Source organism: Myceligenerans pegani (genome assembly GCF_014892515.1).
Lineage (GTDB): Bacteria > Actinomycetota > Actinomycetes > Actinomycetales > Cellulomonadaceae > Myceligenerans > Myceligenerans pegani.
In genome coordinates, this window is the sequence record NZ_JADBGR010000104.1 from 47826 (window position 1) to 160227 (window position 112402).

Sequence of the window (112402 nt, forward strand, 5' to 3'; positions counted from 1 at the left end):
GCTACCAGCTGCGCCACAGCCCCAGAGCCCACGTGAGCGGGCCCCGCAAGCATACGCAGCGCCGGGCACACCCGCCAAATTCGCACCCAGGATCAACTAGTAGCCTGCCTACATGAAGGCCGACGCGCTCCGCGGGCACCTCGACTCCCTGATCCTGGCCGTCGTCGAGGACGAGCCGTTGCACGGGTACGCGATCATCGAGGCGCTGAGCGCGCGCAGCGGCGGCGAGCTCGGGCTTCCCACCGGAACCGTGTACCCGGCGCTCCGGCGGCTGGAGCGGGCGGGCTACCTCGACAGCGCCTGGTCCACCGTGGGCGGGCGGCGTCGTCGCACCTATTCGCTGTCGCACGCCGGGACGAAGGCGCTGGCGCGGCACCGCGAGGAGTGGCGCACTTTCTCGGCGGTCGTCGGCCGGGTGCTCGGTGAGGCGTGATCCGGAGGATCTCGGCGTCGAACCAGGGGCAACCCTGATGCGGTCGCGCCCGCGAGCCACAACCATGGACGGCGTGTCCGCCGTTACCGCCTACCTGGCCGATCTCGAGCACGCGCTCGTCGGCCCCTCGCGCGTTCGTCGCGACCTCGTGCAGGAGGCCGCCGACCACCTCGAGGACGCGACCGCGGCCTACGTTCGCGCCGGGTGCGACGAGCGCCGGGCCGCCGAGCGTGCCGTCGTCGACTTCGGAACGGTCGACGACGTCGCGCCCGGCTTCCAGGCGACGCTGGCGGTCTCGTCGGCGCGTCGCACCGCGATGCTGCTCCTCGCCTTCATGGTGGTCCAGCCGTTCGCCTGGGACGGACCGTTGATCTCGACCGGTGCCCCGACGCCGGGCGGCGCCGTGTACGCGGCTCTCGACAGCGCCGTCGAGGCGACGGGGACGGTGATGATCGCGGTGGCGGCGCTGCTGCTCGTCGTCACCGGGATCGGCGGACGATGGTTCGACGCCGGCCGCCGGGCCGCGCTCGTGACCGCCGGGTTCGCCATGGTCTCGTCGGTGGTGCTGGTGGGCATCGGCGCGACGACGACCGCCGTGGGGGCCGGGCCGGACCCGAACAGCTGGCTGGTGCTCGGAGTCGTCGTGGGACTTCCCATGGCGGCCGTCGCCGTGTCGGCGCGCCGCACTCTCGCGACCTGCTGAACCGTGTTCGAGCCGCCCTGCCGGTCAGCCGCTGAGCCGCCGCAGCAGCACCTCGGCCGGCCCCCGATGTCCCGCCCGGTGCAGCCAGTACGCGCCCGCCAGCGAGACCAGCCACGTCCCGAACGCGATTCCGGCGGCCCCCACATACCGGACCTCGCCGCCGAGCCCGAGCGCGAACGGCGCCATCAGGCCGACGAACGCCACCGACTGGAACAGGTAGAACGTCAGCGACCGCTGCCCCAGCGCCTGGACCGCCACGACCACGGGATGCGCGGGCACGGGGACGCGGAGCGCCGCCAGACCGATGAGCGCGGCCGCACCCACGCCGCCCGCGTACCCCGTGACCCCGTGCACCACCGCCGCGACCCCGGCCACGACCGCCGTCGGCCCCTGCCAGAAACCGGCCTCCATCAGCGCGAACGGCACGCCGCCCAGCACCGACACGCCGAGCCCCAGCGCGGCCGTCCGGGTCAGGAGCGTGCGGTGGCGGTGCGGCTCCTCCAGGATCCGGCGCCGTGCCGCCCAGATGCCCAGCAGTACTCCGGGCAGCACCTGCCACGTCATGAAGGTCGCCATGCGCAGCCACTCCAGGACGCGGTCCCACGGCGTGAAGATCGGGCTGTCCGCGCCGATCACCAGGGTGAACCCCTCGGTCGCCGAGAGCGCGCCGTAGACGGCGAACGCCATCGCCACGCCGGCGAGGGCGAGTCGGAGCACCTGGAGCAGGCGTGCGTCGGACCAGGTGAGCGCTCCGGCGAGGATCAGGCTCGCGATCCCGTACATCGTCAGCACGTCGTAGAACAGCAGCATGACGTGCAGCAGACCGAGCAGGAGCAGCCACAGGCCCCGCCGCCGCACGAGACGGCGTACCGCATCCCAGCTCTCGCCCCGGCCGCGGCAGCGCAGCGCGAGCTGGGCGAGGCCGTAGCCGAACAGGAGGACGAACATCGGGCGGGCCCGATGGTTCACGAACACGTCCTCGAGGAACACCGTCACGCGGTCGCCGAGGCCGAGCGCACGAACGCCGTCGACCGCGTACAGCAGCAGACACGAGTGGGCGAGCGCGATCGAGAGGAGCATCAGTCCGCGCGCCAGGTCCGGCGCGGGAGCGCGGGCGGGAACGCGTGCGCGAGCGCTGAGCAGCACCTACGACCGGTCCGCTGACGCCACGAGGCCGCGGGCCGTCGGTCTGCGGTGGGGCATGAACATGGTTCCTCCGGATCGGCGGTGGTCAGGCGGGCGCGGCAGAAACTCGCACACCCAACCAGGTCCTGGTGAACGGCGCGGGCCGGGCGGGTGAACCCGCGGGACTGGCCCGATGCACAGTGACGAGGCCCACGCGGTGGGATTCCGGATTCGATTTGGCGGGTGTGCCCGGCGCTGCGTATGCTTGCGGGGCCCGCTCACGTGGGCTCTGGGGCTGTGGCGCAGCTGGTAGCGCACCTGCATGGCATGCAGGGGGTCAGGGGTTCGAGTCCCCTCAGCTCCACGAGACGGTGGACGGCGTGTGCTCTCCGATGGAGAGCCACGCCGTCTCGTCATTTCTTGTGGGGGCGCAGCCCCCACGCCCCGCCCGGGGCTTTGCCCCGGACCCCCACCTGGGTGGCGGGTTCAGATCAGTTCGCTCCCCGGTCAGTTGCGGTGGGCGTGCCCTCGGCAGGCGTTGTCGGCCACCACCTCGCCGTCGGCCGTCAGGTCCAGCGTGACGACGTCGTCGTAGACGCGCCGCTCGGTGCCAGTGACGTCGTACTCGGCGTCCATCAGCGGGAACAGGTAGACCGGCGTCAAGGTCAGCTCGGAGCCGCATCGGGTGCGCCGCAGGTCCAGCTGCAGGTGGCCGTAGTGCAGGCCGCCGTCGATCAGCCGCGGGTCGCCGTTCGCGCCGGTCTCCCACCGCTCGGGTTCGTCCACCGCGGCCGACCACTCGGAGTGGGTGTTGAACCGGATCGGCTCGTAGGTGCCGTCTCCCGTCCTGTGCAGCTGCTCACCGCGCAGCCCGTCCGCGGCGACGCCCACGTCGTAGACCTGCACGCCCACGCCGTCGCCGTTGGAGTCGACGAGGGACCGCTCGAACATCTCGTCGTGCCCGCTGATCACCGCGGTCACGCCGTACTCCTCGAACATCGGGGTCCAGGCGCGCATCGCGACGCCGGACTGGTTGTCGGCGAACTCGTGGTTGGGCGGGGTGCCGTGCACGCCGCTGGAGTAGGCCGCGTGGTGGAACTGCACGATGATCACCTGACCCTGTGCGCGGGCGTCGGCGAGTTGCGCCCTGGCCCACTCCCACTGCGCGCTGCCCTCGCCGATGTCCGGCAGGTCGGGCTCGCCGGCGTCGGTGCCGTACACGTCCGCGAAGGCGGTGGCGTACTCCTCGGCCGTGAACGAGCCCTGGGTGTCGGTCGACATCCGCTCCGGGGAGAGGTTCGTGTCGTCGCCGGAGAACACCTCGCCGGAGAGCATCCCGGTGGCGGTGTTCTCGTCGGGCAGCCCGTTGGTGGAGTCGAGCGTGAGGATCGTGACCGGGCCGTGGTCGAGGCGGTAGTAGGAGTCGCGCACCTGCGGGCTCGCCGGATCGCCCGGAGTGACCATGTAGTCGAGGTAGCGGTTGCGTGAGACCACCACCGGGGTGCGGTCCTCCGGGGTGCCGTACCCGCCGCTGATGCCGGCGTACGTCTCCCAGTTGCCCAGTGCGGTCACGAGCGGGACGTTCGAGGCGAGATCGCCGGACTCGCCGGCGAAGTGCCGCCAGAACTCGTCCCAGGCGGGCTGATAGCCGGAGCCCTGCACGAGGTCACCGGCGATCAGCATCAGGTCCGGGTCCTGCTCGGCGATGGTGGCGATGTTCGCGTCGAGCGCGTCGGCCTGGGTCAGCGGATAGCGCACCAGCTCCTCGCCGTAGCGCACGGCGGTTCCGTAGCGTTCCGCCCACAGGGAGTCGACGCCGGGCCGGTCGGCCGATCCCTCCGCCAGGCCGGCCCATGCCGTCTCCCACTCGCGGTTCTCGAATCGGCCGGCGGGTTCGGTCTCCGTGTCGGCGAAGGCCACCAGCCGCACGTGCTTCCACCGGCCCGCGTCCGGGGCCGTGGCGAACGTCGCGGTGTGCTTCACGCCGTCCTGGGTGACGGTGTAGCGGTAGGTCTTGCCCGCCTTCAGGCCGTCGATCCGCACCACGTGCTGGTAGTTGCTGTCGGAGTGGAGCCAGGATCCCTGGTCCAGTCCGTCGATGCGCTCGCCGAGCTCGGCGTCGGAGTACTCCATCAGGCCCAGATACCGCGGGTCGCTGGCGAAGGTCCGTCGTCCGATGCCGGGGCCGACGACGGTCACCCTGCCGGAGGTGTCGAGCTCGCTGATCCACACGAGCGTCATCGAGTCCGACGACGGCGCCTGCAGATAGGGCAGCACCCGGAAGCCCGGCTGGGGTGCCGCGGGCGAGGACCCTGCCGAAGGCAGCGGCGTCCCACCGGGCGGCGAGGCGACCGCGGGACCGGCCAGGACGGTGGTGGCAGACAGAGCGAGCAGCATCGCGGCGGTTTTTCGGCGCACAGTGACTCCTTCGGGTGATGCGCTCATCGTCGAGGGACGACGTGACTCCGTCATGGCCGGGTGGTGTTGTGGAGGTGAAACACTCCGGGCCGGACGCCCAGGCACTCGCGTGACCTGGGCGTCCGGCGTCGCGGGTTCTCGGTCAGTCGACGGCGTACGCCCGGACGACCGTCTTGGTCACGGTCGCGCCCGCCGCGTCCCACGCCTCGACCCTGAGCGAGACGTGCTCGGTACCGGCCGGTGCCCTGACCGGCGCGGCGTAGGTGCCGTCACCGATCCGCAGAGCCTTCGTCCGGTGCCACGTGTCGCCGTCGTCGGCCGACCACCACAGGCGGGCGCCCTTGACCTCCGACGTGTCGTACGCGCCGTCCTGGTGGTCCGCCCGGACCCGCACCCACGTGGTCCCGGGTGCGGAGCCCGACAGGTCGAGCCCGCGCACGTCCCACGTGGTGTCGAGCAGCGGCGGGCGGGCGTCGTCGGCGACGTCGGAACGCGCGCGGAAGGTCCATTCGCCGGTCACGCTCGTGGCGAGCCGGTAGGCGGGGTCGTCCGGTGTGCTCTCGAGCAGCATCCGGTAGTCCGCCCCGCCCTCGGGGACGGTCGGGAACGCGTAGGGCTCCGGGACGTCCTCGATCAGTTCGCCGTCCTGCCAGACGCGCAGGCGTTCCACGATGTCCGAACCCCACAGCACGCCGCCGTTGTCGTCGACCCGGCCGGACGGGGTGAGCCAGAGATCACTGCCCCACTGCATGACCGGCGTGATCGGCGAGTTGCCGGGCGCCAGCACACCCGCGGCGAGTCCCTGCCGGTCCCGGCCCGGCGTGTCCCAGCTGCGCCGGGTGCTCTCCGCGAGCACCACGCCCACGCCGTCCTCCTGGATCTCGGACCGCAGGAGCCATTCCCCGGGCCCGGCGGTCACGTACTCGGTACGGCGAGTGCCGACGGGGACGGGGTCCGCCGCGGCGGCGACGACGATGCTGCCGGGGTGCCAGTACAGGCGCTGGGCGAGGTGCGTGTCGCCGACCGAGGCGCCGTAGGTGGTCTCGACCGCGACGGTCGTGCGGTCGTCACCCCGCAGCGCGGGAACCTCGACGCCCTCGCTGTGGTGGGCGAGGTCGTAGCGGTAGGCCGCGGCCTCGTCGCCCGTGGTCGGCGCCAGCAGCGTCGCCTGGACGAGGGCGTCGTAGTCGCCGTGGCTCGCCGCCGGAACCGGCGTCAGCGCGACGTCGGTCCCCGGACCGTAGGTCACGTTGACGCCCGCGGAGGCCGCCTCCGCCGAGTCCTCGACGTCCACGTCGATGCCCAGCGTCGCCGGTTCGGCGGGACGGTGCGTCAAGGTGGTGATCTCCTCGGCCGTCGTCCCGTCCAGGAGCACCTCGACGTCGGACGTGGCGTCGACCTCGCCGCTCCCGAGGAACAGCGCGTCCGTGACCTCGCCGTCCTCACCGAACGTCTCGAGGTACACCATCGGGCTGTACACGCCGGGGATCACGCGCGCCGTGGCGACGCCGTCCTCGAACGTGAGGCCCGTGCCGAACACCCCGCCGTGCTCGGGGTCCAGCTTGATCGCCGCGCCCCACGTGTCCGCGGGTACGGATCGGCCGTTCCGGTCGACGGCGCGCACCGTCAGGTCCACGTACTCGCGCTCCTTCGCCCAGCCGACCGGCGTGCGCACCGTCTCGCCGTCGGCTCCGGTCGCGACGAGCGTCCCGCCGATCGCGCCGATCGCGCCCGGCCCGTCGGCCACGGTCACGTCGACCGACACGGTCCCGCCGGCCGGGACGACGACGGAGTCGGCCGACAGCGTGACCGCGTCGTCCACCGAGGCGCCTGCTGCGTCCCTGACGTCGGTCGCAAGGGTGAGCGCGACGTCGTCGGCCCCCGCGTTCGTGTACGTCACGGTGCCGGAGGCCGATTCGCCGTCGTGCGGCCAGGTGAAGGTGCCGAACGAGACCGACGGCGTGGCGGCGACCTGCTGCGCGATGGCGCCGGGGACCGTGATCCGTCCCGCGCCCTCGGACCAGACGTCCGCGCCCGTGGGTTCGGCGGACCCCATCAGGGCGGACTTGAGGGCGGTCGCGTCGAGGTCCGGCCGGGCCTGCTTGAGCACCGCGGCCGCGCCCGCGACGTGCGGGGCCGCCATGGAGGTGCCGCTCTCCGCGACGTGCAGGTCGTCGACGATCACGCCCATCGTCGTGCCCTCCGCCCGTGCGGCGACGATCCCGTCGCCCGGCGCGACGACGTCGGGCTTGAGCAGCCCGGCGTCGGCGCCGCCGCGGCTGGAGTAGGGGGTCACGGTGTCGGCGTCGTCGACGGCGCCCACCGTGAGGGCCGACGCGGCGATGCCGGGCGAGCCCACGCTGCCCTGGCCGAGTTCGCCGAAGTTGCCCGCGGCCACCACGAACAGCGTGCCGTACTGCTCGGTCAGCTCGTCCACCGCGACCGCGTCCGGGGACGGGACGTCGAAGAACAGGCTGCCCAGCGACAGGTTCACGACGTCGGCGCCCTCCGCGGCCGCCCATTCCATGCCGTCGATGACGTCCGATGTCTCGCCGTAGCCGTCGTCGTCCAGGACCTTGCCGACCAGCAGGTCGGCGTCCGGGGCGACGCCCCGGTTCGCGCCGTCCGACGCCTCGCCCGACCCCGTCAGGATCGAGGCGACGTGCGTGCCGTGGCCGTGGCCGTCGGTCACGTCGCCCTTGCCGGTGAAGTCCCGCTCGCCGGCCACCACGTCGTCGAGGTCGGGGTGCGTCGCGTCGATGCCCGAGTCGAGCACGGCGACCGTGACGCCCTCGCCCGTGAACCCCGCCTCCCACGCCTCGGGGGCGCCGATCTGCGGCGTCGAGTCCGCGTCCGACGCCCGGACCGGCTGGTCCAGCCAGACGTACCCGACGCCGTCGGGGGCGGCACGCTTCGTGGAGACGTCCGTGCCGGCCGGCTCCCCGGCCGGCGCGAGGGCGTCGAGCAGCTTCGTCGCCCGGCCCTTCGGCAGGACGTCGGCCACGGCTCCGACCGACTCCAGTTCCATGTCGGGCGTGATGCCCGACGACGCCCAGTCGTGCTTGGCCGGCGCCGCGACGCGGGCGCTGTCGTCCGGAGAGCCGGCCGTGTCGGCGCCGGCGACGGCCGCGGTGCCTTCGGCCGTCGCCGCGGCGGCCGCCGCGGTCTGGACGATCACGGGCAGCGAGTCGCGCGAGGCGTCGTCGTACCCGGCCTCGACCAGGCCGGTCACGTCGAACAGCGCGCGGTCCAGGCGGCCGGGCACGAGCGGTGCGACGTCGCGCGGGATGACGTAGAGATGGTCCCCCTCACGCTGCTGGAAGAAGGCCATGTGTTCGCGGCCGGGGCCGGGCCGCACCGTCGCCGTGACCGAGCCGTCGGTCGCGGTCCGCACGGTGACGACGTCGCCCGTCAGCAGCGTCACGGACGCGGGACGATCCTGCGCCGCGGTCCCCGGCCGGCCTTGTCCGAGATGTGGTACCGGTGTGTCCTGCGGAACGACCGCGGTCGCCCACGTCCCCCCGCCCAGTGCGATCGCCATCGCGACCGCCGCTGCACTTGCTCTCCTGCGCATCGGGTCTCCCGTCCGGTTCGAGCGCGCCGCCTGTGCGGCGCCATGCCAACCAGACGCAGCAGACCCGCCGGGAGGTTGCATGCGGCCCGGACGACGTCGGTCGCTCAGCCGGGCGTGCCCGCCGAGAACGCGCACTTCACGGGCGCTCGCTTGCGTGCTCGCGACGATCAGATAGTAGCCATGTACTTAGTAGCCATGTACAGTATCTCGTATGAACGGGAAACCCACACCGGGCGCGTTGGTCTGGCGGCTGTCGATGAAGTGGCGGGTCGCCGTCGACCGCGCCCTGGCGCCACTCGGCCTGACGCATGCGCAGTACGTGCTGCTGTCCTCGCTGTACGGCATGGCGGGAGCCGGGAAGTGGCCGAGCCAGCGAGAACTGGCCGACCACACCGGTCTCGAGGCGCTGTATGTGTCGAAGCTGGCGCGTGCCCTCGAGGGCGACGGCCTGGTCGAGCGCACCCGGGACCCGGCGGACACCCGCACGGTGCGGCTCGCTCTCACCGACCGCGGACGGGAGGTCGTCACCCCGGCCCTCGCCGAGGTGCGGGTGCTGCTCGACCGGCTTCTCGCTCCGTTGGGCGGCCGCGGCAGCGACCGCACGGCGGCCTTCGTTCGCGACCTGACGACATTGCTCGACGCTCCACTCGACTGACCAGGAGGCGGAAATGCCCGAGATCAACGTGCTCGACTCGACCATCCACAACGAGGACTCCGGCAGCGGCACGACCTTCGTGCTCCTGCACGGAAATCCCAGCTCCTCGTACGCGTGGCGGAACGTCGCCCCGCACCTCGGTGCGGGGCGGATGCTCGCCCCCGACCTCATCGGAATGGGCAGTTCCGGTAAGCCCGACATCGCCTACACCTTCGCTGATCACGCCCGGTACCTCGACGCCTGGTTCGACGCGCTGCGCCTGGACCAGGTGATTCTCGTCGGCCACGACTGGGGCGGCGCACTCGCCGTCGACTGGGCCGCCCGGCATCCGGAGCGGGTGCGCGGCCTCGCGTTCTTCGAGAGCATCGTCAAGCCCATGGCGTGGGACGAGTTGTCGCCACCGGCACGCAAGCGTGTCGAGACCTTCCGCACGCCCGCCGGTGAGGAACTGGTCCTCGACCAGGACTCGTTCGTCCGCCAGGCGTTCACCGGCGGCGTGCTGAACCCGGTGGACGACCTCGGGCCCTATCTCGCGCCCTTCCCGAACCGCGAGAGCCGCCGGCCGATCCTGGCCTGGGCGCGCCAGATGCCGGTCGGCGGCGAACCCGCGGAGCTCGTCGCCCGTATCGAGGCGTACGACGCGTGGCTCGCGAGCAGCGCGACCACCCCCAAGCTTCTGCTCACCTTCGAGGGCTCGCCGACGTTGCTCATCACCCCGGCGATGGCGGACTGGTGCCGCGAGAACATCGCCGCCCTCGAAGTCGTCCACGTCGGCGAGGCCGGGCACCATGCACAGGAGGACCGGCCCAAGGAGATCGCCACTGCCGTCTCCGACTGGGCGGACCGGCACGGGCTCCGGGGTCAGGCCTGAGATCGGTGACGGATTCGCCGATGGTTGACGGGAATACCTGCGCCGGGTACATGTTGGTTCCTATACCCTGTGGGGGTATCGATCTTCGAGGAGAGGAGAGATCATGAGCACGAGCGAGTACCGGGTGCCGGGCGTGAGCCGCGGACACCGCGAGGTCGTGGCGGATGCCGGATACCGGGCGGCAGCGGTCCGATGAGCACCACGGGCGGGCACGATCACGACCATCACGTGACGGCGGGTGAAGGCGGGCCCACGCCTCGCGAGCACGGCGTCGCCGGGCTCGACGGGCACGGTGCTGCGGGGCACGACGGGCACGGTGCTGCCGGGCATGCCGGGCCTGACGCACACATGAGCCATGGCGACCACGCGGGTCACGGCGACCACGGAGACCACGTCGGCCAGTTCCGGAACCTGTTCTGGGTCATGCTGCTCATCGCGATCCCCACCGTGGCTCTGTCGGGGATGTTCGCCATGATCCTCGGTTACACGCTGCCCGATGTCCCCGGCCTGACCTGGATACCTCCGGTCCTCGGGACCGTGATGTACGTGTGGGGAGGCAGGCCGTTCCTCGTCGGCGCGGTCGCTGAGATCCGCACTCGCAGGCCGGGGATGATGCTGCTCATCGGCCTCGCGATCACGGTCGCGTTCATCGCGTCGTGGGGCGCGAACCTGGGCGTGCTGGACCACGAGCTCGATTTCTGGTGGGAACTGGCGCTGCTGATCGTGATCATGCTGCTCGGGCACTGGATCGAGATGCGATCGCTCGCGCAGACGACCTCGGCCCTGGACTCGCTGGCGGCCCTCCTGCCCGACGAGGCCGAGCGCGTCGAGGACGGGCGGACCGTCACCGTCTCACCGGCCGACCTCGTGGTCGGCGACGTGGTCGTCGTCCGCCCTGGCGGCAGCGTTCCCGCCGACGGGCGGGTCGTCGACGGCCGCGCCTCGATGGACGAGTCCATGGTCACGGGCGAGTCCCGCACGGTCGCCCGCGGTCCGGGCGACATGGTCACCGCGGGCACCGTCGCGACCGACTCCGGGCTGCGCATCGAGATCACCGCGACCGGGGACGACACCACTCTCGCCGGGATCCGGCGTCTGGTCACGGAGGCGCAGAACTCCTCCTCCCGGGCACAGCGTCTGGCCGACACCGCCGCCGGGTGGCTGTTCTGGTTCGCCCTCGGCGCCGCCGCGGTCACCGCGATCACCTGGTCCCTCGTCGGGTCTCCCGACCAGGCGGTCGTCCGCACCATCACGGTTCTCGTGATCGCCTGCCCGCACGCGCTGGGTCTTGCCATTCCGCTCGTGGTCTCCATCGCGACCGAGCGTGCCGCCCGCGGCGGCGTGCTCGTCAAGGACCGGCTCGCGCTGGAGAGCATGCGTACGGTCGACACCGTCCTGTTCGACAAGACCGGCACCCTCACCAAGGGCATGCCGACCGTCTCGGACGTGTCGGCCGCCGGCGGGATCGAACCGGATCGGCTGCTGACGCTGGCCGCGGCCGCCGAGGCGGACAGCGAGCACCCGCTCGCGAGAGCGATCGTCCGCGCGGCCGCGCAGAAGCACCTGACCGTACCCGCGAGCAGCGACTTCAGCTCCTCGCCCGCGGTCGGCGTCACCGCGACCGTCGAGGGTACGACGGTCCGCGTCGGCGGCCCTCACCTGCTCGCCGAGGAAGGAGCCGAGGAACTTCCTGTCACCGCCCGGTGGCGCGCCGGCGGCGGGATCGTCCTCCATGTCCTCCAGGACGACCGCGTGGTCGGCGCGCTCCAGCTCACCGACGAGATCCGCGCGGAGTCCCGGCAGGCCGTCGACGCGTTGCACGACCAGGGCGTACAGGTCGTGATGATCACCGGCGACGCCGAGGCTGTCGCCGGCACCGTCGCACGCGACCTCGGCATCGACCGGTACTTCGCCGGTGTCCGCCCGGAGGACAAGGCGGCGAAGGTCCAGGAGCTCCAGGGCGAGGGCCGCAAGGTCGCGATGGTCGGCGACGGCGTCAACGACGCCCCCGCGCTGGCCCAGGCCGACGTCGGACTGGCGATCGGTGCCGGCACCGATGTCGCCATCGCGTCGGCCGGCGTCATCCTCGCCGGCGACGACCCGCGTTCGGTGCTGTCCGTGATCGAACTGTCCCGGGCCGCCTACGGGAAGATGAAGCAGAACCTCTGGTGGGCCGCCGGCTACAACCTCATCTCCGTGCCACTGGCAGCCGGCGTCCTCGCGCCCATCGGATTCGTGCTCCCGATGTCCGTCGGCGCGATCCTGATGTCGCTGTCCACCGTCGTCGTCGCCCTCAACGCGCAACTCCTGCGCCGCCTCGACCTCCGGCCCGAGACCGCTACCCACGCCGTCCTCGACCGATCGCCGGAACCGGCATCGGCTCGCGGAACCGCGACGCATCGCTAGCCGATGCCACGACGCCCGGGGCGAGGGACACGCACCTCGCCCCGGGCGCCGCAGGGTGGGACACGGATTGCGACGAGACCGTGACACGGCGACGACGGCGCCGATGAACGGCCTCGGGACGCTGACGGCATGCGCAAGGCACATGCCCTATCGGCTCACCACAGGAATCGGCTGCTCGCCGGCGGCGCTCTCGCCGCCCTGCTCACCGTCGCCACGCTCGTCACGGCGACGGTCACCTGCCTGCCCGGCACCGTACCCTCGGACGACGTCGGGGACGGTCCCGTCCCGGAGGCCGACGGGGCGTCGTCGCACCATGTTCCCGTCGTCCACCGGGTGGACACCGGCGAGCCGGTCGTCTTCGTCACCATCGACGACGGACTCCACGCCGGCGGCGAGGCCCTCGACGTCGTCCGCGAGCACGACATCCCTGTCTCGTTGTTCCTCAACGAGGGCCCCGTCGCCGACGACGCCTCGTACTTCGCCGAGTACATCGCGATGGGCAACCACGTTCACTCCCACACGCTGACCCACCAGGAGCTCACGAGGCTCGACGCCGCCCGGCAGACGCACGAGATCTGCGGCATGGTCGACGTTCTCCGCGACCACTACGGCGACACCGGTCACGTGGGCTCGCTGCTGCGGGCCCCCTACGGCGCGTCGAACGAGGACACGGCCGCGGCAGCGCGAGCGTGCGGCCTGGACGCGATCGTCCACTGGAGCGTCACCGCGGAGCACGGCCGGCTCTCCTTCGCCGCCGGCGACGAGCTGCGGCCGGGCGACATCATCCTGACCCACTTCACCGAAGACCTTCCGGACAATCTCGACCGCATCCGCGAGCTCGCCGACGAGGAGGGACTGATCATCGCACGCCTCGAGGACTACCTCTGACGCCGGAAGCGTGCTACGGGTCAGGCCGAGGGCACCTGTTTCATGTGTCCTCCGTCCGCGGAGCGCGATGGTCGACGCGACGGAAAGCACCCCTCCCGCCGACCGAGGCGGGTCGCGGGGCGACAGCCGCCCGCTCGCCGGCGCGGCGTCGTACGGTAGAGGTATGGCCGATCACAAACGGTCGGACGACGGCCGCGAACGCTGGTCCCAGCGGGTGACCGAGGGCAGTGACGCCCTGGACCTGGAGGAGGGCGTCTTCACGTGGAAGGACCCGGCGCGCATCGCCGCGTCCCTCAAACGCTCCGCGGAAGCGAGCGACCGGCGCAAGAGTTCCCCGTACCGCTCGGCGATGTCGATGCTGACCTTCTACGTCAACCGCGCCGGCAAGGACCTGAGCGCCGACCAGAAGAAGATCCTCGAACGCGCCAAGGACGAGCTGCGCAAGCAGTTCGGGCGTGCCTGAGCGCCTGTCCCGGCGAGGCGTTCGGCAGCCACCTCAGCCACCTCAGCCACCTCAGCCACCCAGGGGCGGCGTCCGCGCGCGTGTCCGGAGGGCCCCTGCGCGCTCCACGGCCGTCCCGACCGCGGTGAGGCGCTCCGCCGACAGCAGCCCCAGGTGGTAGAGGTACGCGGCGTCGAGTCCGGCGATCGCACGCGGCCAGGTGTCGGCCACGGCGGCCGGCGTCGTCGGCGGCAGGGCCACGAAGTAGCCGCCGACCTCGGCGGCGGGCACGGCGGCGCGCAGGTCGGCCGCCGTGGCCCCGCCCGCCGTGACGAGGTCCCCCGGGACCACGATCCCGTCGAACAGGTGCGCGTCCTCGAACAGGGCGGCGAACGGTCCCGTGGCCCAGGGGTCGGGCTGGGCGTGCGCGACGACCCGCGGGACCGCCGCGGCGGCCTCCCGGACGGCCGAGGCCAGCGCCTGTCGGACCTGTGCCCGCGTCCCGAGCACCTGCGGTGCGTCGGTGAGGTGGTCCTCCATCGTGCCGTGCCGGCCCGCGGACTCGGCAGCGAGGCCCGCCCGTACCTCGTCCCGCAGGCGTCCGACGTCGGTGCCGGAGCCGTGGAGCCGTTTCCGGCAGGCGTCGCAGAAGCAGATCGACAGCAGGTTCTCCGCGACGGGCGACCAGTCCGCCCCCTGGGTCTTCTCGTGGCGGCCGACGTGCCCCACGCCGAGGGGGCCGCACGCCTCGATCATGAGCCCGTCCGGGTCGGCCGCTCGGACGACTCCCTCGACGACCCGGCGCGCGTAGTCCCTGACCTCGGGGGCCGAGGGGCACAAGGCATAGGGGTACCGCTCGCCGTAGGCGTTCCGCACGGTGAGCCGCGGGTGGCGACTGCCGACGTAGGCGGAGTGGGTCAGGACGACCCACGCCTCGACCCGGAGCCCTGCCGCGCGTGCGACGGCGGCTGCGCGCGGGAACGCGTCCTGGCCCGCCCACGGGGTGGCGGTAGTGGGCCGGAGTGCGGCGCCGTCCCAGATCCGCTCGTCGAGCGACAGGTAGTAGGCGGCGTCCGTGGCGTCGACGAGTGCCCGATGCGGATGCATCGGCGTGGCCGCCCGGACGGAGTGATAGGCGGCGGCGATCACGACGCCGTCGGCGCCGGCCTCGGTGACGCGGCCGGTCGCGCGCGGGTCGTCCAGCAGGTCCCACGGATACGCGCAGAACGTCGTCGTCATCGGACCCCCGCCGCCCGGAGCCTGGATCCCAGCGCGTCCGCTGCGGCGACGACCAGACCCGAGACACGTTCGAGTTCGGCGTCCGTGGCCCGCGAGACCGGGATGGAGCAACTGATGGCGTCGGTGGCGGGAATGCGGTAGCCGTTGGTGGCGGCGACGCAGCAGACGCCCGGGGTGTTCTCTTCGCGTTCGACGGCGAACCGCGCGCGGCGCGTCTCCTCGAGCCGCTCGCCGAGCAGCTGGCGGTCCGTGATGGTCGCGTCGGTCAGCGCCTCGAGCGGCGCGTCCCCCAGGGCTTCCCCGAGTTCGTCGGGGCTGAGTTCGGAGAGCAGTGCCTTGCCGAGGGCGGTCGCGTGGGCGGGCAGGCGGCGTCCGACCCGCGAGGTGGCGCGGTGCGAGTCGCTCGTCTCGCGCGTGGCGAGGTAGAGCACGTGGGCCTGCTCGCGTCGGGCGTAGTGGGTGGTGTACCCGGTTGATTCGCGGAGCGACTCGAGGGTCTCCACCGCCATCGGGAGCGCGGGATCGCGGTCCAGGTAGGACGTCCCCACCACGAGTGCCCGCGATCCGATGGCCACGCTGCCGTCCCCGGCGAACTCGACCCAGCCGGACGCCGCCATCGTGTGCACGAGCTGGTGCAGGCTGGAGCGGGGGATACCCGCCTCGCGGTGCAGGGCCGCGACGGGTACCGGACCCTCGGCGGCGGCCAGGGTCTCGAGGATACGGAGGGTGCGTTCGGCGGATTTCACGGACCGCGCCGTGCGCTCGGTGTGCGTCGTCACGCCGGTCACCATGCCACCCCCAGCGGGTGGGACGCATCGGCGAAAGCGCCGCCGATCAGCCCGTTGCCGGCGTCGTCGGGCATGGCGAACCGAGCGGCGTACTCCTCGGCGTCGTCCTCGGGCTCGTATCCGATCGCCCGGCCCGGTTCCAGGGAGAACCAGCGTCGCGTGTTGCGTGAGACGGCCCAGACCGGGTGGGCGCCCGGAACCGTGTGGCCGGCCGTCGCCTCGACGAGCCGGACCAGGTCGGGGAAGGACAACCACGTCGCCAGCGACCGGGGGGACGACGGAGCGGGCTCGACCGTCCCGATGCGGGCCAGGGTGAGAACGAGGTCGTGCCGGTCGGCGAAGGCCGAGGCGAGACCTTCGATCGCCACCTTGCTGACCCCGTAGTAGGAGTCGGGACGGGACGGGAGGCTCTCCACGCGCCGGGACGGGATCGGCCAGAACCCCACCACGTGGGTCGAGCTGGCGATGAGCGCGTGCCGGACGTCTGCGCGCACCATCGCCTCGAGCAGGGTTCGTGTGCCGTCGATGTTGGCGTGCGCGATGTCGGACCACGGCCGTTCGCGGCTGAACCCGCCGAGGTGGATCACCATGTCGACCCCGCGCAGTGCGTCCTGGACGGCCGCGGCGTCGGTCAGATCCGCGCGGATCGCGACCTCGCCGGTGCCGGCGCGGACCGGCGCGACGTCGAGAAGCACCAGGTCAGCTCCTCGGTCCCGCAGGATCGGCCGGATCCCCGCGGCTGCCGCCCCCGCCGCCCCCGTGATCAGGTATCGCCGTCGTCTCGCCACCCGCGGACCTCCTCGTCCTCTCCGGAACAGTTGACACCATCTTGAAGGCGATCCTACTGTACGGACACGTTCGACGACACGAATATGTCTGCATATGTGAATGGGAGTTCAACGGTGAATTCACGAATGACACGAATGGCACGTCTCGGCGCGGGTGCCGCCGTCGGGGCCCTGGCCGTCGCCGGCCTCGCGGCGTGCTCCGCGGGCGGATCCGGCAACGGCGACGCGGACGGGTCGATCGAGATCTGGACGCGCAGCGCGGAGGAGTCGGCAGCGAGCTACCAGTTCGCGTTCGACGCCTTCACGGAGCAGACCGGCATCGAGATCGACTACCAGCCCGTGCAGGAGTTCGACACGCAGCTGCAGGCGCGGGCCCAGCAAGGGGATCTGCCCGACCTGTTCATCAACGACGCGGGATCCCTCGGCAACTACGTCGAGCAAGGGCTGGTCCTCCCCGTCGACCCGCAGGCGATCGACGGCGGCGACCAGATCCCCCAGTCCACCTGGGACGAGAACATCGGCGCGGACGGCAGCGTGTACGGCGTGCCGTTCTCCCGGCAGGCCAACATCACCGTCGTCCGCCGTGACTGGCGGGAGGCGCTCGGCATCGACGCCCCCGAGACCTGGGAGGATCTGACCGCGCTCGCCGAGGCGTTCGCGACCGAGGACCCCGACGGCAACGGAGAGGACGACACCTACGGGATGGTCGTCCCCGGTTCCGCGCAGAGCGGCTACATCTTCCGGTGGGGTGTGCCCTACATCTGGCAGGCCGGCGGCGACATCCTCCAGGACAACGGGGACGGGACGTTCGCTGCCGTCTTCGACTCCCCGGAGACCGTCACCGCGATCGAGTGGATCCAGGAGCAGTTCTGCACGCCGGGCGTCGTGGTCCCCGGATCGGTCAACCTGACGACCGCGGACACGCCCTTCTTCGGCGAGGGGACCGCCGGGATCTATCTCACCGGCCCCTACAACCTGTCGACGTTCGACAACCTGGTGGGCCGGGACAACGTCGAGATCGTGCCGATGCCGGCCGGCCCGGCCGGAACCACATCCTTCTCCGAGGGGGAGAACATCTACTTCGGCGCGAGCTCCGACAAGGCCGACCTCCAGCGGCAGCTCGCCGAGTTCCTCATCACCCCGGAGGCGCAGGAACTCATGATGAAGGCCGAGGCGAACGACGCCGGGGTCACTGCCCAGCCGGTCGTGCGGATCCCCGTCAACGAGAACGTCGACGTCGGAGCCGTCAAGGACGACGAGCGATGGAACCTCGTCGCCGACGCCTACGCGGACTCGAAGCACTTCCCGTGGTCGATCGACTTCCTGCCCTACCGGCAGATCGTCGCCGACGGGATGAACGCCGTCGCCGCCGACTGCCAGGCCGACGCCGCCGCAGGGGTGAGCGAGGTCCAGGCCCAGCTGGTCGCGCAGCTCGAGGCCGACGGTCTGGCCGGATGAGGACGGTCTCGGCCCGGCGCGTCCGCCGGGGGCTCGTCCCGTGGCTCTTCCTGGCGCCGGGTCTGCTGCTGGCGTTCCTGTTCAAGTTCGGGCCGATGCTCGAGGGCATTCGGATGAGCTTCTTCAAGGTTCAGGTCTTCCTCGGCGACGAGTGGCTCGGCCTGGGTAACTACGTCACCGTCCTGAGCGATCCGCGGTTCGTCGACGCGCTGGGGCACACGCTCCTGCTGGCGGTCGGGACCACCCTCGGCGCGCTGGTCATCGGCGGTGCGCTCGCCCTCCTCATGGAGGGCACCTCGTGCCGGCTCTGGTTCGTCCGCACGGCGGTGTTCCTCCCCGTCGTCACCGCGGTCGCCGTCATCGGCGAGGTCTGGCGGGTCATCCTCTTCCCCACCGAGAGCGGCTTCGCCAACCAGGTGCTCGGCGCGCTCGGGCTGCCCGCGCAGCAGTTCCTCAGCGACCCGGACACCGCGCTGTTCTGGGTCATGGTCGTCGGGATCTGGACGGCCGCCCCCTACAACATGGTCATCATCCTCGCGGGCCTGGTCGGGATCGACCGCACGCTCTACGAGGCGGCGGCGGTCGACGGCGTCAGCATCGCCCAGCGCATGCGCCACATCGTCCTACCGGCCCTGCGGCCCGCCGTCAGCGTCGTCCTCACGCTCGCCGCGATCCGGGCGCTGCGGATCTTCACCGAGGTGTACGTGCTGACCGGCGGAGGGCCGGCGGGGGCCACCGAGGTGTGGATGACGCGGACGTTCTCGCTCGGATTCGACGCCAACGACCTCGGCGTCGCCTCGGCGGCCTCCGTTCTGCTGCTGCTGGCGACGCTGACGCTGACCCTGGTCGCGCGGATCGCGACCCGCCGGAAGGAGCTGGCATGACCACCCTCGACGAGAAGCTCGTCGTCCGGCGTGACCGGCGCGTGGCCGACGGCCGCTTCGACAGCGCGCTCGGCTGGGAGCCGGGGTTCCGCGCGTCGAACGTGCTGCGGTTCGTCCTGTGCGCGGTGGTGCTGTGCGTCTTCGCGGTGCCGTTCGTCCTGGTGCTCTCCGGGGCGTTCGACGGCCAGAACGACTCGACCGCCCTGCGGCTCGTCCCCGCCGAGCCCTCCCTGGCCGCCGTCGCCACGGCGATCGACCGCGGCGTGCTCGGCTACTTCTGGAACTCGCTGGTGATCGTCGGCGGCGGACTCGTCCTGCAGATCACCGTGGCGATCCTCGTCTCCTACGCCCTGGCGCGCCACCGGTTCCGGGGCCAGGCCGTGGCCATGATGCTCTTCCTGATCACGATGATGCTGCCCGAGGAGATCATCGCGATCCCGCTGTCGCAGGTGATCGGTGACGTCGCCGGTACGGGCATCAGCCTGCGGGGAACGCCCTGGGGAGTGATCCTGCCGGTCGCCGTCTGGGGGTTCTCGATCCTCGTCATGACCGAGTTCATGAAGGAGATCCCGCGCGAGATCGAGGAAGCCGCCCGGCTGGACGGCGTCGGTGAGCTGCGGATGCTGTGGACCATCATCCTGCCGCTGTCCAGGCCCGTGCTCGGCGTCGTGACGATCTTCGGCTTCATGATGATCTGGGACCAGTACCTGCTGCCTCTCATCGCTGCCGACACACCTGACGACTACACGCTCACCGTCGCGCTCAGCGTGCTGCGCGTCGACGCCCGGACGGGCTCGGGAGTCCTGCTCGTCGGGGCGCTCCTTGCCCTCCTGCCGAGCCTGATCATCTACCTGCTGATGCAACGGTCCCTGATCCGCGGCATCGCGTCCGGAGCAACGAAGGGCTGACCATGATCATCCGAGACCTCGTCGTCACGCCGATCGCCTTCAGCGATCCTCCGCTGCTCAACGCCGACGGCGTCCACGAGCCGCTGGCCCTGCGCACGATCGTCCAGCTCGTCGTCGACGGCGGCGTGATCGGGCTGGGCGAGGGCGGCGGAGGGGCCGCCGTGGCCGCCCGGGTCGAGCAGGTCCGGCGGGCCGTCGTCGGGCTGTCCGTCTTCGACCTCAACGGGATCGAGGCCGCCGTCGACGCGGAGCTCGGGGGAGACGACGGTCCGCTGAGCCGCCGCGAGCGCCGGGTGGTGTACTCGATGCTCGACGTGGCGGCCCACGACGCGCAGGGCAAGCTCACCGGGCTCCCGGTCGCCGAGCTGCTGGGCGGGCGGGTCCGCGACCGGGTGCCGTACTCGGCGTACCTGTTCTACAAGTGGGCGGGGCATCCTCGGTCGGCGGACGTGGACGACGCCGAGCCCGACACCTGGGGTGCCGCCCTCGACGCGGCGGGCATCGTCGACCAGGCCCGCGCACTCGTGGACCGGTACGGCTTCGGGTCGATCAAGCTGAAGGGCGGTGTCTTCCCTCCGGCCGAGGAGATCGCCGCCGTGCGCGCCCTCCGGGAAGCCTTTCCTGGTCTCCCGCTGCGGATCGATCCCAACGGTGCCTGGACGCACGAGACCGCGGTGCGCGTGGCCCGCGAGCTCGACGGGGTGCTCGAGTACCTCGAGGACCCGGTCCTCGGCATCGACGGCATGGCCGCCGTGGCCCGCGAGGTGAGTCAGCCGCTGGCGACGAACATGTGCGTGGTGTCCTTCGAGCAGCTCGCCGAGGCGTTCTCGAAGGACGCGGTCCAGATCGTGCTCTCGGACCACCACTACTGGGGCGGGCTGCGGCACACCCGGGAGCTGGCGGCGATCTGCGGCCACTGGGGAGTCGGGGTCTCGATGCACTCGAACTCCCATCTGGGGATCTCGCTCGCGGCGATGACGCACGTCGCCGCCGCGACGCCCGAGCTCACCTACGCCTGCGACACGCACTACCCGTGGAACGGTGCCGAGGACGTCGTGCGCTCCGGAGCACTGGAGATCACCGGTGGCGCCGTCACGGTTCCCGACGCCCCGGGTCTCGGCGTCGTGCTCGACGAGGCCGCTCTCGAACGACAGCACCGCGTCTACGTCGACTCCGGCCGGTCGGTCCGGGACGACGCCGGGTACATGCGGTGCTTCGACCCCACCTACTCGTCCGCTCTCCCGAGGTACTGATCGTGATGCCCTTCACCAACGAACCGGCCGTGTCCCGATCCGTCCCGGCGGACGACGGCCTCCTGCCGCCGTTGACGCGCGCCCTCTTCTTCCCCGTGACGCCGTTCGACGAGCACGACCGCGTCGACGAGGACGTCCTGGCCCGGCACGTCGCCGACGGCGTGGAGGCCGGTGCGGGCGCGACGTTCGTCGCGTGCGGCACCGGCGAGTTCCACGCCCTGTCCGTCGACGAGTACCGGACCGTCGTCCGGGCGGGCATCGACGCGGCTCGCCGGACGCGCCGCGTCGGGCGGCTCACCGCCGCCGTCGCCGGGGTCGGCGGGCCCGTCGGCCACGCCCGTCAGTGCGCGCGCCTCGCACAGGACGCCGGCGCCGAGGCACTGCTCGTGATGCCGCCGTACCTCGTCGCCGCGCCGCAGAGCGGGATCGTGCGCTACGTCGAGGCGGTGGCCGAGGCGACCGACCTGCCGCTGATCGCCTACCACCGTGCCAACGCGCGCCTCACGGAGGAATCGGTGCTGCGGCTGCTGGACAGCCCGCAGGTGGCCGGGATCAAGGACGGCGTGGGAGACGTGGCCCTCATGCAGCGGTTCGTCCTCGCCGCCCGCCGCCTGGGGCGCGACGACGTGCAGTTCTTCAACGGGCTGCTCACCGCGGAGTCGAGCCAGCTCGCCTACCGGGCGATCGGCGTACCCCTGTACTCCTCGGCCACGTTCGCCATGGCGCCCACCATCGCCAACGCGTTCTACGACGCCTACATGACCGACGACGCCACGACCCAGCAGGAGCTCCTGGACGGCTTCTTCACACCCCTGGTACGGCTGCGCGACGAGACGCCGGGGTTCGCGGTCTCGCTGATCAAGGCAGGCCTGCGGCTCCGAGGTATGCCCGTCGGGTCCGTGCGCGCACCCCTCGTCGACCCCAGCCCCGCCCAGGCCGCCGCCCTCGCCAGGATCCTGGCGAGGGGAGAGGAGATCGCCGCATGAGCCCCGCCCGTCCGGATGTCACCGACATCGCCGACGTCGTTCCCGGCCGCGAGGTCAAGGCCGCCGTACGCCGCACCACCCGGCCGGAGCGCGCCCGGTGGCTGCGAGCCGTCGCCGATGCGCTCGACGAGGCCCGTGACGAGCTGGTTGCCGTCGCCGCCCGCGAGACCGGCCTGCCGACCGGCCGGCTGTACGGCGAGGTGGCGCGCACCACGGGACAGCTGCGGCTGTTCGCCGACGTCGTCCTCGAGGGCGGCTACCTCGAGGCGACCATCGACCACGCGGTTCGGGATGCCACGCAGCCCCGCCCCGATCTGCGCCGCTGGCTCGTGCCGGTGGGAACCGTCGCCGTCTACTCCGCGTCGAACTTCCCCTTCGCGTTCTCCGTCGCCGGCGGCGACACCGCATCCGCCCTCGCGGCGGGCTGCCCCGTGGTGGTCAAGGCCCACCCGGGCCACGGGTCGACGTCCCGCCGCACGGCCCGGATCGTCACCGCGGCCCTGCATGACGCCGGAGCGCCCGACGGACTCTTCGGCCTCGTCGAGGGATTCGAGGCCGGCATCTCGCTGATCGAGCATCCGGACGTCGACGCCGGCGCCTTCACCGGCTCGGTCCGCGGCGGCCGGGCGCTCGCCGACCGGGCCGCGGGCCGGACGCGACCGATCCCGTTCTACGGGGAACTGGGCAGCATCAACCCGGTCGTGGTCACCGAGGCCGCCGACGACGCACACGGCGCGGCTCTCGCGGCCGGCCTCGCCTCCTCCTTCACGCTGGGCGTCGGACAGTTCTGCACCAAGCCGGGAGTCGTCCTCGTCCCAACCGGGTCGAAGCTCGCCGCGGCGCTGCCCGGCCTCGTCGAGCCGGGCGCCATGCCGATGCTGACGGACACGATCGCCGCGGCATACGTTGCCGGGACCCGCCGGCTCGCCGGGGTCGAGGGCGTCGCCGAGGTCCTCGCGCCCGACGGGCCCGGCTCGCCGGCCGTCTACTCGGTCGGCGCGGAGCGCTTCGCCGCCGCGGCCGACGTGCTGACCGAGGAGGTCTTCGGCCCGGCCACCGTACTGGTCACGTACGACGGCGCGGACGAGCTCCAGGCCGCGGTGGACGCGCTGCCCGGATCGCTCACGGCGACGATCCACGGGACCGCGGACGACGACCTGGCGGACCTCGCCGACCAGCTGTCCACCCGGGCGGGCCGGGTGCTGTTCGACGGATGGCCCACGGGCGTGGCCGTCACGTGGGCGCAGCACCACGGCGGGCCCTGGCCGGCGACCAACACGCAGCACACCTCCGTCGGCGCCACCGCGCTGCGTCGCTTCCTGCGCCCGGTCGTCTACCAGGACGCACCCGAGCACCTCCTGCCGCCGGAACTGCGGGACGACAGCACGGTGCCGCGCCGGGTCGACGGCGCGCTCGTCGCCCGAAAACAGCTCGGGTCACTCCCCGCTCCGTGACATGATCGGCCGGTGCTGAAACTCACCGACTTCATCATCGACTGCCCGGACCCGATGGCGCTCGCGGCCTTCTACTCGCGGGTGACGGGCCGCGCGGTCAAGGAGGACAGCGACGACAGCTGGGCGGGCATCCGATTCGGCGAGATCGAGCTGGCCTTCCAGCGGGTCGAGAACTACACCCCGCCGACGTGGCCCGGCGACGAGCATCCCAAGCAGTACCACCTCGACTTCGAGGTGGACGACGTCGAGGCCGAACAGCGCCGCGTCGTCGAGCTCGGCGCGACGCTCCAGAAGGACTTCATCGGGGACGAGGGCTACGGCTGGCGGGTCTACACCGACCCGGTCGGACACCCCTTCTGCCTGTGCCGCAACCGTCGAGTCGTCTGGCGCGACGGCGAACCGGTCGGGCTCTGAGACCTGCACCGGGGTGACCCGTGGCACCAGGGTTCCGGCGCGGCGGGTTCCCTCGACTCATGAGCGAGTGGACCTCGTAGCGCCACCCGTACCCACCCTCCGCGCGAGCGCCGCCTCGATCTCCGCGCGGTAGGGCATCGCCGGCGCCGCGCCGGGGCGGGTGACGGCGATGGCGGCCGCGGCCGTCGCGGCGCGCACGGCGTCGTCGAGCACCGCACCCTCCACGAGCCGGGCGACGAGCACGCCGACGAAGGTGTCCCCGGCCCCCGTCGTGTCCACGGCGTCGACGGCGACGGCCTCGACCGTCGCGAGGATCCCGCCTTCGCGCGCGACGAGCGCCCCGCGCGGCCCGCGCGTCACGATCACGGTGCCCACCCGTTCGCTGAGGTGCCGCGCGGCCCCCTCGACGTCCGCCGCCCCGGACAGCCCGAGCGCCTCCGGTTCGTTGGGCACGAGGACGTCGACGAGCGGCAGGAGGCGCGCGGCGGCGCCGTCGACCGGGGCGGGGGTCAGCACGGTCCGGACGCCCGCCGCGCGCGCCGCGGAGAGCGCTCGCTCGACGAGGGCGAGCGGGCGCTCGAGCTGCACGACGAGCGCCGACGCGCCGGCGATCGCCGCGCGGTCCCCGTCGGTGAGCTCGTCCTCGCCGTTCGCGCCGGCGACGATCACGATGCCGTTCTCGCCGTCCGCGAGCACGCTCACCTGCGCGATCCCGGTGGGCTGCGCGGAGGTCCGGAGGTGTGCGGTGGCGATGCCCTCGGCCTCGAGGAACGCGCGGAGCTCCCGGCCGAAGCCGTCGTCGCCCACGGCGCCGGCGAACGTGACCTCGGCGCCCGCGCGGCGCGCGGCGACGGCCTGGTTCAGCCCCTTCCCGCCGGCTCCCGTCGCGAATCCGGTCCCCGCGATCGTCTCGCCGGGCGCGGGGAGGCGCGGCTGTCGCGTGACGAGGTCCATGTTGGCGCTGCCGAGCACCACGATCGGTCCGGTGGGAGTCATCCGTTTCCTCTCTCGGGCGGGTGCGGCCATTCTCGTCGACGCGGCCCCCGGGGCTGTCCGCCGCAGGGCTCGGCGATAGGCTGGGAGGGAGGACACGAGGCGACGATGTTGTTCGACGATCGCACCGACGCGGGGCGCCGGCTGGCCCGGCGCCTGGAGGCCCTGCGCGCCGACGACGTCGTGGTGCTCGGGTTGCCGCGCGGCGGAGTTCCCGTCGCGTTCGAGGTCGCGCGGGAGCTGGGCGCCCCGCTGGACGTCATCGTCGTCCGGAAGCTCGGGGTGCCGCACCGGCCCGAGTACGCGGTGGGCGCGATCGGCGAGGGCGACGTCCGGGTGCTCAACGACGAGGTCTGGCGCCACGTGGGCATGGACGCCGAGGAACTCGCCGACGTCGAGCGCGCCGAACGCACCGAGCTGTCGCGCCGCGTGAAGCGGTTCCGGGGAGAGCACGAACGGATCGCGCTCACGGACCGGACCGCGCTGATCGTCGACGACGGCATGGCCACCGGGGCCACTGCCCGCGCGGCCTGCCAGGTGGCCCGGGCACAGGGAGCTCGCCGCGTCGTCCTCGCGGTGCCGGTCGGGGCGGCCGACGCCGTCCGCTCGCTGCGGGGTGACGCCGACGACGTCGTGTGCCTGGCGGAGCCGGCGAGGTTCATGGCCGTCGGCCAGTGGTACGGCGACTTCGGGCAGACACAGGACAGCGAGGTCGCCGAGCTGCTCGACCGGGCCAGAAGCCGGGGCGAGACCGGATCCGTCCGCCCCGCGACCTGATCGGGCCTCCCGCCGGCGCACGGCCCCGGCACAGACTGGGGCCATGAACCGAGCACTGCGAGCACTGATCGTCATCGACGTCCAGGAGTCCTTCCGGGTCCGCCCGCTGTGGGCCCAGACCCTCAACCCGGGCGTCGCGGAGCCTGTCAACCGGCTCGTCTCCCTGGCCCGCGCGGCCGGCGACCTCGTGGTCTGGGTGCTGCACACCGAGCCCGGGTCAGGCACCCCGTTCGATCCCGAGTCCGGCCACGTCCGGCTGCTCGAGGAACTGAACGAACCCCTGCCCGGCGAGCCGGTGCTGCGGAAGACCTCCCACAACGCCTTCACCACGACCAACCTGCAGCAGATCCTCACCACCCACGGCGTGACCGAACTGCGCGTCTGCGGCATCCGGGCCGAGCAGTGCGTGGAGACGACCACGCGCGTCGGCTCCGACCTCGGCTACGACATGACGTTCGTCGGCGACGCGACGAGCACGGACCCGCTCGGTCCGTTCAGCGCGGCCGACATCCTCGAACGCACCGAGGCCGTGCTCCGCGACCGCTTCGCGCGCATCGCCACCGTCGCGGAGCTCGAGGCGGAGGCCGGCCGGACCCCCGGAGCCGCCGCCGAGGTGGCAGCATCGGCCACGTGACCACCGTCGTCTTCCTCCTCCTGCCCGGGGTGCACCTGCTCGACCTGGCGGGCCCCGCCCAGGCGTTCTTCACCGCCGGAGACTTCGGCCACCGCTACGACCTGCACTACGTCGCGGGATCCGGGGACGACGCCGGCAGGGGGCGCGGTCGGGGAGTCGGCACCGGAGCGGGTGACGAACCCGTGCCCGACGCCGGAGTGGTGGCCTCCGCACAGGGCCTCCCGCTGGTCGCCGGGGCCGAATGGCCGAGCCTCGGCCCGGACGACCTCGTCGTCGTCCCCGGCTGGCGCGTCGGGGACGACCATCACGCCTGGCCGCACCTGAGCGCCCCGATGCGCGAGCGGCTCGCGGCGCACCACGCGGCGGGCGGCACCGTCGCCAGCGTCTGCGCGGGCTCGGACGCGCTCGGCCAGGCCGGGCTGCTCGACGGGCGCCGCTGCACCACCCACCACGCCGTGCAGGACGCGCTCGCCGCCCGGTACCCGCGGGCGCGTGTCGTACGGGACGTCCTGTTCACCACCGATGGCGGCGTGGTCACCTCCGCCGGCATCGCCAGCGGGATCGACCTCTCGCTGCACCTGCTCGCCATGCGCCACGGCCCGGCGCTCGCGGCGCGGGTGGCCCGGGAGATGGTGGTCCACGCCCGCCGGAACGGGGTCGAGCCGCAGGCCAGCGCGATGCTGCGACACCGGTCGCACGTCGACGACACGGTCCACCGCGTCCAGGACCACATCGACGCGCACTTCGCGCGGACCCTCCCGCTCGCCGACCTGGCCGCCCACGCCGGCGTCGCCGAGCGGACGCTGACCAGATCGTTCACCCGCGCCACCGGGCTCACGCCCCTGCGCTACCAGCAGCTCCTGCGGCGGGAACGTGCCGAGCACCTCATCGGCCACGGCGCCACCGTCGAGTCGGCGGCCCGGACCGTCGGGTTCCAGGACCCGAGGATGCTGCGCCGTCTCCGTAGCCGGGCGGGTGGAAGCCGGTAGCGCACCGAGCCGCGCGGGAGCGCCGACCTGACCGTGGCACGGCGCCGGTGACGTGGTCGTGTCGATCAGGGATTGAGCCCGTGCTGGTAGGCCCAGATGGCGAGCTGCGTACGGTCGCGCGTCCCGGTCTTGTCGAGCATGTTGCCGATGTGCCACTTCACGGTGTTCTCGCCGAGGCTGAGCCGGGTGGCGATCTGCTTGTTGCTCAGCCCTTCCGCGAGGGCGGCGACCACCTCCAGCTCCCGGTCCGTGAGCAGGTCGGCGATGCTCTCGCCGGCTGCGCCGCCCGCGCCGGCCGCGCCGCCCGGGCCGGGATCGGCGGGATCGCCGGTGGGGGCAGCCGGTTCCGGAGAGCCCTCGCGGCGGGTGCGCCCGCTGCTGCGCGCGTACTCGGCCAGCAGCCGTTCCCGGACGGCCGGCGACTGCAGGGCGCTCGCGTTGACGGCCGCGCGGATCGCGGCCGGGATGTCGCCGGGGTTCTTCTTGAGCAAGTAGCCGACGGCCCCGCGCTCGAACGCGCCGTAGAGGTATTCATCCAGGTGGAAGGTGGTGAACACGAGCACCGGGATGGGGTCGGTCACGCCCGGGCCGCTCAGCGCCTCGATCGCGTCCAAGCCGCCACCGCCGGGCATCCGCAGGTCCATGAGCACGACGTCGGGCCGAAGCGTGCGGGCCAGGCGCACGGCGTCGGCCCCGTTGCTCGCCTCGCCGACGACGCGGATGTCGTCGGTGGTCTCGAGCAGGAGGCGCAACGAACGGCGGACACTCCCTGCGTCGTCCACGACGAGCGTCGTGATCACGTGATCGCCTCTCCCTCACTCGTACCGGGCCTCGCCGGCGCCGGGGTCGGCGTGCGATACGGCGGGTGCGGCAGGAAGGCCTGCACGGCCCACCCCCCGCTGCGCCGGGGGCCGGTGCGCAGGCTACCGCCCACGGCGGCGAGCCGGTCGCGCATCCCCTCGATCCCGTAGCCGAGGCTCAGACTGTGCGACGCGGTCGCGCCACCGCCCGGATCGGTTCCCTCCGGGAAGGGGGGCGCCTCGTTCTCGACCCGCAGCAGAAGGCTGGAACCGTCGTCCGTGAGGGTCACGGTGATCTCCGTCCCCGGCGCGTGCTTGCGGGCGTTGCTCAGCGCCTCCTGCACCACACGGTAGGCGGTGTGGCTGCGCAGGGGCCCCAGCCGCTGGTCGATCTCCGCGAGCCCCGGGTCGTGCCGGAGGCTCACCCGGACACCGGTGGCGTCGTGGTGCTCGGCCGTCAGGCCGGCGACCTGCGCCACGGTGTGCTGGCCCGCGGCGTGCCCGGGCTGGTGCGACCCGGCGAGGGTGCGATCGTCGTGGCGCATGCGGGAGACCATGCGCTCGAAGCCCTGGTAGAGCCGCTCGCCCTCGTCGCGGATCTGGGCGATGAGGCGGGGGTCGGCCCCGACGCCGGACGCCGTGCTCGCCTCGGCCGCGGTGCTGAGCGTGAGGATCGCTGCGAGATGGGCCGACGACGTGTCGTGCAGCTCCTGGGCCACGGTGCGACGCGCGGCGGTGACGGCGTCCGCGGTCCGGTGCGCCTCGCGCCCCGCGATCTCGTGGGCCAGGGCGGCGATCCGCTCGGCGCGGTCGCGCAACTGCGCGTACCACGCGCCGAGGAACGCCGGGCCGGCGACGACGCCGACCCCGGTCAGCACGCACACCGCGACGACCGCCGGCGCCCGCCATCCGGGCGCGCCCGGCGTCGGGTGGAGCGCCTCGTCGGCGAGCAGCACCCCGGCCGTCGTCAGGACTATCACGCCGACGAAGGCGGCGCGACGGCGCCCGGACCGTTCGGCGGCGTAGCTGAAGACGGCCAGCAGCACACCCGGCTGGAGCAGGAGCGCGTCGGTTCCGCCGATCAGCATCGCGCCGAACCACAGCACGAGGGAGGCGAGGAGCGTCCCGAGAGCCTGGCGTCCCAGCCAGTGCAGCCAGAGCGCCTGGAAGGCGACCAGCAGGACGGTGGTCGCCACGCGCCAGTCCTCGCTCCGCGCGGTGTGCACGGCGCCGGTCTGGTCGAGCAGGGTGAACGCGCACAGGTAGGCGGCGATGTTGGCGGCGAACATGACGGCGACGACGTCACGCCCGATCCGCCGCGTCAGCCGGAGCGTCAGGGCGGGGCGATCACCGACCGCAGGGGGTTTTCGGCCCCCTCCTTTCGGGTGGTCCTCGCGCTCGCCGTGGCCTCGTCGGGCGGCGCCGACGCCCGTGGCCGCGGCGGGCAACGAGGCCAGGAATCGCGGATTCTCGCCGGTGCCGGGGCCGGCCCTCGGGCTCGTCCACCTCGCGTCCATCTCGACCTCGCCGTTCGTCTACCTGCTTGCCGTTTTCGCGTTGTTTGCCCGCCCGGTCAGCCCCTGACGATGATGCCACCGTCCGAACCGTTGCCGGGGAGAAAGGTGGCGTCCGATGACCCGCACCAGTGCCGACCGCGTGCCGGGCCGTGCTCGGCGGTCGTCGCGAGGCCTGCCCCGGCCCGCCACCCCACGGGCTCGGCTCGGCCGGGCAGCCCTGGCGGGCGGACTGAGCCTCGTCGTGATCGTGTCCACGGCGTCCCAGCCGTCGCCGGCCGCGCTCGCCGTGGCGTTCCCGGCCGGCTCGGCGCACGCCACGACGTCGGCGAGCGGGACGTTCCCGGCGGCCCCGCCGAAGGAGCAGGCGCCGTTGCGGCCGGTGGCGCACGTTCCGGCCGAGGCGCACGCCCCGGCGACCGGGCCCGAGGGGGCGGCGCTCGCACAGGTGCGGGCCGTGCTGGAGCATGCCGAACGCAGGATCGAGAAGCAGGGACGGCGTGCCGATCCCCGAGTGGTCCAGGCGGCCGGTGAGCTCGGCATGCTGTACTCCACCTTCCGGGCGCAGCAGGCCGCGGCGGACCGACCTCACGACGACGGTCGCCACGCCGGCGGCCACGCCGAGGCGGGCCGGCACGACCATGGCGACCCGGTCGAGCTCGACGACCTGGTGCGAGCAGCCAAGCGCCTGGCCGGCCTGCTGGACCGCGCGACACGGCGCGGCGACGACGGGGGAGCGGACCGGCGATCGGGCGCGCTGCGGACGAGTGTGATCGACGCGGTCCACCGGTACGCCGAGGAGGCGGCACGGTACGCGAACGGCCGCATTCCCGCGGACGTGCTGTGCGAACCGGACTTCGCGGCCGGCCACCTGCTGCGGTGCGACGCCGCCGCGGCGCTGGAAGGGCTGAACCGGAGGTTCGAGAAGCGTTTCGGGAAGCCGATCCCGATCACCGACTCCTACCGGTCGTACGCGGCGCAGGTCCGGCTCAAGAAGGTCAAGCCCTACCTGGCCGCGGTCCCGGGGACGTCGAACCACGGCTGGGGACTCGCGGTGGACCTGGGGGCACCGATCAACACCGGCCGCAGCGCCGAGTACCGGTGGCTGCGCGAGCACGGCCCGGCGTACGGGTGGGACAACCCGTCCTGGGCGCGCCTCGACGGGGTCAAGCCCGAGCCCTGGCACTTCGAGTTCTTCGCGTCCGCGATCGTGCTCGGCGGCCTGCTCGGCGACGCGACGACGGCCGGCGACGCCGCCCGTGCGCGGGACCGGCGGGGTGACGACGACACGAAGTCGTCCGGAGCCGGGGAGCCGGCCCGGAAGGACGACGCGGACGGCAGGCCGGCGCGGGACACGCAGAGAGACGACGAGGACGAGGCATCGCGACCGGCCGAGCCCGACGACGCGCCGTCGGGCGGCAGCGGGGACGGAGACACGGACGGCGGTGCCGATGGAACCGGGCCGCGCGACCCGGGGACCGCCGTCGGAACCCCGTCCCCGTCGCCCTCTCCGTCGCCGTCCCCGGACCCGACGCCCACCGACCCGACGACGACCCCATCCGACGACGACGCCACCTCCGATCCGACCGGATCGCCGACGCCGGAACCCAGCGACGAGCCGACGACCGGTCCCACCGAGACGGCGAGCGAGTCTCCGGACGAGGCGGCGGCCGACACGACCACGAGCTCCGCCGGCGCCGGCGAGATCACCGGGGGGTGACGGGACCCATGTCCGAGCCCGGCAGGAGGACCGCACGATGAGTACCGACGCCGACGAGAACTCCGGGGAACCGCGTGGCGGCTCAGCCGGTGTCCCGGGGGATGTCGCGGTCGCGGAACTGGAGAGACAGCGCAGGGAACTGCGCGAGCTCGGCCTGGAGACGTCTCCCGCCCCGCGTGACGCCCGCGTGGACCCGACCCGTCCGCTCGTGAGCCGCCGCGGTTGGCAGGACAACGTCTTCCGTGTGGCGGCCCACTCCGGCGGCACCCTGGTGCTCCTGATCATGACCCTCGTGGGCGTGTTCCTGCTGTGGCGCGGCTCGCAGGCGATCGACGCCGCCGGCTGGGACTTCGTCACGGAGCAGACCTTCGAGCCGGACAACGGCCGGTTCGGCATCGCGGCGGTCCTGTTCGGGACGATCGTCATCGGCGTGATCGCCCTGAGCGTCGCGGTCCCGCTGGCACTGCTCACCGCCACCTACATCTCCGAGTACGCCCCGCAAGGGATCAAGCGGTTCCTGATCGGTGTCGTCGACCTGATGGCCGCGATCCCGAGCGTCGTGTACGGGCTGTGGGGGGCCTTCTGGCTCGACGGGAACCTGCTGCCAGTGTCGGAGTGGATAAGTACCAACTTCGGGTGGATCCCCATCTTCGCCGTCCCGGCGTTCGACCCGGACGACCCGCTGGCCACGCCCACGGTGTTCACGGCGACGGCGTTCCTGGCCGGGCTCGTCGTCGCGATGATGGTCGCGCCGATCTCCACGTCGATCATGCGCGAGGTGTTCGACCAGGCGCCGGTGGGGGAGCGCGAAGGTGCCCTGGCACTAGGCGCGAGCAGGTGGGGCGTCATCCGGAACGTCGTCTACCCGTTCGGGGCCGGCGGCATCATCGGCGGCAGCATGCTGGGCCTCGGCCGCGCGCTCGGCGAGACCATCGCCGTCTTCATGGTGATCAGCCCGATCTACTACATCAACTGGCACATCCTCGGCACGGGCGGCAACTCGATCAGCGCGCTGATCGCCCTGCGCCACGGCGAGGCCAGCGACTTCGAGGTCTCCGCTCTCATGGCCGCCGGACTGGTGCTGTTCCTCATCACGATGCTCGTCAACTTCGTCGCCGGCTTCATCATCCAGCGCTCGCGTTCGGGCGCCGCGAGCTGACCAGGAGCGAGAGATCATGACCGCCACCGAGACACCCGCCGGTACACCCCGGACCCCGCGCCGTGCGGACCGGCCGGGCAGGTACACCCGCACTCACCTGCCGGGGCGGGACGGCCGCGTCGCCCCGCCCCCGCCTGAGACCCGGCGGGTCCTGTCGGGCCTGCAGCGGAAGGACGTGCTACGCGTCGTCGGCGCGGCGGCGGCCGGCATCGCGACGACGGAGTGGCTGTTCACCCAGGTGCTGCCCGTCCAGGGCGCGCTCCCGTTCGTGCTGATCTCGTACGTGTTCTTCCTGGGCTACTTCGTGATCCTGATCAGCTTCGACGACGATCGAGTCACCATCAAGGACCGCGTCGCGGGCGTCGTCATCCACTCGGGCGCCATCGTGCTGCTGCTGGCCCTGGCGGTGGTCGTTTCCTTCGCGCTCGCCGAGGGGGCACCGGCGTTCCTGAGGTTGAACTTCTGGACGCAGGACCTGTCGCTCGCCGGCCCGCTGGACCCGCTGACCGTCGGCGGCATGGTGCACGCCGCGGTCGGGACGCTGTTCATGATCACGCTGGCCCTGGCGATCTCGATCCCGCTCGGCGTGCTGACGGCGGTCTGCCTGGCGGAGTTCCCCAGCCCGTTCACGCGCATCGTCCGCACGGTGACCGAGGCGATGACGGCCTTGCCGTCCATCCTGTGCGGCCTGTTCATCCTGGCCACCTACGTGCTGATGTTCGGCCTGCCGCAGTCCGGGTTCGCCGCGGCGCTGGCGATCACGATCATGATCCTGCCGATCATCGTCCGGTCCGCCGACGTCGTCCTGCGCCTGGTGCCGCAGACGCTCAAGGAGGCGTCGTTCGCGATGGGCGCCAGTCACTGGGCGACGATCTGGCACGTGGTGCTGCCGACCAGCCGGTCGGGGCTGGCGACCGCGATCGTGCTCGGCACCGCGCGCGGCATCGGCGAGACCAGCCCGATCATGCTCGTCGCCGGGTACACCACCTACATGAACTGGAACCCGTTCACCGGGCCGATGGTCTCGCTGCCTTACGCGACGTTCACGCTCGTCCAGAGCCCGGAGCCGACGCAGATCGCGCGCGGGTTCGGCGCCGCGGCCGTGCTCATGGTGATGGTCTTCGGGCTGTTCGCCCTCGCGCGCGTGATCGGCGGCAAGGGCGCGGGACAGCTCAGCTCCCGCGGCGCAGCCCGCGCGCGTCGCGCCTCGGCGCGGCTCGCGGCGCGCTTCGGTCCCGTCGGCCTGGCTGCGGCAGGCGGGACGACGGCGGCCGAGCGCGAGGCGGCCGATGTGCATGCCATCAACGGCGGCCCGCATCCACAGAGACCCACCGATACCCCGACCGACAAGGAGACCGGACGATGACCACCATCACCGCGCAGCGCGCCCGGGTCGCGCGGGCACTCGTCGTCGTGCTGGGAATCGTGTTCGTGGTCCTGAGCGCGGTGGTCCCTGGGAACACGGCCACGGGAGCGCCGGCGGCCGAGCGGCCCGACGCCGCGCGGGCCGCTGTGCCCGCCGCCGTCGGGAATGTGCATGCCCCGATCAAGGGGGAAGGTTCCACCTGGTCGGCGAACGCACTGGACCAGTGGATCCGCAACGTGTGGAGCAACTATCAGTGGAAGATCACCTACAACCAGCAGGGCTCCACCGCGGGGCGCAACGCGTTCGCCAACGGCACCGCCGACTTCGGCGTCAGCGAGATCCCGTACGCCGTCAGCAACTCCAACGAGCAGGACCTGCGACCCCAGCGCGACTTCGCCTACATGCCCATCGTGGCCGGTGGCACGGCGTTCATGTACAACCTGCAAATCGGTGGCAAGCGGGTCACCAACCTGCGGCTGTCGGGCAACACCATCGCCAAGATCTTCACGGCCGAGATCACTCGCTGGAACGACCCGCAGATCAAGAAAGACAACCCGCTCCTGGCGCTGCCGGCCATCCCGATCGTGCCGGTCGTGCGATCCGACGGGTCCGGCGCGACGGCGCAGTTCTCGATCTGGATGCGGCAGGAGCAGACGGCGCTCTGGGACGCGTACTGCGAGAAGGCCGGCCGTCCGATGGTGAACGGGCACTGCGGCATCACGTCCAACTACCCGGTGGTGCCTGGGACGGGCTTCGTGTCTCGCGCCAAGTCGAACGGCGTGGCCAGCTACGTGGCGCAGTCCCACGCGGTGGGGGCCATCACGTTCGTCGAGTACTCCTACGCGCTGAACGCGAAATTTCCGGTGGCGAAGATGCTCAACGAGTCCGGCTACTACACGGAGCCGACGGCGCAGAACGTCGCGGTCGCGCTGCTGCGGGCCAAGATCAACCAGGACAAGAGCTCGCCGGACTACCTCACACAGAACCTCGAGGACGTGTACCGGTTCGGTGACCGGCGCGTGTACCCGCTGTCCAGCTACTCGTACATCATCCTGCCGACCTCGCGGGACGCCGGATTCACGCTGGACAAGGGACTCACCCTGGCCGACTTCGGCGCGTACTTCCTGTGCGAGGGGCAGCAGCAGGCCGACGTGCTCGGCTACTCACCCCTGCCGATCAACCTGGTCCAGGCCGGCCAGCAGCAGATCCGGAAGATCCCGGGTGGCGACCCGGTGATCAAGGGCATCCGCGACTGCAACAACCCGACGTTCTCGCCCGACGGCGGCAACCGGCTCGCCCAGACCGCGCCCTACCCGCCGGCGTGCGACCGGCAGGGCTCCACGCAGTGCCTCACGGGTACGGGCGGGGCCAAGGACACGTCGACGTCTCCGTCCGGGGGTGGCAGCAGTGATGGGCCGGACGACGCGAACGGCGGTTCGGGCGGCCCGGGCGATGCCGGCTCCGGCGGCCGCGACCCGGGCGACTCGGACGGCCCCGACGGTTCCGACGATGGTCCGGGCGGCTCGGGTGACGGCCCCGGCGGCGGCGCCGAAGGAGACGGGAACGGCGCTACCGAAGACGACCTCGTCGACGGGGGAGGAGACGCGGAGGTGGTGGACGACGCGGCCGTGGTCGAGCTCGTGTCCGCCACTCCGCAGTCGATTCCCCTGGCTGAGTCCGGGATCGTGCCGCGACTCACGATGGGCGGCTTGGGCCTGGCGATGATCGCCGGCGCGGTGCTGCCGCCGCTGCTCGGCAGGCGCGCCCGGCCGGTGCTACCCGGGCCGGCCGGGCTCGGGCGGCGCGGGCTTGCAGGAGGCGCCGCGTCGTGATTCTTGCGGGTGCTTCACAGGCGATTCTCCACGTGAAGAATCGTCTAGCGAGAAATCGCCTACGGAGCGCTCCGGGGGAATTCTTCCACGCGGGTGAAATTCTTTCCGCATCGTGGAGGTCGTGCTGCTCCGCCACCCTCCGGAGGGAGGGGGCTAGCCCCCTCCTTTCGGGTGGTGTCCAGCGGCGACATCGTGGCGGCCGGATGTGTCGATGCCGCGAGGCGACGATCGTGAAGGCGCGTCATGCCGCCGATCCGGGGCATGCCGAAACGCGTCGTTCACTTTCTGTCCCGCCCGGTGTCGCCATTCCTCAATTGCCTGTCCATCGTCCCCATGGTTGCCAAGATCACTGGGCAGGGGCAGCGTTTTCCCCGGCCGGTCCGGTGCGACCCGGAAACGCCGCCCACAAGTCGAACGGAGGACACCGATGAAGCTCCGCAGCCGCACGATCAGTGCGCTCGGCATGGTCGTCGCCCTGGCATCGGCCGGCGGCCTCGTGGCGATGTCCGCACCGCCGGACGCACGGGCCGCGGGCGAGACCGACTCGGCGGTGACGCTGAAGTGGGCGGGCGGCAACGGCGACCTGCAGCAGTACCAGCCGGACCGCTCGCGCATGGTCGACGACGCCGACGGGTCGGGTCACTGGGACGACTTCAAGGACCTCGAGGTCACGGTCTCCCAGACCGAGGACCTCATCGACCAGGTCGTCACGGTCACCGCCTCCGGGATGGCCCCGACGGCGCGGGGAGGAACCGGAAACTCCAACTTTCTGCAACTCATGCAGTGCTGGGGTGACCCGCTGTCGGAGGACTTCAACAAGTCGTGCCAGTACGGCGGTTACTCAAATATAGAGGTCGGCGGAACAGGCGGTAGCCACCCGGTCATCGACGCGACGCATCGTGGCTACTACCCGGAGCACCAGGTCAAGTTCCAGGCGGTGACCGGTCAGGAGAACGAGACCGTCGAGATCCCCACCGGCCCCGACACGAGCTACACCAGCCGCGGTCTCGGCGCTTTTTTCGAGGCGTCCGCCTCCAACGAGCAGCCCTTCGTCCCGGTGGCCGGTGACGGCACGGCCAGGTACAACATGGTGATGCAGTCCGGCGCCGCGCAGCCGTACCTGGGCTGTGGCAACCCGGAGACCGCGGGGGAGCGGTGCTGGCTCGTGGTCGTCCCCCGGGGCACGCGCTCGGGCACACCCGCCGACGGCTCGGACACGGGTCGTCCCGCCGACGGCACGCTCTGTGGCAGGCCCGGCATGGGGCCCAGCAACGTCTTCGGCTCGGCGACAACCTGGCAGAACGGCTCTCCTCTGTCCGCGAACTGCACCTTCTGGGACAACCGGATGGTGTTCCCGCTCGACTTCCGCAACCCGTTCCGGAGCTGTCCTGCCGGTGCGGCGGAGCGGAGGGTGGCCGGCAGCGAGCTGATCGCCGACGCGATGAGTTCGTGGCAGACCGCGCTGTGCGCCGGTGAGGACGGCGCGACCTTCTCCCTCAACACCAACAGCGGCACCCTCACCCGCACCCAGCTCCTGACCGGGGCGGTCGACTTCGCCGCCGTGGGGCTTCCCCTGACGCCCGACACGATCGGCACCGCGAGCCCGGAGCAGCTCGCCGCGGCCGATCTGGGCTACGCGCCGCTCGCGAACACGGCGCTGACGATCGGCTTCGTGGCCCAGGACGAGCAGGGGAAGGCCTACACGAACCTGCGTCTCACCCCACGCCTGGTCGCCAAGCTCCTCACCCAGTCCTACAAGTGGCACGTCCCCAATGTGCTGTTCGGCGCGGGCGAACCGGTGGGCGAGTCCTATGACGTGCTCGGGAAGCTTGCGGTCGTCGACGACGAGGAGTGGGCCGCGCTTGGCAACCCCACCGACTTCGGCGCGTGGGCCAAGGTGACCTGGATAGTGTCCGGGCCGCGCGGCGACGACGCGATCCGGCTCCTGTGGCAGTACGTGCAGGCGGACGCCGACGCCCGGGCGTTCCTCCGGGGCGAGCCGGATCCGTGGGGCAACACGGTCAACCCCTACTACCTCCCGGCCAGGCACCCCAGGGCCGCGGGAGGCGGGTACGACGTGGACCTGTCCGAAGAGCCTCTCGACATGTTCCCCAAGGCCGACCAGACGCTCTTCCCGGACAAGGCGACCGCGACCGACGAGTACAAGGACGAGCAGATCGACTCGGACTCCTACAGCCCCTACGCGGAGGACCTCGAGGACAACGCGGTCCGCGTCGCGAAGGCGGACAGCAGGCGGGTGGAGTCGTGGGACAAGTACTACTACATCGGGGTCGGGATCCCGCCAGGCCGCTGGGCTCGGGACGCACCTCCGTCGCCGGACCGCCCGAGGCTCATGATGGGCCCGGTGATGACGACGTCGGCGGAGCTGTACGGCCTGAGTACGGCGAGTCTCGCGCTCCCGCTGGACGAGACCACGGCCGCCGAGAACGTCGCCGATGCCCGTCAGTTCGTGGAAGCTGACGAGGAGTCGATGAGCCGGGCGGTCGCCGCCGTGCCGGTGGACGAGACCGGCGTCGGCGTCGTCGACGTGACCGACCTGCCCGACGGCGCCTACCCGCTCACCACGACGGTCCACGCGGCGGTCGATCTGCGCGAGGGGCGCCTGGACCCGCAGGCCCGCACCGAGTACGCCCACCTGCTGACATACGCGGCCACCGACGGCAACGTCATCACCGGCGATCGCGGTGGCCTCCCCGAGGGCTACGTACCCCTGACCGCCGAGCAGCAGGCGGCGGCGCTCGACCTGGCCGATCGGCTGCTCGCACCACCCGGAGCGGACCCTGGTCCGGAAAGAACCGGCTCGGACGGCGACGGTGACGGCGGGAGCGACAGCCCCGGAGACTCCGCGGACCAGGGAGGTGATGGTCGCCCCGGCGATGCCGGCGCGACCGTGCCTGTCCCGGTGGACGAGGACGAATCGGTTGCCGATGATCCCCCGTCCGACCCCGGAGCCGATGGAGGCCCCGGTGGACCCACGACGACTCAGAACGAGGCGTCGGCGACAGAGGACACGGCGCCACTGGCCGCGTCGGTCGCGCTGGGCGGCACGCTCGTGGCGGGCCTGGCCGGGATGATCGGCGCGCCCTTCCTCATGCGACGCCGCGAGCTCACCGGTTGAACGAACCGCCCGCCGACGACATCTCCACACAGACTTCCCGTGCGGGCAAATTCCCCACCCGCGCGCGGAGGCCCCCCACCCGAGCAGCGAACCCAGGGTGAGGGGCCGTGTCCCGACGGACACAGGTCGCTCGCGACCTTTGAGGGGAAACCCTAGTAGGAAGGCATGCAATGTCCAAGCACCTCCAGCGCGGGGCCCGCGGGCTCTTCGCCGGCGCGGCGACTGCTGCGCTCCTCCTCGGCGGGGCGGCCACCGCCTCCGCCGACCCGATCGACCCGGGCACCGGCCTGGTCGACCTGAACCGGACCGTCGACGCGGTCGGTTCCGACACCACCCAGGACCTCAACAACGGTCTCGCGGCCGTCGTCGAGCGCAACGGCCAGCTGATCTTCGGCTCGTGGGACGCCATCGGTTCCGCGACGATCCAGACCCGCTCGGGCGGCCCGGTCTTCGACCGGCCGAACGGGTCCGGCAGCGGGTTCAACGCGCTGGGCGCGGCCTGGACCAGCGGTCTGTGGAACGGTGTGCAGCTGAGCCCGGCGGACATCCAGGTCTCCCGGTCGTCGAGCGCGCCGTCGTCCATCGACCCGAACGGTACGTACTCGTACGTCCCCCTCGCGGTGGACGCGGTCACCTACGCGGTCGCCGGGGACAACACCACCGTGCCGCGGGACCTGACCGAGGCGCAGCTCATCGACATCTACTCGTCCGACAACGGTGACACCGTCACCATCGACGGCACGGTCTACACCGTGGGCATCGAGGGCAGCGGCGCCGACATCGTGCCGTTCATCCCGCAGGCCGGCTCGGGCACCCGCTCGTTCTGGCTGTCCACCGCCCTGGACGGTGTCCCCGTCGGAACCGCGGTGTCGGACACGTACTCCGGCGGCTCGGTGCAGGAGCACGACGGCGCCGTTCTCGCGGCCGTCGAGAACGCGATCGCTCCCTACTCGATCGCGCAGTACATCGCCCAGGGCAACTCCGCGCAGTTGGAGACGCTCTACCCGGTGACGGTCAACGACCGCCGCAATGGTGCCGAGCTGGCCACCGTGAACGGCGTCGAGCCGCTCGCGGACGGCGTCCTGAACACGGAGTTCCCGCTGGCCCGGCCGGTGTTCACGGTCGTGCCGCACGCGGCGATCGTCGCAGGCTCGGACGTCGAGTACCTGTTCAGCGGCGCCGCCGGCGCGGTGTACAACGCGGCGTCGACCGCCGGGACGTTCACGATCGAGGACTTCGGCTTCGGCTCCCTGATCAACCGGGGCACCGGCGTGAACGGCGTCCAGATCGCCGACCTGGGCTTCTACGAGGCCGGCGACACGGAATCCTACCGCCGCAACTGAGTCCCGTCGTGGACGTGAGTCTCGGTTGAACTGAGGCCCACGCCGGGGTGCGCCGCCGGTCAGGCGGCGCACCCCGGTTCCACCGCGGTGGCCGGAGTGACCGGTGACCGCTGCCCCCATTCCTCGACCCCGCCCCGGACCTCCCGGGTCGATCCAAGAAAGGACCTCGACGATGCGCATCACATCGGTCCGCCGTGCGGGCCTCGCTCTGGCCGCCGCTCTGGCGGTCACCTTCAGCGGCCTGGTCGCCGCACCTGCCCAGGCGCTGGCGCCGGATCTGGACCCGGACAACCGACTGGGCGATCTCACACTTGACGTCACCGGCGGTGCGATCTCCTGGGCCGGTGGCCCACAGCGGCTCACCACGGAGACGGGCTGCCCCGAGGGGTTTCGCCGTTCCTCCCGCGCGTTCATCATCTGGCCGGACGGTACCTGGGTAGTAAGCGCCTCGCAGTTCGCCGCGACGGTCTTCGTGGCAGCCTCGGAAGGTTCGGGCCTGGACGGCCAGGCGATCGACCGCCAGAACCTGTCGGAGACGATCACGTATCAGCGGCACGCGTCCAAGTGGGGCGCGGGTGGGTCCGGGGGGATTCCCACGGTCGCCTTCGACGGGCACAGCGGCGTCGCGACTTACGTGGTCACCTGTGATCCGGGGGATGCTCCGACCGGGACCTTCCCGACGAACGCGTCCGGCGTGGGCGACTCGAAGTACTTCTCCGTCGACATCCTGATCGACTGGAACGACGGTGGCGTCACCGGGTCAGGCACCTGGGAGATCGCCGGCCCGGTCGAGAAGGTCGACACCACCCTCGAGCTCGACCCGACCGCCGGGAACGACGGCTCGGTGAACCTCACGGCCACCGTCGACCCGCCCGCAGCGACCGGCTCGGTGACGTTCACGAACGTTGGCACCGGCGCCACGGTCGGCACCGCGGACCTGACCGACGGGACAGCGACAGTGAATGTCTCCGACCTCGAGCCCGACACCCAGTACACCTTCCGCGCAGAGTACGCGGGTGACACCCTGCACAACGCGTCCACGTCCAACGACGCCGTCGTCACGACCGTCGGCGAACCGGTGCCGCCGCAGGACACGGAGATCACGGTGACCATCCCGGCCGCGGCGTCGGGTCTCCGGCTCACCGTCACCCCCGGTGGCGTCGCGCTCGGCGAGGCAACCCAGGTCAGCTCGGCCTTCGAGGCGACGGGGGAGCTCGGTCAGGTCACCGTGACCGACGACCGGGAGACCCGTACGGCGTGGACACTCAACGGGCAGGCGAGCGATTTCGCCAGGTCCGGCGGCTCCGGCGCCATCCCGGCCTCCGCCCTCGGCTGGGAGCCACAGCTCACCGGTGGAACGAACGCCGGTACGGCCGGCCCCGCCGTCGCGCCGGGTACCGGCCTGGCCGCTCCGCGGACGCTCGCGTCGGCGACCGCCGACGTCACCACCGCCCGGACGACCGTCGCCGCGGACCTGACCCTGCGTGCGCCGCAGGACACCCCCGCGGGCGAGTACACCTCCACCTTGACGCTCACCCTCATCTGACCACCGACCGGCAGCTGCGTCCCCCAAGCCGGCGGGCCAGTGCCGCCGTCCCACAGGTTCCCGTGCGGGTGCCGTCCCCCGCCCGCACGTGGAGGCCCCTCACCCGGGGAGTCATGCCAGGGTGAGGGGCCGTGCCCAGCAGGGCACAGGTCGTTCGTGACCTATGGGGTGAATTCTACGACAAAGGCAGGATTCATGTCTCACACCACTCTGAGCCGGGTGGCCGCGGGCCTCGCGGCTTCGCTGACCATCGTGCTCGGTGCCGCCTTGGCTGCCCCGGCCGCGCAAGCCGTGAACCCGGTGCTCGACGCCGACAACCGCCTGGGTGGCATCACCCTTGACAAGACCTCCGGCGCCATCTCCGGCTCCGGCGGCCCTCAGTCCCTGACCACCGAGGCGGGGTGCCCCGAGGGCTACCGCGGTTCCTCCCGGGTCCTGTTCGTCTGGCCCGACGGGACGTGGCCCGCAGCCAACTCGTCGTCCGACCTCGGCCTCCCGGCCCTGGTCAAGGTCGCCGGGTCCCCGATCGAGGGATCCGGACTCGACGGCGAGCCGATCAACCGGACGGGTACCTCGGCGTCGCGCTGGGCCGTCTACGGCTTCCCCGCCGACCGCTTCGACGGCCGCAGCGGTGTCGCCACCTACGTGATCACCTGCGACCCCGGTGACGCCCCGACGACCACCTACCCGACCGCCGCCTCGGGCGTCGGTGCCTCGAAGTACTTCTCCGTGGACCTCCGCCTGAACTGGAACGACGAGACCAACACGGGCACCTGGGAGCACGTCAAGGAGGCCACCACCACGACGCTGACGGCCGACGAGCACTGGCGGTCGGCCACGCTCACCGCCGAGGTCGGCCCGGACTCCGCGACCGGCACGGTGACGTTCGAGAACGTCCGCACGGGCGAGACCGTCGGCACCGGCACGGTGACCGACGGCGTCGCCTCGGTCACGGTGAAGGGCCTCAAGCCGTGGAAGACGTACACCTTCCGGGCGCACTACACGGGCGACGCCCAGCACGACGGCTCCACCTCGAACAAGGTCCGCGTGAACTGCTGACCCGGAACCGCTGACGACCCGATCGCCGGCGGTCGCAACCCGACCGGCCCCGGCTCGCGCGCAAGCGGGTCGGGGCCGGCTCCGGGACGACTCATGCCCACCGGGCGAGGAGTTCGTCCTGGCCGAGTGCGCCGCCCCTGCTGACAACGAGCAGGGCCGGCGTTCTCCGTTGCTCCGGGCATGTGGCTCCGATGGGCGCCCAGTTTCTGCAGTTCCCGCGCCCGAGTGGTTCGGTACTTCGTAACATCGGTGTTGGTGACGTTGGTGCTACCAACAACCGGACTGCCGTCTCCGGTGAGAGACGCACGATGGGCTGATCGGATCGGATCGCCTGCCTCCCTCCGTTCGGGCAGTGCGTCGCCCCCTCCTTTCGGGGGGTTCTCGCGGCTGGGCCGGGCTCGCCGGCTAGCGCTCGGCGCCGGGGGCTGCGGCCCCGGAGTGCGATAAAGGCCCAGGTCAGAGCGGTTTCTTCGCGGTCGCGACGGCGTCGTCCACACGCTGTCCACCTGGGCGTCGCCCGGTGGCAACGTGCTCTCCGCCTGCGCGATGTTTGCCCGCCGTGCGACCCGTCGTGATGATGCGACTGTCCAGGCCGGCACCGCCGAGAGCGGGGGTCGGCGCACGTCCCGCGGCCCCGCTCGGTGCCGCGACCTGGTCTGGAGAGCCTCACGATGATCGTCCGAAGGACTCTCGCCGGCGGCACACTTGCCGCCGGGGTGTTCGCCGCCCTCCTCGGTGCGGCCGGGCCCGCGGATGCCGCGGCCGCGCACGCGCCCGTCACCGAGGTCGCCGCACGGGCCGGCGTCGCGTCCGTCGTCGTACCGTCCGCCGTCGTACCGACCGGCGTCGCGTCCGCCGACGACCGCGAGGTCACCTGGAGCGTCCAGCCCTCCGGCCCCGACGGCCGGGACGGCCGTACCGAGCTCGCCTACGACGTCGCGCCCGGCACCACCATCAGCGACTGGGTGTCGGTCTCCAACTTCTCGGACCGCCGGGCGTCGTTCCGCGTCTACGGGGCCGACGCGACCACCGACTACGACACCGGCGCCTTCACGCTGATCGCCGCCGACCAGGCATCGACCGATCTGGGGTCATGGACGTCGGTCGACTCCGGCGCGGCCACCTGCCCGGACACGGACGACGACGCCGAGGCCGCCTGCGCGGCCGAGCTCGGCGTCGTCGTGCGACTCGAACCCGGCGCCCGCGCCGACATCCCGTTCACGATCACCGTGCCGCACGACGCGACGCCCGGCGACCACGCCGCCGGCATCGTGGCCTCCTTCCGGTCCGGGGCCGACGACGGCGAGGGATCCGCCGTGCAGCTGGAGCAGCGGGTCGGTACCCGCATCTACCTGCGGGTCGACGGCGAGACGACGCCCGCGCTCGACGTCACCGGCGTGGTGGCCGGGTTCGACGGAGCGGCGAACCCCTTCGGCGCCGGCACCGCGACCGTCGGGTTCGACCTCACCAACACCGGCAACACGCGGATCTCCGGCGAGCCGGAGGTTCGCGTCAGCGGGCCGTTCGGCATCGGCCTGGGTTCGATCGAGACCGAGCCGGTGGAGAACCTGGTGCCCGGCGGCACCGCGCACGTCTCCGCCGAGGTGCCGGGCGTGGCGCCCCTGCTCCTGCTGTTCGCGGACGTGACCGTGACCCCGGCCGCCGCGGCGAGCCCCGGCGGGGGAGCCGACGACGACGCACTGCCCGCACCCGTCAGGGCGTCGGCACAGGCCTGGGCGGTGCCCTGGCCGCTCGCGGGCGTCGTCGCCCTCCTCGCGGGCGGGACCTGGGCGGTCGTGGCGTGGCGCCGACGGTCGCGGCGGCTCCTGGGCGAGGAACTCGCCGCCTGGACCGAGCAGGTCCGGGCCGAGACGCTCGCGGAGGCACGGTCCGACGCTCCCGCACCGACCACCCCCGGGCAGCGGTCCGGTGCCGCCCCGGCCCCCGACCACGAGAGCGAGGCCCTGCGATGAGAGTCCGACACCTCCGGCTCGCCGGCGTGCTCCTGGCCGGGGCGGCGCTCGCGCTCGGCCCGGCCGGCGCCGGGCACGCCGCCGACGCCGAGGACGGCGAGACGGACACCGGGATCAGCGTGACCATCCCGAGCACGGCGCCAACGGACGACCCCACCGGCGACCCCACGGGCGGTCCGACCGGCGACCCCACCAGGGGACCGGGTGCGGGACCGGACCCGTCCGACGGCCCCGGAGGCGGGAACGGCGCGGGCGGAGGCACCGGCACGGGCGGCGCCCCGGGAGGCGGCGACCCCGGGGGCCCGGGTTCCCCCGGCGACACGCCGGGTGGCGGATCCGGCGACCCCACGGGCGGCCCGGACGCTCCCGGCGACGGCGGCACGACGGATCCGGAGGAATGCGAGCCCGCCGAGCCGGCGGTGCCCCAGGAGCCGGCCACGGACGGCGACGACGCGACACTGGACGACGACGTCCACCTGGCGGGCGACGAGGTCGTCGCGACCGGTAACGGGTTCGGCGACCGCGAGCGGGTGCAGGCCGTGCTGTTCACCGAGCCGCAGGTCGTCCGGACCGTCCGCGCGGACGCGAAGGGCGTGGTCGACGCCGCCCTCGAGATCCCGGACGAGACCCCGCCCGGCCCGCGCGCTCTCCAGCTGACGGGCTGGTGCGGGCAGATCGCGCTCGCGGAGGTCCTCGTGGGCTCGCCCGGCGGCGAGGCGACGGGGCTGAGCATTCCGGCCTGGGCCTGGTGGACCGGCGGCGGCGTCGGACTCGCCGGCCTGGGCGCGGGCGGCTGGTACGTGCTGCGCCTGATGCGGGCGCCGGGCGCGGGCCTGCCGGTGGGCGACGCGGGGGTGGCGGCCTGATGAGCAACCCGGTGACGCCCTCGACCGAGAACGACGAGAAGAGCCTCTCCGACAATCCCAGTCCGGCCGACGCCGAGCCGTCGAACCCCTACCCGGCGCGGAACACGCCCGCCTCCCGGCGCCGGAGAGCACGGCTGGCCGCAGCGGTCGCCGCCGTCGGGTCGGCGCCGCGGCCGAAGGCACCGCGCGACGGCCGCTGGTGGGCCGGTGCCGCGATCATGACCGTGTCGATGCTGCTGATCGCGTTCGTCGGGCACGCGGCGCTGTTCTCCGCGGCACAGCACCACCGGGAGCAGGTGCTGGCCTACGACGAACTGCGGACGTCGCTGGCGCGGGCCACCACCCCCGTCGGCCAGCTCGATCTGGACGGGGACCTGGTGGAGCCCGGCGCACCCGTCGCGCTGCTGGAGATCCCGGCACTGGGCCTCAGCGAGGTGGTGGCGGAGGGCTCCACGTCCCGGGTGCTGCGTTCAGGGCCCGGGCACCGGCGTGACAGCGTGATGCCCGGCCAGGCCGGCACGTCCGTGATCCTGGGCCGCCAACTGACCTATGGCGGCCCCTTCGGCGGGCTCGAGCGGCTCGTGCCGGGCGACGAGATCCGCGTGACCACCGGTCAGGGCGAGCACACGTTCCAGGTGTTCAACCTGCGCCGCGCCGGGGACCCGCTGCCCGAACCGCTCGCCGCGGGACAGGGACGCCTGGAGCTGATGACCGCCGACGGGCTGCAGCTCTTCCCGTCCGGCGTGCTGCACGTGGACGCTCAGCTCGTCTCCGAGGTGCAGCCCACGCCCACCAAGGTGCTCGCCGAACCGGCGCTCCCCGCCGAGGAGCGCGCGATGGCCGGCGACGACGGCGCCTGGTACACCGCCTTCTTCGTCCTCACCTTCTTCGTCGCCGCGGGCGCCGCGCTGTGGTGGCTGTGGACGTCGTGGGGGAGGTGGCACGCCTGGCTGATCGGCGTGCCCGTACTGCTCGCCCTTGGCGTGACCTGCGCCGACATCGTCATGGACGCATTGCCGAACCTGCTCTGAGAGGACCGTGGGATGACAGTGGAGCAAACGATCGCAGAGCCGGCCGCGGGCCCGCCGCCCGCCGGTCTCTCGGTGCTGGAGGCGCGGAACGTGTCCGCGTGGTTCGGCTCGCACAAGGTGCTGGAACGCGTGTCGCTCACCATGCCCGCCGGGCAGGTGACCGCCCTGATCGGGCCGTCGGGCTGCGGCAAGTCGACGTTCCTGCGCATCCTCAACCGGATGCACGAACTCGTCCCCATCGCCGCGCTCGCCGGCGAGGTGCGCCTGGACGGCGACGACATCTACGACCGCCGCAAGAAGATCCAGGACGCCCGCAAGGACATCGGCATGGTGTTCCAGAAGCCCAACCCGTTCCCCGCGATGTCGATCTACGACAACGTCGTGGCAGGACTGAAGCTCACCGGCGTGCGGGCCACCCGGGACGAGAAGGACGAACTCGTCGAGCGATCCCTCACCTCCGCAGGGCTCTGGAACGAGGTGAAGGACCGGCTCGCGCAGCCCGGCGGCGGACTCTCCGGCGGACAGCAACAGCGGCTGTGCATCGCGCGCTCGCTCGCCGTGCGGCCCAAGGTGCTGCTGATGGACGAGCCGTGCTCCGCGCTCGACCCGACGTCCACCCGGGTCATCGAGGAGACCATGACCGAACTGCAGAAGGAGGTGACGATCGTCATCGTCACCCACAACATGCAGCAGGCCCAGCGCGTCTCGCAGCAGTGCGCGTTCTTCCTCGCGTCGCAGGGCACGCCGGGCGCCATCGTGGAACACGGCGACACCGACGCGATGTTCTCCGAGCCGCAGGACGAGCGCACCTATGACTACGTCAACGGCCGGTTCGGATGACGAAGCACCCCGCACGATGAGCGACGACGGCGGTCCGACGCCGGCTGCGGGGGAGGACGTCCCGGACCAGACGGCACCGGACGGAGCGACCGGCCCGGTGCCCGACGACGCCCTGCTCGACCACGCCCTGTTCGGCGGGCGGTACGTGCTCGGGGACCTGCTCGGCGTGGGCGGGACCGCGTCGGTGTTCGCCGCCGAGGACATCGGCGCGGACCCCACCCCGAGCGAGGACCGCCCGGTGATGCCGGCCGGTGAGCATGCCCCGCCGTCGGCCCTGCGCAGCCCCGACACGTCGTCGCCCCCGGGACGTCCGGTCGCGCTGAAGATCCTGCACCCGCACCTGAGTGCCGACGCGGCCTCCCGCGACGCCTTCCTGGCCGAGGCCCGTGCCGCGCAGGAACTGCGGCACCCGAACATCGCCGCGGTCCGTGCGTCCGGCGTCCAGGAAGCGGCGGGGGTCGTGCTCGCGTGGATCGCCCTCGACCTGGTCGACGGCGGGAGCGTCGGCGAGCGCGTCGAGTCCACCGGGCCGCTGCCCCCGAGCGAGGCGGCGGCGGTGCTCGACGGCGTGCTGGCGGCGCTCGCCGTCGCGCACGGTGTGCGACTGGTGCATCGCGACGTGTCACCCGCGAACGTGCTGCTGCACGGTGCCCGGCCGGGGGAGGCGCTGCGGGCGGAGCACGTGCGCCTCGTCGACTTCGGCCTGGCCGACGCCGCCGGGCGCACCGCCGTCGGCCGCGGGGTGCTGCGGGCCGGGGAGGACACACTGCGCGACGGGCCCGGACCCGACGGCTCGGCGGTCACGGTCGTGCTCGGCGCGGCGCAGGGCAGGACCGTCGCGGCCGCGGGCGCCGGGATCCGGGCCGGCGGCGGGGAGGCGGGCGCCGCGCGGACCGTCGTCGGCAATCCCCAGTTCATGTCGCCCGAGCAGGCGCAGGGCAGGCCGGTCCGCCCGGCGGGCGACCTGTACCAGGCGGGCGCGCTGCTGTACTACCTGCTCACGGGCCGTCCGCCCTACCCCAGGGGCACGGCCGCGCAGGTCCTGGACGCGCACGTGTCCGCGCCGCCGCCGGTGCCGTCGGCCCTGGTCCCGGGCGCCCGCGTGTTCGACCGGGTGGTGACGCGCGCCATGCACAAGACGCCCGTGCGGCGATTTCGCGACGCGGGCGAGATGCGGGCGGCGCTTGCCGAGGCGGTCGAGCGGATGGGCCCGGCGGGCGGGGTCGCGCCGGGGTCCGGTGGCGCGGCGGACGCCGGGGGGCCGGCGGGGGCGGGCGGGGAGACGGGAGTCCGCGAGCACGTCGTCGGTGGGGACGTCGTCACCGACGACTCACCGCACGACGCGGACGCGGCGTCGGCCGGGGCCGCGGGGAACGCGACCGGTGCCGGTCCGCGCAGGGCGGGAGACCTCGAGTACCTGGCCCCGGTGCCCGAGTCCCAGCAGGTGTCCGCCGCGGTGCCGCGCGACGGTGTCGTGGGCGTGGGCGTCGTCGTGGGCGGCCTGCTCGTCGCCGGGCTGGCGATCTGGGCCGCCGTCTTCGCCCCCGGGCTGCCGCAGGCCGCCACGACGCCGTCGCCGAGTGCGAGCGTCCTCGCCTCGACCCCGGCGCCCTCCCGCGCGGCGAGTCCGTCGCCGTCCTCGTCCTCGGAGCCGTCGCCCTCCCCGAGTGCGCCCGCCACCGCGTCGCCGCCGGCCACGCCGTCGCCGTCCGCGACGCCCATCTCGACCGGCGCTCCGTCGCCCCCGGCACGGGCCCGGGTGCGGGTGCCCGTGCTGGACGGAACGCTGGTCGCGGCGCAGGCGGCGCTCCGCGACGCGGAGCTGGTGCTCGGCGACGTGGCGCGGGCGGACTCGCCGGAGCCCGCGGGCACGGTGCTGCGCCAGCGGCCGGCGGCCGGCCGGTTCGTGTCGCCCGGGGCCGAGGTGGACGTCACGGCGGCGAGCGGACGCAACGTCGTGCCCGCGGTCGCCGGCATGACGGTGGGTGCGGCCGTCGCGGAGGTCGAGTCCGCGGGCTTCGAGGCCGTCCTGGAGCACCCGGACGTACCGCCGACCGCCCCCGCTTCCGGCACGACGCCCATCCCGGGCAAGCCGCTCCGCCTGGGCGTCGCCGTGACGATCCTGGTCGGCGAACCCGGCCCGACGCCGTCGACCTCCCCGTCGTGAGGTTCCCGACGAGGATGACCCGGCGTATACTTCGCGGTATGACTTCGAGTGTGAAGATCGGTGTCAGCCTGCCGAAGGCCGACATCGAGTTCCTCGACGACTACGCCGCGCGGTCCGGTGTCCGCTCGCGTTCGGCCGCGCTGCACGAGGCGGTGCGGAGTCTGCGTGACTCCTACCTGGAGGCCGCGTACCTCGAAGCGGACGGCGAGTGGTACTCCTCGGGCGAGGCCGAGGCGTGGGAGTCCGTGACGGCGGACGGCCTGGACGACGGCGATGCGGCGCGGTGACGTCTGGTTCGCCGATCTGGATCCCGCCCGGGGCTCCGAGGCGAACAAGGTGCGACCCGTCGTGATCGTCTCGAACGATGCCCGGAACCGGAGTGCGGACAGGTCGGCGAGAGGCGTGCTCACGGTCGTGCCGCTCACGTCGAACACCGCGCGGGTCCTGCCCTTCCAGGCCCTGGTCCCGGCGGGCGCTGCGACCGGGCTCGACACGGACTCGAAGGCTCAGGCAGAGCAGGTGCGCTCGATCGACATGGGCCGTCTGACGAGGCGAGCGGGTGCCTTGAGTGCCGAGACGATGGCCGTCCTGGACGAAGCGCTGATGCTGCATCTCGGGCTCGACTGACCGGGGACTCCTCTCGCAGGGTGATCGTGCCGCGTGGTGCTGGTGATCGCGTCCGGCTGGGCCGGGCTGTACGAGAACACGCCCGACCACAGGATCGCCCGTTCGGCGGGCCAGGGGCCGAGGCCGCCGGCGTCGTTCAGGTGGCCGGTCGTGCCGGCCTCGATCAGCTCGGTGCCCCAGACGCCGGCCAGTTCCCGGGTCCGGTCCGGGTCCGCATACGGATCGTCGCTGGATGCGACGACGGTGACGGGGACCTGGAGCCGACGTCGGACCGCCCTCAACGGAGGGCCGCCGCGACCTCGGCGATGCGCCGGCCCGCACGTTCCCGGGCGGCCGTCACGAACGCGTCGATCACCGCATGCGGCTGCGCGTCCGCGAGCTCCGGCTGGAAGGCGGTGCCCAGCCAGAACGCCTCCCCCGGCAGCTCCGCGACCCGGGGCTCGCCCTCCGGGCTCGTCCCGGAGATCAGCAGCCCGGCCTCGACCAGGGGCGCGGCGTCCTCGGCCGTGAGCCCGAAGGAGCAGTGGAAGCGCTCGAAGCTCTGCTCGCCGAGGACGGCGGCCGCCCGGGTACCGGGGACGACGTCGATCTGCCCGCTGTGGCCCTTGAGCGAGCACGCCAGCTCGGTGATGAGCGCGGTCGACGCCGGAGCGCCCTCCCCCGCGCCGTGACTCTCGGCGTGGTGGGCGGCGATGCCGACGACGTCGCGCGCGTACTCCAGGACCATGTGCTGGTACCCGCCGCACGTCCCGAGCAGCGGGGTCCCGGCCTCCCGCGCGATCCGGACGACGTCGACCACCCGTTCCTCGTCCGCGTACGGGGAGCCGGGGACCACCCAGAGGCCGTCGAACGTGATCGCGTCGTCAGGCACGAGCTGTCCGGTGGGGAGCCAGTGGAGGTCCACGTCGTCGTACGCGGAGGCGATGCGCGGGATCTGCTCGTGCGCGCGGACCGCCGGCGACCGGTCCCCGACCAGGGCGATGCGTGTGGGGTTCATGCGGACCATGCTGTCGGCGGCGCGTGCATCACGTCCAACGATGAATCCCGATGCATGGATCGCGATTCCTGATACACGCGGGATACTGCTCGCGTGGACACCCGCGCCTTGCTCAGCCTGGTCACCGTCGCCGACACCGGATCGTTCTCCCGTGCGGCCGCCGGGCTGGGCTTCACCCAGTCGGCGGTCTCCCAGCACATCGCCGGACTCGAGAAGACGGCCGGCACGCCGCTCCTCACCCGGCGCCCGGCGGTCGCCCCGACGTCGGCGGGCCGAGAGTTCCTGCGACATGCCCGGCAGATCCTCGCGCACGAGCAGGCCGCGCGGGCGGCGGTGGTGCGGGTGACCGGGCGCGACGCGGACCGGCCCGTGTCCGTGACCGTCACCCCGGCGACGGAGCACCTCGTCCCGGTGGGCGGCCCGCTGGCCGCCGTCGTCGTGCACGACGCCGCGGGGGCGGCCGCCGCCCTCACGTCGGGCGGCGCAGAGGTCGCCGTCGTCGACGGGATCGCCGCACCCGGCGATCCGCTGCCCGGTTCGGAGGCGGACATGCTCGTCAGGATCGTGGCAGAGGCGCCGGTCGGCGTGCTGCTGCCCGCCGATCACCCCCTCGCGGGACGGCCGGGCCTCGACCTGGCCGACCTCACCGACGCTCGCTGGCTCGACTCCACCCGGACCCGCTGCGCGACGTCGGACCTCTCCGCCGCCGCCCGGCTCCGCCTGCACCGCGGCGTCGCCTACTCGGGGAGTTCGGCGGCCGTGGTGGCGTCCCTGGTCCGCGCGGGCCACGGGCTGCACGCCACGCCGTTGACCGAGGCAGCGCCCGGCGACGGCCTCGCCGTCGTCCCGCTCACGGCACCTGGGCTCGTGCACCGGGTCGAGGTGCGTACCCACGTCCCGGCACGCCCGGCGGTCCTTGCGATGGCCGACGCCGTCCGAACGACATCCTGACCAGCGGGCGACCACCGTCCTGGAGTCAGACGAACGGCATCCTGGAATTCGTACTCGGAGCGGATCCGAAGCGCTACCCGAGCTAGTCGAAAAACTGTATCCCGAACTGCTCTGAAGAGTGCATCCTCGCCGTCAGGGCCGTCCGCTCATGCGGCGACCCGGGCCTCCGTGAGGGCGCGGGCCCACCAGTGGAGCTGGTCGAGCATGGCCTTGGCGGCGCCGGCGGGCTCGTCCGGCTCGCGCAGCTCGCCGCGCTCGTCGAACAGGAGGTAGTAGCGCGGGAACGAGACGTAGTTGCGCACCGTGTGCGCGTTGAGCTCGCTGAACACCTGCCGGAGCGCCTCGATGGCGAGCAGCCCGCCGCTGGCCCCGCTGTACCCGACGAACCCGATCGCCTTGCCGTCCCACTGGGTGAAGTGCCAGTCGATCGCCGCCTTGAGCGCAGCGGGGAAGCTGCGGTTGTAGTCGGGTGTGACGACCACGAACGCATCTGCCGCGTCCAGACGTCGCGTGAGGTCCGCCATCCCCGAGGGGCGCGGCGGGTTCGGGTCCATCGCGGGCGGGACCGCGGGCAGCTCCAGCGGCAGCTCGGCGTCGGCCAGGTCGATGACGTCCACCTCGAAGCCGCCGTGCCGCGCCGCCTGGTCGGCGATCCATCGCGCCACCACCGGGCCGAACCGTTCCTGCCGCACACTGCCGACGACCACCGCGAGCTCGATCCGTTCCTGGGACATGCGTTTCTCCTTGGGGCTCGTCCGGCGACCCGGTCGGCCGCCGTCGTCCCTCACCCTGCGCCCGTCGCCACCGGCGCAGGAAGGCCGGGCCGATGGTGGTAGCGGCACGGCCACCCTGCGGCCCGCGCAGGCTTGTACCGTGCACAGGGTGAGCGACAACGAGCTGGGACTGTTCCTGCGGAACCGCCGCGAGGCCGTCACGCCCGCGCAGGTCGGCCTGCCCGCGGGTGCGCGCCGCAGGACACCCGGCCTCCGGCGGGCCGAGCTGGCGACGCTGGCCGGCGTGAGCGTCGAGTACGTCACCCGCCTCGAACAGGGGCGGGACCGGCACCCGTCGCCGTCGGTCCTCTCGGCCCTCGCCGACGCGCTGCGCCTCGCGCCCAGCGAGCGCGTCCACCTGTACCGCCTCACCAAGGGCGGCGACAGCGGATTCAGCTGCCTGGGCGACGTGCACCCCAATCGGGAGGTGCGCCCGGCCGTCCGGGCGATCCTCGAGCGCCTGGAACCGGCGGCCGCCGTCGTCCTCAACCGTCTGACCGAGGTCCTCGCCTGCACCGACGGATACCGGCGGCTCATGGAGCCCACCGGGTTGTTCGACGACGGCGAGGGGCGGGCCAACCTCGCCCGGTTCGTCTTCACCGATCCCCGCGCCCGCGCCTGCTACCCGGACTGGGACCACCGCGCCGACGAGGTGGTCGCGACGCTGAAGCAGGGACCCTTCCGCGCCGATGCCGACGTCGCGGCGCTCGCCGACGAGCTGACGGTCGCCGCGGGCGGGGAGTTCACCCGGCGGGTGGAGACGGTCCCGGGCCTGGCGGCGGCCACCGGCATCACGAGGTTCCACCACCCGGAGGCAGGCGAGCTCCGTCTCGCCTACGAGGTGCTGGAGCTGTCCGCGGACGACGACCAGCACGTCGTCGTCCACCTCCCGGCTGACGCCGTGGCCGAGTCAGCCCTCGACGGGCTCGCGGGCAGGCGCCCGGGCAGGCTCCGCGTCGTGGGAGGCTGACTGCTCCAGCGGGATCACCGACCGCACCTCCCCGCGATCTGTCAGTCACTCATGCGGTAGAAGCGCCAGAAGTCGTTCTCGATCGGCGCGACCTCGAACGACCCGAATCCGGCCGTGTCGGCCCATCTGGCCACGGTCGGCCCGCGCAGAATCGTGCCGTTGGCCTCGACCGGATCCTCGGCGAGCGTCGCCGGGAGGCAATGCGTGACCGACCATCCGAACTGGAAGCGCTCGACCAGATCGGCAGGCGCGGTGAACTCGTCGGCGACGCGCTCGTCGGCGACCAGCACCTCACCTCCTGCGGCCAGGAGGGAGCGGGCGGTGCGCAGGGCCCCGACCGGGTCGCCCATGTCATGCAACGTCTCGAACATCGTGATCAGGTCGAACGGCCCGTCGGTGGCAAGCGAGGCGGCGTCCGCGACCGTGAAGTGAACCCGGTCGTCCAGGCGGGCCGCGGCGGCTGCCTGGCGGGCCTCGGCCGCCGAGTCCTCGTCGAGGTCGACGCCGAGGACGCTCGCGCCCGGATACGCGCGCGCGAGCGCGAGCGTCGACTGCCCGATGCCGCATCCCAGGTCGAGCAGGCGTGGCCGCTCGGCCGCCCGCAGTCGCCCGTCCAGATCGGGGACGGACCTGAGCCAGTTCGGCAGCTCGTGCAGGTACTGCGGGCGGTTGAAGGCGGCGATGCCGCGGCGGATATCCTCACCGTATTCGCTGTAGGGCACGCCTTCGCCGGTGCGGTACGCCCGTGGCAGGCGACGCATCACGTCGACGACGCCGCCGAACATGATCACGCCGGGCGCGGCGTGGAAGAGACTGTCGCCGTCGAGCAGCACCTCGGCATGGCCTTCAGGCAGCAGGTAACGACGCTCCTCGGCGGGTGCCGTGGGGTCCTCGCACGCGATGTACCCGGCGGCGGCCTGCTGTTCGAGCCACTCGCGGGCGTAGCGTCGGTCGATGTTCGCGGTGTCCGACAGCTTGCCCGGGGTGATCGCGCCGAGATCCGCGAGCGCTCGGTAGAGCCCGAGTTCGAGGCCCAGGTGGACGCTGAGGGTCTCCAGCGACCGGGTCACATCCTCGATGAGCCGCTCGGCCAGGGCCTCTCGGGGGTCGGTGGTTCCGTCCTCGTCCATCGGTCACTCCCTTGCTCGTCGATGAGCTGCTCCGCTCATTCTCGCCGCCGAAGAGGCCTTCGGCGCGGGAACGACGGGTGAAGTCGTCGGGCGGGTACGTCGTTCACCGTCGACAGGTCGTTCCGCGCAGGCGGAACCTCCTGTCCGGACGCCCTGTCTAGGTGGCGGCCTCGGCGCGGATGCCGTTGATCAGGAGGCGGAGCCCGTACTCGAACTGTTCCTCCGAGCCCACGGCGAACATCTCCTCACCCGGGGGTCCGTCCGGGAGGCCGGCGACCGCGTGGCTGACCTGCTCCCAGCGGGCGTCGCGGCTGCCTGCCTGCACGCTCATCGCCAGGGCCGCGGCGAGGTAGGCGATCAGTGCCTGCGAGGACCGCACGACGTCGGCCGGTGCCAGGCCCGCCTCGGCCAGGGCGGCGAACAGCCCGGCGCCCAGCCGCCTGCCGTTCTCGCCGAGTGGCGGCCGCGCGGCGACGTGCGCGGCGATGCCGGGATGCCGCAGCGCCGAGGACCGGATCGCGAAGGTGATCGCGCGCACCCGCTCGTCCCACGGCGTCGCGGGGCCGGGATCCCGCGCGTCCGCGAGTGCGGCGTCCGCGACGGCGTCCAGCAGCGCCTCGCGATCGGCGAAGTGGCGGTACAGCGCCATCGGGTCGCAGTCGAGGTCGGCGGCGATGCGGCGCATCGACATCGCGGCGGCGCCCTCGCGGTCGCCGAGCCGCAGCGCCGCCGCCGCGATCGCCGCGGGAGTGAGGCGTGCGGGCCTGGCCATGTGAACCCTTCGTTCGAGAGGGCTTCCGAGTCTACGACGTAGACATCGGCATGCCCGTATGTCTACGCTGTAGACATACGGGCGGATCGGTTCGGCATCGGCTGCCCGCGTGGGATCTGCCGTGCGGGACGCCCGTGCGGAATCGCTCGACCGGAGGAGACCGGAATGCGCATCATCACGACCGGCAGGGTGGCGGCGCTCGCGCTGAGCGTCGCCACGTTCGCCTTCCTGTTCATCCACGACTCATGGCGACCGGACAACCTGTTCCTGGTCCCTGACCTCGTCCTGTGCGTGACCCTCGTGGCCGCCGCGCTGACCCCGGCGCGCTGGGCGAGCCGCGCCCTGCTCTTCGCGTTCGGGCTCACCGCGGGTGTGCTCATGACGTCCGTCGCGTCGTACGCGGTCGACGGGCGGTTCGGCGGGGCGAGCCTGCTCGGCGCCGTGGCCGCGGTGGTCCTCGCGGCGTTGATCGCCCGGTCGGGGCCGGCCGCGATGACAGGACCTGCCGCCACGACAGGACCGGGCGCCACGGAATGACCGGCCACGGAATGACCGGCGACAAGACGACCGGCGAAGGCACGATCGGTGACCACGGGACGACCAGCCGGGGCACGATGACCGGTCACGACATGACCCGCCGCCACGCGACCGGTCGGCACGTATGACGGCCGTCCGGCGGAGCGTCGTCGTGGAGCGGTTCGGCGATCCCTCGGTGCTGCGCCCGCGGACGGACCCGCTCCCGCTGCCAGGGCCGGGACAGGCGCTGGTGCGCGTGCTCGCGTCCGGTGTGGCACGAGCCGACGCGCTGATGCGCTCCGGCCGGTATCCCCGCGGGCCCAGGCCACCGTTCGTACCCGGCTGGGACGTCGCGGGTCACGTCGAGGACGTCGGGGGCGGGGTGCCGGCCGAATGGCTCGGCCGGCGGGTGGTCGCCCTGGTGCCGGCCGGCGGCTACACCAGCCACGCCGTCGTACCGGCCGAGCGCCTGGTCCCCGTCCCCGACGGGACCGACCTGCACGCGGCGGCCTGCCTCCCGCTGAACTACGTCACGGCGTACCAGCTGCTGCATCGGGTGGCCGACGTCGGGCCGGGGGACCGGGTCCTCGTGCGCGGCGCCTCCGGCGGCGTGGGGACGGCGCTGCTCGACCTCGCCGCGCGGGCCGGCGCGGTCGTGTTCGGCAGCGCCTCGGCGCGCGGCCGCGACGTCGTGCGGTCGTTCGGCGCCGAGTTCGTCGACGACGCGTCGGCGGACCTCCGCGGGATCGCGCCGGACGTCGTCCTCGACTCGATCGGCGGCGACGGGCTGACCCGCTCCCTGCGGGCGCTGTCCGACGGCGGCGTGCTGGTGTCCTTCGGCTTCTTGGCGGGACTCGACCGGCCCGCGCTGCTGCGTCAGGCGGCGCGCGTGCTCGGGTGGTCGGCGCTGCCGAACGGCAGGCGGGTCCGGACGTACCGGTTGAGCGCGGCGGTGCGTCGCGCACCGGGCCAGGTCCGCGACGACCTCGCCACGCTCGTGGGCCACCTCGCGGCCGGTGAGCTGCGAACACTCGTGGCCGGTGCGCTGCCGCTGGACCGGGCCGCCGACGCCCACCGCGCGCTGGAGGACCGCGCCGTCCGTGGCAAGCTCCTGCTCACGCCGTGAGCGACGCGGGCGTGCGCCGACCACCGCAGATCACGCGATCTCCTAGCGGTGGCCCTGGTCGTCGCGGCGGGACAGGGTCAGCTGCCGCTCGACCTCGCGGAGGAGCTCTTCGCTGAACGCGACCACCGTGATCACCTCGACCCGCGACGGCGTCGTGGCGAGGGTCTCGACGGCGACCCGGACGGCGTCGTCGACCGGCCAGCCGAACGATCCCGCGCCGATGAGCGGGACGGCGATCGTCGTCGCGCCCAGCTCGTCGGCGGTCTCCAGGACGCGGCGGTAGCACGACACGAGGAGCTCCCGGTCGCGCTCGCCGCGGTTCCAGTTGGGCCCCACGGTGTGGATCACCCATCGCGCCGGCAGGTTCCCGGCGGTCGTCCAGCCGGCGTCACCCGTCGCCAGGCCGTTCGGGAACCGCCGGCGGCAGTCGGCGAGGATCTCGGGCCCGCCGACGCCGTGGATCGCGCCGTCGACCCCGCCACCGCCGCGCATCGCGCGGTTCGCGGCGTTCACAACGGCGTCCACGCGCTGCTCGGTGATGTCACCGCGCACGGCCCGGATCGTGGTCACGAGACGATTGTCCCAGGCAGGCGCGGGTCGGTCACCGGTTCGCGTCCAGCAGGTCCAGGTCCGGCGGGACGATCGTGCGGGACGCCATGAGCTCCACCACCAGGTTGTGCTTGAGCCGGTTCCCGACGGGGCTGCCGACCTCGGCCGCAGTCAGGCCCGGGACGCCCTTCGAGGACAGGCGCTCCCGCACGCCGTCCACGATCCGGCCGACCTTGGACTTGCTCCATCGTTCGCCACGGTCGACGTCGCGCAGCAGGGCCGCGACCGCCTCCCGGGACCACGGTTCCGGGTGCCGCTCGTACAGGAGGTAGGGCTGGGCGGTCGCCACGACGGCGAGCTTCTCCGCGGGGGAGAGCGCCCACGTCTGCCCGTCGAACGTCGGCTCCCCGTACACGGGCCGCGGCCCGTTGCCCGTCCCGTCGGACACGTAGATCTCGACCAGGTGCGTCCGGCTCGCCGAGGTCCGGATGAACACGGGCGTGTACCCGGGGGTGAGCGGGTAGGGCGCGCTCTCGTGGAAGAGCTGCGTCGTGCCCGGGAGCTGGAGGTTGCGCCGGCCGCTGTTGCGCAGCCACCAGGCGCCGTCGTCGTACCGCAGGACGCCGTGCCTGCGGCTGACGCTGCGGTCGTCGCCGCCCACGAGCACCTGAACCGCGGGCTTCTCGCGACCGAACGTGACCTCCACCCCCGGCTGCGGCGGATGTTTCACCCCGCCGCCGAAGGAGAGCACGTACAGGGTCCCGGGATCGCGGTCCGCCACCCCGTGCGCCAGGCTCGCCTGCGTCGGAGGGAGCTTCTCGAGCTTGCTGTCGTGCTGCGTGGTCGTCATGTCGGCCTCCTGAGTCGCCTCGGCGGGAAGCGTGGCACGAGGGTACCGAGACCCCTCCCGGTCCGCTCCCGACCTCAGCCCGGCAGCGCCTCGGCGACCGCGCGTGCCGCCGCCGTCGTCTCGTTGCACAGCGTCTCGAGCGGCTTGTCGCCCGTGCCCTCGATGACGACGCGCACGAGATCGGCCGTGGTCGAGGCGCCGCCGTCGGCGTCCGGGCGCTCGGCGGCCACCACGCTGACGATGCACGTGTCCCGCCCCCAGGAGTCCTCGCCCACGTACGCGTCGTACCCGCCCAGGGTGATGCGGCGGCCGTCGTGGTCGCCGAGCGGCTCGTGGTGCTGGAAGAGCACGCGGAGCTCCTCCCCGGCGGCGTTGTCCCAGCGGCAGTCCCACGCGGCGAAGCCCACGACCCGGTCCTCGAGCGGGCGCCCGTCCAGGAAGGCGTCGACGGCCGCGTCCTCTCCCAGGTGGCAGGCGTTCTGGCTGAGCAGCGCCCCGGGTTCCGGCGTGAAGAGCCGGCGCGGGATCTCGCCCGCGTTGAGCCGCGCGACGGCGGTCTCCACGGCGGAGTCCGCGACCGCGCACAGGTCGTTCACCTCGGCCTCGCTCGTCGCGTCGACGGCGACGACGTGGTCGCCCGTCGGCAGGAGCAGGTCCCGCTCGCAGAACCCGGACGGGTCGGGGGCGGCCCGCACGACCCCGACGACGCCGTGCTGCTCGGCCTCGCCCGCCCCGTCCAGCCGGGACGAGCTGCGCCACATCTTGAGCTCGACGAAGAGCTCGGCGCCGGACGGCTCCGTGATGCTCACGTCGCACCGGTTCAGCTCCCGGCGGTCGGTGTCCAGGCGCGCTTCGCCGAAGCTCGCGAGCGTGTCGACGTCGAGCAGCGCGCACGGATCCGCCGTCGCCTCGTCGCCGACCGCACCGGGCTGCCCGGCCGCCTGGGCAGGGCTCGAGGGGGCCGGCGTGAGGGCCGCACCGGGCGGGATCCCCGTGTCCGACGACGGACCGAGCATCCGCCACAGGCCGAACACGAGCGCGCCCACGGCGGCGACGGCGGCCGCCGCCAGGAGCACGGACCGGCGCCGGCCCGTGACACCCCGCCGGACCGCGTCGCCCAGCCCGGCGCGCGGCTCGCCGGCGACGGCGGCGAGGTCGCCTCGGATCCGCTCGAGCGTGGGGCGGCCGCGCGGACTGGTGCTGAGCATCCGCCGCACGAGCGGCGCGATCTCGCCGCCGCGGGTGAGCGGGTGGACGGGCTGCGTCTGGGTGCGGTGGAGGAGGGTGCGTTCGTCGCCGGTGCCGTACGGGCTGGTGCCCTCCAGGGCGTGGTAGAGCGTGGCGCCGAGGGAGAAGACGTCGCTCGCCTCGTTCACGTCGGCGGTCTCGGCCGCCTCGGGGGACAGGTAGCCCGGGGTGCCGATCAGCCGCGCGTCGCCGCTCAGCGTGGTCAGGCCGTGCAGGTCTCGCGCGACGCCGAAGTCCGCCAGCTTGGCGACGCCGTCGTCGGTCACGAGCACGTTGGACGGCTTGATGTCCTGGTGCAGCACGCCCGCCTCGTGCACGCTCGCCAGGCCGCCGGCGAGCTGTGCGCCGTACCGGGCGACGTCGCGCACCGGGAGCCGGCCCAGGTCCGCGAGCGTCCGCCCGGGCACGTACTCCATGACGAGCCAGATCCGCGTGACGTTCCCGTCGGCGTCCTTCTCGGCGACGGTGCGGTGGACGGTGACCACGTTCGGATGGTTGACCCGCGCGAGCTTGCGGGCCTCGCGAAGGAGCCCGCGCGCGGCGCCGGGCTCGGGACCGGGCGCCAGCTTCAGCGCGACGTGGCGTTCGAGGTGCAGTTCCACGGCCTTCCAGACCTCGCCCTGCCCGCCCCGGCCCAGGCGCTCCTCGAGCCTGAACTGGCCCGCGATCGTCTGCCCGCTCTCCATGCACAGTCCCCCTGACGGCGATTCGCCCGGATCGCGTCCCGTGGAGCCAGGCTAGTGCACGGAATATGGCATGGACCAGGGATGTCGGCGAGGAAGCGGTCCGGTCCCGCTCACCGCGTCCGGAGTGCCGGGACCTGTCCGGTCACGATCGTGCCCGCGCCGCGTGCGCTCGTGACCTCGATCGTGCCGCCGGCCGCTCCCAGGCGGTCCGCCAGGTTCTCGAGCCCGCTCCCGCCCCGCACCGTGCCGGGGTCGAATCCGCGGCCGTCGTCGGCGACCTCGAAGAAGAGCACACCGTCGTCGCCGTCGCGGAGGCGGACGTGTGCCACGGCCTCGTGGCCGGCGTGCTTCGCGACGTTCTGCAAGGCCTCGACGCAGCAGAAATAGACCGCCGCCTCCACCTCGGGCGGATACCTGGACACGCCCGCCAACGACATCGTGACGGTGTTGGGCAGGCGGTCGGCGGCGGACTGGAGCGCTGCCACGAGCCCGTGCTCGGTCAATACCTGCGGGAACATCCCCTGCGTGAGCCGGCGCAGCTCGGCCTGCGCCTCGCGCACGTCGTGGCGGAGGTTCCCGACGGCGAGGGCCGCCCGCTCCGGGTCACGCAGGCACTGCTCCCGGATCATCGAGAGCTTCAGCCCCATCGCGACGAGCCGTTGCTGGGTCCCGTCGTGCAGGTCGCGCTCCATGCGCCGGCGCTCCCGGTCGGTGGCCGCGACGACCCGTGCCCGCGACGCCCGCAGCTCCTCGGCGTGGCGGCGCAGCGCCGACTGCGAGGCCAGCAGCCTCTCGTTGGAACGGTGCGTCTCGTCGAGCAACCTGCGCAGCCGCGCGTTGTTCGACAGGCCGAGGTGGGCGATCATGCCGCCCAGGAACGGTGTGAAGAAGATGATGACGGTCGGGGGAAGCCAGTCCGGAAGTTCTCCGGTGAGTCCGGAGAAGTCCTGGAGCAGGCCGAGAGCCGCGACCCCCATGGCGACCGCCAGTGACACCACCAGGTAGGGCCGGAGACGGCCGGCGGAGGTGTAGGGGGCCGCGAAGACCGCCGGCAGCAGGGCGGCGAGGACCATCAGCGGCCAGGCGAAGGTGGCGACGGCGGTCGCGCCCATCGCGATCGCCCAGTTCGCGACGGCGAGCCACGACACGGTGCGGCCCGCCTCGCCCCGGGCGAGCGGCCGCAGGCCCGCCAGCATGGCCAGGCCGGCGCAGCCCACCATCACCGCCAGGGCGAGCAGCCACGGGGACCGGTGGACCAGGAGCCAGGCCGCCAGCAGCACCACGACCGCGGTGCCGCAGGTCCCGGCGTCGAAGAGCACGAACCTGCGGAGCCTCCCGTCGTGAGACGGGTGGTCAACGGGCATGCTCGGGGTCGCCGGCGAGGAAGAGCAGGACTGCCTTCACCCGGCGGTTGACCTCCGGATCGTCCACGAGCCCGAGCTTGGCGAAGATCGAGTTCGCGTGCTTCTCCACGGCGTGGCGGGTGACGCCGAGCGACTCGGCCACCGCGGCGTTGCTGCTCCCGGTGGCGATCTCGGCCAGCACCTCCCGCTCCCGCTGCGTGAGGGTAGCGATCGGCGAGTCCACGAGCCGTGACCGGGACCGGATCATCGTCTCGACCACCTCGCCGTCGATGTAGGACCCGCCCGCCGCGGCGGCCCGGATCGCGTGGACCAGCTGGTCCAGGTCGTCCACGTGGTCCTTGAGCAGATAGGCCCGGCCCCGCGACCCGCCGCGCAGCACCTCGAGCGCGTAGACGGGATCGGCGAACTGGGAGATCACGACGACCCCGATGTCGGGGTACTCGTCGCGGAGCACGCGAGCCGCCCGGACGCCCTCGTCGGTGTTGTCGGGAGGCATCCGGATGTCCGTGAGCACCACGTCCGGGACGTGCCGGCGTACGGCGGACAGGAGCTCGGGCAGAGAGCCGCAGACCGCGCACAGCTCGAACCCCTCGACACCGCGGAGAAGGCTCGCCAGCCCCTGCCGCACCAGCAGGTTGTCCTCCGCGAGCACGAGCCGCAAGCCACCCATGTCCGCCACAGTAGTCCACCGCGTGCCACCGGGTCGGGGTGCCTTCCGCACCGTCACGGTGCGGAAAGCCCTACCGGCGACTGCAGGTCGACGGTGGTGCTGGTCCTCTGTCGCGAACCGGCGACCTCGCAGCAGGCTGGGCGGGTCCAGCTCCACCGTCCTCATGCGAAGGAGGCAACCATGGCACCGTACCGGTTGCTGTCATCCGTCCTCGCCGCCACGCTGGCACTCGTCGTCCTCCCCGTACCGGCCGGGGCGGCGGCGGACCCGCCGGATCCGGACGAGACCGTCTGCGACTTCGACGACGACGGCCACAACGACCTCGCCGTCGGGGTTCCCGGAGAGGACAATCGCGGGGCGGTGAACATCGAGTACCACGACGGGTACTTCCCGCACGTGCCCGCGATCATCCACCCGCCCGGGGACGTCGAGGGCGGCTCGGACTTCGGTGCCGCGCTGTCCTGCGGCGACTTCGACCACGACGGGGTCGCCGACCTCGCCGTCGGCGCTCCCCAGGCGCGGCCCGGCGGGCGCGTCTACATCTACTGGGGCGACACCCAGCGGCCACTGAGGTCCTACGTCTGGTTCTCCCAGAACAACAGCCACGTCCCGGGGACGGCGTCGTCGGGGGAGTGGTTCGGGTTCTCCCTCGCCGCCGGTGACTTCAACGCGGACGGCCGGGACGACCTGGCGGTCGGCATCCCGCGCGACTCCGATCCGGAGAAACAGGCCGGTAGCGTCGCCGTCGTCTACGGCAGCGCCGCCGGCTGGCTCAACGGGCCGCTGGGGCCGGTGTCCCTGCTCACCGGCGGCTACAAGGAGAACCCGCTCGAGAACTCGCACCAGCTCTTCGGCTGGTCGCTCGCCGCGGCCCCGCTCGTCGCCGGCGGAGGTGACGACCTCGCCGTCGGAGCTCCCGCGACCTCTGTGCCCGGCGACGGCTTCAACTGCACGTGGGAGTGCATTCTCTACGCCGGGCGCGTCTACGTGTTCCGCAGCCAGGTCGACAGCCTGCTGTCGTACCAGATGCTGGAGGCCTCGGACTTCGCGGCCCCGGCCGGCCAGCAGTTCGCCCGCTTCGGCACCAGTCTCGCGGCCGGCGACTTCGACGGTTCCGGCGGCTCGGCCGGCCTGGCGATCGGAGCGCCGGACCACGACGTCCCCGGCGCGTCGTACGCCGGCCTCGTGTACGTGGCGCGCGGCAGCGGGGCGGGCCCGGTCCCCGAGTACGACGGTGTGCTCGAACAGTCCGACGCCGGCGGTGCGGTCGAGACCGGGGACCGGTTCGGTACCGCACTGGCCGCGGGCGACCTGGACGTCGACGGCATCGACGACCTGGCCGTCGGCGTTCCGGGCGAAGACGTCAAGGTCGGCTCTTCCGACGCCGTGGACGCGGGAGCCGTGTTCGTCGTGTACGGCAGCTCGTCCTCGAGCAGCTACTGGCAGTCGCATCGAGTTCTGGTGCAGGGAACCTACGGGCTTGCCGGAAGCCCGGAGACGCACGACTACTTCGGCGGGGCCCTGGCCGTGCTCCCGCTCCTGGCCTACGACGACCTGGTGATCGGAGCACCCGGTGAGGAGGGACCTTCCGGCGTGCAGCCCGACACCGATCACGCCGGTCACGTGATGATCGCCATCGGCTATCCCGACCAGGGTCCGGTCAGCGACCCCGAGCTCAGCCTGAACCAGGACACCGGGGCGCCCTATCACGTCGCCGACCAGCGCGAAGTGGTGTCCAGCGACGCACCCGTCGGAGCCTCCGTCACCTTCGTCGGTGCCGGTGAGTGGTTCGGCTGGAGCATGGGGCAGTAGACGATCGCGGCCGGGCTTGGATCCGCGTCCACAGCACGACAGACTCGGGCGAATGAGGAGAACCGCAAACGTACTCGCGCTCGTCGTCGTCGCCGGTGTCGCGCTCGCCGGATGTGGTGCCGCTCCGGGCGAGGGCCCGGAGCGGGACCCGATCACGTCGCCGGCGGCGCCGCGGGCCACGCCCGCCGTGCCGTCGTCGTCCGCGGCCGCCGTCGAATCCGTCGGGGAACCACGGGCCGTGGCGACCGGGCTCGCCGCCCCCTGGTCGGTCGCGTTCCTCGGTACGACGGCGCTGATCAGCGAGCGCGACAGCGCCGACGTGCGGGAGCTGCTCGACGACGGGAGCACGCGCGTCGTCGGCACGATCGAGGGCGTCAGCCCCGAGGGCGAGGGCGGCCTGCTCGGGCTGGCCGTGGACGACGACGGGCGCCTCTACGCGTACTCGACCGGGGCGGGCGGCAACCGCGTGCAGCGGATCGAGCTCACGGGTGAGCCCGGCTCGCTCGGCCTCGGGCAGGCCGAGACGATCCTCGACGGGATCCCGTCCGCGAGCTTCCACGACGGCGGGCGGATCGCGTTCGGGCCCGACGGCATGCTCTACGTGACGACGGGCGACGCGGGCGACGGGGACGCCGCGCAGGACCTGGACAGCCTGGCCGGGAAGATCCTGCGCATGACGCCCGACGGCGACGTCCCGGACGACAACCCGTTCGACGGCTCGCTCGTCCTCAGCTACGGCCACCGCAACCCGCAGGGCATCGACTGGGCCGACGACGGGACGATGTTCGCCTCGGAGTTCGGGCAGAACACGTGGGACGAACTGAACGTCATCACGCCCGGCGGCAACTACGGCTGGCCGGTCGTCGAGGGCGTGGCGGGCGACGAGCGGTACGTCGATCCGGTGCAGCAGTGGAGCCCGGCCGAGGCGAGCCCGAGCGGGATCGAGATCATCGGCGGCACGATCTTCGTCGCCAACCTGCGCGGTGCGGTGCTCCGCGCCGTGCCGGTCGCGCAGCCCTCGGAGTCCGCCGAGTACTACGCGGGGGAGTTCGGGCGGCTCCGTGACGTCACGGCGTCGCCCGACGGCGACCTGTGGTTCCTCACCAACAACACGGACGGCCGGGGCGACCCCGGGCCCGACGACGACCGCCTGATGGCGGTGGCGGTGGAGTAGGAGAGGGGTCGCGGTCAGGCGGCGTCCGCGCGGACGACGGCGACCGGGTGGCGCGCGTGGGAGACCACGGTGTGGCTGACGGACCCGAGCAGCGCGGCCCGGATCTCGCCGCGTCCGCGCGTGCCGACGACGGTGAGGGCGGCGTCGCGCGACAGCTCGACCAGCACGTCGCCGGCCCGGCCCTCCGCGACCCGCACGGTGACGTCGGGCTCGGGTCCGGCGGCCCCGACGTCCGCGGCGGCGCGGGCGACCAGTTGGCTGACCGACGACTCGGCGCGCGTCTCCGCCTGTGCGTGCTGGTGCTCGGCCTCGACGGCGACCTCCGTGTGCCCGGGATCGAAGAACGGGAGGGTCGGCGCCTCCGCGCGGTAGGCGTGGATCGCGACGAGCCGCGCGGATCGCCGGGCCGCCTCCCGGAGCGCGAACCGCAGGGCGGCGTCGCCGTGCTCCGATCCGTCGACCCCGACGACGATCGACCCGTCGTCCGGCGGCACGTCCTCCGGCGACGGCACCACCACGGTCGGGCAGGGCGCGTGCGGCACCACCTGCCCGCTCACGGAGCCCATCGCGATGGCCGCGGCGGTGCCCAGCCCGCGGGTGCCGACGACGAGCAGCCCCGCGCCGTCGCGCGCCGCCTCGAGCAGGGCGTCCCCGGGAGGAAGGAGGGCGAGGTGGGTGTCCAGCCGGACGCCCGGGGCTCGCTCGTCGACCCGCCGCCCGGCGTCCGCGAGGACCTCCTCGGCGGCCTGGCGCAGGTCGTCCGCAGCCGGTACGACGGTCGTGCCCCCGAGCGGCCCGACCGTGACCGACGTGTGGAGGCCGTACACGACGAGCAGGCTCGTCTCCCGGATCTGGGCCTCGGTCGTGGCCCAGTCCAGCGCGACGACGCTGTCGGGCGAGCCGTCGACGCCGACGACGATATGGCCGTCCGTGCTGTGACCGTTCATGTCAGCCGCTCCGTTCGAGGATGTCGGTGCGCCGGGTCTGTCGTGCGCGCCGGGTCGGTGGCGGTGCTCGCGTCTCCCTCCAGGTAATCACGGTGCCCCGGATCCGCACGCGGAGGACGGCAGATGGGGGGCCCGCGCTCGCGGGAGAAATCTTGGATATTGCCCGCAGGTGCGGCACAGTGAGCGTATGGAGTACCGAATCGCGGAAGCCGCCGAGCTGCTCGGCGTCAGCGACGACACGATGCGGCGCTGGGCCGACGCCGGGCGCGTCCCCACCGGCACCCGAAACGGGCGCGCGGTCATCCCCGGCGCAGCACTGGCGGAGCTGGCCGCCTCCCTCGTCGACACCGGCGAGCACGCGCGCACCCGCAGCGGCTCCGTGAGCGCACGCAACCGGATGACGGGGCTCGTCACGCGCGTCACCAAGGACACCGTGATGGCCCAGATCGAGATGGTCTGCGGCCCGTACCGGATGGTCTCCCTGATGAGCGCCGAGGCCGCCACGGAGCTGGGCCTGGAGCCGGGCGTCCGCGCCATCGCCTCGGTCAAGGCGACCACCGTGGTCGTGGAGCGGGCGTGACCGGCCGGGGCTCCGCTGCGCTCGGCAGTTCGTCGGGTGATCGGCGGCCCGAGGTGCCGATCATCAGGCAGACTGCCGAAGACTGCGGCAGGAGGGCGGGCCCCTGCCGGGTCAGGCCCGCGGGGGATCGCGCGATGACGGGTGCTCGGCGCCGCACCCAGCGTCTCGTCGCGGCGACGATCCTCGTGCCGGCTGCCGCCGTCGTCCTTGCCGGATGTGGCGCCGTCGGGGGCGGGGCCAGGGACGACACGCTCCAGGTGCTCGCCGCGGCCTCCCTCACCGACGCGTTCACCGAACTCGGGGAGCGGTTCGAGGCCGAGCACGACGGCGTGGAGGTCCAGTTCTCGTTCGGCTCCAGCACCGACCTCGCCGAGCAGGCCGCCGACGGCGCCCCCGGCGACGTCCTCGCCACCGCGGACGAGGCCGCGATGGAGATCGCCGGAGCCGCGGGCGCCGTCGTCGACCCCGTGGTGTTCGCGACGAACACGCTGGTGATCGTCACGCCTCCGGGCAACCCGGCGGCCGTCCGGTCCCTCGGCGACCTGGCCGGCGCCACCTGGGTCCGCTGCGCGGACGAGGTCCCGTGCGGCAGGGCCGCGCGCGCCCTCCTGGACGACGCCGGGGTCGGCGCCCGCCCGGCGAGCCTCGAGGAGGACGCCCGCGCCACGCTCGACAAGGTGGTCTCCGGCGAGGCGGAGGCCGCCCTCGTCTACGCCACCGACGCCGCCTCCGCGGGCGACGCCGTCACCGCCGTCGAGGTCCCGGGAGCGGACGGTGAGCGCAACGCCTACCTCATGGCGCCCCTCGCCCAGGCGGGCGACGCGGAGCTCGCGGTGGAGTGGGCCGACTTCGTGACCGGCCCGGAGGGCGGGTCGGTCCTGACGGCGGCGGGGTTCTCCCGGCCATGAGGCGCACGACGACGGACGACGCTCCCCGCGAACCGGACGACCGGCGGCGCCTCCGGTTCCGGCGGGCTCCGGCGACCGGCCCGGCGGCGCGACCGCCGTCGGTCATCCCGGCCGGTGGGGCTCGGCGGCGCCGGGACCCCCTCGGCCGCGCCCCGCTCGTGCTGGTCGTGCCCGCCGCGCTGGCCGTTCTGCTGCTCGTGGTCCCGCTGATCACGATGGTGCTCGCAACCGACCCGGCGAGCCTGGTCGCCGCGCTCGGCTCCGCGGCCGTCCGCGACGCGCTGTGGCTCTCGGTCGTCACCTCGACGGCCGCGATCGCGATCTGCCTGGTGCTCGGGCTGCCGCTCGCCTGGGTACTCGCGCGGGTGGACTTCCCCGGGCGCCGGCTGGTGCGCTCGCTCGTCATCGTGCCGATGGTGCTCCCGCCCGTCGTCGCCGGCATCGCCCTGCGCACGGCGTTCGGCCGCTCCGGATTCCTCGGGGCGCCGCTCCTCGACCTGACGGGGTTCGCGTTCCCCTACACCACCTGGGGTGTCGTCCTCGCGCACGTCTTCGTGGCGCTGCCGTTCGTCGTCATCAGCACGGAGGGCGGCCTGCGCGCGGCCGGTGCCGGGTACGACGACGCCGCGGCGACCCTCGGTGCCTCCCGCTGGCTCACGTTCCGCCGTGTCACCGTCCCGCTCGCGCTGCCCGGCATCGCCGCCGCCCTCGTCCTCGGCTGGGCCCGCTCGCTCGGGGAGTTCGGTGCCACGATCACGTTCAACGGCAACTATCCCGGGGTCACGCAGACGATGCCGATCCTCGTCTACGTCGAACGCCAGGCCGACACCGACGCCGTGCTCGCGCTCAGCCTCGTCATGCTCGTCGTGTCGGTGGGAGTGCTGGTCGCGCTCCGCGATCGCTGGCTGGTGACGGCGTGAGCGGGGGCGGGGGGCCCGGCGGCCTGCTGGCTCGGTTGTCCGTTCCCGGGCGGCTGGACGTCGAACTGACGGCCGAGCCCGGCGACGTCGTCGCCGTCGTCGGACCCAACGGGGCGGGGAAGACCACGCTCGTGCAGGCGCTCGCCGGCCTGCAGCCCGCGGCCGGGGCGGTGCGGCTCGGCGGGGCCGATCTGACGGCGCTGCCGCCGCAGGCGCGCCACGTGGGCGTCGTGTTCCAGGACCGGCGGCTGTTCCCGCACCTCAGCGCGCTGCAGAACGTGGCGTTCGGGCCGCGCACGCGCGGGGTCGGGGCAGGGCCGGCCCGCGACATCGCACGGGACTGGCTGGACCGGCTCGGTGTGGGCGATCTGGCCGGCCGCCGGCCGGGCGAGCTGTCCGGGGGGCAGGCGCAGCGGGTCGCGATCGCCCGGGCGCTGGCGACGGACCCCGCGCTGCTGCTCCTCGACGAGCCGTTCACCGGGCTCGACGTCGGTGTGGCCGCCGCGCTCCGGATCGAGCTGGCGGGACACCTGCGGGACTACGCGGGCGTCACCGTCCTGGTCACCCACGACGCGATCGACGCCCTCACCCTCGCCACGCGCGTGGCGGTGCTCGACGGCGGCCGCCTGGCGCAGTCCGGGTCGCCGCACGAGGTCGCCGCGCGGCCTCGCACCGAGCACGTGGCCCGGCTGGTCGGGCTCAACGTGATCCGCGAAGGCGATCACTTCCGGGCATTCCCGCCGTCGGCGGTGACGGTGTCGGTGCACGAGCCGGACGGCTCGGCCCGCAACCGCTGGCCCGGCACGGTCCGGAGCGCGGCCCCGCACGGCGACGCCGTGCGCCTGCAGGTCCACGGCGACCATCAGCTGATCGCCGACGTCACGCCGGCGGCGACGCGGGAGCTGGGCCTGACCCCGGGTCGGCGGGTGTGGCTCTCGGTCAAGGAGACGGCGATCGCGACGTACTGAGGGGAGCGGATCGTCGGGTGGTCGGTTCGACGTCGGATGGTCGGCTCCCCGAGCGGCCGACCATCCGACAAGGCGCCCGACCTGGCGCGAAAAGTGTGCCAAGCGCGGAGCGCCCTCCTCTGCCGGGGGAGTGGGGTCAGGCCGTGACGACCTTGAGGTCCGTGGGGACGTTGCCGCGGGTCGCGTTCGAGTAGGGGCAGACCTGGTGGGCCGCGGCGACGAGGCGCTCGGCGGCCGCCTGATCCACGCCGCCGATCTCGACCGTGAGCACGGCCTCGAGGGCGAAGCCGCCCGCGTCGTTCGGGCCGATGCCCACCTCCGCCGTGACGGCCGAGTCGCTGATCGGGGCCTTCTCCTGGCGGGCCACGAGCTTGAGCGCGCTGTGGAAGCAGGCCGCCCAGCCGGCGGCGAAGAGCTGCTCCGGGTTGGTCGCCCCGCCGGCGCCGCCGAGCTCCTTCTGCACGGCGAGGTCGACGTCGAGCAGGCCGTCCGACGTCACGGCGCGGCCGTCGCGGCCGTCCCCGGTGGCGGTGGCCGAGGCGGTGTAGAGAGCGGTCATGGGTCCTCCGTCGTAGAGTAGAAAGAACGATCGTTCTACTTGCGTGCCCACTACATACCGGAATGCACTTCCGTGTCAACCCGCGTGGCGGCGAGCCGCCGCTACGGTGACGAGCCGCCGCTACGGTGGAGTCAGGAACCATCCGTCACAGAGCAGTCAGGAACAGCCGTCACGTCGGAGTCGGGAACCACCCGTCGACCGCCGCCCGCCCTGCCCGCGAACACGGGCCGACGAACCCGCCCGCGAACGCGGGCCGACGAAGGAGAGACCCATGACCACTCACCCGCCGGCCGTGACGGCGGTGCGCCCCTCCGCCGCCCGTGACCGCCTCCTGCGCACGGCGTCCGAGCTGTTCTACGCCGAGGGCGTGCGGGGTGTGGGCGTGGAGAAGGTGGTCGCCGAGGCGTCGGTGACGCGTGCGACGTTCTACCGGCACTTCGCAGGGAAGGAGGCCCTGGTGGTCGCCTACATCGAGGCGACCGACGCGGCGCTGCGGGAGCGGGCGGGCGAGCCCCCGCGCACGCGCGAGGACGCGGGGGCGTGGCTGACGACGGTGACGGACCTCGTGGCCGAGACGTTGTGCGCCCCCGGCTTCCGGGGCTGCGCCTTCATCAACGCGGCCGCGGAGTACCCGGACCCGTCCAGCCCGGTGCGCCGGGCGGTACGGGCGCACCGGGACTGGCTGCTCGGCGTCGTCACCGACGCGCTGCGCGGCGCCGGGCACCCGCGCCCGGACCGGGCGGGCCGGCGCTGGATGGCGCTGCGCGACGGCGCGATGGTCGGCGGTTACCTCGGCGACCCGACCGAGGCGCGGGACACCCTGCGCGCCGGGGTGCGGGATCTGCTGTCCGAGGCCGTCTGACGGATCCGGATACCGGCACGAGGCCGGATGCCACCGGCGGTCGGGTGCGGCCGGGGCGAGTCGCCCGCGATCCAGGGGTGCGGCTCGGGCTCCGGACCGTGTCCCGGCTCGTCTCCGGGCCCGGCGGCGGCGCGCTCCGGCCAGTGGAGGACCGTCAGCGAGACGCACACCGCGATGAATCCCATCAGCCAGCCCGCGGGGATGTCGCTGAGCCAGTGGTATCCCATCCACGCCACGAGCGTGCCGCTCACCGCGAGCAGCGCCACCACGACCACGACGCCCCGGCGGAACCGGCGCTTGTCCTGGCGGAGCCCTGCCGACCCGTACAGCAGGAAAACCACCATCGTCGCGGTGAACGCCGTGTTGGCGGCGTGCCCGGACGGGAACGCCTGCCCGCCGGCCTGCAGCAGGTCGACCCCGGTCACCGGGCTCGAGCGTCCCAGGCCGAACTTCACCGGGTAGCCGATCGCGGCGATCGTGGCGAGCCCCGCCATCACGGCGTACAACGGCCGCAGCCCGCCCCGCCGGTACGCGACGAGCGCGCCGGCGCCCATGACGACCGGCACCGTCGCCCAGCGCTCGCCGGTGACGAACGCCTGGACCTCGAGGAACGTGGCCATCCCGCCCTGTGCCCGGCGGGCGTACACCCACTCGCGGGCCACCCAGTCCCAGGCGATGAACGGCCCGGCCGAGATCACCTGGACCACCATCCACACGAAGGCGAGGACGAGGACGACGCCGACGGTCGCCGGGGCGATCCACGGCTGCGTCACAGCGCCGCTCCGGGCGGAGCCGAGGTCGGCGCGCACGCGGCTCACCACGTATTCCCTCACCGGGACGAATTCCGGAGCGGGAGGGACCGGGCCGCTCGGCACGGGCCGTGCCCGGTTCATGGACAGGGCACCGGTATCGGGCAGTCCCCGCGCCGGCGCGCCACCGTACGCCGCGTTGTGAGCCCCCTGAATTCGCAACATCGCCCGCGATCTTATGGTCGAATTCACCCGCTCGCCCCGGCTTGTGCCCGGGTCGCACGAGAGATTCACAAGGGCTCGATAATGGTTATGCCGTCGTGATATTTACAGGTCGTCAAAGTGCGGTGGGTCACGCTCTCCGATCCCGCGCGCCCTGCGAAACTGGTGCCATGCCCCCTCGCCCGCACGTGCTTCTCTCGGTCGCGGCGTCCCTCGACGGGTACATCGACGACGCCGGCACCGAGCGGCTCCTGCTCTCGGACGACGCGGACTTCGACCGCGTCGACGAGGAGCGGGCGCGGGCGGACGCGATCCTCGTCGGCGCCGGCACGATCCGCGCGGACGACCCGCGCCTGGAGGTGCGGTCCGCGGAGCGCCGGGCGAAGCGCGTCGCCGACGCGCGACGCGAGTCCCCGGTCAAGGTCACCGTCACGGCGGGCGGCGGGGTCCTCGACCCGCGGGCCCGGTTCTTCACCGGCGACGCCGCCAAGGTCGTCTACACCACCGACGCCGCGGCGGGCGAGGTGCGCGCGCGTCTCGGCTCCGTCGCCGACGTCGTGCCTCTCGGCCCGCGGATCGACCCGCCCGCGATCCTGGCCGACCTCGCCACCCGCGGCGTCGAGCGCCTGATGGTCGAGGGCGGAGGCCGGATCCACACCCTGTTCCTCACGGCCGGACTGGTCGACGAGCTGCACATCGTGCTCGCGCCGTTCTTCGTCGGGGACGCCTCCGCCCCGCGATTCACCGGGCCGGGCGTCTTCCCGCAGGGACCGGCCCGGCCCATGAGGCTGCTGGAGGCCCGCCCCTTGGGAGACCTCGTCCTCCTGCGCTACGCGCCGGAACCCGCGCGGCCCGCCGGCGACGCCGCCGATCCGGCCGGCGCGGGCGGTGGGGCGGCCACCCGACCGGGAGGCCGCTCATGACCGGGGCCGCGCCCGGCGCCGGGACCGCGACGCCCGCCGACCGGGAACTCCTGCTCGAGGCGATCGCCCTCGCCCACCGGTGCCCGCCGTCGCGCACGGCCTTCAGCGTGGGCGCGATCATCGTGGCCGACGACGGTACGGTGCTCGGTCGCGGCTGGTCGCGCCGCCACGGCCTGACCGAGCACGCCGAGGAGGCGGCCCTGGCCGACGTGACCGGCGCGGACCGCCCCCGGCTGCGCTCCGCCACGATCTACACGTCGCTCGAACCGTGCAGCAAGCGGGCGTCCCGCGAGGTGACGTGCACGGAGCACATCCTGGCCACCGGGATCCCGCGGATCGTGTTCGCCTGGTCGGAGCCGGAGCTGTTCGTCGAGGGCCGGGGCGCGGAGATCCTCGAGCGCGCGGGCCGCACGGTCCTCCAGATCCGCGACCTTGCCGAGGCCGCCCGCGAGCCGAACCGCCACCTGCTCGGCTGAACCACCTGGATCGCCTGACCCACTTGAACCGCCGGGATCACACCGCCGCGACGATCTCCTCGATCTCCTCGGCCAGTGCGGAACGGTCCGCCGGGACCAGGCCGATGCGGGTACGGCGGTCCAGGACGTCGTCGGCGTCGAGTGCGCCCTCGTGGGTGATCGCCCACTCGATCTCGGCGCGCGCGATCCGCAGGTGCCCGACGGCGGCCGTGGCCGAGCGAGTGCGCGCGCCGTCGACGACCCGGCGCGCCTCGGCGCCGTGCCGCGCCACGACCTCCGCCCACAGGCCCTCGGTCATCCCCGCCGGAGCCGCGCCCGGCACCGCCCCCGGCGCGCCCACCAGCGGCAGCGTGCGCGTCCGGCACGGCCCGGCCGCCAGGCCCGCGTGGCCGACCGCCGCGTCGACGGCGTCCTCGGCCATCTGCCGGTAGGTCGTGAGCTTGCCGCCCAGGACGTTCACCGCGCCGGTGTGCGCCGAGACCGTCACGAGGTGCCGCCGGGACACGTCGGAGCTGCGGCGCCCGCCGGCGCCGTCGTCCACCGTGTCGACCAGCGGACGGAGCCCGGCGTACGCACCCACGACGTCGTCGCTGGTGAGCGGCACCTGGAGCACGCGGGACACCGTGCGGAGCAGGAACTCGATCTCGGCGGGCGTCGGATCGGCGACGTCGGGCACCGGGCCGGGCGCCTCCTCGTCCGTGAGCCCGACGAACACGCGCCCGTGCTGCTGCGGCAGCGCGAAGACGAACCGACTGACCGAACCCGGCAGCGGCACCATCAGCCCGGCGCCGGGGTTGCCCAGCCGTGCCGCCGGAATCACCAGGTGCGTGCCGCGGCTGGGTCGCAGCCGCACGGACGGGTCGAGCGCGCCCGCCCAGACGCCGGTCGCGCTGATCACCACGCGTGCCCGGGCGGTCAGCCGCTCCCCGGTGACGGCGCAGGTCAGATCGGCGCTGTCGGGCCGGATCCGGTCCACCCGTACCCGCGTCAGCACCCGTGCGCCCAGCCCGGCCGCCGTCCGGGCGAGGGCCACCACGAGCCGCGCGTCGTCCACGAGCTGCCCGTCGTGGCCGAGCAGCCCGCCGCGCAGCCCGCCGGGCGCCAGGGCGGGGGCGAGGCGGAGCGTCTCCCCGGCGCCCGTGCGCCGCCAGGACGGCAGGGCCGACGACGGCGTTCCGGCGCCCCGGCGCAGGAGGTCGCCCAGCGACATGCCGATCGCGGACGCCGCGACCTGTCGCGCGGACACCCCCGGGAGCACCGGCACGAGCTGGCCGAGCGGGCGCACCAGGTGCGGGGCGATCCGCGTCATCAGCAGGTGGCGTTCGCGGGCGCTCTCGCGGGCGACGCCGACGTCGCCCGTGGCGAGGTAGCGCAGCCCGCCGTGCACGAGCTTCGAGCTGAACCGCGACGTGCCCCAGGCCAGGTCGCGCGCCTCGACGAGGGCCACCGACAGGCCGCGCGAGACGGCGTCCAGCGCGACCCCCGCGCCGGTCACGCCACCGCCGACGACGAGCACGTCCACCTCGGCGGAGGCCAGCTCGTCGAGCTCGCGGGCGCGGCGCGCGCCGTTCAGCGCGGTCGGCTCCCGGATCACGGCCGCAGGTACGCGTCGAGGGCGTGGGCCAGTTCCGCGCGCCAGGCGTCCGGATCGACGAGGTCCGCGACCGTGGGGCCGGACAGCAGCGCGCCCTGGGAGACGATCAGCACCATCAGGGCCATGTCGTGAGGATCGCCCGCCCGGACCGACCCGCCCTCCTGCGCCGCGGCGAGCGCGGCGGCGATCCACTCGTGGATGACGCGCTGCGAGCGCCCGATGCGCTGGAGCGTGTAGCGGGTGAACACCTCCGGCTCGCGCCGCAGCAGGCGCCGGAACACGGGGTCGGCGCGGAACAGGTCGCCGAACGCCAGCACGCCGGCGACGATCGCGGCGCGGTCGGGAGCGTGCGCACCGCGGCGGGCCTCGTGGCTCGCCTGGGCCACGAGCAGCGTGGCGCGGTGGCCGAGGAGCGCGCGGACGACGTCGTCGGACGAGCGGAAGCGGCGGTAGACCGTGGGGCGGCTGACCTCGGCCTCGCGGGCCAGCTCGGCGATCGTCAGGCCCTTGAGGCCGCGGGTGGCGACGAGGTGCCCGGCGGCGTCGAGGAGGCGTACGCCGATCGCGTCGGGGGCGTCGGCGGCCACGGAGGCAACGTTACGGACTGACATGATGTGTAACACTGTAATCCATGACGGAGATCGACATGCGCTGGGACGGCTGGGGCGACCCCTCCCGGGCCGCCGAGAAGCTGCCCGCCGGCGTCACGCTCCTGCTCACCGCCGTGCTCGGGCACCGGCCGCGGCGCGCCGAGCGGCTCCGGCTCGACGACGTCGAGCTCACCACCCCGGTGCTCGACGCCGCCGACGTCGCGGCGCTGGCGGCCGCCGTCGGGCCTGATGACGTGCGCACCGACCACGACACACGCGTGCGGCACGCCGGCGGCAAGTCCACCCCCGACCTCGTGCGCCGCCGGGCGCGGCGGCAGGCCGCACCGGGCGCCGTCGTGCTGCCGGGCAGCGAGGCCGACGTCGCCGCCGTGCTGCGGATCGCGGCCGAGCGCGGGCTCGCCGTCGTCCCGTTCGGCGGCGGGACGGCCGTCACCGGGGGCCTCGGGCCCGACGCCGGGGACCACCGCGGCGCGATCAGCCTCGACCTGCGACGGCTCGCGGGCCTGGAACGGCTCGACGAGGTGTCGGGCGAGGCGACGTTCCGGGCGGGCACCCGGGCGCCCACGGCCGAGGCGGCGCTCGCGGAGCGCGGGTTCGAGCTGGGCCATTTCCCGCAGAGCTTCGAGTTCGCGTCGCTCGGCGGGTTCGCGGCGATGCGGTCGTCGGGCCAGAACTCGGCCGGGTACGGGCGGTTCGACGCGATGGTGACGGGGCTGCGCGTGGTCACGCCCACCGGGACGCTCGACCTCGGGCGGGCGCCCGGATCGGCGGCGGGGCCGGACCTGGTGCGCCTGTTCCTCGGCTCGGAGGGAGCGCTCGGCGTGATCACGCGGGTGCGGTTGCGCGTGCACGAGACCCCGGCCGAGCGGCACTTCGACGCCTTTACGTTCCCCGACTTCCGGACCGGGGCGGACGCGTTGCGGCGGGTGACGCAGGCCGGGACCGGTCCGACCGTGATCCGGCTGTCCGACGAGGCGGAGACCGCGGTGTCGCTCGCGCAGGCGGGGAGCATCGGCAAGGCGCTGAGCAAGGGGTGCACCGCCGTGGTGCTGCACGAGGGCCCCGCGGGTGTGGCCCGGTCCCGGCGCGACGCGACCGCGGCCGTGCTGACCGCGGCGGGCGGTCGGCCGGCGTCACGCAAGCTGGCCGAGGCCTGGCACCGCGGCCGGTTCGGCGCGCCGTACCTGCGCGACACACTGCTGGAGCACGGGGTGTTCGCGGAGACGCTGGAGACGGCGACGACGTGGTCCGAGCTGCACGCGCTGCGGACGGCCGTGACGGAGGCCCTGACGACCGGGCTCGCCGACGCCGGAGCGCGGCACCGCGTTCTGTGTCACGTGTCCCACGTCTACCCGACGGGCGCCTCCCTGTACTTCACGGTCGTCGCGGGGTTGCCCGGCGACATGGCCGCCGCGTGGGAGCCGGTCAAGGCGCGCGTGAACGACGCGATCACGGCCGCGGGCGGGACGATCTCGCACCACCACGGCGTCGGGACGGACCACGCCCCGTGGCTCGAGCGCGAGATCGGCGAGCACGGCCTGCGCATCCTCCGCGCGGTCAAGAAGGAACTGGACCCGGCGGGCATCATGAACCCGGGCACGCTCCTGCCCGTAGGATCGGGCGCGTGAAGCGAGTTGAGTCGGGCATGGCGTGGCTCGGGGGTGTCTCGGCCGTCCTGCTCGCCGTCGGCACGTGGCAGGTCGTGGTGTCCGGCCCGTTCGTCGCGGCCGACTGGGACTACCACGTCTGGGCGGACGCCAATCTTCCCGGGGGCGTGACGAAATGGCTGCTCGACGCGTTCGCCACCGTGACGGGCGAGCGTCTCGTCACCGTCCCGGTGCTCGGCGTGCTCGCCGGCTGGCAGGCGCTGCGCCGACGTGACTGGCGGCCGCTCGTCGCGGTGGCGGCCGGGCTCGTGATCATCGCGGTGGTCGGCTACTCGCTGAAGTTCGGACTGGGCCGCACGATGCCGTGGACGGGCGTCGACGTGCTGCACGGCGGCGGCCGGGCGTGGCCGTCGGGGCACGCCGCGAACGCCGCCTACACCTGGGCGATGGCCGGGGTCCTGCTCATCGGCGAGCGAGGGCTGCGGCCGCGGCGGGCGTGGCTCGCGCCGTGGATGCTGGTGAGTGGCCTGGTCGTGGCCGTCTCCGGCTGGATCATGGTGCGGGTCGACTACCACTGGATCAGCGACGTGCCCGGGGGATGGGCGCTGGGGCTGCTGGCGCTGGCCGTGTCGGTCGCGATCCTGCACCGCGACCCGCCGATCCCGATGCAGGCAACCTGGGCCCTGCGCCTGCGCGACCGCCTGTTCGCTCCTTCGCGTCGTTGACCGCCCGCATCCTGTCCGGATCGTGACTTGCGGGCGACTGGTTTGTGGTTCTCGGTCCGCTAGCATCCACGAGGGTCATGGTGCAGGCCATCACATGACCACAGGTCCACGCGGATCCACCCCGAAGGGAGCGGCATGGACGACAGCGGGCACATCGCGGTGCTCGTCAATCCCGCGTCGCGGCGTGGCGCGGGCGCCGAGCATGCCGACGCCGTGGTCGGCCGGCTCACCGAGCGCGGCGCCACGGTCCGCACCTACCGGGGCGCCGGGCCCGACGACACCGTCCGTCTGGCGAAGGAAGCCGTCGCGGCGGGACCGGAGGTGCTGGCGGTCGTCGGCGGCGACGGCACGATCGCCGCCGTGCTGCCGCACGTGATCGGCACCGGCGTGCCGCTCGCCCCCGTCGGCGGGGGGACCGGGAACGACCTCGCCCGGATGCACGGGATCCCGCCGGTCCCGCGGGACGCGGCCGACGTCGTGCTCGACGGCGCCCGCACGCTCGTCGACACCGGCACGATCACCGGCGACGACGGCACCGTCACCGCCTTCGCGACCATCGCCTGCGCCGGGTTCGACTCCCGCGCCAACGAGCGCATCAACCGGATGCGCCACCCCAGGGGCGCCGCCCGCTACACCCTCGGCACCCACCTCGAACTGCTCGGGCTGCGCACGTTCTCCTACCGGCTCACGCTCGATCCCGGCGACGACCCGGTCGAGACCCGCGGCCACCTGCTCGCCATCGGCAACACGCGCTACTACGGCGGCGGCCGGCCCATCCTGCCCGTCGCCGACGCGCGCGACGGGCTCCTCGACATCACGCTCGTCGAGGACGTGGGCCGGCTCGGGCTCATCGGCCTGGACCGGCCGATCAGGCGCGGCGAGCACCTGGGCCGCCCGGGCGTCCGCGCGCTGCGCGCCGCCTCCGTCCGGGTCGAGGCGGGCGAGGACCTGGTCATGTACGCCGACGGCGAGCCGGTGGGGCCCCTGCCCGTCACCGTGACCGCCCACCACCGGACCCTGACGCTGTGCCTGCCGCGGGACGGAGGACGACCATGACCGAACTCGGACGGATGACCGGAGCGGGGCACGCGCCCGGACGGACGGCCCGCCCCGGCGCCACGCCCGGTGCGAAGCCCGCTCCCGGGCGCACGGCCGGGGCCGGCCCCGGAGGCATACCCGCCCAGCAGGCGCTACGGCTCGGCGACGTGCACGACCGCCACCTCCTCTCCGAGACCACCGCGGCCGACGACCCCGACGACGTGTACTCGCGGCTGCGGGAACGCTGGGGACCCGTCGCGCCCGTCGACCTGGAGCCGGGCGTGCCGGCCTGGCTGGTGCTCGGGCACGCCGAGGTGGTCGCCGTCATGCGCGACGACCGCACCTTCGTCAAGGACCCCTCCACCTGGCGCGGGCACGACGAGGAACTGCTGGGCCCGCACTCCGGGCTGCGCCCGCTCATCTCCCGCGCCCCGCAGCACACGGCGATCCACCAGGACGGCGCCGAGCACATGCGCCTGCGAGCCCCGATCGACGACGCCCTGGAACAGGTCGACGAGATCCGCACCGCCGTCGTCGTGCGGCGCCTGTGCACGATGCTCATCCAGCGCTTCGAGCGGCGCGGCCGGGCGGACCTCGTCGCCGAGTACGCCGCCGCCGTGCCCTTCCTCGTCATGTCCGAGCTCGCGGGGTACGACCCCGAGGACGCCCAGCGCATCCAGGAGATCATCCAGGCGATCTTCGACGTCGGCCCGGACGCGCGGGACCTGCGCAAGGAGCTCGGCGGCATCGTCCGCACGCACCTGGCCCGCAGCGCGGAACGTGGCACGACGGATATCGCGGGCGTGCTCGCCCGCCACCCGGCCTTCCAGGACGACCTCGAACGGGCGCAGACCCTCATCGCCCTCACATCGATCGCCAGCACGTCCCTGCTGTCCTGGGTGGCCCAGACCCTCACCCTCGTCCTCACCGACGAACGCTTCTCCAACCGCCTGCGCGGCGGCCGGCTCAACATCGACGACGCCCTCGACGAGGTCCTGTGGCGCTCGACCCCCAACCCGAACATGGTGCCGCGGTACGCCACGCGCGACGTCCTGCTCGACGACAAGCTCATCGAGCGGGGCGACGCCGTCGTGATGTCCGTGCACGCCGCGAACCACGACCCGGCGATCCTGCCCGACGACCAGTGGGAGGAGATCGGCAACCGCGCCCACCTCTCCTTCGGCGGCGGGCCCCACACCTGCCCGGCGCCCCGGCTCGCGCGCGTCATCGCACGGATCGCCGCCGAGACCCTGGTCCGGCGCCTGCACGTGACATTCGACGGCGACCCCGCCGACCTCGAGTGGGCGCCGTCGCCCTGGCTCCGGTACCCCGCGCGGCTGCCGGTCACGTTCCCCGTACCCCGCCGCACCGACGAGGAGAGGTAGCCACAGATGCAGATCGGTATCCCCGACGACGCGGGGCCCTTGGTCGCCGCGACGCCGTCGGCCGTCGAGCGGCTCGGCGCCCTCGGCTACGACGTCGTCGTCACCGAGGGCGCCGGAGCCGCCGCCGGGCTGCCCGACGACGACTACCGCGCCGCCGGCGCGCTCGTCGTCTCCGACCCCGCCGTCGCGTGGGAGTCGGACGTGGTCGTCTGCACCGTCGTGCCCGACGACGTCACCGAGCTGATGCGACCCGGATCGACCCTCGTCGCCCGGCTCGCCCCCGCCGCCCACCCCGACCGCGTGCGCGCGCTGGCCGAGCGCGGGATCACCGCCCTCGCCCTCGACGCCGTGCCCCGCATCTCCCGCGCCCAGTCCCTCGACGTGCTCTCCGTCCTGTCCAACGTCGCCGGCTACCGCGCCGTCGTCGAGGCCGCCGTTGAGTACTCCGGCATGTTCGGCGGCCAGGTCACCGCGGCCGGCAGCACCCGGCCCGCCACCGTCTTCGTGATCGGCGCCGGCGTCGCCGGGCTCGCCGCCCTCGGCGCCGCCACCGCGCTCGGCGCACGCGTCCGCGCGTTCGACGTGCGGCCCGAGGTGGCCGAGCAGATCGAGTCCATGGGCGCCGAGTTCGTCTCCGAACCCGAGGCGCAGCAGCAGGTCAGCGCCGACGGCTACGCCGCACCCCTCACCGAGGACCAGCTCGCCGCAGCCCTGCGCCTCTACACGCGCGAGGCCGCCGCGGCCGACATCGTCATCACCACCGCGCTCGTGCGCGGCACCGCGCCCACCACCCTCACCGCCGAGGCCGTGGCGGCCATGCGGCCCGGCTCCGTGATCGTCGACCTCGCCGCACCCGGCGGCGGCAACTGCGAACTCACCGTCCCGGGGGAGCGGGTGGTGTCCCCGGGCGGCGTCGTCGTCCTCGGCTGGACCGACCTGCCCGCCCGCATGCCGCGCCACACCTCCGAGCTGCACGGCACCGCCGTCGCCAACCTGCTCACCCTGCTGACGCCCGGCAAGGACGGCGAGGTCCGGCTCGACCTGGACGACGTCGTGCAGCGCGGGATCACCGTCGCCCGCGGCGGCGAGGTGCTCTGGCCGCCACCGGCCGTCCAGGTCAGCGCGGCACCCGCGGCCCCGGCGGCGAGGGCCGCGGACGGCACGGACGGCACCACGACCGCCGTCGGCCCCGAGACGCCCGCCCGGCGCCGCCCCACCTGGCTCACCGGGGCGCTCGCCGTCGCGGCCGCCGTCCTCGCCGGGCTGGTCGTCGCCGCGTCACCCGCCGAGACCGTCGGACACTTCACGGTGCTGGCGCTCGCGATCGTCGTCGGGTTCTACGTGATCCGGTCCGTCACCCACGCGTTGCACACGCCGCTGATGAGCCAGACCAATGCCGTCTCCGGCATCATCCTGGTGGGCGCGCTGCTGCAGATCGGGTCCTCGTCGCTCCTGGTGACCGTGCTGGCGACCATCGCCGCGGCCGTGGCGAGCATCAACGTCTTCGGCGGGTTCCTCGTGACGCGGCGGATGCTGCGGATGTTCCGCAAGGCCGACGAGACGCCTGCCGAGGGGAGCGCGCGATGACGACGACCGGACTGGTCCAGGGGGCCTCCGTCGTGGCGGCGGTGCTGTTCATCCTGTCGCTGGCGGGCCTGTCCCGGCAGGAGACCGCGAAGCGCGGCGTGAACCTCGGCATGGCAGGCATGGTGCTGGCGCTCGGCGCGACCATCGCGCTCGCGCTGGTGCGCTCCGAGCGGCCCGTCGGGGTCACGGCGGCGCTCATCCTGCTCGTGCTGGTCATCGGCGCGACCGTGGGCACCTGGCGGGCGCGGAGCGTCGAGATGACGCAGATGCCCGAGCTCATCGCGCTGCTGCACTCGTTCGTGGGCCTCGCGGCGGTGCTGGTGGGGTTCGGGTCCTACCTCACGGCGTACTCGCCGGGCGCGGCGGGGGAGGGGCACGCCACGGGCGGCGGCACGGTACATGCCGTCGAGATCTACCTCGGGGTGCTGATCGGCGCCGTGACGTTCACGGGGTCGCTCGTGGCGTTCGGGAAGCTGTCCGGGCGGCTCAGGTCCGCGCCCGTGACGCTGCCCGCGCGGAACTGGCTGAACCTGGGCGTCGTGGTGGCGTGCGCGGTGCTGCTGGCCTGGTACCTGGGTGCGCTCGGGACGGGCGGCGGGGTGACCGGGGGCTCGGCGGGCGGCGGCGCGGGTGCGGGCGAGGGCGGGGCCGTGGTGCCCTTGCTGCTCATGACCGTGCTCGCCCTCGCGCTGGGCTGGCACCTGGTCGCGGCGATCGGCGGGGGAGACATGCCCGTCGTCGTCTCGATGCTGAACTCGTACTCCGGCTGGGCCGCCGCGGCGGCGGGGTTCATGCTCGGCAACGACCTGCTGATCATCACGGGCGCGCTCGTGGGGTCCTCGGGTGCGATCCTCAGCTACATCATGTGCCGGGCGATGAACCGGTCGTTCGTGTCGGTGATCCTCGGCGGGTTCGGGCAAGCGGCCGGTCCGGCGTCGTCGGACGGGCACGACGGCGAGCACCGCGAGACGACGCCGCCCGCGGTCGCCGACCAGCTCGTCGCCGCCCGGAGCGTGATCATCGCGCCCGGCTACGGCATGGCGGTGGCGAAGGCGCAGTACCCGGTCGCGGACCTCGCGGCGAAGCTCGCCGAGCGCGGCGTGCGGGTGCGGTTCGCGATCCATCCGGTCGCCGGGCGGCTGCCGGGACACATGAACGTGCTGCTCGCCGAGGCGAAGGTGCCGTACGACATCGTCGAGGGCATGGACGAGATCAACGGGGACTTCGGCGAGACCGACGTCGTCCTGGTGATCGGCGCCAACGACACCGTGAACCCGGCCGCGCAGGAGGACCCGGGCTCGCCGATCGCGGGGATGCCGGTGCTGGAGGTGTGGAAGGCGCGCGACGTCGTCGTCTTCAAGCGGTCCATGGCCACGGGCTACGCGGGCGTGCAGAACCCGCTGTTCTTCAAGGAGAACACCGCGATGCTCTTCGGCGACGCGAAGGACCGCGTGGAGGAGATCCTCAAGGCGCTGTGAGCGCTGGGTGACCGGACGCCAGCGGGTGAGCGACCGAATCTGCGGGAAGATCCGGATCCAGTGCGCGGGAACGCCCAGGGAGTGGCGGTCGTCGACAACCACCCCCTGGGCGTCCGGCTGTCAGGCATGCCCGTTGTACTGGTACCAGTCGGTGATCGGGTCGTTCCCGTCCTTGTCGTCGTAGAGCCTGAAGTACACGACCGTGCCTTCGTCGATGTCGTCGTCGGAGTCCATCTGGATCTTGTTCATGTCGAGTTCCTTCGACGTCCCCGGCGCCCAGTAGGGTCCCCCGTCCTCCCTGACGAAGCCCGAGCCCTCCCACCACATCGCCCGGACGTAGATCGTGTCACCGTCGTTCTTGCCGTCGTAGACGTACAGGATCTCGTCCCACGGGTGGAACTCGACCTGCGCCACGGCGGTGCCGTTGTTCTTCACGACCAGCTTCAGGGCCTCGCCGCCGGCGTCGTGCTTGAAGCCGGTGTAGTCGAGGCCGCTGTAGTCGTGGCAGAGGCAGTAGTCGGTGTCGTACTCCGACCTCGAAATCGAGAGGTTCGAGTTGTCGTAAGCACTCGCCGTGGTCGCGGAGAATCCCGTGAAAGCGACAGCGATTCCGAGTGAGATCAGCATTGCTCTGGCGCGCATGGTTGCCCTTCTTGTTCGGTTGACAGGCGCACGTCTCCGCCACGGACGTCCGCCGGAGCGTCCTGGGCGATCGTCCGGGGATCGTCGCAAAGGACGAGTTCACGTTAAGTCCACTTTCTCGTCATGTTGCTGCCTTTTTGGTCCTGCCTGAATGTTTCAGCCACCGCTGAATAGTGCTCCACTTCCTGACGTTCTGTGGTAGTCGGGAATGTCGTCACAGCGCTCTCCGCGGTCGCTCGCCGCCGGTAGCCGATACTCGGGGTTTCAGGTTCGGGTAGTCTGGGCGCGTGACGACCGACGATGGTGGTGCCTGGGGCGTTCGGCAGGTTGTCAGGGCGCGGGACGGGCATGAGCTCGGCGTCAGGACCTTCGAGCCCGAGGGTGAGCCTCGCGGGGTCGCGGTGATCGTGCCCGCGTTCGCCGTGCCCGCGTCGTTCTACGCGGGCTTCGGCGAGTGGCTCGCGGGCCACGGGATCCGCGCCGTCACGTTCGACTACCGCGGGTTCGCGTCGTCGTCGGGCGGCCGTCATCTGCGCGAGGTCGATGCCGACCTGCTCGCGTGGGCCGGGGACGCGGCCGACGTCGTCGGCTGGGCGGCGGAACACGCCGACGGCGTCCCCGTCACCTACGTGGGGCACAGCCTCGGCAGCCAGATCCTGGGCCTCGGGAAGTACGAGGTGGTGGACCGTGCGCTGTTCGTGGCGGGCGGGAACCCGCACGCCGAGATCAGCAGGTCGCGCATGGCGTGGGCGGCGCCGTTCGCGTTCCGGGTGCTGCTTCCGGTGGTCATCAGGATGAACGGGTACTACCCGGGCAAGCGCGTGCGGTTCATGGGCAACGCGCCCGCCGGGGTCATGCGGCAGTGGCTGCGCTGGGCGCAGCACCCCGAGTACCTGCTGGGCGAGGTCCCGCACGCCGCCGACGCGTACGGTTCGGTCGAGATGCCCATCGTCTCCCTGCACATGACCGACGACGAACTCGTGACCCGGGAGACCACCGAGGCCATGGAGAGGTGGTACTCCGGCGCCGACCTGACCCACCGCGAGGTCACGCCCGCCGAGCTGGGCGGCGATCGGGTGGGACACCTCGGCTTCTTCAAGCCGAGGTTCGCCGCGGGCTGGGACCGGGTGGTCCTCCCCGCGATCGCGACCACGCGGTAGAACATCCGATTTGACTCGCTTCCGCGCTCGTCCTAGCGTGCGTCCCGAATCATCGACCGGGTGAATTTCGTGCCGTGAAGTGCGCGGACAGGCTGACGACACGTGCGAGTAGGGATGCCTCAGTGAACGATCACGTGCTGGAGTCGCAGGCGTGGCTCAACGCCAACTACGGTTCCCGCCCCGGTTGGGAGACCCTGGACGAGGACGGAGTCATCGGCTGGCAGACCGTCCAGGGGGTGCAGAGGGCTCTCCAGGCCGAGCTGGGGATCTCGCCGCTCGTACCGGGGTTCGGCGACGCGGCGAGGGCGGCGTTCCGCGCCCGGATCGGCCGGATCGACGGCGGGACGACGGACACCCGCCTTCTGATGATCTTGAGTTGCGCCCTGTGGTGCAAGGGCTCGCCGGGGCTGCCCAGCGCCTTCTACCACCCGGGGGCAGGCGACCCGGATCCGGCGTTCGGCATGATGAGCGGCAGCGTGGCGGACCTGCGGGTCGCCCTGGGCCTCGGGGCAGCCGATCCGCACGTGGACGTCAAGATGATGGCGTGGCTGCTGTCGATGGAGACGTATCGCCTGATCTCCGGCGGCACGGCGCCCGTGCAAGCCGTCCAGCGCTGGCTGAACGGCACGTACGCCGACGAGCCCGCGCTCGACCTGGTCGCCACGCACGGGCTGTTCTCCCGGTCGACGCACCGCGCGCTCATGATCGCGACCCAGATCGAGATCGGGGTCCCGGCCCGGGAAGCGAACGGCGTTTTCGGGCCGCAGACCAGGGGGCGGCTCAGGGGCGACTACCGGGACGAGGACGGCGAGCCCGTGCCGGTCCACCGCGGGCCCTACTTCGACCACCTGTTCCAGGCGTGGCTGACGGTCAACGGCTACCCGCTGGTGGTCGACGGGGACATCGACGCCCGAACCAGGCGCGCCGCCGCGGAGTTCCGCGAGTTCATGGCCCTGACGGACGTGGGCGACATGAGTGCCGGCACGTGGATGGCGCTCATGGTCTCCTGCGGTGACCCGGATCGGGACGTGACCGGATTCGACCACGCCCTGCAACTGGCCGCGGCGGACTACGAGGACGCGCGGGACAAGGGCTACCGCGTCGTGGGCCGCTATCTGTCCGGCGTGACGCAGCGCGACGGCGTTCCGTACGACAAGTTCCTGGGTATCGACGAGATCAGCGCCCTGAAGGCGAAGTCGTTCGGCCTCCTGCCGATCTATCAGGTCATGGAGAACGACGTCTCGTACATGTCCTACGACAACGGCTACCGTCTGGGTGTCCTGGCGACGCAGCGCGCACATGTCGTCGGCCTGCCCGAGAACTCCGTCGTCTACTTCGCGGTGGACTTCGATGCGCACGGCGCGACGGTGACAGGGCCGGTGATGGACCACTTCCGTGGCATCGACGACGCGGTCTCCTCGGTGTCGGGGACCTACCCGCTTCGAGTCGGTGTCTACGGCGGGCGCAACGTGTGCGACCTGGTGGTCAAGGAAGGGCTGGCCGCGGCGTCGTTCATCGCCGGTGCCGCGTACGCGTGGGTCGCGAACATGGGCCATCCGATGCCGCGGTCCTGGCACTACAACCAGATACAGGCCACCGACCTCACCCTGGCGGGAACGTCTCGCGAGATCGACAAGGTCGTCGTCTCGCCCGCCGCCGAGCCCGTCGACGCCTGCCTGATCGCCGGGCCGCCTCCCGAACTGGACGGACGGGCGTCGGCGACGGGCTACGGTCTCGACCTCGACTGGTTCATCGGCGCGACGCACGACGTCGAACGCGGGTTCGCCGCCCGTGGCGACGCGTTCGACCGGTACCGGGACGCGGCCGACGACTACCTCGTCCAAGCCATCCAGCGCCTCGCGCACCCCGGTGCCCCGTGGCGGGCGTACGCCCCGTTCGGGGCCCCCGAAGCCCTGGAGGCCGCGGGCGAGGTCCTGGCCGCACGGGAGCTCGGGGTGTTCGACGAGATCCGGGACGCCCGGCGCTTCGCGGTGGCGCTCCGCGGGCACGAACGCCACGGCGTCGTTCCGCGGGGATGGTCCGCGTGGACGCCGGGCGACCTCGGTGGCTGGGGCTTCGACCTCTATTCGCTCTGGGTGAGGCTGGCTGCCGGGAAGGCCGCGGCTCGCATCCCCGCAGGTGACGTCTACGAGTTCGTGTCGGACAACCTGGGCGGCGACGAATCGCTCTTCAGCACGAGGGACCTCGTCGCCGATGCGGACGCGGTGCTGGTCGCCTCCCGCCGGGAAATGCTGGTCGCCTCCCGCCGGGAGGCCGAGGGCCGCTACTCCGCGGTCCTCCGGGACGTCCTGTCCACCGATGCCCAGGGGCGCATCCGGCAGTTCTACCGAACGCGCTTCGCGGGCAGGAGATCTACCGCCGTGGACGCGGTCTCTCAGCTGGCGGCCGGCGTCGATCACGGGTCGGTGCGGGAGGCCTTCGGCATGACGTACAACGAGGTGTGCGGATCCCCGGATCCGTTCCTGCCGAAGCCGACGGTCGTGCAGGCGGAAGCGATGGGACGGGCGTTCGCCGATCTCATCGACGGCATCTGAACGATGGAGGATCATGTGGACGCAGGCAGCTCGACGGTGGGGCGTCGTGCGGTGCTCCGGGCGGCGGCGCTGATGAGCGCGACCGTCGCGGTGGGCGCGCCGTTCGGTTCCGATGCGGTCGCCGCGGAGGGGTCCGGCGGTGGAGGCCTCGCGCTGGAGGAGATCGTTCCACCCGACGTGATGCCCTCCGGCGGCGCCGCGCGGCAGGCCGTGCCCCACGTCCTCGGCGTGCGGATCAGGACCGGCCCGAGGCTGGTGGCGGCCGGGTCGCAGGTCAGGTTCCGGTGCGACGTGAAGGGCTACGACTTCAGCTCCGGCACCGCGATTCTCGCGCACGGGCAGACCGGTGTCGTCACCGAGGTCCCGCTCGTCGTGGCCGACGGCGAGGCCCGGGTCGTGCTGGACGACGGCCTCCAGGAGGGGAGCACCTACGCGCTGCTCGCCGCGTCGGCCGTGGGCGAGCACTTCATGGATGCCAGACCGTCGCCGGGGCGCACGGTCCAGGCGGAGCTCGCGGAGCCCGACGGCGGCCGGATCGCGAAGAAGGTCCTGTCCAGGACGACGCCCGGCGCGTCCGCGCCGGAGTGGAAAGCCGCCGTGGCCCTGAGCGTGACCGGCGCCGGCGCGGACGGGGTCATCGCGTGGATGGCGGTGAGCGCGGTCGGTGCCGCCCCCGTGCCGGCCGGTACGGACGTCATGGTCCTCGGCACGTCGGCGATGAACCTGACGGTCGTCGACGGGACCCTGCCCGGGCGCGAGGACGTGGCGCCACGCTTTTCCGACTCCGGTGCCCGCGCGGCGGTCCGTCTCCGGCCGGTGGGCGGTGGCCGGTGCGCGACGTGGCGGGTGACGTTGTCGGAGAGGATCCCGGCGCGGTCGAGTCTCGTCGTCCCCCTGCGGCTCGACGGTTCCGACCTGCCGGAGGGCTTGAGCCTGATGGCCGACCTCAAGCCGCGCGCGCAGAAGAGTGCGTGGCGGACGTCGGGAGCGGAGTCCACGGAACCGGTGATGCCGGCCTCCGTGCTCGGCGCGCCTGCCTGAGGCCCCCGGGCCGGAGAAAGGTCAGCAGACCGGCGTGCCCGACGTCGCCGTGAGGTCGGCGTAGGCCGACGTCAGCAGTGCGGTGACCGGGCCCGGGCCGGATGCCGGCCCGCCGTCCGCCGTCGTACCCGCGCCGATCGGGCGGCCGTCCACCGACAGGACCGGCGCGAGGCCGCCCATCGTGCCGGTCACGAAGGCCTCGTCGGCGGTGTACAGGTCCGTCAGCGAGAAGTCGCCGACGGAGGTCGGGATGCCGGCCTCCGCGGCCAGGTCGAGCACCGTGGCGCGGGTGATGCCCTCCGGGCAGGCCCGCGTCGTGGAGGTGCGCAGGACGCCGCCCGCGACGTGGAACACGTGTGTCGCGTTGGTCTCGGCGATGTAGCCGGCGTCGTCCAGCATGAGCGCGTCGTCGGCGCCGGCCACGTTCGCCTCGATCTTCGCCAGGATCGACGTGAGCAGGTTGTTGTGGTGGATCTTCGGATCCAGCGAGTCGGCGCGGTGGCGCCGCACGGACGAGGTCACCAGGGTGATGCCGCCGGCGTCGTACACCGGCGGCTTGAACTCCGCGAGGACGATGAGCGTCGGCCCGGCCTGGTTGAGCCGCGGGTCCATGCCGGACGTGATCTTCTCGCCGCGGCCGAGCGTGAGACGGATGTGCACGTCGTCACGCATGTCGTTGGCGGCGAGGGTCTCGCGGATCGCGCCGATGACGTCCTCGTCGGACGGGATCTCCGTGAACGCCAGCGCCTTCGCCGAGCGGCGCAGGCGCGCGAGGTGCTCGGTCAGGGCGAAGATGCGCCCGTCGTGCAGGCGCAGTCCTTCCCAGACGCCGTCGCCACCCTGGACCAGGGAGTCGAACGGGCTGACGCGCGCCTCGTCGCGATGGGTGAGCCTGCCGTTGATCCAGACCTGCAGGTCACGGTTGCGCTCGTCGAACGTCTGCAGCATGGGTGGTCCTCTTCTGATGGAGATCGGTGGGCGTCCCGGTCAGGGCGCCCGATCGGGGGCGGCTTGGTCCGTGCGGTGCGGCCGCACGACGGCGTGCCGGGCGCGGCGTGGGCGCGGGCCGGCGTCGGTCTGTCCCGGCACGGGTTCAGGTGACATCACGGACGGAGCGCGTACGGCGCGAGGCGGTCGTAGTACGGCAGGCAGCGTTCCAGGAGGGGGCGCAGGCGCTCCGGGAGCGGGTCGCGCGTGCCCGGGGACTCCGTGGCGAAGCCGGTGGACGCCTCGACGCCCGCGTACCAGTGCTTCGCCCAGACGCCGTCCTCCTCGCGGGGTCCGGGCGGCCAGGACAGCATCGCGTCGTCGAACTCCAGGCCGAGCGCCGCGCACAGCGCGGTGAGGGTGGCGCGGGGGTCGCGCAGCACGTCGGCGGCGTCGACCACCGGGCCGCCGAACCGCTCGTACAACTCGACCTGCTGCGGCAGGCCGAGGTCCTCGAGCGTGGGCTCCGAGCGGACCTTGGCGTAGGAGACCAGCACGCGCTCGGGATCGCGGATCAGGAACGCGTGCGTGAGGAGAGCGAGGGGCTCGCGGGGCGTGCTCGGCAGCACGTGGTGCGTCATGTGCTTCTGGTACTGCACGGCCGTGGGGACGACGCCGGTCGTGAGCTCGCGCAGTACCGTGGCCGGGTCGGGGGACTGGGACGCGATGACCTCCGCGGCGCCGGGATGGTCGATCCCGGTGGTGTCGAGGTAGGCCGCGTACAGCGGTTCGTCGACCGCGGACGTGTCCGGCCGGTTCCCGAAGCTGCGCATCATCGCGGTCGACAGGTTGCGGGGGCCGGACCACATCGCGATGCGCAGCGTCATGGTGGGCAGGGTACTCACGCACGCCGTCGGTCGCGGTACGCGGCGACGGCGGCGCGGTTGCTGCACCGCGTGCTGCAGAACTTGCGGGAGCGGTTGCGGGAGAGGTCGAGGACCAGGCCCTCGCAGGTCGGATCGGCGCAGACCGACAGGCGGGACATCTCGTCGGCGCGGATCAGGTCGGTCATGGCGAGCGCCGTCTCCGCGGCGACGTGATCGGCGAACGGGGCGTCGTCGGGCACGGAGTGGAGGTGCCAGTCGGTCTCGCCGTGGCGGACGAGGCGGGGTACGGCCGAGACGTCGGCCAGGATCCGGTTGGCCAGCTCGGCGGCCGTGTCCCGGTCCGCGGTGAGGAGCTCGCGCAACCGGGGGATCAGCGCCTGGACGGCAGCGAGCTCGGCCTCGTCGCCGTCGTGCCGGACGGTGTAGCCGTGCGCGGTGTAGAAGGCGTCGAGGTCGGCGACCGTCTCGAGCGTGCGGGGCGGTTCCGCCGAGTTCACGAGGGCGACGGCGGCTCGCAGGTTCGGTTCGGTGTCATGCTCGAAAAGCATGTTGACACATTACCTCGCCGAGCTCTACGGTCATGAGTCATGGCGGACATGACTCATGACATCGGCGGATCGGGAAGCGGCCCGGCCGCCGTGGCCGGCGAACGTGCCGCCGCGACGCCGCCGGGTCCCGCCGGCGCGAGCTCCGGCGCACGGGCGACGGCCGGCATCGCCTTCGCCCTGCTCGCCGCGGCGACGTTCTCGCTCTCGGGCCCGTTCGCCCGCGGCCTGCTCGACGCCGGGTGGACGGCGGGCGCGGCCGTCACCGTCCGGGTCCTCATCGGCGGCGCCGTGCTGGCACTCCCGGCAATCCTGGCGCTCCGTGGCCGGTGGGCCCTGCTCCGCGCGAACGTCTGGTCGCTCCTGGTGTACGGCCTGGTCGCGGTGGCGGGCACGCAGCTCACGTTCTTCTACGCGGTGTCGTACCTGGACGTCGGCGTGGCGCTGCTCATCGAGTTCCTCGCGCCCGTGGCCGTCGTCGGCTGGATGTGGGCGCGGCACGGCCGGCGGCCGGGCCTGCTCACCTGCGTCGGCGGGGTCGTGGCGCTCGGCGGGCTCGTCCTGGTGCTCGACCTCGCGGGCGACGGCGGGATCAGCGTGCCCGGAGTGCTCTGGGCGCTGGGCGCCATGGTCGGCGCGGCCGGCTACTTCGTGATGTCGGCGCGGCCGACGGGGCTGCCGCCGGTCGCCCTCGCGTCCGGCGGGCTGCTCGCGGGCGGCGTGTCGTTGCTGGTCGCCGGGCTCGTCGGGGTCGTGCCGCTGCGGGTGGCGGCGGAGGCCGTGCGATTCCAGGGCTTCACCATTCCCTGGTGGGTGCCGGTGCTCGGGCTGGGGGTCGTCACCGCCGCCGTCGCCTACGTGGCGGGGATCGCGGCGAGCCGCCGGCTGGGCGCACGGCTGGCGTCGTTCGTCGGACTGACCGAGGTGATGTTCGCCGTGCTGGCCGCCTGGCTCCTGCTGGGCCAGGCCCCGGCCCCGGTGCAGATCGTCGGAGGCGCGCTGATCCTCGCCGGCATCGTCACCGTCCGGGCGGGGGAGCGGGGACTGCCCGTCTGAGGTGCCGCCGGGTGCGAGCGCCCGGCGCGGGTGCCACGGTGGTTCCATGCGCGTCGTCGTGGTCGGAGCCACCGGAAACGTCGGGACCGCGCTGCTGCGCGCCCTGCATCGCGAACCGCGGATCACGTCCCTGCTGGGCATGGCCCGCAGATTCCCCGACCGTGGCGCCGCGCCGTACCGGCACGCCGAGTGGAGGCCGGTCGACGTCGCCGCCGAGGGCGCCGGCGAGGCGATGATCGCGGCGCTCGCCGAGGCGTTCCGCGGTGCGGACGCCGTCGTGCACCTCGCCTGGCTGGTCCAGCCCAACCGCGAACGGGACCTGCTGCGCCGCACGCACGTCGACGGCACACGCCGGGTGGCCGAGGCGGCCGTCCGGGCCGGCGTGCCGCACCTCGTCGTCGCGTCGTCCGTCGGGGCGTACTCCCCGGTGGGCAACAACGTGCCGCAGGACGAGGACTGGCCCACCGACGGCATCCCGACGTCGCACTACAGCGTGGACAAGGCCGCGCAGGAGCGGGTGCTGGACGAGATCGAGGCGGCCCACCCCGACATCGCCGTGGCGCGGCTGAGACCGGCGCTGACCTTCCAGGGCGACGCCGCCAGGTCGGTGGCGCGCTACTTCCTGGGCCCGCTCGTACCGCTCCGGCTGCTGCGACACGGCAGGCTCCCGGTGCTGCCCCTGCCGGCCGGCATCCGCGCGCAGGCCGTCCACGCCGACGACGCCGCGGACGCGTACCGCCGCGTCATCCTCGAACGGGCACGCGGGGCGTTCAACGTCGCCGCCGACGACCTCTTGCTCGCCCGGGACCTCGCGCGGCTCGTCGACCACGGCAGACTGGTCGAGGTGCCGCCGGCCGCGGCCCGCATGGCGCTCGCCGCCGCCTACGACGCACGTCTGATCCGCACCGATCCCGGCTGGCTCGACATGGCGATGACCGTGCCGGTGCTGGACAGCACCCGGCTCCGGTCCGAGCTCGGCTGGGTGCCGCGCCGGACCGCGGCGGAGGCCGTCGCGGAGTTGCTGCGGGGCATGGCGATCGGCCAGGGGATGCGTTCCGCCACCCTCCGTCCCGCGACGACGCGGCCGCCGGGATCGTCGGTCCTGCCGCTGCGACACCGCGGGAACGTCCGGATCCCGGAGTCGCTCGACCGCCGTCTGCTCGGTCTCTACCTCTCCGACCACTTCACCGGGGCCACGGCGGGCCTGGAGCGCATGGAGTTCATGGCGGGGACCTACCGCGACACGCCCTTCCATGCCGAACTGGCAGAGGCGACCGAACAGCTCCGCGCCGAGCGCGAGCTGTACCGGGACCTGCTGGACCGGCTCCACGTGCCCCGCCGCCCGCATCGGCAGGCGGCGGCCTGGATCGGTGAGCGGGCGGGCCGGCTCAAGTTCAACGGCAGGATCACGCGGCGGTCGCCGATGTCGGCGGCGTTCGACACCGAGTTCATGCGCGCGGCGGTGGTGGCGAAGGTCGGCGGCTGGCGGACGCTGCGCCGGCACGCCGACGAGATGGGCCTGGATCCCCGGCAGCTCGACGAGCTGATCGACCGGGCCCACGGGCAGCTCGACATGCTCGAGCGCTTCCACGGCTACGCACGGGAGAGGGCGTTCCGGAACGGGCAGGCGCTCGGGTCGTTCGACGTCGAGGGCTGAGGTTCGTCCGTGCGGCCGTCTGCCCGTGCGGCCGGGACCGTGCGACGTCGAGGGCCGGCCCGTCCTTGCGGCGCCCCGAGCGCCTCGTCTCACTCGCGCAGGGCCGCCTCCCGCAGCTCCCGCCCGCGATCGATCTCCCTGCGGTGCTTCGCCTCGCGCTTCTCGCTCGCGCGCACGTCCTTGGGCGGAAGCCGCAGCGACTCCTCCGCCGGGATGCCGTTCCGCAGCTCCCGGCCGCGCTCCAGCTCGGCGTCGAGCTCGGCGCCGAACAGGAGCGCGAGGTTCGTGATCCACAGCCACAGGAGGAACACGATGATCCCGGCGAGCGATCCGTAGGTGGCGTCGTAGTTCGAGAACGTCGCGACGTAGACGGCGAACGCGGCGGACGCGAGCACCCAGAGCACGATCGCGACGAACGCGCCCGTGCTCATCCAGCGCATCCTGGGCCGGCGTACGTTCGGCGTCACGTGGTACAGGATCGCGACGAGGACGACCACGAGCGCGAGCACCACCGGCCATTTCACGACGTCCCACACCGTCACGGCCGCTGCCCCGAGCCCCACGGCGTCACCCACCGCTCGCGCGACGGGGCCGCTCAGCGCGATCGCCGCCACGATCACGGCGGCGATCAGCACCGTGACCACGGTGACCAGCAGCAGGACGGGGCGCAGCTTCCAGAACGGCCGGCCCTCGTCGACCTCGTAGATGCGGTTCATCGCACGTCCGAAGGCGCTGACGTACCCGGAGGCCGACCACAGCGCGACGGCGACGCCGACGATCAGTGCGATGCCGGCGCGCCCGCCGGCACCGGCGGCGTTCTCGACGAGCGGCCCCACCACCGACAGCACGTCCGGCGGCACCACGCCGTCGAGCGTGCCGACCACCCGGTCGACCGCCTCTTCCCCGTCGCTCACCAGCCCCAGCACGGACACGAGCGCGAGCAGGGCGGGCGCCGCTGCAAGCACGGCGAAGTAGGTCAGCGCCGCGGCCAGATCCAGGCACTGGTCGCGGGAGAACTGCCGCACCGTGGCTCGGAGTGCGGAGGTCCAGCTCTGCCGGCGCAGGTTCGGCGGCGAGTCCGGCGCACGCTCCGCGTCCGGGGGCGGGTCGGGGTTCGGACGGGCGGACATCGGCGTGCTCAGCCCTCGCCGGTCGCCCGCGAACGGATGTCGTCGGCGGCCTCGCGACCGTGCTCGCCGAGCGACCGCGCCGCGTCGCTCGCGGCGTCCCGCACGGCCTCGGCGCTCTCCCGCGCCGGTTCCTGGAGGTCGTGCACGGCCTCGGTGGCGCCGGCCCTGACGTCCTCGATCGGCCCGGCGTTCTCCTCGACCGCGACGGCGGCGCGCCGCTCGGTGCGGCTCGACGGCAGGAGGGAGGCGACGACGAGCCCCACGCCGAAGGCCACCATGCCGACCGCCAGCGGATTGCCCTGCGTCTGCTCGCGCACGGCGCGCGGCGTGGAACCGACGGTCTCCGCCACCGAGGACGCGGTGCCGCGGGCGCGGTCCGCGGCCGACGCCGCCGCCTCGCGCCCCTTGTCCGCCATCTCGTGCCCGGTGTCCTGCGCCGTGCCCACCGTGTCGTGCGTCGTGCCCATGACACGCTCCTTCAGGTGCGTCACGCCGGACCTCATGCGGTCCATCCGGCGTCGCGCCATGTGACTCGGGTTCACGCGGTCGCCGAGCGCGTCCACGTCGCGGCTCAACTCGCCCCGCGTGCGCTCGATGTCGTCTCGGATCGCCTCGGGATCGTTCGTGCTCATGAGTTCTTCTCCTCGTGTCCTCGGAGAGCCTGCGGGATCTTCTTGACCGAGTCGGCCGTCTCGGGCGCCCCGTCGACCGCGCGCAGCTCGCTGCGCCCGCGCATCGCGAGCACCGCGGCGACGACCGCCCAGACGGCCGCGACGATCAGTGCGGACCAGCCGCCGCCGACGAGCGAGCCGAGCCACCACCACAGGGCCAGTGACAGGAACAGCAGGACCAGATGGCCGGCGACGCCGGCGACGCCGAACATCCCGGCGCCCTTCCCGGCGCGCCGGGCCGACTGCCTCATCTCGGCCTTGGCGAGCTCGATCTCCTGCCGGACGAGCGTGGAGAGGTCGCGACCGACCTCGCCGACCAGCTCGCCCAGGCTTCGTTCGTCGTCCCGGACCGGTGTCGCGGGGGAGGAGGCCGGCGCCGCGGGGCCTCGGGGTTCGGTCGTGTCAGGCATGGGTGCCACCTCCGGCCTGGGTTCCGGGAGCCGGGGGCGGGACGGGCGGCGGGATCGTCGGCCGCACCGTGCTCTCGGACGACGTCGGGGCGGGCGGCTCGTCGGGCGAGGCGTCACCCGGGACGGCGGGGGCGGTCGGGACCGTACCGGTCGTCTCGCCGGCCGGTGCCGAGGCCGGCGCGGGGCGCCCGGCCGGCGCGTTGACCGCCGCCGGCTCATGCCCCTCCCCGGTCCCGCTCGCGTCCTTCATCCCGCGCAGGAACCGCCCGACCACCAGGCCCGCTCCCGCCGCGAGGGCGATGAACACGCCGGGCCGGCGCCGGGCGAAGTCCTCGATCTCCCCCAGGATCGCGCGGGGTTCCCGGTCCTCCAGCCAGCGGGCGGCCTGCCCGGTCGCGTCTCCGGCCCGCCGGACCAGGTCGGTCGCGTACCCGGGGTCCCGGGACGCGCTCGCCATCCGGCCCAGCTCGTCCTCCATCGCGTGCAGGCTGTCCGCCACCCACTGCTGCTGCGACCGCGCCTGCGAGTCGAGCTCGGACCGGGTGCGGTCGAGCAGGCCGCGAGCCTGGGCGGTCGTCTCGTGGGCGACGTCGCGCGCTTTCTCCTTGACGTCCTCGGTCATGGTCCGGCCGGCGTCGGCGGCCTCCGCCGCCGTGTCCGTCACTCGTTCCCTCACTCCGGTCGGGCCTGTCCCCGTCCGGGACGTGTCGTTGCCGGACGGCGAGGTGGACCGCGAACCGGATCCTCCCTCGTACGGGGTTCCCGTCTCGCTCATGGTCGGTCTCCTGTCGTCGTCGCGCCCGGCGTCCGGCCGGGCGGTCTGGCGGCAGAACACGGTCCGCGGCGGACTCGTGCTCCACCCGGGCGGCCGCTTCATGACCTTCTTCCAACCTAGGACGGCCGGCGTCACTCACAACCCGGCCGACTCCGCTCCGATCTGTCGTCGACGGCGGCGAGCAGGGTGTCGTACGGCGCCAGGTCCTCGCCGTCCGACTTCGCGCGAGAGCGTTCCTGTTCCAGCCAGTCGCGGAGGGCGACGTCGTCCTGCCGCGCGCCGAGGTGGGACTGCACCTTCTTGAGGCGCTTGGCGTGGTCGCGTGCCTTGCGGCCGGGCTCGCCCGGCACGGCGTCCGCGACGAGCTCGGCCGCGTAGCGTGCCCGCTTGGCCGCACGGCGGGCGCGATGCCAGGCGACGTCGGCGGCCGTTCCCGTGCGCTGGCCGGCCTTTCGCTCCAGCGTGACGAACCGCTTCCGTGCGCTCCGCGCGGCGGCGACGAGGCGGCGGGCCTCGTCGCTCGCCGGGGGCCGGCCCCGTACCGCTCCGGCCGGCCGGCGTGCGTCCCGCGCGTGACCGGCAGGGTCGCCGGGTGCCGGGCAGGAGGGCTCGGCAGCGGATTCCCCCGGGGCACCGATGAAGGCGTCGAGGTCCGCGAGCAGCGCGACGTGCCCGGGCGTGTCGAGGAGTTCGACGACGGCGGTCCGGGCGCGTTCGTACTCGTCGGCGAGCCGGCCGTCGAGCCGGTCGGCGAGATCCGCGACCTCGGGACCTCCGGCGTCGTCGGCCTTCATCGCCGACACGCGGGTGCGGAGGAGCTCGCGGAACACCTCGGCGTCGCGGGCCCTGCCGAGCACCCGGCCCCACTCCTGGAGGCGGCTGCCGAGCGATCCCGCCCCGGGCTCGTCGGCGGCGAAGACGCGCAGGGCGCTGCGGATCTTGCGGACGGCGACGCGCGCCTGGTGCACGCTGTCGGGCACGTCGGTCCGCACGGCGTCCTGGTGGCGGCGCAGCGCGCCCGCCTTCTCGCGCAGGTACTCGGCGACGACGGGGTCCACCTCACCGTTCTACACCCGGCGGCAAGCGCGGATGTTTCAGCGGGGGTTGAAAGGTATTGAGCGACGTCGCCCCGCTTCATACCGTGATGACCGTTTCCCCCACATGAGGCCCTCAGCGGTCCGTGCCCACGGGGCGATCCGGTGAGCCGGCGACCGGCGAGCCGTGCGAGGAAGCGCGACGAGAGAGAGGTGGGTTCACGGATGCGTGGATCACGGATGGTGACGCGTCTGGCCGCGGTGGCGGTCGGGGCGCTGGTGACGGTCGCGGGTGTGTCCGCGACCGCGTCGGCGACGGAGGCCGACGAGGGCGCGTACAGCACGAGCTTCTGGGACGGCGGGAGCGGGCTGACCGACGACTTCGGCGACCACTACGACGAGATCGGCAACTCGCTGTGCAACGGCTGCGCCGACTCCTGGGACACGGGAAGCGTCCGGGCCTGGCAGGCGATCCTGTTCGTCGAGGGATACCTCACGCACACGCAGATCGACGGCAGGTTCGGGCCGAACACGGCCAGCGCGACGTGGAGCTACCAGGATGACCACGACCTGGGGAGGGACGGGCAGGTCGGACCGCAGACCTGGGGGTACGCCGACAACCAACTGCGGTGGAACTCGTCCAGGACCCAGGTGCTCTACCGGGGCGCCGAGGGCTCGGTGTACTTCGAGCGCGGCAACAGCGCCCACGGCAACGCCGAGGGCGGGGGCGCCTATCGCATCATCAAGGCGTGCGCGTCCACCCACTGCGAGTCCTTCGGAAGCCCGCGGATCCACCACTAGACACGGCGACGGCTGACGAACCCGGCGCCCGTGTCAACGGGCGCCTCGGCCGGCCGGACCGCCCGGCCTGCCGTGCGACGAAGCACGACGAAAGGAAGGTGGGTTCACGGATGCGTGGATCACGGATGGTGACGCGTCTGGCCGCGGTGGCGGTCGGGGCGCTGGTGGCAACCCTCGGGATGGCCGGCACGGCCTCGGCCACGGAGGCCGACGAGGGCGCGTACAGCACGAGCTTCTGGGACGGCGGGAGCGGGCTGACCGACGACTTCGGCGACCACTACGACGAGATCGGCAACTCGCTCTGCAACGGGTGCGCCGACTCGTGGGACACCGGAAGCGTGCGCGCCTGGCAGGCGATCCTGTACGCCGAGGGGTACATCACCCAGGCCGACATCGACGGCAAGTTCGGGCCGGGTACCGCGAGCGCGACCTGGGAGTACCAGGACGACAACGGCCTGGGCAGGGACGGGAAGGTCGGCCCGCAGACCTGGGGCTTCGCGGACGACCGCCTGCGCTGGAACTCGTCCCGCACCACGGTGATCTACAGCAGCGCCAGTCGTGCCGGCGCGGTGTACTTCGAGCGCGGCAACAGCGACCACGGCAACCCTGGGGGAGGCGGCGCGTACCGCCTGAAGTCGACGTGTATCACGTTCACGTCCACGCCTCACTGCAAGTCGTTCGGTAGCCCGCGCATCTACCACTGACGCGCGTGCCTCGTTCGCCGGCCGCCGCGCCCAGGCGGAGGAGATCGGTGCCCAGACCGCCGCTCCGTCGCGGGCGGCCGCGGACGGACGAATGCCGCGTGGTCGGCAGGTGAGTGCCTGCCGACCCCGCGGCGTTCGTCGCGTGACGGTGCGATCTCGGCTCGCGGCGTCTCAGCGCGCGGCGACGCGTTCTGTCCGGGCGAGCGCGGCGGCGTCGTCGGCGATCGACGAGCCCTCGCCGGCCAGGGACGGCATCATCGTCGCGAGCTGCGGCCGCCAGCCGTCGTAGCGGTCGGCGAAGCACCGCTCCAGCACGCCGAGCATCGCGGACACCGCGGTGGACGCGCCCGGCGAGGCGCCGAGCAGGCCGGCGATGGAGCCGTCCTGCGCCGCGATGACCTCCGTGCCGAACTCCAGGACGCCGCCCTTGCCCTTGACCCACTTGATCACCTGGACCCGCTGGCCGGCGGTGATCTTCTCCCAGTCGCCCGGCTTCGCGGTGGGCATGAACTTCTGCAGCTCGTAGAACTTCGTCTCCGGGGCCGCGGCGACCTGGCCCACGAGGTACTGCGTCAGGTCGAGGTTCTTCAGGCCCGCGCCGAGCATCGAGAACAGGTTGTGCGCCCGCAGGCTGGTGATCAGCCCCAGGTACTTGCCCTTCTTGAGGTACTTGGGCGAGAACCCGGCGTACGGGCCGAACATGAGGTAGCTCTGGCCGTCGACGACGCGGGTGTCGAGGTGCGGCACGGACATCGGCGGAGCGCCCACCTCGGCCTTGCCGTACACCTTGGCGTTGTGCTCGGCGACGACGTCGGGGTTCGACGTGCGCAGGAACTCGCCGGAGATCGGGAAGCCGCCGTAGCCGCGGATCTCCTTGATGCCCGCGGCCTGCAGCAGCGGCAGTGCACCGCCGCCCGCGCCGACGAACACGAAGCGCGCCGTGACGGTCCTGCCGCGGGTCTCGGCGTTCCAGGTGCGGTCGCGCAGCGACAGGCGCCAGCGTCCGTCACGCAGCTTCTTCAGGCCGGTGACCTCGTGGTTGGTGTGCAGGTCGGCGCCCTGGCGCACCTGCAGGTCGATCAGCTTGCGGGTGAGGGCGCCGAAGTCGACGTCGGTCCCGGCCGCGGCGCGGGTGGCGGCGACGGGCTCGTCGGCGTCGCGGCCGGTGGTGAGCAGCGGGGCCCACTCGGCGATCACGGCGCGGTCGTCGGTGAACTCCAGGTCCTCGAACAGCGGGTGCTCGCGCAGTGTCTCCCAGCGGCGCCGGAGGTAGTCCACGTTCTTCTCGCCGCGCACGAACGTCATGTGCGGGGTGACGTTGATGAAGTCGGTGCCCTCCATCAGACCGGCCGTGAGCAGGTGGTTCCAGAACTCGCGCGACGTCTGGAACTGCTCGTTGATCTTGACGGCCTTCGAGATGTCGACCGAGCCGTCCTTGCGCTCCGGCGTGTAGTTCAGCTCGCAGAGCGCGGCGTGGCCGGTGCCCGCGTTGTTCCAGGGGCTGGACGACTCCTGGGCGACCTCGTCGAGCCGCTCGTAGATGCCGATCCGCCAGCTCGGCTCCAGGACGGACAGCAGGGCGCCGAGCGTGGCACTCATGATGCCGCCGCCGATCAGCGCGACGTCGACGTCGGTCGCGAGGGGCTTCTCAGTGGTGCGCGGAAGGTTCACGCGATCCACTGTAGGACGCTTGTGAAGACTGGAACAAAGTTGGTGGTGCAGGTCACAAGGATCTCGCGGTGACGTCGCTCACGACGGTGCGAGGGCCCGTGCCAGATGCCGCGTGAGGCCGCGTTCTCCCGCCCGCATCACGCGGGCATGGGCCCAGACGCAGAGCGCGGGCGCGGCTCGGGCGACCAGGGCCGGCCGTCCTTTTGTCGGAATGACGACCCAGGTCAGACGCACCTCGGTGGGGCCGTCCGGTCGCTCGGAGACCGCCACCGACCCGCCACCACGCAGGTCGCCCGACACCCGCAGCTTGGCCCGCCCGGGCCGCTTCTGCGCAGGGCGCCCCGGCCCAGGGTGCTCGGGCCCAGGGTGCTCCGGCCCGGATCGCAAGGGGCCGGGAGCGTGGGCCTCGACGAGGTCCAGGCGCAGATCGAGCGTGCCGCCCACCGGGCTCCGCACCCGCAGCCGTACCCACGACCCCGCCCCACCGAGCCCGTCGGGGCCCGCGATCATGCCGACGCGCTCGGCGTGCAGGCCAGGCCACCAGGCAGGCCAGGTGAACCCGGGGTCGGCGAGGACCTCCCACACCCGCGGCGCGGGGGCGGGGATGCTCCAGGTGGTGATCAGCCGGAAGGTGCGGGCGGGCATGCGCGTCAGAAGTAGTCCCGCACGTGCACCTGCCGCCCCGAGAACATCGCGGTCAGGGCGGAGTCCCACTTCTCGGTGCCCTCCAGGTGACCCGCCATGCGCAGGTTCCGCGCCGACTGCGCCCCCGCGTACAGGAGGGCCAGGCCGTTCGCCGTGAGCACGGGACGATCGTGGTGCGCGTCGACCACGTCGATCTGGTCCCGTTCGAGATGTGCCACGCCGGCGGAGACGTCGATCGTCCACGCTCCCGACAGGTCCGCCCCGCCGTGCGACAGGTCCGCCCCGCCGCGCCGCTCCGTGCGCGTGGAGGTGTCCGCCACGGCGAACGGGACAGGGCCCGCCACCGGCGCGAGCCACGCGCCCTCCAGCGCCCGCTCCACATCCAGGACGCGGAGCATGTACGGATGCTCCACGACCCGTCGCAGGCTGAGATCCGGCAGCACGAGCCAGGCCGGGTCGATCCCCGCCCCGCTGCCCGACGTCGCCACCCGGGCCGTCCCGACCACCGTCGAGAACGAGCCGAGCGTGCGCCACAGGGCCCGCGCCGCGTCGGGCGTCAACGCGATCAGGTCGTCGACCTCCATCACCGTCGTCGCCGGCGTGTCGCCCGAGCCGCGGGTCCAGCTCGCGAAGCCCACGACGGTGCCGTCCTCCACGGCGAGCGTGATGCCCGTGTACTCCTCGACGTACTTCTCCGGGGACGTCCAGAACGGCTCCTCGGCCCGGCTGATCGGGCCGTTCTGCCCGGCCGCCCACGCGGCGTGCACCGCGGTGATCGCCTCGACGTCGGCGGTGGTGGCGCGCCGCGTGACGACGCCCGACGGCGCGGCCGTGCGCGCGACCCGGTCCAGCGGCACGTCGACGTCGTCGAAGGAACCGATCACCTCGTAGCCGAGCCTCCGGTAGATGCCGGGGGCGCTCGGGAAGAGGGTCGAGATCGCCTCGCCGCGCTCGCGGGCCTCCTCGAGGGCGGCATCGAACATCGCGCCGACGAGTCCGTTGCCCCGCCGTTCCGGCTCGACGGCGACTCCCGCGATCCCGGCGGTCGGGACACGCCCGCCGTGGAACCACGACGTGAACCCGTACACGCGCAGCCGGGCCGCGAGTGCGCCGTCGTCGAACACGGCCCACTCGCGGTTCGACGTCGACTCCCACGTCTCGCGCGACGGGACCGGGCGTGGCCCGCCGCCGAACGCCTCGGAGCCGAGGCGCTGGTACTCGGGTTGGTCGTCGTAGGTGACGCGGCGCACGGTCAAGGTCATGGTCGCGACACTACCCGGGCACACCGACATCGAGGAGGGAAACGGCGGCGGAGCGGTCGCGCATTCGTGGCAGGTGCCCGGGGCGCGGCGCGGACGACCGGGAGCGGGCCGACGGACCCGCCGGCCCGAGGGCTGAGGGCGATACCGACCGGCCGCAGCCGCGCCTCGTTGCCGACCGCTGCCGGCCCGAGGAGCCGAGGGCGATACTTGCCGTGTGAATCTTCCTGTCGCCTGGTCCGTCCTGCTCATCGTGACCGCCGGATGGAACCTCCTGATCTGGCCGAGCTTCTGGCGGCGCATCGCCGCCGACCCGCGCTCCCGCGACGACGCCGGCCGCCCCACCCGGTTCCTCACCGTGCACGCGGTGCTGATCGCGGTCTCGCTGGCGCTCGGCCTCGCAGTCGGCGTGCTGGGCGTCCTCAGCCTGTTCTGACCCCGGCACCGGCGACGTCCCGCTCCCGGCCCGGTCGCAGCATCGGCCCTCGGCGCCGCCGCAGCCCTGTTCTGACCCCGGCTCCGTGTTGACGGAGGTTCAGCAGGGCCCTGGAGACCTTCCGGGGCCGGACATGTGGATTCGAAACCCTGTTGAACGCGATTCGGTAGTGGCAGCCGGTTGCTACCATACCTGGAGGTAGGTATGGTAGCGGCGTGTCCCGGGTACAGGAAGCTCAAGGGGGGTCGGCCCGCCGTCGCCTCGTCGCCGCAGCGCAGGAGCTGTTCGCCCGCCAGGGCGTCGGAGCCACCAGCCCGCGGCAGGTGATGAGCGCGAGCGGCGTCGGGCAGGGCAGCCTCTACCACCACTTCCCGACCAAGCACGACCTCGCCATGGCGGGCGTCGCGGCCACCACCGCCGACGCCGTGGAGCTCGCCCGCGCCGAGCTGCGCGGGAGCTCCGCCGCCCTCGACCGGATCCGCTCCTACGTCGGCCGGCGGCGCGACGCGCTCGCCGGGTGCAAGGTCGGCCGGCTCACCAGCGATCAGGCCGTGATGGACGACGCCCAACTGCGCGCCGTCGTCGGCCGCTACTTCACCGACCTCCTCGACGAGGTCGCCGCCGCCTTCCGTGAGTCGGGCCTGGCCGACGCCGCCGCCCGCGACCGCGCGCACGCCGCCGTCGCGATCGTGCAGGGCGGCTACGTCCTCGCCCGCGCGACGGGCGACCCCGAGGCGATGACCGCGGCGGTCCGCGGCTTCGTCGGACTCCTGGGCGAACCCGAGAACGCATCGCCGGGCGGACCCATGTCGTCCGGCGGTGGCGCCCCATCTGCTACGACCAGGGCGTGACCCACGCCGTCGTCCCCGAACCTCAGGAGCACCCGCATGACCGGACCCGCCACCCTCCGCGAGCGCCTGCGTGCACTCGAGACCTTTCCACGTCCAGGGCTGCCAGAGCTCGATCCGGGCGCGGCGCCCACCACGCCGCACGAGCTGTTCGGCATCTGGCTGGACGAAGCGATCGACGCGGGCGTCCTCGCCCCGCACGCCGTCGTCCTGTCGACGGCCGACGTCGCCGGGAACGTGCACGCTCGCACCGTGATCCTCAAGGACGTCACCGACGAGGGCTGGTGGTTCGCGTCGCAGTCGAGCGGGCCGAAGGGCCGCGACCTGGAGGCGAACCCGCACGCGGCGATGACGTTCCTGTGGCCCGGCCTGGGCCGCCAGGTTCGCGTGTCGGGGACGGCGTCCCCGGCGGATCCCGGGACGAGCCGCGCCGATTTCCTCGCCCGCCCCGACCTGTCCCGGGCGGCAGGGCTCGTGAACCGGCAGAGCGAGCCGCTCGGTTCGCTCGCGGAGTACGACGCCGCGTTCGCCGCCGCCCTCGACGCCGTGACGGCCGATCCCAGGCTTGTCGCGCCCGAGTGGACCGCTTTCGCCCTGGCGCCCACGGAGGTCGAGTTCTGGCAGGCGTCCGACGACGGCCCGCACGTCCGCCTGCTGTACCGCGAGGACGGCGCGGGCTGGACGACGGGGCTGCTCTGGCCGTGAGCCGGGAGGCCGCCCTCGCACGACCCGACGGGGCCACGACGACAGCGCCACGACGACGGAGCCACGACCACAGTCGCGACCACCACGACCACGACCACGGTCACGGCCACAACGCCGCGACCACAGCGCCAGACGACAGCACCACGACCCACAGGGAGACACGATGACCAGCGAGACGACCGCCGGGACCGACGCCTCGATCGAGCACGCCCGCACTGACTCGTTCGCGGCGCTCGACGCGCTGATCGACGCCGTCCGGACGCTCCCCGAGGGGGCCGGTGGCGAACCGTCCGCGCTGCCGGACTGGACCCGAGGTCACGTCCTCGCGCACGTGGACGGTGTGGCCCATGCGCTGGCCCGGCAGGCCGAGTACGCGGCGCGCGGGGCGCGCGTCCAGCCGTACGACGGCGGGGTCGAGGGGCGCAACGCCGCCATCGAGGCGGGGTCGGGCCGCACACTCGCGGAGCACGTCGACGCGCTGACCGCCGCCCGTGAGCGTCTGGCGGCCGCGTGGCCGGAGCCGGGTTCACCGCTGTGGGAGGCGCCGACGTCGTACCGCGAGGGACCGGTCAGCGGGTGCCTGCTGGCCTGGTGGCGCGAGGTGCGCATCCACGCCGTCGACGCGCGCGTGGGCCTCGGGTTCGACACGTGGGACGCCGGCCTGCGGGCGCACCTGCGGGACTTCCTCGCCGTGCGGCTTCCGGAGGACGTGGTGCTGCTGTCCGACGACGAGGAGCGGGCACCGTCGTCCCCGGTGACCGTGGTCTCGGGTGCCGCGGCCGACGTCGTCGCCTGGCTCGCCGGCCGTGACCCGGCGGGTCCGGTCCGCGCGACGCGCGAGGGCGCGGAGGTCCCGCTCCCGGAACTGGCACCCTGGCCGTCGGCCCAGCGCTGAGCCAGGGCCCGGAACCTCCCGGCGCGCCCTGCCGTCACGCCTCGGCGGACTCGGCGGACTCGGCGGACTCGGCGGACTCGGCGGACTCGGCGGACTCGGCGGCGAACGCCTCCCTCATGGCCTCCTCGTCCATGTAGGCGACCTCCCAGTGGTGGCCGTCCGGGTCGGCGAAGGCGCGGTTGTACATCCAGCCGTAGTCCTGCGTGTCGTTGGACTCGGTCCCGCCGGCGGCGAGGGCGGCGTCGGCGACGCGGTCGACCCCCTCGCGGGAGTCCGCGCCGAGTGCGTTGATCACGCGGACGCCGTCGTCGGCGACGTCGTGCCTGGTGAAGCCCTGGAGCTTCGCCTTGGTCATGATCATGGCGAAGATGTTCTCGCCGAGGACGATGCAGCTGGTGTTCTCGTCGCTGAACTCCGGGTTCTTCGCGAAGCCGAGGGCCTCGTAGAACGCGGTGCTCCGGGCGACGTCGGCGACGGGAAGATTCACGTAGATCTGGTTGATCGACATCGTTCTGCTCCTGGGAATCGGTGTGTTCTCTCGTGCGTACACCTCTGTCGACGCGGCGGCATCCCGAAACTCATCGGTACTCGTGGTGGTGTTTTCACGGCCCGGCCCGATCGATGGGAGAGTTCATGTCATGGTTGCCTTCATCTCCCATGTCGCCGTGGACTGCCACGACCCCTACGCCCTGTCCGAGTGGTGGAAGGACGTGCTCGGCTACGTCGAGGACCCGGACGACCCCAACGACCCCGAGCACGAGGAGTGCTACATCGAGGACCCGAAGGGCAAGCGGGTCCCGGTCGTGTTCATCAAGGTCCCTGAGGGCAAGACGGTCAAGAACCGGCTCCACTTCGACCTGCGGCCCAAGGCCGGCGAGCGCAACGCCGAGTACCAGCGCCTGCTGCGGCTCGGCGCGAAGAAGGTGGCGGACCACCGGGGGATCGACGGGCCGGGCACGGGCTGGGTCGTGATGGCGGACCCGGAGGGCAACGAGTTCTGCATCCTGCGCAGCGAGGCCGAGCTGGGCTGACAGGGCTGGAGCGAGGGCGGCTCGAGCGAGTTGCCTCGGCCGAGGCGCCTTGCCAGGATTACTAAGGTTTGCCTAACCTTGCCCGCATGAGTGGATACAACGGGCGGAAGGCCGTCGACCCCGAGGTCGTCATGGCCGAGGTCGTGGAGACCAAGCGGGTCTCGCCGCACATGATGCGCGTGACGCTCGGCGGAGAGGGGATCGGCCGGCTCACCGTGCAGGGCTACGACCAATGGTTCCGCCTGTTCATGACGCGACACGGCCAGGACAACCTGAAGCTGCCGACGGCGTCGTCGGGCTGGTGGTACGCCCAGTACCTCGCCACGCCCCGGTCGCGGCGCCCGCACGTGCGCAACTACACCATCCGGGCGGCGCGCACCGAGCTCAACGAGATCGACGTCGACTTCGTGGTGCACGAGGACGCCGACGGCAGCACGGGACCCGGCGCCGGATTCGCCACCGGCTGCCGCGCGGGCGAGCGCGTCGGGATCCTCGACCAGGGCGTCGGCTACAACCCGCGGCACGAGCACGACTGGGTCCTGCTCGCCGCCGACGAGTCCGGGCTGCCGGCCGTGGCAGGCATCTGCGAGTCGCTCCCCGACGGGAAGGGCGGCCTCGCCGTCGTCGAGGTCCCGACCGCCGCCGACAAGCAGGACTTCAAGGCCCCGCCGGGCATGGAGGTGCGCTGGGTGGTGCGCGACGAACTCCCGGGTGCGGCGGACGACGGCGCCGGGCACGACGTCGTCCCCGGCGCGGCCGCGCTCGAGGCCGTGCGCGCCGCCGACCTTCCCGACGGCGAGGGTTACGCCTTCGCGATCGGGGAGTCGGGCCTGGCCACGGGCGCACGCCGGCACCTGGTGAACGAGCGGGGCGTGCCCAAGGCGCACGTGGACTTCGTGGGCTACTGGAAGCACGGCAGGGCGTCGAGCTGAGTCCGGCGATCGTGCGCCGGGCGGACGGTCGGAGGACGAGTCACACGGGCGGCCGCCGGACCGCAGTCCAGCACGACCAGGCGGCGACGGCGATCCTCGCGGTCAGATGTCGTCCGGGGTGCGATCCGGGCGCCAGCCGCGCCAGACCGGGTGACGCAGGCGTCCGTCCTCGGTCCAGCCGGAATGGGCGACCTCGCCCACGAGGACCGGCTCGCACCAGCGGGCGGCACGGGCGTCCAGACCGGGAACGTCGGTGACGGCGGCCTCCTCGGCACCGATCTCGCCCAGGCGCCGGACGATCTCGCGGCGTTCCTTCTCCGTGAAGCCCGTGCCCACCCGGCCCGCGAACCGGAGCCCGGCCGGCGCGCCGCCCTCGCCACCGGCCTCCCGCTCCGGCACCGCCAGGAGCAGCGCGCCCGCCGTCCGCAGGTCCGGACGGCCGGTGTCGGCGTGCATGGGGCGCCAGCCGACGACCACCACCTCCTGCGACTCGACGTGCTTCACCTTGAGCCAGTCGCGCGACCGTCGGCCCGGCACGTACCGCGACGCGCGGCGCTTGGCCACCACGCCCTCCAGCCGCAGCTCGAGCGAGGCGTCCAGCGCGGCGGGCCCGCCGACGTCGAGCACCGGAGGAACGTGCACGAGCCGTCCCTCCGACACGATCAGCTCCAGCGCCTCCCGGCGCGCAGACCAGGGCTCGCCCGTCAGGTCCCGGCCCCCGCTGCGCAGCACGTCGAAGAGGAACACCTCGACCCCGACCCGCCGTCGCGCCCGTTCGACGTCCCGCTCCTTGTACAGGTTCGCCCGCTGCTGCAGGAGGCGGAAGCTCGGCCGGCCGTCCGCGTCGAGGGCGACGACCTCACCGTCCAGCACCGCAGGGAGGTGCTCCGGGGCCACGGCGTCCGCAAGTGCCTGCAGCTCGGGAAACGTCGCGGTCATGTCGAGCCCGGCCCGGCTGACCAGGCGGACCTCGCCCGGGGCGGTGAGGTGCGCGAGCACCCGGAAGCCGTCCCACTTCATCTCGAAGGCCCAGTCGTCCGGGTCCAGGTGGGGCAGGCCGCGGGGGTCGGACGTGGTCGCGAGCATCGGACGCAGGCCCGTGGCGGGGTCGGTGCCGTCGTCGTCCACGGGGTCGTCCGGCGCGGCGGGCGCGGTCTCGGCGGCCTCGGCGGGCTGGGCCTTCGTGCGGTGGATCAGCCACTGGTTGCCGCCCGTGCGGATCAGCGCCAGCCGCCGGGTGCCGCGGCGCTCGCTGTGCAGCACGGCGATCACCTCGTCGTCGCGCCACTTCTCCGGTTCGTACGAGCCGGAGTCCCAGATGGTGACCTCTCCGGCGCCGTACTCGCCGCGGGGGATCGTGCCCTCGAAGGCGCCGTACTCCATGGGGTGGTCCTCGGTCTGGACCGCCAGGTGGTTGCGGCCCGGGTCGGTGGGCTCGCCGCGGGGCAGCGCCCAGGAGACCAGCACGCCGTCGTGCTCGAGGCGGAAGTCCCAGTGCAGGCGTGTGGCGTGGTGTTCCTGGATGACGTACGACGGCGGCCGGCCGGCCCCGTCGTCCGGCGTCGTCCCCGGCCGGTCGCCCGTGTCGCCGGACGGCTCCGGTGTGCGGGCCGGATCGCGTTTCGCGCGGTACTCCGCGAGCCGGGACCACGCGGCCATGCGCTCCGTCGTCGGCTCGAGCGCCGCGTAGTGGCCGCGCAGCAACGGGGCGAGCAGGTCGCCGTCGGCCGCCACGCGCTCGGTGACCTCGTGGATGTCGAGCTGCCGCAGGTCGGGGTCCTCCAGTTCCGCCCACGTGCGCGGCGCGGCGACCCAGGGGCGTTCCCGGCCCCGGGGGGAGTAGGGCGCGATCGTGGTCTTCGCGCCGTTGTTCTGCGACCAGTCGACGAAGACCTTTCCCGCGCGCAGGGACTTCTTCATGTCGCTGACGACGAGATCGGGGTGCTCGGCCTCGAGGTGCCGGGCGATCTCGCGGGCGACCGCGGTGACCTGCTCCGAGGTCGCCTGGGTCGGCCGGTCGAGCGCCGCGTAGAGGTGGAGGCCCTTGGAGCCGCTGGTCACGGGCAGCGGTTCGAGGTCCATCCCGGTGAGGACGTCGCGTGCCCAGCGGGCGACCTGCGCGCATTCGGCGAGCCCGGCGCCGGGTCCGGGGTCCAGGTCGAGGACGAGGCGGTCCGGGGGCAGCGCCGTGCCCGTGCGGCCGACGCGCCACTGCGGCGTGTGGATCTCCAGCGTCGCGGTCTGGCCGAGCCAGACGAGGGTGGCGACGTCGTCGACCAGGACGTACTCGTTGACCGACGTCTTGTGCCGGATCTCGTGCAGCGCCACCCACGACGGCGTTCCCGGGGCGGCGTTCTTCTGGAAGAACGACTGCCCGCCGGTGCCGTCGGGCCAGCGCTTGCGGGTGGCCGGGCGGCGCGTGACGTGCGGGAGCATGGCCGGCGCGAGCTGCGCGAGATAGTGCAGCACCTCGCCCTTCGTGGTGCCCGTGGCCGGGTACAGCACCTTGTCCAGGTTGGACAGGCGCAGGCGGCGGTCGTCGACGGTGACGATGGTGTCGGGTTCGGCCATGTCCTCATGGTCCGCACCTGCGACGAGATTCACATCTCGACACACCATGATCGTTGCCTGACCTTTACCTCCTGGTGGGTGTTCGGGGTCTAGGCTCGTCGCCCGTGAACTCGTCAGAACGCCAGCCCGTTGTCGTCGCCGACATCGCGCATCGCCGGCCGGATCGCCTCACCATGTACGGGGCGCCGTGGTGCCGTGACTGCCGGAGGTCCAAGGCGATGCTCGACATCCGCCGCGTCGACTTCGACTACGTCGACCTCGAGTGCCATCCGGGGCGGGCGGGCGAGGCGGAGGACATCTCGGGCCGCAAGAGCATCCCGGTCATCGTGTTCCCCGACGGCTCCCACCTGGTCGAGCCCAGCAACGCGGAACTGGCCGCCCACCTCGACCACCGAGGGCTGTGACCTGGACTTCTCGCGCTCCCGCCGGATCTGGCGCACCATCGTGGTATGCGCGCGATCTGGAAGGGCGCCGTCACCTTCGGGCTCGTCAACGTCCCGGTCAAGCTCTACAGCGCGACCGAGGGACACGACGTGCCCCTGCACCAGGTGCACGACGCCGACGGCGGGCGCATCCGCTACCGCAGGATCTGCGAGCTCGACGGCGAGGAGGTGCCGTACGAGCACATCGACCGCGCCTACGACGACGGCGAGCACACCGTGGTGGTCACCAGGGACGACCTGGCGGCGCTGCCGGCCGAGAAGGACCGCGAGATCGGCGTCGTCGAGTTCGTGCCCAGCGACCAGATCGACCCGATCATGCTCGACAAGACCTACTACCTCGAGCCCGACTCCAAGTCCACCAAGGCGTACGTGCTGCTGCGCCGCACGCTCGAGGAGACCGAGCGGACCGCGATCGTGAAGTTCGCGCTGCGCCAGCGTACCCGGCTGGCCGCGCTGCGGGTGCGGGACGAGGTGCTGGTGCTGCAGACCCTGCTGTGGGCGGACGAGATCCGCGAGGCGTCGTTCGGCTCCCTCGACGAGCCGGCCGCGGTCACGGACCAGGAGCTGAAGATGTCGGCACAGCTCGTGACGAGCTTCGAGTCCGACTTCGCGCCGGAGGACTACACCGACGAGTACCAGGCCCAGCTCCGCGCGCTGATCGACGCGAAGATCGAGCAGGGCGACGTCATCGACACGGAGGCGACGTTCGGCGAGGCGGCCGCCGAGAAGGAGGAGGGCGGCAAGGTCATCGACCTCATGGAGGCCCTCAAGCGCAGCGTCGACCAGGCCAAGAAGGAGCGCCGCACGGGCTGACCACCTCCGCCCGCCTGCAGCCGGCCGCCGTCGGGCACGGCGATGAGCACGACGACGACGTTGCGGAGATCCGGACCGACGCCGTCGTCGTGCCCGGCGCGGACCGGGACACGGGGGTGAGGACCCGGGCATAAGGTTGTGCCGATGCACGATCCGAAGCACACGCCGCCACGCTGGTTGCGGTGGACCGTCGCCGTCGTGGCCACGCTGCTGGTCTGCGCCGGATTCGGCGCGACGACGGCCCGCGCCGAGCTGAGCCTCGGCCCCCACCAGGCGTTGTACGAGGTGACGGGCGACCCGCACCTGGTGGTGGACCTCGGGCCCCTCGGCCGGATCGTGTCGTCCTCACCGCTGCCCCTCGGGCTCGGC

The 112402-nt window shown here is 73.0% G+C and carries 104 protein-coding genes, 1 tRNA gene and 1 pseudogene (1 of these 106 running past the window's edge); 68 read left to right on the forward strand and 38 right to left on the reverse strand.

The window, feature by feature from the left end:
- The first annotated feature begins 112 nt into the window (after nt 1-112).
- Together IIE03_RS18170 and IIE03_RS18175 are read left to right on the forward strand one after the other, a co-directional pair.
- Nucleotides 113-433, forward strand: a complete 321-nt coding sequence (locus IIE03_RS18170; RefSeq protein ID WP_192864177.1) for a PadR family transcriptional regulator — start codon at nt 113-115, stop codon at nt 431-433.
- A gap of 73 nt (nt 434-506) precedes the next feature.
- On the forward strand, nt 507-1136 hold the full coding sequence (locus tag IIE03_RS18175) for a permease prefix domain 1-containing protein (RefSeq protein ID WP_192864178.1): 630 nt from the start codon (nt 507-509) through the stop codon (nt 1134-1136).
- A gap of 24 nt (nt 1137-1160) precedes the next feature.
- Here the strand turns inward: IIE03_RS18175 and IIE03_RS18180 are convergent, their stop codons facing one another.
- Nucleotides 1161-2282: a DUF418 domain-containing protein gene (locus IIE03_RS18180; RefSeq protein WP_192864179.1), complete on the reverse strand. Its 1122-nt coding sequence runs from the start codon at nt 2280-2282 to the stop codon at nt 1161-1163.
- 270 nt (nt 2283-2552) lie between these two features.
- Here IIE03_RS18180 and IIE03_RS18185 point away from each other — a divergent pair.
- Nucleotides 2553-2625, forward strand: a tRNA-Ala gene (locus tag IIE03_RS18185).
- A gap of 143 nt (nt 2626-2768) precedes the next feature.
- Here IIE03_RS18185 and IIE03_RS18190 read toward each other — a convergent pair.
- The gene (locus IIE03_RS18190; RefSeq protein ID WP_318843060.1) at nt 2769-4679 is read right to left on the reverse strand and encodes a metallophosphoesterase family protein; all 1911 of its coding nucleotides are present in this window, start codon (nt 4677-4679) and stop codon (nt 2769-2771) included.
- 142 nt (nt 4680-4821) lie between these two features.
- Nucleotides 4822-8103 (reverse strand): S8 family serine peptidase, encoded by a 3282-nt coding sequence (locus IIE03_RS18195; protein ID WP_192864180.1) that lies wholly within the window; start codon nt 8101-8103, stop codon nt 4822-4824.
- Nucleotides 8104-8464: 361 nt separating this feature from the next.
- On the opposite strand from IIE03_RS18195, the gene IIE03_RS18200 reads away from it, so the two are divergent.
- The 5 genes from IIE03_RS18200 (at nt 8465) to IIE03_RS18220 (ending at nt 13536) form a co-directional block, all read left to right on the forward strand.
- A complete protein-coding gene (locus IIE03_RS18200; protein ID WP_192864181.1) occupies nt 8465-8908 on the forward strand; it encodes a MarR family winged helix-turn-helix transcriptional regulator in 444 nt (147 codons plus the stop codon).
- 13 nt (nt 8909-8921) lie between these two features.
- The gene (locus IIE03_RS18205) at nt 8922-9779 is read left to right on the forward strand and encodes a haloalkane dehalogenase (RefSeq protein ID WP_192864182.1); all 858 of its coding nucleotides are present in this window, start codon (nt 8922-8924) and stop codon (nt 9777-9779) included.
- Nucleotides 9780-9971: 192 nt separating this feature from the next.
- Nucleotides 9972-12185 carry a heavy metal translocating P-type ATPase gene (locus IIE03_RS18210; protein ID WP_192864183.1) on the forward strand — a complete coding sequence of 738 codons (2214 nt, stop codon included), beginning with the start codon at nt 9972-9974 and terminating at the stop codon, nt 12183-12185.
- Between the two features lie 129 nt (nt 12186-12314).
- Nucleotides 12315-13073 carry a polysaccharide deacetylase family protein gene (locus tag IIE03_RS18215; RefSeq protein ID WP_192864184.1) on the forward strand — a complete coding sequence of 253 codons (759 nt, stop codon included), beginning with the start codon at nt 12315-12317 and terminating at the stop codon, nt 13071-13073.
- A 163-nt stretch (nt 13074-13236) separates the two neighbouring features.
- The gene (locus IIE03_RS18220; protein ID WP_192864185.1) at nt 13237-13536 is read left to right on the forward strand and encodes a DUF3175 domain-containing protein; all 300 of its coding nucleotides are present in this window, start codon (nt 13237-13239) and stop codon (nt 13534-13536) included.
- A 51-nt stretch (nt 13537-13587) separates the two neighbouring features.
- Here the strand turns inward: IIE03_RS18220 and IIE03_RS18225 are convergent, their stop codons facing one another.
- From IIE03_RS18225 to IIE03_RS18235, 3 genes are read right to left on the reverse strand one after another with little or no spacing between them, the layout of a single operon-like run.
- Complete coding sequence (locus IIE03_RS18225) at nt 13588-14754, reverse strand: hypothetical protein (RefSeq protein ID WP_192864186.1); 1167 nt, start codon at nt 14752-14754, stop codon at nt 13588-13590.
- Nucleotides 14751-15533: an IclR family transcriptional regulator gene (locus IIE03_RS18230; RefSeq protein WP_318843061.1), complete on the reverse strand. Its 783-nt coding sequence runs from the start codon at nt 15531-15533 to the stop codon at nt 14751-14753. Before IIE03_RS18230 ends, IIE03_RS18225 begins: the two co-directional genes overlap by 4 nt.
- Before the next feature lie 5 nt (nt 15534-15538).
- Nucleotides 15539-16330 (reverse strand): NAD-dependent epimerase/dehydratase family protein, encoded by a 792-nt coding sequence (locus IIE03_RS18235; protein ID WP_192864188.1) that lies wholly within the window; start codon nt 16328-16330, stop codon nt 15539-15541.
- A 126-nt stretch (nt 16331-16456) separates the two neighbouring features.
- Between IIE03_RS18235 and IIE03_RS18240 the strand changes: the two genes are divergently transcribed.
- From IIE03_RS18240 to IIE03_RS18270, 7 genes are read left to right on the forward strand one after another with little or no spacing between them, the layout of a single operon-like run.
- The gene (locus IIE03_RS18240; protein ID WP_192864189.1) at nt 16457-17788 is read left to right on the forward strand and encodes an ABC transporter substrate-binding protein; all 1332 of its coding nucleotides are present in this window, start codon (nt 16457-16459) and stop codon (nt 17786-17788) included.
- Nucleotides 17785-18672 carry a carbohydrate ABC transporter permease gene (locus IIE03_RS18245; protein WP_192864190.1) on the forward strand — a complete coding sequence of 296 codons (888 nt, stop codon included), beginning with the start codon at nt 17785-17787 and terminating at the stop codon, nt 18670-18672. The genes IIE03_RS18240 and IIE03_RS18245 overlap by 4 nt, the downstream gene beginning before the upstream one ends.
- A complete protein-coding gene (locus IIE03_RS18250; protein ID WP_192864191.1) occupies nt 18669-19580 on the forward strand; it encodes a carbohydrate ABC transporter permease in 912 nt (303 codons plus the stop codon). The genes IIE03_RS18245 and IIE03_RS18250 overlap by 4 nt, the downstream gene beginning before the upstream one ends.
- A 2-nt stretch (nt 19581-19582) precedes the next feature.
- Nucleotides 19583-20833 carry an enolase C-terminal domain-like protein gene (locus IIE03_RS18255; protein ID WP_192864192.1) on the forward strand — a complete coding sequence of 417 codons (1251 nt, stop codon included), beginning with the start codon at nt 19583-19585 and terminating at the stop codon, nt 20831-20833.
- A 29-nt stretch (nt 20834-20862) separates the two neighbouring features.
- Nucleotides 20863-21819, forward strand: coding sequence for a 5-dehydro-4-deoxyglucarate dehydratase (locus tag IIE03_RS18260; protein ID WP_318843062.1), 957 nt, complete (start codon nt 20863-20865; stop codon nt 21817-21819).
- Nucleotides 21816-23273, forward strand: coding sequence for an aldehyde dehydrogenase (NADP(+)) (locus tag IIE03_RS18265; RefSeq protein ID WP_192864194.1), 1458 nt, complete (start codon nt 21816-21818; stop codon nt 23271-23273). The genes IIE03_RS18260 and IIE03_RS18265 overlap by 4 nt, the downstream gene beginning before the upstream one ends.
- 12 nt (nt 23274-23285) lie before the next feature.
- Complete coding sequence (locus IIE03_RS18270; RefSeq protein ID WP_192864195.1) at nt 23286-23687, forward strand: VOC family protein; 402 nt, start codon at nt 23286-23288, stop codon at nt 23685-23687.
- A gap of 57 nt (nt 23688-23744) precedes the next feature.
- On the opposite strand, the gene IIE03_RS18275 is transcribed toward IIE03_RS18270, so the two are convergent.
- Nucleotides 23745-24683 (reverse strand): ribokinase, encoded by a 939-nt coding sequence (locus tag IIE03_RS18275; protein ID WP_192864196.1) that lies wholly within the window; start codon nt 24681-24683, stop codon nt 23745-23747.
- Nucleotides 24684-24788: 105 nt separating this feature from the next.
- Between IIE03_RS18275 and IIE03_RS18280 the strand changes: the two genes are divergently transcribed.
- From IIE03_RS18280 to IIE03_RS26830, 3 genes are read left to right on the forward strand one after another with little or no spacing between them, the layout of a single operon-like run.
- Nucleotides 24789-25457, forward strand: coding sequence for a phosphoribosyltransferase (locus tag IIE03_RS18280; protein ID WP_192864197.1), 669 nt, complete (start codon nt 24789-24791; stop codon nt 25455-25457).
- Between the two features lie 43 nt (nt 25458-25500).
- Nucleotides 25501-26091 (forward strand): isochorismatase family protein, encoded by a 591-nt coding sequence (locus tag IIE03_RS18285; protein WP_192864198.1) that lies wholly within the window; start codon nt 25501-25503, stop codon nt 26089-26091.
- Nucleotides 26088-27080, forward strand: coding sequence for a GlxA family transcriptional regulator (locus IIE03_RS26830; protein WP_192864199.1), 993 nt, complete (start codon nt 26088-26090; stop codon nt 27078-27080). The genes IIE03_RS18285 and IIE03_RS26830 overlap by 4 nt, the downstream gene beginning before the upstream one ends.
- A 65-nt stretch (nt 27081-27145) precedes the next feature.
- Here IIE03_RS26830 and IIE03_RS26835 read toward each other — a convergent pair whose 3' ends face one another.
- Nucleotides 27146-27880 (reverse strand): response regulator, encoded by a 735-nt coding sequence (locus IIE03_RS26835; RefSeq protein ID WP_192864200.1) that lies wholly within the window; start codon nt 27878-27880, stop codon nt 27146-27148.
- Nucleotides 27877-29397: a sensor histidine kinase gene (locus IIE03_RS18300; RefSeq protein ID WP_192864201.1), complete on the reverse strand. Its 1521-nt coding sequence runs from the start codon at nt 29395-29397 to the stop codon at nt 27877-27879. Before IIE03_RS18300 ends, IIE03_RS26835 begins: the two co-directional genes overlap by 4 nt.
- Nucleotides 29398-29512: 115 nt before the next feature.
- Between IIE03_RS18300 and IIE03_RS18305 the strand changes: the two genes are divergently transcribed.
- The 15 genes from IIE03_RS18305 to IIE03_RS18375 all read left to right on the forward strand — a co-directional run bounded on the left by IIE03_RS18305 (nt 29513) and on the right by IIE03_RS18375 (nt 50062).
- Nucleotides 29513-31114 carry a D-alanyl-D-alanine carboxypeptidase family protein gene (locus IIE03_RS18305; RefSeq protein ID WP_192864202.1) on the forward strand — a complete coding sequence of 534 codons (1602 nt, stop codon included), beginning with the start codon at nt 29513-29515 and terminating at the stop codon, nt 31112-31114.
- A 37-nt stretch (nt 31115-31151) separates the two neighbouring features.
- On the forward strand, nt 31152-32273 hold the full coding sequence (gene pstC, locus IIE03_RS18310; RefSeq protein ID WP_192864203.1) for a phosphate ABC transporter permease subunit PstC: 1122 nt from the start codon (nt 31152-31154) through the stop codon (nt 32271-32273).
- Nucleotides 32274-32289: 16 nt separating this feature from the next.
- The gene (locus IIE03_RS18315; RefSeq protein WP_192864204.1) at nt 32290-33639 is read left to right on the forward strand and encodes a PstA family ABC transporter permease; all 1350 of its coding nucleotides are present in this window, start codon (nt 32290-32292) and stop codon (nt 33637-33639) included.
- Entirely contained in the window at nt 33636-35471 is a 1836-nt protein-coding gene (locus IIE03_RS18320; RefSeq protein WP_192864205.1) for a phosphate ABC transporter substrate-binding protein PstS, read from the forward strand. Before IIE03_RS18315 ends, IIE03_RS18320 begins: the two co-directional genes overlap by 4 nt.
- A 427-nt stretch (nt 35472-35898) precedes the next feature.
- The gene (locus tag IIE03_RS18325) at nt 35899-38610 is read left to right on the forward strand and encodes a hypothetical protein (protein ID WP_192864206.1); all 2712 of its coding nucleotides are present in this window, start codon (nt 35899-35901) and stop codon (nt 38608-38610) included.
- Between the two features lie 170 nt (nt 38611-38780).
- Nucleotides 38781-39953 carry a type 2 periplasmic-binding domain-containing protein gene (locus IIE03_RS18330; protein WP_192864207.1) on the forward strand — a complete coding sequence of 391 codons (1173 nt, stop codon included), beginning with the start codon at nt 38781-38783 and terminating at the stop codon, nt 39951-39953.
- A 172-nt stretch (nt 39954-40125) separates the two neighbouring features.
- The gene (locus IIE03_RS18335) at nt 40126-41499 is read left to right on the forward strand and encodes an Ig-like domain-containing protein (protein WP_192864208.1); all 1374 of its coding nucleotides are present in this window, start codon (nt 40126-40128) and stop codon (nt 41497-41499) included.
- 195 nt (nt 41500-41694) lie between these two features.
- Nucleotides 41695-42558, forward strand: a complete 864-nt coding sequence (locus IIE03_RS18340) for an Ig-like domain-containing protein (RefSeq protein ID WP_192864209.1) — start codon at nt 41695-41697, stop codon at nt 42556-42558.
- A gap of 671 nt (nt 42559-43229) precedes the next feature.
- Nucleotides 43230-44531 (forward strand): COG1361 family protein, encoded by a 1302-nt coding sequence (locus IIE03_RS18345; RefSeq protein ID WP_192864210.1) that lies wholly within the window; start codon nt 43230-43232, stop codon nt 44529-44531.
- Entirely contained in the window at nt 44528-45397 is an 870-nt protein-coding gene (locus IIE03_RS18350) for a hypothetical protein (protein WP_192864211.1), read from the forward strand. Before IIE03_RS18345 ends, IIE03_RS18350 begins: the two co-directional genes overlap by 4 nt.
- Nucleotides 45397-46428 carry a sortase gene (locus IIE03_RS18355; RefSeq protein ID WP_192864212.1) on the forward strand — a complete coding sequence of 344 codons (1032 nt, stop codon included), beginning with the start codon at nt 45397-45399 and terminating at the stop codon, nt 46426-46428. The genes IIE03_RS18350 and IIE03_RS18355 overlap by 1 nt, the downstream gene beginning before the upstream one ends.
- A 12-nt stretch (nt 46429-46440) precedes the next feature.
- Nucleotides 46441-47268: a phosphate ABC transporter ATP-binding protein PstB gene (pstB, locus tag IIE03_RS18360; RefSeq protein WP_192864213.1), complete on the forward strand. Its 828-nt coding sequence runs from the start codon at nt 46441-46443 to the stop codon at nt 47266-47268.
- The gene (locus IIE03_RS18365; RefSeq protein ID WP_192864214.1) at nt 47240-49435 is read left to right on the forward strand and encodes a serine/threonine-protein kinase; all 2196 of its coding nucleotides are present in this window, start codon (nt 47240-47242) and stop codon (nt 49433-49435) included. The genes pstB and IIE03_RS18365 overlap by 29 nt, the downstream gene beginning before the upstream one ends.
- 38 nt (nt 49436-49473) lie before the next feature.
- A complete protein-coding gene (locus tag IIE03_RS18370; protein ID WP_225997970.1) occupies nt 49474-49722 on the forward strand; it encodes a ribbon-helix-helix domain-containing protein in 249 nt (82 codons plus the stop codon).
- Complete coding sequence (locus IIE03_RS18375; RefSeq protein ID WP_192864215.1) at nt 49709-50062, forward strand: type II toxin-antitoxin system PemK/MazF family toxin; 354 nt, start codon at nt 49709-49711, stop codon at nt 50060-50062. Before IIE03_RS18370 ends, IIE03_RS18375 begins: the two co-directional genes overlap by 14 nt.
- A 101-nt stretch (nt 50063-50163) precedes the next feature.
- Here IIE03_RS18375 and IIE03_RS27070 read toward each other — a convergent pair.
- A pseudogene (locus tag IIE03_RS27070) lies at nt 50164-50343 on the reverse strand (alpha/beta hydrolase); the annotation flags it as partial.
- The gene (locus IIE03_RS18380) at nt 50340-51059 is read right to left on the reverse strand and encodes a glutamine amidotransferase-related protein (protein ID WP_192864216.1); all 720 of its coding nucleotides are present in this window, start codon (nt 51057-51059) and stop codon (nt 50340-50342) included. The gene IIE03_RS18380 and the pseudogene IIE03_RS27070, both read right to left, overlap by 4 nt.
- A gap of 93 nt (nt 51060-51152) precedes the next feature.
- On the opposite strand from IIE03_RS18380, the gene IIE03_RS18385 reads away from it, so the two are divergent.
- Nucleotides 51153-52010 (forward strand): LysR family transcriptional regulator, encoded by an 858-nt coding sequence (locus tag IIE03_RS18385; protein WP_192864217.1) that lies wholly within the window; start codon nt 51153-51155, stop codon nt 52008-52010.
- 146 nt (nt 52011-52156) lie between these two features.
- Here IIE03_RS18385 and IIE03_RS18390 read toward each other — a convergent pair whose 3' ends face one another.
- Nucleotides 52157-52744, reverse strand: a complete 588-nt coding sequence (locus IIE03_RS18390; protein WP_192864218.1) for an NADPH-dependent FMN reductase — start codon at nt 52742-52744, stop codon at nt 52157-52159.
- A gap of 148 nt (nt 52745-52892) precedes the next feature.
- On the opposite strand from IIE03_RS18390, the gene IIE03_RS18395 reads away from it, so the two are divergent.
- Nucleotides 52893-53753, forward strand: a complete 861-nt coding sequence (locus tag IIE03_RS18395; RefSeq protein WP_192864219.1) for a helix-turn-helix domain-containing protein — start codon at nt 52893-52895, stop codon at nt 53751-53753.
- A 41-nt stretch (nt 53754-53794) separates the two neighbouring features.
- Here IIE03_RS18395 and IIE03_RS18400 read toward each other — a convergent pair whose 3' ends face one another.
- Together IIE03_RS18400 and IIE03_RS18405 are read right to left on the reverse strand one after the other, a co-directional pair.
- Nucleotides 53795-54883, reverse strand: a complete 1089-nt coding sequence (locus IIE03_RS18400) for a class I SAM-dependent methyltransferase (protein ID WP_192864220.1) — start codon at nt 54881-54883, stop codon at nt 53795-53797.
- Nucleotides 54884-55040: 157 nt separating this feature from the next.
- The gene (locus IIE03_RS18405) at nt 55041-55655 is read right to left on the reverse strand and encodes a TetR/AcrR family transcriptional regulator C-terminal domain-containing protein (RefSeq protein WP_192864221.1); all 615 of its coding nucleotides are present in this window, start codon (nt 55653-55655) and stop codon (nt 55041-55043) included.
- A 165-nt stretch (nt 55656-55820) separates the two neighbouring features.
- On the opposite strand from IIE03_RS18405, the gene IIE03_RS18410 reads away from it, so the two are divergent.
- Entirely contained in the window at nt 55821-56192 is a 372-nt protein-coding gene (locus IIE03_RS18410) for a hypothetical protein (RefSeq protein WP_192864222.1), read from the forward strand.
- A 124-nt stretch (nt 56193-56316) separates the two neighbouring features.
- Nucleotides 56317-57297 (forward strand): zinc-binding dehydrogenase, encoded by a 981-nt coding sequence (locus tag IIE03_RS18415; protein ID WP_192864223.1) that lies wholly within the window; start codon nt 56317-56319, stop codon nt 57295-57297.
- A 42-nt stretch (nt 57298-57339) separates the two neighbouring features.
- Here IIE03_RS18415 and IIE03_RS18420 read toward each other — a convergent pair whose 3' ends face one another.
- The 5 genes from IIE03_RS18420 to IIE03_RS18440 form a co-directional block, all read right to left on the reverse strand.
- Complete coding sequence (locus tag IIE03_RS18420) at nt 57340-57867, reverse strand: O-acetyl-ADP-ribose deacetylase (RefSeq protein ID WP_192864224.1); 528 nt, start codon at nt 57865-57867, stop codon at nt 57340-57342.
- Nucleotides 57868-57898: 31 nt separating this feature from the next.
- On the reverse strand, nt 57899-58696 hold the full coding sequence (locus IIE03_RS18425) for an FHA domain-containing protein (protein ID WP_192864225.1): 798 nt from the start codon (nt 58694-58696) through the stop codon (nt 57899-57901).
- Nucleotides 58697-58770: 74 nt separating this feature from the next.
- Entirely contained in the window at nt 58771-60630 is a 1860-nt protein-coding gene (locus tag IIE03_RS18430) for a serine/threonine-protein kinase (RefSeq protein WP_192864226.1), read from the reverse strand.
- Between the two features lie 110 nt (nt 60631-60740).
- Nucleotides 60741-61994 (reverse strand): histidine kinase, encoded by a 1254-nt coding sequence (locus IIE03_RS18435; RefSeq protein ID WP_192864227.1) that lies wholly within the window; start codon nt 61992-61994, stop codon nt 60741-60743.
- Nucleotides 61984-62664: a response regulator transcription factor gene (locus IIE03_RS18440; protein WP_192864228.1), complete on the reverse strand. Its 681-nt coding sequence runs from the start codon at nt 62662-62664 to the stop codon at nt 61984-61986. Before IIE03_RS18440 ends, IIE03_RS18435 begins: the two co-directional genes overlap by 11 nt.
- A 180-nt stretch (nt 62665-62844) precedes the next feature.
- Here IIE03_RS18440 and IIE03_RS18445 point away from each other — a divergent pair, with 180 nt between their 5' ends.
- Complete coding sequence (locus tag IIE03_RS18445; protein ID WP_192864229.1) at nt 62845-64476, forward strand: FG-GAP-like repeat-containing protein; 1632 nt, start codon at nt 62845-62847, stop codon at nt 64474-64476.
- 52 nt (nt 64477-64528) lie between these two features.
- Nucleotides 64529-65650: a PQQ-dependent sugar dehydrogenase gene (locus IIE03_RS18450; protein WP_192864230.1), complete on the forward strand. Its 1122-nt coding sequence runs from the start codon at nt 64529-64531 to the stop codon at nt 65648-65650.
- A 14-nt stretch (nt 65651-65664) separates the two neighbouring features.
- On the opposite strand, the gene IIE03_RS18455 is transcribed toward IIE03_RS18450, so the two are convergent.
- Nucleotides 65665-66597 (reverse strand): universal stress protein, encoded by a 933-nt coding sequence (locus IIE03_RS18455; protein WP_192864231.1) that lies wholly within the window; start codon nt 66595-66597, stop codon nt 65665-65667.
- A 187-nt stretch (nt 66598-66784) separates the two neighbouring features.
- Between IIE03_RS18455 and IIE03_RS18460 the strand changes: the two genes are divergently transcribed.
- The 4 genes from IIE03_RS18460 (at nt 66785) to IIE03_RS18475 (ending at nt 69973) form a co-directional block, all read left to right on the forward strand.
- A complete protein-coding gene (locus IIE03_RS18460) occupies nt 66785-67177 on the forward strand; it encodes a TOBE domain-containing protein (protein ID WP_192864232.1) in 393 nt (130 codons plus the stop codon).
- A 134-nt stretch (nt 67178-67311) separates the two neighbouring features.
- Complete coding sequence (modA, locus tag IIE03_RS18465; RefSeq protein WP_192864233.1) at nt 67312-68085, forward strand: molybdate ABC transporter substrate-binding protein; 774 nt, start codon at nt 67312-67314, stop codon at nt 68083-68085.
- Complete coding sequence (locus IIE03_RS18470) at nt 68082-69005, forward strand: ABC transporter permease (protein ID WP_192864234.1); 924 nt, start codon at nt 68082-68084, stop codon at nt 69003-69005. Before modA ends, IIE03_RS18470 begins: the two co-directional genes overlap by 4 nt.
- The gene (locus IIE03_RS18475) at nt 69002-69973 is read left to right on the forward strand and encodes an ABC transporter ATP-binding protein (protein ID WP_192864235.1); all 972 of its coding nucleotides are present in this window, start codon (nt 69002-69004) and stop codon (nt 69971-69973) included. The genes IIE03_RS18470 and IIE03_RS18475 overlap by 4 nt, the downstream gene beginning before the upstream one ends.
- A 136-nt stretch (nt 69974-70109) precedes the next feature.
- Here IIE03_RS18475 and IIE03_RS18480 read toward each other — a convergent pair whose 3' ends face one another.
- Nucleotides 70110-70532, reverse strand: coding sequence for an organic hydroperoxide resistance protein (locus IIE03_RS18480; protein ID WP_192864236.1), 423 nt, complete (start codon nt 70530-70532; stop codon nt 70110-70112).
- 271 nt (nt 70533-70803) lie between these two features.
- On the opposite strand from IIE03_RS18480, the gene IIE03_RS18485 reads away from it, so the two are divergent.
- Nucleotides 70804-71394, forward strand: a complete 591-nt coding sequence (locus IIE03_RS18485) for a TetR/AcrR family transcriptional regulator (RefSeq protein ID WP_192864237.1) — start codon at nt 70804-70806, stop codon at nt 71392-71394.
- On the opposite strand, the gene IIE03_RS26840 is transcribed toward IIE03_RS18485, so the two are convergent.
- Complete coding sequence (locus tag IIE03_RS26840) at nt 71319-72212, reverse strand: phosphatase PAP2 family protein (RefSeq protein ID WP_192864238.1); 894 nt, start codon at nt 72210-72212, stop codon at nt 71319-71321. The genes IIE03_RS18485 and IIE03_RS26840 overlap by 76 nt on opposite strands.
- Nucleotides 72213-72535: 323 nt before the next feature.
- Here IIE03_RS26840 and IIE03_RS18495 point away from each other — a divergent pair, with 323 nt between their 5' ends.
- Both IIE03_RS18495 and IIE03_RS18500 read left to right on the forward strand, forming a co-directional pair.
- Nucleotides 72536-73288, forward strand: a complete 753-nt coding sequence (locus tag IIE03_RS18495) for a RibD family protein (RefSeq protein WP_192864239.1) — start codon at nt 72536-72538, stop codon at nt 73286-73288.
- A complete protein-coding gene (locus IIE03_RS18500) occupies nt 73285-73764 on the forward strand; it encodes a cytidine/deoxycytidylate deaminase family protein (RefSeq protein WP_192864240.1) in 480 nt (159 codons plus the stop codon). Before IIE03_RS18495 ends, IIE03_RS18500 begins: the two co-directional genes overlap by 4 nt.
- Nucleotides 73765-73801: 37 nt before the next feature.
- Here IIE03_RS18500 and IIE03_RS18505 read toward each other — a convergent pair whose 3' ends face one another.
- Nucleotides 73802-75358, reverse strand: coding sequence for a glycerol-3-phosphate dehydrogenase/oxidase (locus IIE03_RS18505; RefSeq protein ID WP_192864241.1), 1557 nt, complete (start codon nt 75356-75358; stop codon nt 73802-73804).
- Nucleotides 75355-75969 (reverse strand): TetR/AcrR family transcriptional regulator, encoded by a 615-nt coding sequence (locus IIE03_RS18510; protein ID WP_192864242.1) that lies wholly within the window; start codon nt 75967-75969, stop codon nt 75355-75357. Before IIE03_RS18510 ends, IIE03_RS18505 begins: the two co-directional genes overlap by 4 nt.
- Before the next feature lie 20 nt (nt 75970-75989).
- Here IIE03_RS18510 and IIE03_RS18515 point away from each other — a divergent pair, with 20 nt between their 5' ends.
- From IIE03_RS18515 to pntB, 6 genes are all read left to right on the forward strand, one after another.
- Complete coding sequence (locus tag IIE03_RS18515) at nt 75990-77597, forward strand: FAD-binding oxidoreductase (RefSeq protein WP_225997972.1); 1608 nt, start codon at nt 75990-75992, stop codon at nt 77595-77597.
- On the forward strand, nt 77594-78301 hold the full coding sequence (locus IIE03_RS18520) for a phosphatase PAP2 family protein (protein ID WP_192864243.1): 708 nt from the start codon (nt 77594-77596) through the stop codon (nt 78299-78301). Before IIE03_RS18515 ends, IIE03_RS18520 begins: the two co-directional genes overlap by 4 nt.
- A gap of 135 nt (nt 78302-78436) precedes the next feature.
- Nucleotides 78437-79357 carry a diacylglycerol/lipid kinase family protein gene (locus IIE03_RS18525; protein ID WP_192864244.1) on the forward strand — a complete coding sequence of 307 codons (921 nt, stop codon included), beginning with the start codon at nt 78437-78439 and terminating at the stop codon, nt 79355-79357.
- A complete protein-coding gene (locus IIE03_RS18530; RefSeq protein WP_192864245.1) occupies nt 79354-80724 on the forward strand; it encodes a cytochrome P450 in 1371 nt (456 codons plus the stop codon). The genes IIE03_RS18525 and IIE03_RS18530 overlap by 4 nt, the downstream gene beginning before the upstream one ends.
- A 6-nt stretch (nt 80725-80730) precedes the next feature.
- Nucleotides 80731-82311, forward strand: a complete 1581-nt coding sequence (locus IIE03_RS18535) for a Re/Si-specific NAD(P)(+) transhydrogenase subunit alpha (RefSeq protein WP_192864246.1) — start codon at nt 80731-80733, stop codon at nt 82309-82311.
- Entirely contained in the window at nt 82308-83789 is a 1482-nt protein-coding gene (gene pntB, locus IIE03_RS18540; protein WP_192864247.1) for a Re/Si-specific NAD(P)(+) transhydrogenase subunit beta, read from the forward strand. The genes IIE03_RS18535 and pntB overlap by 4 nt, the downstream gene beginning before the upstream one ends.
- A 120-nt stretch (nt 83790-83909) precedes the next feature.
- Here pntB and IIE03_RS18545 read toward each other — a convergent pair whose 3' ends face one another.
- On the reverse strand, nt 83910-84431 hold the full coding sequence (locus IIE03_RS18545; RefSeq protein WP_192864248.1) for a hypothetical protein: 522 nt from the start codon (nt 84429-84431) through the stop codon (nt 83910-83912).
- 287 nt (nt 84432-84718) lie between these two features.
- Between IIE03_RS18545 and IIE03_RS18550 the strand changes: the two genes are divergently transcribed.
- The 3 genes from IIE03_RS18550 (at nt 84719) to IIE03_RS18560 (ending at nt 89187) form a co-directional block, all read left to right on the forward strand.
- Nucleotides 84719-85591, forward strand: a complete 873-nt coding sequence (locus IIE03_RS18550) for an alpha/beta hydrolase family protein (protein WP_192864249.1) — start codon at nt 84719-84721, stop codon at nt 85589-85591.
- A gap of 122 nt (nt 85592-85713) precedes the next feature.
- A complete protein-coding gene (locus IIE03_RS26845; RefSeq protein WP_192864250.1) occupies nt 85714-88146 on the forward strand; it encodes a glycoside hydrolase domain-containing protein in 2433 nt (810 codons plus the stop codon).
- 15 nt (nt 88147-88161) lie between these two features.
- Nucleotides 88162-89187 (forward strand): hypothetical protein, encoded by a 1026-nt coding sequence (locus IIE03_RS18560; RefSeq protein ID WP_192864251.1) that lies wholly within the window; start codon nt 88162-88164, stop codon nt 89185-89187.
- Nucleotides 89188-89208: 21 nt separating this feature from the next.
- Here the strand turns inward: IIE03_RS18560 and IIE03_RS18565 are convergent, their stop codons facing one another.
- The 3 genes from IIE03_RS18565 to IIE03_RS18575 form a co-directional block, all read right to left on the reverse strand.
- A complete protein-coding gene (locus IIE03_RS18565) occupies nt 89209-90135 on the reverse strand; it encodes an aminotransferase class IV (RefSeq protein ID WP_192864252.1) in 927 nt (308 codons plus the stop codon).
- A gap of 155 nt (nt 90136-90290) precedes the next feature.
- Nucleotides 90291-91001: a sulfotransferase-like domain-containing protein gene (locus IIE03_RS18570; protein ID WP_192864253.1), complete on the reverse strand. Its 711-nt coding sequence runs from the start codon at nt 90999-91001 to the stop codon at nt 90291-90293.
- A gap of 14 nt (nt 91002-91015) precedes the next feature.
- Complete coding sequence (locus tag IIE03_RS18575) at nt 91016-91549, reverse strand: CGNR zinc finger domain-containing protein (protein ID WP_192864254.1); 534 nt, start codon at nt 91547-91549, stop codon at nt 91016-91018.
- Nucleotides 91550-91588: 39 nt separating this feature from the next.
- Between IIE03_RS18575 and IIE03_RS18580 the strand changes: the two genes are divergently transcribed.
- Entirely contained in the window at nt 91589-92602 is a 1014-nt protein-coding gene (locus IIE03_RS18580) for an EamA family transporter (RefSeq protein WP_225997973.1), read from the forward strand.
- 46 nt (nt 92603-92648) lie between these two features.
- Complete coding sequence (locus tag IIE03_RS18585) at nt 92649-94259, forward strand: NAD-dependent epimerase/dehydratase family protein (RefSeq protein WP_192864255.1); 1611 nt, start codon at nt 92649-92651, stop codon at nt 94257-94259.
- Between the two features lie 89 nt (nt 94260-94348).
- Here IIE03_RS18585 and IIE03_RS18590 read toward each other — a convergent pair whose 3' ends face one another.
- From IIE03_RS18590 to IIE03_RS18610, 5 genes are all read right to left on the reverse strand, one after another.
- Complete coding sequence (locus tag IIE03_RS18590) at nt 94349-95389, reverse strand: YihY/virulence factor BrkB family protein (protein ID WP_192864256.1); 1041 nt, start codon at nt 95387-95389, stop codon at nt 94349-94351.
- 8 nt (nt 95390-95397) lie between these two features.
- Nucleotides 95398-96021, reverse strand: coding sequence for a DUF3618 domain-containing protein (locus tag IIE03_RS18595; RefSeq protein WP_192864257.1), 624 nt, complete (start codon nt 96019-96021; stop codon nt 95398-95400).
- Nucleotides 96018-96470: a phage holin family protein gene (locus IIE03_RS18600; RefSeq protein ID WP_192864258.1), complete on the reverse strand. Its 453-nt coding sequence runs from the start codon at nt 96468-96470 to the stop codon at nt 96018-96020. Before IIE03_RS18600 ends, IIE03_RS18595 begins: the two co-directional genes overlap by 4 nt.
- The gene (locus IIE03_RS18605; RefSeq protein WP_192864259.1) at nt 96463-97245 is read right to left on the reverse strand and encodes a hypothetical protein; all 783 of its coding nucleotides are present in this window, start codon (nt 97243-97245) and stop codon (nt 96463-96465) included. The genes IIE03_RS18600 and IIE03_RS18605 overlap by 8 nt, the downstream gene beginning before the upstream one ends.
- Nucleotides 97246-97376: 131 nt before the next feature.
- Entirely contained in the window at nt 97377-98303 is a 927-nt protein-coding gene (locus IIE03_RS18610) for a CHAD domain-containing protein (protein WP_192864260.1), read from the reverse strand.
- 216 nt (nt 98304-98519) lie between these two features.
- Here IIE03_RS18610 and IIE03_RS18615 point away from each other — a divergent pair, with 216 nt between their 5' ends.
- Together IIE03_RS18615 and IIE03_RS18620 are read left to right on the forward strand one after the other, a co-directional pair.
- Nucleotides 98520-99080 (forward strand): peptidoglycan-binding domain-containing protein, encoded by a 561-nt coding sequence (locus tag IIE03_RS18615; protein ID WP_192864261.1) that lies wholly within the window; start codon nt 98520-98522, stop codon nt 99078-99080.
- 125 nt (nt 99081-99205) lie between these two features.
- Nucleotides 99206-99784: a peptidoglycan-binding domain-containing protein gene (locus IIE03_RS18620; protein ID WP_192864262.1), complete on the forward strand. Its 579-nt coding sequence runs from the start codon at nt 99206-99208 to the stop codon at nt 99782-99784.
- A gap of 171 nt (nt 99785-99955) precedes the next feature.
- On the opposite strand, the gene mqo is transcribed toward IIE03_RS18620, so the two are convergent.
- The 3 genes from mqo to IIE03_RS18635 all read right to left on the reverse strand — a co-directional run bounded on the left by mqo (nt 99956) and on the right by IIE03_RS18635 (nt 103362).
- Nucleotides 99956-101455, reverse strand: coding sequence for a malate dehydrogenase (quinone) (gene mqo, locus IIE03_RS18625; RefSeq protein WP_192864263.1), 1500 nt, complete (start codon nt 101453-101455; stop codon nt 99956-99958).
- 78 nt (nt 101456-101533) lie between these two features.
- Nucleotides 101534-102100, reverse strand: coding sequence for an SRPBCC family protein (locus IIE03_RS18630; RefSeq protein ID WP_192864264.1), 567 nt, complete (start codon nt 102098-102100; stop codon nt 101534-101536).
- A gap of 5 nt (nt 102101-102105) precedes the next feature.
- The gene (locus tag IIE03_RS18635) at nt 102106-103362 is read right to left on the reverse strand and encodes a GNAT family N-acetyltransferase (protein WP_192864265.1); all 1257 of its coding nucleotides are present in this window, start codon (nt 103360-103362) and stop codon (nt 102106-102108) included.
- Nucleotides 103363-103576: 214 nt separating this feature from the next.
- Here IIE03_RS18635 and IIE03_RS18640 point away from each other — a divergent pair, with 214 nt between their 5' ends.
- From IIE03_RS18640 to IIE03_RS18655, 4 genes are all read left to right on the forward strand, one after another.
- Entirely contained in the window at nt 103577-103795 is a 219-nt protein-coding gene (locus IIE03_RS18640) for an SCO4848 family membrane protein (protein ID WP_192864266.1), read from the forward strand.
- 215 nt (nt 103796-104010) lie between these two features.
- Nucleotides 104011-104646, forward strand: coding sequence for a TetR/AcrR family transcriptional regulator (locus IIE03_RS18645; RefSeq protein WP_192864267.1), 636 nt, complete (start codon nt 104011-104013; stop codon nt 104644-104646).
- A 36-nt stretch (nt 104647-104682) separates the two neighbouring features.
- Nucleotides 104683-105348 (forward strand): pyridoxine/pyridoxamine 5'-phosphate oxidase, encoded by a 666-nt coding sequence (locus tag IIE03_RS18650; RefSeq protein ID WP_192864268.1) that lies wholly within the window; start codon nt 104683-104685, stop codon nt 105346-105348.
- 163 nt (nt 105349-105511) lie between these two features.
- Nucleotides 105512-106243 (forward strand): maleylpyruvate isomerase family mycothiol-dependent enzyme, encoded by a 732-nt coding sequence (locus tag IIE03_RS18655; RefSeq protein WP_192864269.1) that lies wholly within the window; start codon nt 105512-105514, stop codon nt 106241-106243.
- 34 nt (nt 106244-106277) lie between these two features.
- Here IIE03_RS18655 and IIE03_RS18660 read toward each other — a convergent pair whose 3' ends face one another.
- The gene (locus IIE03_RS18660) at nt 106278-106751 is read right to left on the reverse strand and encodes a VOC family protein (RefSeq protein ID WP_192864270.1); all 474 of its coding nucleotides are present in this window, start codon (nt 106749-106751) and stop codon (nt 106278-106280) included.
- Between the two features lie 130 nt (nt 106752-106881).
- On the opposite strand from IIE03_RS18660, the gene IIE03_RS18665 reads away from it, so the two are divergent.
- Both IIE03_RS18665 and IIE03_RS18670 read left to right on the forward strand, forming a co-directional pair.
- Nucleotides 106882-107274 (forward strand): VOC family protein, encoded by a 393-nt coding sequence (locus tag IIE03_RS18665; RefSeq protein WP_192864271.1) that lies wholly within the window; start codon nt 106882-106884, stop codon nt 107272-107274.
- An 86-nt stretch (nt 107275-107360) separates the two neighbouring features.
- Nucleotides 107361-108206: a siderophore-interacting protein gene (locus IIE03_RS18670; protein ID WP_192864272.1), complete on the forward strand. Its 846-nt coding sequence runs from the start codon at nt 107361-107363 to the stop codon at nt 108204-108206.
- 102 nt (nt 108207-108308) lie between these two features.
- Here the strand turns inward: IIE03_RS18670 and IIE03_RS18675 are convergent, their stop codons facing one another.
- The gene (locus tag IIE03_RS18675) at nt 108309-110777 is read right to left on the reverse strand and encodes an ATP-dependent DNA ligase (RefSeq protein WP_192864273.1); all 2469 of its coding nucleotides are present in this window, start codon (nt 110775-110777) and stop codon (nt 108309-108311) included.
- Nucleotides 110778-110950: 173 nt separating this feature from the next.
- Between IIE03_RS18675 and IIE03_RS18680 the strand changes: the two genes are divergently transcribed.
- The 3 genes from IIE03_RS18680 to IIE03_RS18690 all read left to right on the forward strand — a co-directional run.
- Nucleotides 110951-111181: a glutaredoxin family protein gene (locus tag IIE03_RS18680; protein ID WP_192864384.1), complete on the forward strand. Its 231-nt coding sequence runs from the start codon at nt 110951-110953 to the stop codon at nt 111179-111181.
- A 45-nt stretch (nt 111182-111226) separates the two neighbouring features.
- Nucleotides 111227-112033 (forward strand): non-homologous end joining protein Ku, encoded by an 807-nt coding sequence (ku, locus tag IIE03_RS18685; RefSeq protein WP_192864274.1) that lies wholly within the window; start codon nt 111227-111229, stop codon nt 112031-112033.
- A gap of 144 nt (nt 112034-112177) precedes the next feature.
- Nucleotides 112178-112402, forward strand: the start of a protein-coding gene (locus IIE03_RS18690; protein WP_192864275.1) for a metallophosphoesterase family protein. The gene runs 1353 nt beyond the window's last position; only the first 225 of its 1578 coding nucleotides appear in the window; it begins with the start codon at nt 112178-112180; its stop codon lies off the right edge, out of view.

Excerpts from the sequence above, each read along its gene's own strand:
- IIE03_RS18170 (WP_192864177.1), top strand. The coding sequence starts at position 113 with ATGAAGGCCGACGCGCTCCGCGGGCACCTCGACTCCCTGATCCTGGCC.
- IIE03_RS18200 (WP_192864181.1), top strand. The coding sequence starts at position 8,465 with ATGAACGGGAAACCCACACCGGGCGCGTTGGTCTGGCGGCTGTCGATG.
- IIE03_RS18205 (WP_192864182.1), top strand. The coding sequence starts at position 8,922 with ATGCCCGAGATCAACGTGCTCGACTCGACCATCCACAACGAGGACTCC.
- IIE03_RS18210 (WP_192864183.1), top strand. The coding sequence starts at position 9,972 with ATGAGCACCACGGGCGGGCACGATCACGACCATCACGTGACGGCGGGT.
- IIE03_RS18215 (WP_192864184.1), top strand. The coding sequence starts at position 12,315 with ATGCGCAAGGCACATGCCCTATCGGCTCACCACAGGAATCGGCTGCTC.
- IIE03_RS18220 (WP_192864185.1), top strand. The coding sequence starts at position 13,237 with ATGGCCGATCACAAACGGTCGGACGACGGCCGCGAACGCTGGTCCCAG.
- IIE03_RS18225 (WP_192864186.1), bottom strand. The coding sequence starts at position 14,754 with ATGACGACGACGTTCTGCGCGTATCCGTGGGACCTGCTGGACGACCCG.
- IIE03_RS18240 (WP_192864189.1), top strand. The coding sequence starts at position 16,457 with ATGACACGAATGGCACGTCTCGGCGCGGGTGCCGCCGTCGGGGCCCTG.
- IIE03_RS18245 (WP_192864190.1), top strand. The coding sequence starts at position 17,785 with ATGAGGACGGTCTCGGCCCGGCGCGTCCGCCGGGGGCTCGTCCCGTGG.
- IIE03_RS18250 (WP_192864191.1), top strand. The coding sequence starts at position 18,669 with ATGACCACCCTCGACGAGAAGCTCGTCGTCCGGCGTGACCGGCGCGTG.
- IIE03_RS18255 (WP_192864192.1), top strand. The coding sequence starts at position 19,583 with ATGATCATCCGAGACCTCGTCGTCACGCCGATCGCCTTCAGCGATCCT.
- IIE03_RS18265 (WP_192864194.1), top strand. The coding sequence starts at position 21,816 with ATGAGCCCCGCCCGTCCGGATGTCACCGACATCGCCGACGTCGTTCCC.
- IIE03_RS18275 (WP_192864196.1), bottom strand. The coding sequence starts at position 24,683 with ATGACTCCCACCGGACCGATCGTGGTGCTCGGCAGCGCCAACATGGAC.
- IIE03_RS18280 (WP_192864197.1), top strand. The coding sequence starts at position 24,789 with ATGTTGTTCGACGATCGCACCGACGCGGGGCGCCGGCTGGCCCGGCGC.
- IIE03_RS18285 (WP_192864198.1), top strand. The coding sequence starts at position 25,501 with ATGAACCGAGCACTGCGAGCACTGATCGTCATCGACGTCCAGGAGTCC.
- IIE03_RS18300 (WP_192864201.1), bottom strand. The coding sequence starts at position 29,397 with ATGGACGCGAGGTGGACGAGCCCGAGGGCCGGCCCCGGCACCGGCGAG.
- IIE03_RS18305 (WP_192864202.1), top strand. The coding sequence starts at position 29,513 with ATGACCCGCACCAGTGCCGACCGCGTGCCGGGCCGTGCTCGGCGGTCG.
- pstC (WP_192864203.1), top strand. The coding sequence starts at position 31,152 with ATGAGTACCGACGCCGACGAGAACTCCGGGGAACCGCGTGGCGGCTCA.
- IIE03_RS18315 (WP_192864204.1), top strand. The coding sequence starts at position 32,290 with ATGACCGCCACCGAGACACCCGCCGGTACACCCCGGACCCCGCGCCGT.
- IIE03_RS18320 (WP_192864205.1), top strand. The coding sequence starts at position 33,636 with ATGACCACCATCACCGCGCAGCGCGCCCGGGTCGCGCGGGCACTCGTC.
- IIE03_RS18325 (WP_192864206.1), top strand. The coding sequence starts at position 35,899 with ATGAAGCTCCGCAGCCGCACGATCAGTGCGCTCGGCATGGTCGTCGCC.
- IIE03_RS18330 (WP_192864207.1), top strand. The coding sequence starts at position 38,781 with ATGTCCAAGCACCTCCAGCGCGGGGCCCGCGGGCTCTTCGCCGGCGCG.
- IIE03_RS18335 (WP_192864208.1), top strand. The coding sequence starts at position 40,126 with ATGCGCATCACATCGGTCCGCCGTGCGGGCCTCGCTCTGGCCGCCGCT.
- IIE03_RS18340 (WP_192864209.1), top strand. The coding sequence starts at position 41,695 with ATGTCTCACACCACTCTGAGCCGGGTGGCCGCGGGCCTCGCGGCTTCG.
- IIE03_RS18345 (WP_192864210.1), top strand. The coding sequence starts at position 43,230 with ATGATCGTCCGAAGGACTCTCGCCGGCGGCACACTTGCCGCCGGGGTG.
- IIE03_RS18350 (WP_192864211.1), top strand. The coding sequence starts at position 44,528 with ATGAGAGTCCGACACCTCCGGCTCGCCGGCGTGCTCCTGGCCGGGGCG.
- IIE03_RS18355 (WP_192864212.1), top strand. The coding sequence starts at position 45,397 with ATGAGCAACCCGGTGACGCCCTCGACCGAGAACGACGAGAAGAGCCTC.
- pstB (WP_192864213.1), top strand. The coding sequence starts at position 46,441 with ATGACAGTGGAGCAAACGATCGCAGAGCCGGCCGCGGGCCCGCCGCCC.
- IIE03_RS18365 (WP_192864214.1), top strand. The coding sequence starts at position 47,240 with ATGACTACGTCAACGGCCGGTTCGGATGACGAAGCACCCCGCACGATG.
- IIE03_RS18370 (WP_225997970.1), top strand. The coding sequence starts at position 49,474 with ATGACTTCGAGTGTGAAGATCGGTGTCAGCCTGCCGAAGGCCGACATC.
- IIE03_RS18375 (WP_192864215.1), top strand. The coding sequence starts at position 49,709 with ATGCGGCGCGGTGACGTCTGGTTCGCCGATCTGGATCCCGCCCGGGGC.
- IIE03_RS18380 (WP_192864216.1), bottom strand. The coding sequence starts at position 51,059 with ATGAACCCCACACGCATCGCCCTGGTCGGGGACCGGTCGCCGGCGGTC.
- IIE03_RS18390 (WP_192864218.1), bottom strand. The coding sequence starts at position 52,744 with ATGTCCCAGGAACGGATCGAGCTCGCGGTGGTCGTCGGCAGTGTGCGG.
- IIE03_RS18400 (WP_192864220.1), bottom strand. The coding sequence starts at position 54,883 with ATGGACGAGGACGGAACCACCGACCCCCGAGAGGCCCTGGCCGAGCGG.
- IIE03_RS18405 (WP_192864221.1), bottom strand. The coding sequence starts at position 55,655 with ATGGCCAGGCCCGCACGCCTCACTCCCGCGGCGATCGCGGCGGCGGCG.
- IIE03_RS18410 (WP_192864222.1), top strand. The coding sequence starts at position 55,821 with ATGCGCATCATCACGACCGGCAGGGTGGCGGCGCTCGCGCTGAGCGTC.
- IIE03_RS18415 (WP_192864223.1), top strand. The coding sequence starts at position 56,317 with ATGACGGCCGTCCGGCGGAGCGTCGTCGTGGAGCGGTTCGGCGATCCC.
- IIE03_RS18425 (WP_192864225.1), bottom strand. The coding sequence starts at position 58,696 with ATGACGACCACGCAGCACGACAGCAAGCTCGAGAAGCTCCCTCCGACG.
- IIE03_RS18430 (WP_192864226.1), bottom strand. The coding sequence starts at position 60,630 with ATGGAGAGCGGGCAGACGATCGCGGGCCAGTTCAGGCTCGAGGAGCGC.
- IIE03_RS18435 (WP_192864227.1), bottom strand. The coding sequence starts at position 61,994 with ATGCCCGTTGACCACCCGTCTCACGACGGGAGGCTCCGCAGGTTCGTG.
- IIE03_RS18440 (WP_192864228.1), bottom strand. The coding sequence starts at position 62,664 with ATGGGTGGCTTGCGGCTCGTGCTCGCGGAGGACAACCTGCTGGTGCGG.
- IIE03_RS18445 (WP_192864229.1), top strand. The coding sequence starts at position 62,845 with ATGGCACCGTACCGGTTGCTGTCATCCGTCCTCGCCGCCACGCTGGCA.
- IIE03_RS18450 (WP_192864230.1), top strand. The coding sequence starts at position 64,529 with ATGAGGAGAACCGCAAACGTACTCGCGCTCGTCGTCGTCGCCGGTGTC.
- IIE03_RS18455 (WP_192864231.1), bottom strand. The coding sequence starts at position 66,597 with ATGAACGGTCACAGCACGGACGGCCATATCGTCGTCGGCGTCGACGGC.
- IIE03_RS18460 (WP_192864232.1), top strand. The coding sequence starts at position 66,785 with ATGGAGTACCGAATCGCGGAAGCCGCCGAGCTGCTCGGCGTCAGCGAC.
- modA (WP_192864233.1), top strand. The coding sequence starts at position 67,312 with ATGACGGGTGCTCGGCGCCGCACCCAGCGTCTCGTCGCGGCGACGATC.
- IIE03_RS18470 (WP_192864234.1), top strand. The coding sequence starts at position 68,082 with ATGAGGCGCACGACGACGGACGACGCTCCCCGCGAACCGGACGACCGG.
- IIE03_RS18480 (WP_192864236.1), bottom strand. The coding sequence starts at position 70,532 with ATGACCGCTCTCTACACCGCCTCGGCCACCGCCACCGGGGACGGCCGC.
- IIE03_RS18485 (WP_192864237.1), top strand. The coding sequence starts at position 70,804 with ATGACCACTCACCCGCCGGCCGTGACGGCGGTGCGCCCCTCCGCCGCC.
- IIE03_RS18495 (WP_192864239.1), top strand. The coding sequence starts at position 72,536 with ATGCCCCCTCGCCCGCACGTGCTTCTCTCGGTCGCGGCGTCCCTCGAC.
- IIE03_RS18500 (WP_192864240.1), top strand. The coding sequence starts at position 73,285 with ATGACCGGGGCCGCGCCCGGCGCCGGGACCGCGACGCCCGCCGACCGG.
- IIE03_RS18510 (WP_192864242.1), bottom strand. The coding sequence starts at position 75,969 with ATGTCAGTCCGTAACGTTGCCTCCGTGGCCGCCGACGCCCCCGACGCG.
- IIE03_RS18515 (WP_225997972.1), top strand. The coding sequence starts at position 75,990 with ATGACGGAGATCGACATGCGCTGGGACGGCTGGGGCGACCCCTCCCGG.
- IIE03_RS18525 (WP_192864244.1), top strand. The coding sequence starts at position 78,437 with ATGGACGACAGCGGGCACATCGCGGTGCTCGTCAATCCCGCGTCGCGG.
- IIE03_RS18530 (WP_192864245.1), top strand. The coding sequence starts at position 79,354 with ATGACCGAACTCGGACGGATGACCGGAGCGGGGCACGCGCCCGGACGG.
- IIE03_RS18535 (WP_192864246.1), top strand. The coding sequence starts at position 80,731 with ATGCAGATCGGTATCCCCGACGACGCGGGGCCCTTGGTCGCCGCGACG.
- pntB (WP_192864247.1), top strand. The coding sequence starts at position 82,308 with ATGACGACGACCGGACTGGTCCAGGGGGCCTCCGTCGTGGCGGCGGTG.
- IIE03_RS18545 (WP_192864248.1), bottom strand. The coding sequence starts at position 84,431 with ATGCGCGCCAGAGCAATGCTGATCTCACTCGGAATCGCTGTCGCTTTC.
- IIE03_RS18565 (WP_192864252.1), bottom strand. The coding sequence starts at position 90,135 with ATGCTGCAGACGTTCGACGAGCGCAACCGTGACCTGCAGGTCTGGATC.
- IIE03_RS18570 (WP_192864253.1), bottom strand. The coding sequence starts at position 91,001 with ATGACGCTGCGCATCGCGATGTGGTCCGGCCCCCGCAACCTGTCGACC.
- IIE03_RS18575 (WP_192864254.1), bottom strand. The coding sequence starts at position 91,549 with ATGCTTTTCGAGCATGACACCGAACCGAACCTGCGAGCCGCCGTCGCC.
- IIE03_RS18580 (WP_225997973.1), top strand. The coding sequence starts at position 91,589 with ATGGCGGACATGACTCATGACATCGGCGGATCGGGAAGCGGCCCGGCC.
- IIE03_RS18585 (WP_192864255.1), top strand. The coding sequence starts at position 92,649 with ATGCGCGTCGTCGTGGTCGGAGCCACCGGAAACGTCGGGACCGCGCTG.
- IIE03_RS18590 (WP_192864256.1), bottom strand. The coding sequence starts at position 95,389 with ATGTCCGCCCGTCCGAACCCCGACCCGCCCCCGGACGCGGAGCGTGCG.
- IIE03_RS18595 (WP_192864257.1), bottom strand. The coding sequence starts at position 96,021 with ATGAGCACGAACGATCCCGAGGCGATCCGAGACGACATCGAGCGCACG.
- IIE03_RS18600 (WP_192864258.1), bottom strand. The coding sequence starts at position 96,470 with ATGCCTGACACGACCGAACCCCGAGGCCCCGCGGCGCCGGCCTCCTCC.
- IIE03_RS18605 (WP_192864259.1), bottom strand. The coding sequence starts at position 97,245 with ATGAGCGAGACGGGAACCCCGTACGAGGGAGGATCCGGTTCGCGGTCC.
- IIE03_RS18615 (WP_192864261.1), top strand. The coding sequence starts at position 98,520 with ATGGTGACGCGTCTGGCCGCGGTGGCGGTCGGGGCGCTGGTGACGGTC.
- IIE03_RS18620 (WP_192864262.1), top strand. The coding sequence starts at position 99,206 with ATGGTGACGCGTCTGGCCGCGGTGGCGGTCGGGGCGCTGGTGGCAACC.
- IIE03_RS18630 (WP_192864264.1), bottom strand. The coding sequence starts at position 102,100 with ATGCCCGCCCGCACCTTCCGGCTGATCACCACCTGGAGCATCCCCGCC.
- IIE03_RS18635 (WP_192864265.1), bottom strand. The coding sequence starts at position 103,362 with ATGACCTTGACCGTGCGCCGCGTCACCTACGACGACCAACCCGAGTAC.
- IIE03_RS18650 (WP_192864268.1), top strand. The coding sequence starts at position 104,683 with ATGACCGGACCCGCCACCCTCCGCGAGCGCCTGCGTGCACTCGAGACC.
- IIE03_RS18655 (WP_192864269.1), top strand. The coding sequence starts at position 105,512 with ATGACCAGCGAGACGACCGCCGGGACCGACGCCTCGATCGAGCACGCC.
- IIE03_RS18660 (WP_192864270.1), bottom strand. The coding sequence starts at position 106,751 with ATGTCGATCAACCAGATCTACGTGAATCTTCCCGTCGCCGACGTCGCC.
- IIE03_RS18665 (WP_192864271.1), top strand. The coding sequence starts at position 106,882 with ATGGTTGCCTTCATCTCCCATGTCGCCGTGGACTGCCACGACCCCTAC.
- IIE03_RS18670 (WP_192864272.1), top strand. The coding sequence starts at position 107,361 with ATGAGTGGATACAACGGGCGGAAGGCCGTCGACCCCGAGGTCGTCATG.
- IIE03_RS18675 (WP_192864273.1), bottom strand. The coding sequence starts at position 110,777 with ATGGCCGAACCCGACACCATCGTCACCGTCGACGACCGCCGCCTGCGC.
- IIE03_RS18680 (WP_192864384.1), top strand. The coding sequence starts at position 110,951 with ATGTACGGGGCGCCGTGGTGCCGTGACTGCCGGAGGTCCAAGGCGATG.
- ku (WP_192864274.1), top strand. The coding sequence starts at position 111,227 with ATGCGCGCGATCTGGAAGGGCGCCGTCACCTTCGGGCTCGTCAACGTC.